The organism is Actinoplanes sp. NPDC049118 (assembly GCF_040648555.1).
Lineage (GTDB): Bacteria > Actinomycetota > Actinomycetes > Mycobacteriales > Micromonosporaceae > Actinoplanes.
This window is the reverse complement of sequence record NZ_JBEZDY010000015.1, coordinates 1-94282: the sequence shown is the minus strand read 5'-3', so window position 1 is coordinate 94282 and position 94282 is coordinate 1. Positions and strand designations below refer to the sequence as shown.

Here is a 94282-nt window from a genome sequence, read left to right as displayed (position 1 = left end):
CAGCCGGGCGGCGCGACAGGCACGCAGCCGGGCGGCACACAGCCGGGCGGCGCGACAGGCACGCAGCCGGGCGGCACACAGCCGGGCGGCGCGACGGGCATGCCGCCGGGCGCGGGCGCGCCGGGCGGCGGGATGCGTGGCGGCGGCATGGGCGGCCTGCTCAACGCGGCCACCGTCGGCGACGAGATGAAGGCCCTGCTGGACGCGAACGCCGACCGGTACACCTGGGTGGCCGCGGCGATCGGCTCGCAGAACGCGTCGGGCTATCAGCTGGCCACCGGCGACCCGGTCATGGCGATCGGCGGCTTCAACGGCAGCGACCCGTCGCCGACCCTGGAGCAGTTCCAGCGGTACGTGACCGAGGAGAAGATCCACTACTTCATCGGGGGCGGCGGGTTCGGGGGCGGCCGGCCCGGCACCGGCTCGGGCGGCAGCAACTACAGCTCGCAGATCTCCGAGTGGGTGACCGCGAACTTCGCCGCACAGACCGTGGACGGCGTGACGATCTACGACCTGACCGCCGCTCGATGACCCACCTTCCCGACCCGGCGCGGGCGGTCCCCGATCACGGGGGCCGCCCGCGCGGCATGCCACAGACCGGGAACAGGACTCACAGGACCGGCACAGGTTCGCCATATTCCGGGCATAGCCGTGCGCGCGATCTTCGTGACATGAGCCTTTCCATGCTGCCCTCGCACGCCTACGAGCAGGTGCGGGTCGTTGCTCCGGTGCTCGACGTCGTCGTGCCGGTACACAACGAGGAGATCGACCTCGAGCCCTGCGTCCGCCGGCTGCACGAGTACCTGCGTGCCGAGTTCCCGTACCGGTTCCGGATCACCATCGCGGACAACGCCAGCACCGACTCCACCCGCGAGGTCGCCCGCCGCCTCGCCGAGGCACTGCCCGGGGTCGTGGCGGTGCACCTGCCGGAGAAGGGCCGGGGCCGGGCGCTGAAGCACGTGTGGACGCACTCCGACGCGGCCGTCCTGGCCTATCTGGACGTTGACCTCTCGACCGACCTCGGCGCGCTGCTCCCGCTCGTCGCGCCGCTGATCTCGGGCCACTCGGACCTGGCGATCGGCTCCCGGCTGGCCCGCGGTTCCCGGGTGGTCCGCGGCGCCAAGCGCGAGTTCATCTCCCGCACCTACAACCTGATCCTGCGCGGCACCCTGTCGGCGCGCTTCTCCGACGCGCAGTGCGGCTTCAAGGCGATCCGGGCGGGCGTGGCCGAGCGGCTGCTGCCGATGGTGGAGGACACCGGCTGGTTCTTCGACACCGAGCTGCTGGTGCTGGCCGAGCGGGCCGGGCTGCGCATCCACGAGGTGCCGGTGGACTGGATCGACGATCCGGACAGCCGGGTCGACATCGTGGCGACCGCGATCGCCGACCTGCGCGGCATCGCCCGGCTGACCCGGGCGCTCGGCGCCGGCCGGCTGCCGCTGGCCGCCCTGCGCCGGCAGCTCGGCCGCAATCCGCTGCCGGTGGCGGGCGTGCCGGCCGGGCTCACCGGGCAGCTGCTGCGCTTCGCGGCGGTCGGCGTGGCCAGCACCCTCGCCTACCTGCTGCTGTACGCCCTGCTGCGCAACGGTTTCGGCCCGCAGACCGCCAACCTGGTCGCGCTGCTGGCCACCGCGGTGGCCAACACCGCCGCCAACCGGCGGCTCACCTTCCGGGTACGCGGCACCGACGGCGTCTGGCGTCATCAGGCGCAGGGTCTGGTCGTCTTCGCCGTCGGGCTGGGCCTGACCAGCGGCTCGCTCGCCCTGCTGCATCTGGCGAGCGACCCACCGACCATCGTGGAACTGGGCGTACTGGTGATCGCCAACCTGGTCGCCACCGGCGTGCGCTTCCTGCTACTACGCGGCTGGGTCTTCCGCGCCGCCGACGCGGGCATTGAGCAGGCGTGAACACAATCCTCCAAAGAGTATGAATTTGGTGACCGACGGGTAACAATGGCATCGACCGGGACTGCTCCAGGGTCCCGGTCGATGTGCTTTCTGTCCGGGCCCGCCGGAGGTGGCGACATGCTCAGCAAGGAAGACAACCGCAGACTGGCGCAGCTGGAACGCCAGCTCCGCCGCGAGGACCCGGACTTCTGCGCGCGGATGCGAGGGCAGTTGCCCGCCCGCCGGCGCGTGCCGATCTCCCTCGTGCTGGCCGCCTGCATGGTCTGGGCGGCCGTCCTGGCCCTGGCCGTCCTCGGCTGGTGGGGCGCGGCCGCCGTCGCCGCGGTGTGGGGTGCGGTCCTCCTGGCCGCGCTCACCTACCGCTGCCGCCCCGCCCGACCCGACCGCCCCTCCCCAGGCCCAGGAAACCTCCCCCCGGCCTGGTAACCCCCAGCCCGGGCGGCTCCTGGCGCGGCCCGCCTTCCCAACCGGCCCGCCTTCCCAACCGGCCCGCCCTCCCAACCGGCCTGCCCTCTCCCAACCGGCCCGGCCGCGGGCGCGCTCAGGCGAAGGTGACGGTCGCGGCGGCGACCCCGCGGGCCCGGGCCACCACGGCGGACTCGTCCTCGACCGCCCTGCGGGTCTTCGCGGTCAGCGAGCCGAACGGCGTCACGGTGAGATCGACGCGCTTGCGGCCGGCCAGCCGGGCCCGCCACACACCGGCGATCTCCCCGTCGATCAGCAGCGCGCCCGGGTTGCCGAGCAGCTTCCAGAGCTCCTTCTGCCGGGCCCGCTCCGGGACCAGCAGGTCGCGGTCGCGCGCCTGCAGCAGTGCGTCCATCGCGGGAAGCAACCGCACGCCCGGCGCGGCCGTCGCGCCGGCGAGCTCGGGAACCGCCGACGTGGGCAGCCAGGCCACCCGGCCGTCGACCCTGACCTCGGTCAGGCCGGCGGGCCAGACCTTCTTCATCTCGGCGGCGGTGCTGCCCAGGTATTTCGCCACCTCGACCGGGGTGGCCGGGCCGAGCAGCCGCAGGTAGGTCGTGATCAGAGCGCCGATGCCCGCGTTCCGGACGGGCTGCGGCGGCGCGTCCCGGATCGGGCCGAGCGTCGCGTCCTTGCCGCGCGACTCGACCTCGACGCCGCCGGCCAGGCCGGAGTGCTGCCACACGTTGCCGGCGATGTGTCGGGCCCCGCAGGCGCGGCAGTCGTAGGTCAGCTCGCGCGGCACCAGGGCGCTGACCCGGGTGCTGGCCTCGCCGCGCGGCATCGAGGACGTGACGACCTCGCGGAACGCACCCGCGGTCGCCTCGAACGCCTTCAGCCCGAGCTTGACGCCCTCGGGGATCTGGGCGCTGTTGATCCGCGCCGACGCATCCGCGTCGCTGACCGGCCACAACGCCTTGACCAGCGTCCGGAGGTCGCCGCGGCGATGCAGATGCGGCGCGCCCCGGGCGGCCCAGACCATCAGCAGCCGGTCGTCGCCGAGGTCGGCGTCGGTGCGGGCGGCGAGCGCCACCTGCACCGAACCGGGCGTGTATTCCTGCACGCCGAGGTCGAGCACCGCCAGGTCACCCGGACGGTCTGCGCCGCGCCTGCCCAGCCCGAGGGCGGCGACCCGGTATGCCATCACCTGCCTGCGGTCCACGTCCATGGGAACCACCTTTCACCCGCGACGACCGTAGCGCCGGGCTGCGACGTTCTTCAGCCGCTCGAGGCGGGTTCCGCCGCCGACGGAGACGAGTTCCCAGGTGTCCAGGCTGCTCGGGCCGTACGGGCCCTCCTGCAGGATGGGCGGTTCCCCGGTGAGCCGGTACCCGCAGCGCCGGGCGACGGCACAGCTCGCCGTGTTCGCCGGGTCGATGCGCAGCAGCAGCCGGCTGAGTTTGAGTTCGCTGCGGGCGTACCCGGACAGCAGGGAGAGCGACGCCGACGCGTGGCCGCGCCGGCGATGCGCGCCGCCCACCAGATAGCCGAGCTCGGCCTCCCTGAGGCCGGCGTCGACGCCGAAGAGGAGCACCTCGCCGACCGGTCTGCCGTCGGCGATGATCGCGAGCTGGATCCGTTGGCCGCTGGCGCGGCCCTGCTTGGCCCGCTTCAGGTAGGCGACGCCCGCCTCGCGGTCGAACGGGGACGGCATCGGCGTCCATCGTGCGATGTCCGGCTCGTCGAGGAGCTCCACCAGCTCCTCGAGATCTTCGTCCCGCCATTCGCGCAGCTGGATGCCGTCCCCGGTCAGCGCGATCGGGTAGGGCAGGCGGCCGGAGGTCGTCATGCGCCGATCCTGCCCGTAAGTACCCGGTTCCGGCCAGTAGGAGCCTTATGAATGCCGTGAATGAAATCCTCAGCCGCGGACCACGATCGGCGCCGTGTCGAGCAAAGCACAGTCGTGGCTTATGTCGGCGGCCGCATGCAGCAACAACGGCAGGTATTCGCCTGTCAGTTTATCGACAGACGTCTCCGCCGCGTGGACGGTGACGTTGAGCGCGGCGACCACCCGGCCGTCGCCGTTTCGCACGCCCGCGGCGATGGACCGGATGCCGAGCGCGAGGTCCTGATCCGCGAGGGCCCAGCCCCTGGCGCGGACCTCGCGCAGCGACCGGAGCAGGGAGTCGCGGTCGGGCCGCCACCGGGCGTCGACACCCGAGCGGCCCGGCTCGGCGAGCACCTTCTCCAGTTCCGCGGGGTCGAGGGCGGCGAGCAGCACCTTGCCCATCGAGGTCGCGTGCGCGGGGAAGCGGGTGCCGATCGAGACGGCCAGCGTGACGATCTTCGGTACGGCGACCCGCGCGACGTACACGATGTCGGAGCCGTCGAGCTGGGCCATCGAGCTGGACTCGCCGGTCTGCGCCACCAGGCGTTCCATGTGCGGCCGGGCGACGTCCCACAGGTCCAGGGAGTTGACGTACGCCATGCCCAGCTCGAGCACCCGGGGTGTCAGCGTGTAACCGCGCTCGACGGACCGCACGTAGCCCAGTTCGGTGAGGGTGAGCAGGATCCGGCGCACGGTGGGCCGGGCGAGCCCGGTGTCGACGGCGATCTCGCTCAGCGTCGACACCCTGCGGCCCGGCCGGAAGCTGCGCAGCACGTCCAGCCCGCGGGCGAGGGCCTCGATGAAGTCCGGGCCGGTCTCCCGCGCCATCGAGCCCCCTTCCGCAGCCGTCCGAGCGGCTAATGCTTCCATTGCGCCGAGCCGGCGTCCCACTCGGTGTATGTGTACGGGTTGTCCCGCACCTTCGTCTCAGGAATGTCGGGATTCATGCCGCGGGCCCAGGCCTTCTCGCCCAGCTCGCCGCGCAGGTGATCGATGGTCCGCCCGACCCGCTCGCGGGCGGCGGCCAGGTCCACGCCGACCAGCTTGTGGTCCCGCTTCACGATCCGGCCGTTGACCAGCACGGTGTCCACGTCGCCGCGCTGTGCCTGGAACGCCACGTGGCCGTACGGGTGGAGGATCGGGAACATCGCCGGCGAGTCGTCGTTCCTGAGCAGCACCACGTCGGCCTTCTTCCCCGGCTCGAGGCTGCCGACGACGCCGTCGAGGCCGAGCGCCCTGCTGCCGCCGCGGGTCGCCCAGTCGACGACCTGCTCCGCGCGCAGGTGCACGTGGGTGACGGTCTCGCCCCGGCCGTGCGCCTCCAGGTGCTCGCGCGAACGGTCGGCGCCGAGCGTGGCGCGCATCGCGGAGAACAGGTCGCCGCTCCACCACACGCTGGTGTCCATCGACAGCGAGACGCCGATGCCGTGGTCGCGCAGGATCCAGGTGGGCGGGTAGCCCTGGCCGGCGCTCTGCTCGCTCTCTGTGGAGACCGAGACCGAGCCGCCGGTCGCGGCGATCCGATGGTACGAGTCGCGGTTCAGCGTCGCCGAGTGGACGTACACGGTCTGCGGGGTCATGAAGCCGTTCTCGTGCATGAGTCGGATGCCGTCGTCGTTGGTCGCGCCCCAGACGCCCGCGTGCGTGGTGACCGCGACGCCCAGTTCGCGGGCCACCTCGAAGGCCGCCTTCTCGGGGAAGGCGGGGTCACCGGTGACGTCGAAGGCCAGCTGGAAGCCGAGCATGTCGTCGCCGGGGGTGATCCGGCGGTTGACGAAGTCGCGGAACCCGGCGTCGGCCGACCACTCCCACGGGCCCTGCTGGAGGTTGCCGTAGGCGAACACGAACCGGCCCGGCACCGCCTCCAGCGCATCGACCGCCGCGTCGGCGTGCTGCGGCGTCTGCAGGCCGTGTGACCAGTCGACCGTGGTGGTGACGCCGGCGTCGATGGCCTCGATCGCGGCGAGCAGGTTGCCGGCGTAGACGTCCTCCGGGCGGAACAGCTTGCCGGACTCCAGGTAGTACCAGACGAAGTACTGGGTGAGGGTCCAGTCGGCGCCGTAGCCGCGCATCGCCGTCTGCCACATGTGCCGATGGGTGTCGATCATGCCGGGCATCAGGATGCCGCCGGACGCGTCGATCACGGTGGCACCCTCGGGGGCGGTGAGGCCGGCGCCGATCTCGGCGATGCGTTCGCCGACGACGAGCACGTCGGCGTTCGGCAGCACGGTGTGCCGGTCGTCCATGGTCAGCACGGTGCCGTTGCGGAACAGCACGCTGTCACTCATTTCGCCGTCAACTCCCCTCGAGGCCGGGCGGACAGTCGTCCGTCAGGCGGTCACCGTCTCGAGGCAAGTGTGTTGCGGCTCACTAAGGGTGTCAAGGACTCGGCCAGCGCGTGACCTATTGACAGCAAATAGGCCCGGGTCGAGACTGGCGAAAGTGCGGACGGCCGTCCGTCTGACGGTCAACACCTCGGAAGGCGGCACATGGGACCACTCAGCGGACTGCTCGTCGCGGACTTCTCGCGGATCCTCGCGGGGCCGTACGCCACGATGCTGCTCGCCGACCTCGGCGCCCAGGTGATCAAGGTCGAGGGCCCGTCCGGCGACGACACCCGCACCTGGATGCCCCCGGTTCGCGACGGCGTCTCGACCTACTACCTGGGCATCAATCGCAACAAGCGCTCGATCGCGCTCGATCTCAAGCAGCCCGGGGACCTCGACGTGGCCCGGCGGCTGGCCACCCGGGCCGACGTGATGATCGAGAACTTCCGGCCGGGCGGGCTGAAGCGCTTCGGGCTCGACTACGACACCGTCGCCGCGGCGAACGAGCGGATCGTCTACGCGTCGATCAGCGGCTTCGGCACCGGCGCCGGCGCCGGGTACCCCGGCTACGACCTCATGATCCAGGCGATCTCCGGCCTGATGAGCCTGACCGGGGACCCCGAGGGGCCGCCGTACCGGGCGGGGATCTCGGTCTTCGACGTGATGGCCGGGATGCACGCCGACATCGGCATCCTCGCCGCCCTGCACCACCGCGACGCCACCGGCAACGGCCAGCACGTCGAGGTCAACCTGCTCTCGTCCGCGCTGTCCGGGCTGGTCAACCACTCCAGCGGGTACGTCGCCGGCGGCACCGTCGGCTACCGGATGGGCAACGCGCACCCCAGCCTGTTCCCCTACGAGCCGCTGCCGACCGCCGACGGCGAGCTGGTCGTCATCGCCGGCAACGACGGGCAGTTCCGCAAACTCTGCCAGGTGCTCGACCTGCCCGGGCTGCCCGACGACCCGCGCTTCGGGCGCAACCAGGACCGCACCGCCAACCGCGAGGCGCTGCGCCCGATCCTGGTGGAGCGCCTCGCCCGGCGCACGAAGGACGAGTGGTTCCGCGACCTGCTCGCGGCCGGCGTGCCCTGCGCGCCGATCAACACCATCGACGGCGGGGTCGCGCTCGCCGAGGAGCTGGGCCTGGACCCGGTGGTCACGGTCGGCGGGATACCCGGGGTCCGCAACCCGATCACCTTCTCCGGTACGCCGGCGGGCTACGAGTTGCCGCCGCCCGGGCTCGACCAGCACGGTGAGGAGATCCGCGAGTGGCTGATGAAGGACTGAGGTTCCCGACCGCGATCGGCACCTCCGACGAGAACCAGATCCGGCTGCTCGGGCAGGACCTCGCCGCGGACCTCATGGGCCGGGTCGGCTTCGGCGAGCTGGCGTACTGGCTGGTCGCCGGCCGTCGGCCGACGCCGGGCGAGGTCCGCGTCTTCGAGACCGTGCTGGTGGCGCTCGCCGACCACGGCTTCACGCCGACCGCGATCGCGGCCCGGCTCACCTACACCAGCGCGCCCGAGTCGTTGCAGGGCGCGCTCGCCGCGGGCCTGCTGGGCGGCGGCTCGCGATTCCTTGGCGTGACCGAGGACTGCGGGCGCTTCCTGGCCGAGGTTCTCGAGAATGGCATTCCGGCCGACGACGCCGGCTTCGACGCTCTCGCCCTCGACGCGGTCACCGCGGCCCGCGACGGAAAACGGCTCGTGCCCGGGCTCGGGCATCCCGTGCACAAGCGGCAGGACCCGCGGACCCCGGTGCTGATCCGCATCGCCGAGGAGGAGGGCTTGCGCGGCCCGCACCTGCGCCTGTTCGAGGCCGTCGGCCGGGTACACCCGCGGGTGCTCGGCCGCACGCTGCCGCTGAACGGCGCCGGCGTCTGCGGCGCGGCGCTGGCCGACCTGGGACTGCCCGTCGACCTGCTGCGCGGCTTCGCGCTGCTCGCCCGCGCCGCCGGGCTGCTCGGCCACCTCGCCGAGGAGCGCCGCAACCCGATCGGCATGGACGTCTATCTGGCCGTCGACCGCAACGCCGTCTACGAGCAATAGGAAGGAGCCGCCATGGCCACCGTCGCCGCGGTGATCGCCTCCACCCACCACCCCTTCTACTACCGCGCCAGCACCGCGACCGGCGAGGATCGTCCGCCCTTCGCCGACGAGTGGGTCCGCAAGATCACGGCGTTCCGGCAGACGCTGACCGCGGCGCGCCCGGACGTGCTCGTCATGGTCGGCTCCGACCACTTCCACCAGCTGTGGCTGGACAACATGCCGCAGTTCCTCGTCGGCAAGGCGCCGTTCTACGACGCCAACTGGTACAACGAGGAGCGCGAGTTCGGCCTGCCGAGGATGCTGCTCAAGGGCCAGGAGGACCTGTCGGCGCACATCCTGCGCGCCGGCCTGGACTCCGGTTTCGACCTGGCGTTCAGCAACGAACTGCGGATCGACCACAGCGTCACCTGCCCAATCATCACGCTGCGGCCCGAGGCCGACCTGCCCATCGTGCCGATCTACACGAACATCTTCGCGCCGCCGCTGCCGCGGCCGAAGCGCTTCGTCCAGCTCGGACAGGCCATCCGCGAGATCGTCGAGTCCTGGCCCAGCCACCTGCGCGTCGCGATCATCGGAACCGGCCACCTCTCGCTCGAGCTCGGCGGACCCCGCCAGTTCGGCCCGCACGGACCCGATCCCGAGTTCGACGCCAAGGCCGTCGAGTGGATCGCCACCGGCGACATCGAACGCTGCCTCGCCGAGGTGACCCTCGACAGCCTGCACTCCCCCGGCAACGCCACCCACGGCTTCATGGACTTCATGCTGATGATGGGCGTCGCGGGCGCCGGCCGCAAAGCCGACCACGTGGACAGCCTCGACCTGTTCCACACCATGGAGGCCTACTTCACCTGGTATCCGAACGGGGTGCAGGCGTGAGCAGATATCTGGTGGACAAGTTTCTGTACACGGTCGACCGTGATCCCGACCTGGTCGAGCGCTACCGGGCGGAGCCCCGCGGGACCGTGCTGTGGTGGGAGTCCGAACGCGCAAACACCGTGCTCAACTGCCACGACGGCGAGGCCAGCACCTGGCTGCGCTTCACCGACGAGGAGCGCGAGGCCCTCGCCACCCACGACCACGTCGCGCTCTTCTCCCTCGGCGCGCACCCGTTCCTCACGCTGACACTGTTCATCGCGATGTTCGAGCGCGACCACGGGCCCCTGGAGTATCAGAAGGCCTTCGGCGCGCGCCTCGCGCACTTCTCGATGCCCTACCCCGACATCGCCACCTGATGCGCGCCGCGCTGCTGCACGAGTGCGGCGCCCCGCCGGTCGTCGGCGAGCGCGCGGCGCCCGTGCCGGGAGACGACGAGATTCTGGTACGGGTCACCGCGGCGTCGATCACCCCGCTCGACCGCCTGTGCGCATCCGGCACCTCGTACTTCGGCGCGCCGGCCACCCCGTACGTGCCGGGCGTACAGGGTGTCGGTGTCCGCGACGACGGGACCGCGGTGTGGTTCCCGACGGGCGCGGGCATGCGCCCGGGCGACGGCAGCATGGCCGAGCACGCGGCCGTGCGGGCCGCCGACACCGTCGAGCTGCCGACGGGCGTCGACCACCGGCTGGTGGCGGCGCTCGGGCTCTCGGCGGTGGCCGCGCAGATGGCCCTGACCTGGCGCGGCGAGCTCCGGCCGGGCGAGCGGGTGCTCGTGCTCGGCGCCGGCGGCGTCGTCGGCCAGGCCGCGGTGCAACTGGCCCTGCTCGCGGGCGCCGACCGGGTCGTGGCGGCCGCCCGATCCGGCCGGTCCCAGCGGCGCGCGGCCCGGGCGGGCGCGGCTGTGGTCGTACCCCTAGAGGAGAATGCGGAGGTCGCCTGGCTGGCGGCACGGCTGCGGGCCGCGGCGGACGGCCCGGTGGATCTTGTTCTGGATCCCCTCTTCGGGGTGCCGGCGGCGGCCGCGCTGCGGACGCTGCGGCCGGGCGGCCGGCTGGTCAACCTCGGCGACGCGGCGGGCGCGACCGCGCCGATGGACTCGGCGACGCTGCGCAGCGGCTCGCTACGGGTGCTCGGCTACACGAACAACGAACTGACCCCCGCGCAGCGGTCCGAGGCACTCGCCCTGATCGCCGCGCATGCGGCGGCCGGTCGGCTGACGGTCGACTACGAGACGGTACGCATGGAGGACGTCGCCTCGGCCTGGCACCGCACGGACCGCCGGATGGTGCTGGTTCCGTGAGGCCTGTGGAGATCCTGTGGACAACCCGCGGGACGTTCAGGCGAGACGGCCCGGCTTCCGCGGTGGTTCGGGCGCGACGGCGAACGGGTCACGCAGGCGCGTCATCGCCTCGGCGCTGCTGTCGGCAATCTCGGCCTCGGGCTCGGGCACGACGGCATCGGCCGGGGCGAGGAACAGGGATGGATCGTGCTGGTCGGTAGATTTCATTCACCGGTCCGATGATCTGTGTGATGGGTCAGCTACGAGGACGGGGCTTCGAGTTCTTTCAGATCGAGGTGCAGCGTGGCCAGCAGTCCGCTGTAGAGGAACGGGTCGACCTCGTCGGGAAGCTCCCGGTCGACCCAGTCGGCCCGGACGTTCTGGCCGCGTTCGCGAAGCTTGGCGATGATGACGCTCTTCTGAATGATCATGTCTGGGCCCGTCGAGAGAAATGGCTTGAGCCGGTAAAACAAAAAGCGCCGGACGGGAGCGGTTACCCATCAGGCGCGGAGACGTCAACGGATTCAGAACTGGAACCCACGGTAGCACGAATTGAACCTCCGTCCCGAATTCGGCAATCGGCGCCGGCAAGGGAGCGAGCATCATCAGTGTAAGCTGACCCCGAGTCGCCAGGCGGGCTCACCGGTCGCGCGAAAGCCGCAGGTTCTGCGGTGACTACGGCGGCGAACCGGGTGATCAGCTGCTCGCACCGAGGCGTACGACTCGACGACGCGCGATCTCCGGAGACCTGGCGACTTGTAATCGGACTGCCCCGTTCACCCCCGCGGCGGGATGAACTCGGGCTGGTCGAGCACCCTGAGCCAGGTGCCGTCCGGCTGCCTGCGTACCACCTGCGCCCGGGCGCCAGAGCCGTCCTTCGGCGGTGTCGACGTGAGCGCGAGGTCGCCACTGATCAGGGTGGGCAGCGGCGTCTCGGGCTCGAACGCCGGCAGCTGCGGCAGCGCCTGCTCCCACAGCCGGCGGATGGCTTCCCGGCCGACCGTCTGGCGGCCGGGCGGGTAGGCCATCACCGCCTCCGGCTCGTAGAGCAGCGCGATGCCCTCGGCGTCTCCGGCGTTGGCACGCTCGACGAAGAGGCGGGTCAGATCCTCGGGCCGGGTGGCCTTCTCGCGATCGGTCATGGTGCCAGCCTTACCCCGCGCGAGTGACAAGTCCAACAGATGGTTGTTGTGATAGCTATGATCAGCGCTCATGGATCTGCGGCAGCTCGAATACTTCGTGGCGGTGGCCGAGGAGGCCAATTTCACCAGAGCCGCCGACCGCGTGCACATCACCCAGTCGGGCGTCAGCGCACAGATCCGCCAGTTCGAACGGGAACTCGGCGCCGACCTGTTCGACCGCTCCGCCCGCATGGTCCGGCTCACCCCGGCCGGCGCCGCGGCGCTACCGCACGCCCGCGCCGCCCTGGCCGCCGCGCAGGCCATCCGCCACGCCTGCGACGAGGTGAACGGACTGGTCCGCGGCCGCCTGCGCCTCGGCATGATCACCGGCTGCACCGTGACGCCGCTGTTCGACGCGCTCGCCACGTTCCACCGCCGCTACCCGCGCATCGAGATCGCGCTCGCCGAGGACAACTCCGACGTGCTGATCGAAAGCGTCCGGGCGGGCATCTGCGACATCGCCCTGGTCGGGTCGGCGGGCGGCCCGCCGGAAGGGCTCCGCTCCCTGACCATCCTCAGCGAGGGACTGGTCGCCGCGGTGCCCCCGGACCACCCGCTGGCCGAGCAGGAGAGCGTCGCGCTGCGCCGGCTCTCCGCGTACCCGTTGATCTGTCTGCCGGTCGGGACCGGAATCCGCAGCGTGCTCGATCAGGCCTGCACCGCCGCCGGAATGCGCCCGGCGGTCGCGCTTCAGGCGACCGCGCCCGGCGCGGTCGCCGACCTGGCCGCGCGCGGACTCGGGGTGGCGATCCTCAGCGCCTCGATGGCCGCCGACCACGACGGCCTGCGCGCGGTGCCGGTCGAGAAAATCGAGATTCCCGCGCTGCTCGCCCTCGTCTGGCGCAAGGAGGAGAGCACGGTGTTGCGCGCGCTGCTCCCACACTGCCACCACGCGTTCGGCCTCAGCTAAGAGGTGGCTCGCGGATCACGGCGTCGCCGAGCCGACGTCCAGGTTTCACATCGCAGGCCGGCTGGAAGGTCGAATACCGGTTTGTTGTATTCGACCTTCCAGCCCGCGCCGCGAGGCGGAAGCTGGACCCGGCGCAGGCCGCCGTGCTCCGCGAGACACCGCCCGGTCAGGCGTTGCCGGCGCAGGCGAGCTCGGCCTGCCCGCTCCAGGGCGTGCCGTCGAAGACGTCCTTGGGCCGGGCGGTCCGGGAGTGCTCGCCCAGGGTCTGCACGGACAGTGTGACAGGGATCCGGCCGAGCGGAAGGCCCCGGAGACAGTCGACCTGCACGTCGGCGTCGGCCTGCGCGGTCGCGCCGGGAGCGATCCACCGCTGCTTCTCCACCCCGCGCACGGTCAGACCCGGCCGGTCCGCGGCCAGATTGCGGATGTTGACCGGCGCCGGACCGACATTGACCACCGTGACCCGCCGGGTGAGCGTGACGCTGGCGACCCGGCCGTGCAGGACGATGCTGCCGTCGTCGACGACCTCCCTGGCGTCGGCGAAGAGCAGCACGGAGACCTCGTTGTCGCGGGCGGCGGCCTGCCGGCGAAGGTTCCATCCATAGGTGACGGCGCCGCCGATCACAACACCGATGACGAGCGCGGCCAGGGTGAAGGCGTGCGGTGCCCGCGTCTCCGGCACGCCCCGGACGGCCGGCCGGTCGAGATCGATCACGTTCATGCGGCGCCCTCGCCCTGGCTCTGATAGGGAACGGACGATTCAGAAAACGTGTGTCACCCCACCTCGGTTGCGGCCACCCGCCGGCGGCCTCCACCGATCGTGGTCCCGCTGACCTGCGAACCCGCCGACGCGGCTACCGCTCCTCCGCGATCCACACCCGCCCAACGCGACGTAATCGACGTCGGCGCGGTCCACCGCCAGTCTCGATCGACACCGAGCACGTGGATGGGCTCTCCGCTGGCCTCGTCGCGCAGGTGCGGTATTCCGACGAAGTCACCGTTCCGGGTCGACCCGACGGCGATCAGCCCACCGCGGGTCGGGATGTCGAAGACCTCGTTGACGTGGAACTGGACTGCGGTCATGGCGGCGCCGGCCCGGTCGCGATGACGGTGACCCTCGAAATCGCGACCGGGTGGCGCCGCCGGATCATGACACGGCGCATCGCACGCAACGTTGGTCGTGCGTGATCCGCGGCCGTGACCGTCCTATCAGCTCCGATGGCCGGTCACATATCCAGATTCTGTTCGATCTGCTTCAGCCGATGGCGCGCCATCGCGAGATTGGCGCGCTCGCGGTGCAATGCCAGATAGATGAACAGACCCTTGCCGGAGCGGGCGGTGACCGGCCGGATGAGGTGATACTGCGAACCCAGCGTCACGAGGATGTCCTCGATCTTCTCCTTCAGGCCCAGCATCTCCATGGTGCGCATCTTGGCCTTCAGCACCTCCGTGTTGGTCGCCGCGGCGACCGCCGGATCGAACGTGTGGTCGCCGCCGGCGGTGCCCAGCGCCATGCCGCTCGTGTAGTCACCGATCGCCGCGGCGATCGCCCCCTCCACCTGCAACGCGTCCTTGAGCGCCACATCCATCTCTGTCATTTGCGTCCTCTCGGCTCGTGACGACCAGGAACAGAGGATGCTCGGCGGGCACCCGAACGGAACGGACGAGCTGTCCGATGCCGGCCAACTGCCGTACCCGATGATGTAGATGTTCGGGATCTGAGTTGCAATTTTTCGCAACTCGACATCTCGACATCTCGGAATGTCCGAGTATCGGAAGGCGAGCAAGCCGGTAGAGGTAACGGACCGTTGCACGCGAACGGCGGTGCGACTCTGGTCTGCCGTGGCTGGGTAGTGTTGGCCGCGCACGACATAGCCAGGACCTGGGTGACGGCCCAGGCCGTTGCAAACCAGGGTGGGAGCCGCCGGTGTCGGTGCCGCTATATCAAGCCAAGGCCGAGATGTTCCGGGTGCTCGGGCATCCCGTTCGGATCCGCGTGCTCGAATTGCTGCAGACCGGCCCACTTCCGGTACGCGACCTGCTGTCCCGCATCGACATCGAACCCGCCAACATGTCCCAGCAACTCGCCGTCCTGCGGCGGGCCGGCATCGTCGTCTCCTTCCGCGACGGCGCGCTGGTCATGTACGCCCTGAGCACCCCCGCCGTGGCTGACCTCCTCGCCGCCGGACGCCGGATCCTCAGCGAGGTCCTCACCGACCGCGACAGCCTGCTCGCCGAACTCCGGGCCCAGAAGGACTCCGTCTGAACACGACGCTCAGGACGCGGCGTCGAGGCGGGCCCGCGACTCCGCGTCCAGCTTGAGGTCGCGGGCGTCCATCACCTCGTCGAGCCGTTCGAGGGTGCTCGCGCCGACGATCGGGAAGACCGCCGGGTCGCCGTCGAGCAGCCAGGCCAGCACCACCTGGTTGCCGGTGACACCGAGTTCACGCGACACCTCGGCCAGAGCGGTCAACCGGCTCCTGGTCCCCGGGTGGTCGTATGCCCGCTCCAGCGGCCGGTCCGCACGGCCGTACCCACCGTTCAACAGCGTGGTGTACGCCCAGAGCACCAGCCCCGGATCGCTGCGCACGTAGTCCAGCGTCTCCGGGAAGACCTGCCGGTGCGAAGACGACTCCAGCGGCGCTCCCGGCCGCGGCCGCAGGTACGAGTGCCGCAGCTGCACGGCCGTCCAGCCGGCCACGCCCTGCCCGGCGGCGATTCCGCGGGCACGCTCCACCCGCCACGCGGGGGTGTTCGAAGCACCGAGCCGACGTGCCAGGCCACCGGCCGCCAGCTCTCCGAAGACCCGCACGGTCTCGGCCAGCGCCACCCGCCGGTCCTCGACGTGCGCCCAGTACATGTCCACGTACTCGACGCCGAGCCGGCGCAGGCTCGCCTCCATCGCCGCGCGCACCACCGCGCCCGACAGGCCCTCCGCCGAGTCCAGGCCGCGGGCCGGGTCGGTGGGCTGCGCACCCACCTTGGTGCTGAGCAGAACCCGTTCCCGCATTCCCGGGCGGGATGCCAGCCACCGGCCGACCGTCCGCTCGCTCTGCCCGCCGAGGCCGGACGGGTGCTCCCAGAACGCGTAGTTGTTCGCCGTGTCGATCCACCGGCCGCCCCGCTCCACGAAGCGGTCGAGCAGCGCGAAGGACTCCGCCTCGCCGATCCGGGTGCCGAACAGCATCGCCCCGAGCACAATCTCCGCCATGTCGCCGATCCTGATACCTGGAGCGCGCTCCAGGTCAAGCGTTCCCTGTGGACGCCGCTGACAGAATCGGCGACATGTCGCGATACACGCCCGGTGAGGTCGCCCAGCGGACCGGCCTCAGCCTGGACACCCTGCGCTACTACGAACGGATCGGACTGCTCGACGGCATCGACCGCACCCCCGGCGGCCGACGGGAGTACAGCGACGACGACCTCGGCTGGTTGGAGATCCTGCGCTGCCTGCGGGAGACCGGGATGCCGATCCAGCGGATGCGGCGGTTCGCCGAGCTGTGCCGCGACGACGACACGATCGCCGAGCGCATCGCCCTTCTCGAACAGCACGATCAATCCGTACGGGAACAGATCGCCATGCTTCAGGCGCAGCGCGCGCACCTACGGAGAAAGATCGACTACTACCGCGCACTCTAGGTTGCCTGGACGCCGCTGACCTTCTCGTCCCACCCCGCTGCCGTGCTGCAACTCAAGGTGTGGCGCCCCCGCTGGGTCGACGGCGTCGCACTCGCGATCGGATCGATGGCGCCCGACCTGGCGTACGCGCTGGATCCTGGTGGCGGCGCTCTCCGCGAACCGGAATCGCGTCTGCAATGAGCGCCACCTCGACGCAGTTGGCGACTCCACTTATGGAACTCTTTCGCCAGCGGGAGGCCACGGACTTGACGCAGGAAGAGGTCGCCGAGGTAATGCGTTGGCCACGGACGATCGCCGATCTAATTTCACCGAGAGATGCAGTCCGAGCTGGGAGGACAGCTGGCTTCGGCGGTCACCGAACCAGTGAGTTCCGGACGCGTAACGGCAGCATCGAATGATTGGGAACATGATTCTTGCCGGCGCCGCGCCGTTGCAGCCGAACATGGTGTATCACTGACACATCACCGAGCCGGAAGGCTTCTCTTCTTCACCTTCATCAGGTCTGTTCACGGTAGGAGGACTCCGTGATCCACCCCAGTGCGCCCCAAAACCAGCCGACCACCCGCGGCGGCGACGACGGCTCCAAGGTCGTCAAGGCCGTACTCCTGGCCGTCCTGGGCTTCGGCAGCGGCACCTGCTCGATGATCGTCGCGGCGGGCCAATGGCAGATCGACAACGCCACGCTGCGCTACGCCATCACCAACTTCACCGTGATCGCGGCCATCGGCCTTATCGTGTCCGCCATCTGGATCTGGCGGCACTAGCCGAACTCGCGCCCACCCGGCTCACGGTTGTCACTCACGGGTCACCGGCGGCGGAAACGGAGTAACTCGCGGGTGATCAGGACCGCGATGAGGCCCGGTATGACGCCGATGAAGCCCACGGCGAAGCCGATCCAGGTGAGCCATGGTCGAGATGGCGTGTCCTCCCGGGCAAGCGTCTTGCCGGTCCGGTACGCGCCGAGGTCCCCGACGCGGATCTCGGCACCGACGTCCGCTGACGTGAACACCGCGTCGGCGTTCAGCCGGTTCACGGTGCCGTCGTCCCAGGTGATCGTCACCGTGCACCGCTCCCAGTACCCGAAGCCCTTGTTGGTGATCGGCCCGTGACGATCGCAGGCATCGACGACGGCCCGACCGGTCCGCTCGGCGTCGGCATAGTCCCTGCCGGCCATCCGGATGAAGGTGATCGACGGCCGACCGGGTCGCACTGCCTTCGCGCCGGCTCACCACGGCGGCGGCGGCTTCGGCCGCTTCGGCCCTGCGTTGGCCTTCCTCGCGGTCGAGTTTCGGCCTCGAGTGCCTTGCGCTCGGCCGCGCGCTTCGCCAGCCGTTCTTCGTGCGAGTCCATGCTGGGCCGCGATTCCGCAACTCATACCGCATCCGTGCAGACCAACCGTAGTGGCCAGGCGACTCGCTTGGCACGTTGGTTCGTGAGCGATGACGATTCTTGCGGCAATGTCGACGTCCGGAAGCCGTGCCTGGGCTCCCGGCGTGACCGGCGCCCGGATTGGGGACGTCGCCTGGCGGAGATCGACTAGCCTGGCCGCCGTGCCGTCCTTTGCCCAGCAACCGGAGCAGTCTGCCCATCCGATGGTGAGTGTCCTCGTAGGTGGGCGCTACCGGCTCTTGGAGCGCATCGGCAGCGGCGGCATGGGGGTCGTCTGGTCCGGTCGGGACGAGGTGCTGCGCCGCGCAGTCGCGGTTAAGGAACTGCGTCACGGCTGGGGCAGTTCGGACCGCACGGTCGCCGAGGGACGTGAACGCGGCCTGCGCGAGGCGCGGGCGGCCGCGGCGCTGGATCACCCCAACATCGTCGGCGTGTACGACGTCGTCGAGCACGACGGCCGGCCCTGGATCGTCATGGAACTCGTGTCCGGGCGGTCGCTGAAGGACGTGGTGGCCGAGGAGGGCCCGCTGAGCGTCGAGCGCGCCGTCGGGATCGGGTTGCAGCTGCTGTCGGCGCTGCAGGCGGCGCACAGCGCGGGGATCACGCACCGCGACGTCAAGCCGGCCAACGTGCTGATCTCCGACGCGGGCGACGTGCGGCTGACCGACTTCGGGCTCGCCGTCCTGCCCGACGCCGAGACTCTCACCGAGACGGGTGTGGTCCTCGGTACACCGGGCTACCTTGCACCGGAACAGGCCAAGGGGCTGCCGCCCGGTCCGGCCGCTGACGTATTCGGCTTCGCTGCCACGATGTACTACGCGATCGAGGGGGTAGGCCCGTTCCACCGCGACGGCTACCTGCCGATGCTGGTCGCGTACGCCCGTCATGAGATCCGTGCGCCGCAGCGGGCCGGAGCCCTGGCGCCGGCGCTGATGCAGCTGCTGAGAGCCGATCCGGAGAAACGGCCGACCGCCGAACAGGGGCGCGAGTTGCTGCTCGGCGGGATGGTCCGGCGGCCGGGAGTGTCTCGCAGGCTCGTGCTCACCGGGGCCGCGGCAACAGCTGCGGCTGCGGTCGGCGGCAGCCTGTGGGGCGTGCGGCACCAGCGGTCGGTGCGCTCGCAAAGGCCCACGACGACGGCGCCGGCGCCGGCGCGCGCGGTCGGTCTTGGCGCTCTCGCCTGGCAGCGCGACGACCTACCGATGTCCATGATGGTGGGGTCGACGTTCGTGAGCCTGCACGCCGACGGAGTGCTGGCCCTCGACCCGCAGACGGGCACGAAGCGCTGGCACGGCGGACCCCGCGGCGCCTACAGCATCCGTGGGATCGGCACGTCCATGGTGCTCGTGGAGGGTCCGAAGGGCTACCAGGTCCTCGCCGCCGAAACCGGCGCAGTGCGGTGGCGCAACCCCATTGCGGCGGACAACGTCGCCGGGACGGAGGGAACGTTCCTCCTCGAGCCGGCGACGAGCGGTGCCGGGTCCGCGATGATCGGGTACGACGCCCGCACCGGCCGGGAACGGTGGCGCGTGCGGGTCGATGATTATCTGGGCTACGAGTGCTTCACCAGCACCGCCGGGGTCGTCTGCGCCTCGGCGAGACGCGACAGCGTGTCCTGGCTGTACGGCATCGGCTTGCAGGACGGCAAGGTCCGCTGGAGGAGCCGCATGTCCACCGCCGTCGATCACAGTCTGCGGCTCTCGGGGCACGGCGACCGGGCGTACGTGGTCATCCTCGACAAGCGGCGATGGACCTTGGTCGCCGTCGACACCCGAACCGGCGAGTCCGCCTGGACCGTGCCGCTGGTGACGCACCCCGGCGCGCCGCTGCGCGGCATCACCGAGCAGGACTCGCAGGTCACGGTCGAGGTGCAAGGGCTCGCCGCCGTCGGCGATATCGTCGTAGTGAGCATCACGGAAGAGCAACTCACGCTCCAGCACGCCGGGCTGATCGCGTTGGACGTACGCACCGGCGCCGTGCGCTGGCGCCGGCCGCTGCTCAATCCCAGCGTCGCCGCGGTCAGCGGTGAACGGCTCTTCGTCGGCTCCCACGACTCGGTTCTCCACGAGCTAGACCCGGCATCGGGCGGCACCCTCTGGTCGACCTCCACACCCGGACCAGCGAGCCGACTCGACGTCACCCCCACCATGCTGACAGCGATCATCGGCAACGGGGTGACCGCGTACCCGCTGCTGCCGCGCTGAGCTCACTCACCGCACGGTTGGCGGCAGGATCACACCTGTGTCGAGCGGGTGCCCGCCTTGGTGCGCAGCCAGGTCTCGCACGAACGCGCAGTGGAGGGCGTGGCGGACGGTCTGGTCGGCCACGGATAGTAACGGCAGGTCAGCAAGCCGCGCACGGCCCGCGGCAAATGAGGATACGGCTGCTCTCACCCGTGCCAGGCACTATCGTCGACGTCATACATGCCGCGCCTGCCTTTCGGTCTGCCCGAGCTGACCTGGTACCGATTCTGACCGGCCGAGATCGGAGTCCGCGCTCAGTGACACGGACCCCGATTGGGCCGACGGTGGCGGCGCCAGCGATTCCGGCGGAGCGGTGATCACGAGCATCGCGCCACGGTTACCCGGCGAGAGTGGTCACCCGACCGGAACGCCGCAGTTTCACGGTGTAGTCGCCGGTCTGGGTCAGACCCTTCCAGCCGTCGCCGTCGTTGAGCCGATCGCCAAAGTGCTTACTGTTCACGGTGTAGCTCCCCAGCGTATTGTCTCTGATGTAGAACACCCGACCGTTGCAGGCCTTGCGCGGGGCGGACCCGTTGAATCCCCAGGTCTTGTGCACGTTCTGCCAGCTCTGGCACCGGACTGGGTCGGATTCGGATCGGCGGCTGCCACCAAGGTCGTACCAAAGGAACGAGAGAAGTCCGTTCGAATTGAGGCGGAAGGTCGGGTCCTTCAGCGTGGCTACGGCGCACGCCGGTTTGCTGCCGATTGACGCCGAGCAATTGACGATGTTGGGCCAGTCCACGCGAAATTCCGTGGCTGCCCGCACCTTAGCGGTGTGCGTCGTCCAGACGATGCATGAGCGGTGACTCACGCGCGCCCACTCGTCCTGGACTTGCCAGAGCTGGAACTCGGACCAGCTCGAGCAGGACTGCGTCCAGTCGTCAACCTCGACGGCGGCTGCCGACGTCTGTCCCCCGACCAGGCTCAGTGTGAGGAGCAGCGCGACGCTGGCGATCAGAGTGGTGATGCGGTGTCTGGTACGGGATCGGATCGTACGAGAAGTCGAGGTAGCCATCGCGGGAAATCCTTCCGTGGCGGTTGCTGGGCGACAAGCAACTCCCACACGGACATCCACGACCCCCAGTTCAGGACGAACGTGCTGTTCATTCGATCGGTATCGACAGCGGCGTGGACGCGACGCCGACCGGCGCCGCCTCCAACCCGCTGCCTGCGACGGGTCGTCGCGGACCATCAGCCGGCGAACTGGATCTCCGCCAGTTTCTCGAAGTGCTCCTGGTTGGCCAGCATCTGTGTCGGTCCCTGCAGGTGCGGTGGCAGACGGTGTCGGGCGATCCCTGATGGCGAAGGTTGGGGACCAGCGCTATCTACGCTTCGTAGACGAAGCCGAGGTACGGCATCGTCCGGGCTTTGGGGATTGCCTGGAGGCCGGCCCGGACGAGCCGCGTCAGACCATCATGGCTGATGCGAATCGGTGAAGCTGAGGTCGGCGCACCGCCTCGCTGACTCAACGCGTCTCGGGAGCGCGAACCGGCCGCGCGCCCTGCGGCTAGTTGAGTACGCGTCGGCCGCGCAGCAACGCCGCGCTCAAGCGGAATAGATCCGGTAGCCGGTGCCATAGGAGAATGGCCGTATGCCGCCCGATTTGCTGTGGGACGACGTCCAGTCCGTCTTCGATGCTGAGTTGATGGGTTCCCTCCCAGATCTCTGCGTTCCTAAGACTTCAACCGACGACTGGCAGAGCCTGTTGGACTTCGTTGCGTCGAGCGCCTGGCGTTTCGAGTACGCCGAAGGCGATACGATTCTGCCGCTGCCTCGCGCGGAGGCGGTGTTCAGTCGGCCTGCTGACGCCGAGAGTCCTGCTCTCCGCGTTTGGATCACCTCGAGCCTAGTAGCGATCTTCTGCTTCTACGCGCCCGAGGAGATCGACTTCGATATCAATGTTCGTGAGATACGGGACCAGGAGGCGCTGGACGTCTTCTGCGAGTTCCTCCGCTCAGTCGGCCGACGACTTGGCAAGTCGGTCCTCATGGACGGCGAAGGAGGCAACCCCGCTGTGCATCCGGTCCTGGGTTTTCGGATCGAGGCCGACAGAGTCGTCGTGGAAGACATGCCATCGGCCCCCGCGACGTGATGGATTACGGCACGACGCGCTCGCGTTCGTCCGCGGCATCATCGACCAGATCGTCCAGCTGATCCGCGACGCCGCGGTGGGCCTGGCGGAGACCTACCTCGTCGGCACGCCGGTCTGGGACCTGGCCAAGAAGGTGCTGCACCACGACCCGCTGCGCGGCACCCCGGTCAGCGCGCCGACCGTCGAGATCCTCGGTTGTCCGCTCCAATTCAAGGAGGAGACCGTCAATTTCGCCGTCCGGAAGACCAGGGTCTCGAAGAATGCGAACCAACTCCAGCGCTCACCTTCTCGCTTCGCCATCAACTTCCATCGCTACCCATTTTCATAGTGATGCGATTTAGGCACGGTTCCGAGGTTTGCGCTTCTATGAGACAAGCCCCATTCCACACTTGACGATGTGCGGCAAACCGGAAGGTTGAGGGTTGGCAGCAAAGTCACAGGTCAGTGATGAAACGCGCCGGCTAGGTGAGCGAAACCGAGAAGGACAGGTCATCGAAGGCGGGCGGGTCGGTGAGCGCATGATTGCAGTCGTAGGCGCGCTCCTCCCTCGAAACGATTCTTCGAAGCATGCCGGCATACTCTGACCACCGATCAACTCGAGACCAGTTCGGGCCCGCCACGATGTAGACGTTGCAGATTCCGATGGCCCGCTTCGGAGCGGTGAAACTCATCGTGAATTCCCGCGCATCGCTCTGCGGCCACAGGATCAGCTCAGCGACCGGCGGTTCGTCCCCGAACGTCAAGGTCCCACCCATCGCCGAGACAGCTATCCCATTCCCCCGGCTGGAATCGAATCCGGTCACCCTGATGGCGAGGCGTCCAGTCTCCGGAACGTCCTTCCAGACATCCCCGGTGATCACCTCCTTCGATCCCCACCGGATCACCGGTGGCACCACTACACCCGCGCCCCGTCGACGTTGGCGGTTACCGAAATCGATCATCGCAGTGGCGATGGTCAGGCCAGTCTCGCGGTAGTCGACTGCCGTCGCTGATTCGCCTGACTGTAACGCCGTACCGTCCAGCGCCCTGACTGCGGCCGCCCAACTTGCATCCGCACGCACATATCGCATGAATGCCTGGTGAACCGCCAGGATATCGGCATCCGAAACGCTCTCAACCACGTCCGAACCCGCCTCGGTGAACCGGACCTGGAACGATTTGTCCTCGCGGACGGCGGCTTCGACGAACGAGCCGTCATCGTCGACCGGTCTCAGCTGGGCGACCGGATTTTCGCCCAGCACAAGGCTGTCCAGTGTGTGGTACAAGCCATCCGGGCCGCCATCCAGGATGTCGTCATCCCACTCGGTTCGCAGTCGGTATTCGCCAGACACTGGACAGCCCCTTTACCTAGTCGTCGTCCGGATAAGTATTTGTGAACGGAATCCGGTTCCCCTTGAGCTTGCGGAACTCGTCGATGGCAGCGTGATCATCCGGCCAACGTGGCACCGTCACATCACCACCATCACGGAAGGGGATCGGCTCATGAGACAGCTCCATGGTCTCCAGCTCACCCGTCCAAGGATTGATGCGTTGGGGCCCTGCGTATCCCCGAGCCTTGACCACCGCCTTCTGGGCCGCGGTCAGCAGCGAGTTCGGGTCGTTGTAGTGCTTCTTCCATTCCGCACGCCGCTCGGTCGATCCCCACTCCGGCTCATTCGGATCACGCACCCGATTCGAGCCCCGCCGGCCGTTTGCCATGCGCGGCTGGTCTCCAGCGGCGCACGCACACGACGCATGATGACCGTCTTCCGATCCGCCGCAGTTGTGGACAAGGACCTGGCTCTGACCTGCGAGTACATAGTACGTGTGGATGACGTCGACGGTGAGGTCGCGCATCTCCTTGGCGCCGGTGAAGGTGTCTACCGCGGCGACGTACTGGGTTTCGCCGTTGGGGCCGATGAGCGTGGAGACGCCCGGCTCGAGGTCCTCGGCGTTCACCCATGCTTTAGCGGTGGCGTCCCAGAAGGGATGGTTCTGCGTGGTGTGCAGGACCGTCTCGGTCGGGCCGCGCGTCGACCGGCCGCCTTGGCCCTCGGCAACCTTGGCCTCGCCGGAGGTGTCCACCGGCTTGGTGCTGACCGTGACGTCGGCGAGGTCGGTGTCCAGGTTCTTGTGCAGCGTCGTCACCGGCTGCGCCGTGGTCTCGCCCGTCTTCGGGTCCGTGGCGGTGACCTTGTCTCCGGTCTCGACGTCAGCGATGACCTTCGTCGACCCGTCGGCCATCAGGACCTTGGTGGCCGGGTCGAAGCTGTGGCAGTCGGTTTCGGTGCCGTAGTGGGACTCGTCGTCGTAGCCGTGACCGCCGCCGTCGTTGTCCGAGGCCGACGGCAGGTTGCGGCGCGGATCGGACGTCGGGCCGTCGTCGACCGGCTTGCTGTTGCTGGGCTTGCCGCCGCCCTTGTTGCCACCGCCGGGCTTGCCGCCGCCCTTGTTGCCACCGCCGGGCTTGCCGCCGCCCTTGTTGCCGGGCTTGCCGGGCTTCTTCTTCTTTTTCTTTTCCTTCTTGGGCTGCTTGTCCTTCTTGTTGCGGGTCTTGTTCTTTTCTTTCTTCTTCTTTTTCTTGGCAGTGCCGCCCTTCTTCTTTTTCTTTTTCTTCTTCTCCTTCTTTACGTCGTCGCCACCGCCCTTCTTCTTGGCGCCACCGGGCTTGGCGCGCTTGGGCAGGCCGAACCGCTTGATCAGGGAGTCGACCCGGCTTACCAGCCGCGAGGCCGCACCGACGCCGGCGGTGATCAGTGCTTTCACCGCGTCGGCGATGATGCCGCCCGCCATCTCGGCGCAGGCGAGTCTGCTGCCGCCGCCGAAGCAGTCGCTGAGAATCTGGCAGACCCCGCTCAGCGCACACGCCCAGCCGCCTACCAAGGCAAGGCTGTTGATGGCGGTGGTGCAGAAACTCTCCTTCATCGGCATCCACCAGGCGCCGCAGTCGACTTTGTCGCGGATCGCGGCGCCGATGTTGTTCGACCAGTTCTGCGCATCGTCCGCCAGGCCGCCGAGCATGCCGCTGACCGCGCCCCGCAGGTTGCGGAAGGCGGAGATGAAGTTGTCGGCCATCTCGATGAAGTCGAAGGCGTTGACGAACCCCTGCAACATGCACGAGAAGGTGCCCTTGCAGCCCTTCATGGTCATGAAGGAATGGCCGGACGGGTCGATGCCGTTCAGCGGGTCGCCGTTGCCGTATCCGTAGCGGTTGGCGTTGGCCGACCCGCCGAACGGGCTCAGGTTCGCCGAGTCCCGGGTGTCGAACTGTCCGGTCTCGGTGTTGTACCACCGGGCGTGCATGTTGACCCGGCCGGTCTCCGGCTCGGTGAACTCCTGTTGGAAGCCCAGGTTGCCGACGTTGGTTGTCGAGGCCACGACCGCACCCAGCGGGTCGTAGGTCGTGGAGCCGGCCAGGCTCGCGCCGTTCGCCGTGAACTGCCCGACGACGTCGGTGTGCCGGTCGGTCCACGCGTACACGCTGGCACCGGACTGCTTGATGCCGACCAGGTCGCCTGCGGGGTCGCGGGTGTAGAGGGCGGACCCGTCGGCGGCCAGGTCGTTGCCGAGCCCGGTGTACGCGAAACCGGGCTTGAGCGCCCGGCCGAGACCGTCGTAGGTGTAGTCGACGAAGGTCGACTCGCCGGAGTACTGGCGGGTGATCTGGTCGAACGCGTCGGCCTTGGTCTCCAGCGGCACGGTTCCGGAGATGGTCTTCCGCAGCGTGCCCCGGGCGGTGTACTCGTACGTCTTGTGCTCGGACGGCGAGTTCATCAGCCGGTTGCGGGCGTCGTAGGTGAACGACTTGGCTCCGGCCTTAGTCCGGTTACCGGACTCGTCGTACTCGTAGTCGACGGTCGCGGAGCCGTTGTTCCAGGTCTTGAGCCGGTTGGCCAGGTCGTAGCTGTAGGTGTTGGCGGCCGATCCGGCGAAGCCCGCGGTGACCTTCGAGGTCATGTTCGAGTTCGCGTCGTACCCGTAGGTGATCTTCGCGATCGACGCACCCGCCGGGGTCTTGAGCTCGTCGGTCGTGTTCCGGTGCAGGTTGTCGTAGCCGAACGTACGGGTGTTGCCCGTTCCGCCGTAGGTGAGCTTCGTGACCTGGGACAGGGCGTTGTAGGCCGACGAGACCTGTACGCCCGTGTTCGGGTTCGTCAGCGACGACAACCGGCCGGCGGTGTCGTAGCCGTAGGTGGTCGTGCCGGCCGCGTCGGCCCGGGTCTTGACCATGCCGTCGGCGGTGTAGGTGAAGGAGCTGTTCCCGGACGGGCCCGACACGGAGGTGAGCAGGCCGCGGTCGTCCCACTGCAGGATGTTCGAGCCGCCGGTGCCGGAGAGGCTGGTGAGATGCCCCGCCTTGTCGTAGTCGAACTCGCGGTCCTGCGTCGCCGACTCGGCGCCGGTGCCCGTCGAGCGGACCAGCCGGCCCATCTCGTCGTACGTGTGGTTCACCCGTACGCCGCCGGGCTTGATCTCGGCGACCGGGCTGCCCGCCGCGTCGTACGCGGTGGTGAAGGTCCGGTCGGCGAGGTCGGGGTGCGCGGGTGTGGCCGGCTCGATCCGGGACTCGACCTGGCCGAGAGTGTTGTAGGTGGTCCAGAACGCGTTGCCGCGCCCGTCGGTGAACCGGGTGGGCCGGCCCGACGCGTCGTAGCCGAACCTGCTCAGGATCGAGTCGGATCCGGAGATCGGCTCGGTCTGCGAGGTCATCAGATCGGTCGCGTCGTAGGTGTAGGTGTTCTTCGTGCCCCGCGGGTCGGTGGCGGAGGTCAGGTTGCCGTTGCGGTCGTAGGCCATGCCGGTCGACTGCAGCAGCGTGTTCGCCGCGTCGTAGGACTTCTGCGCTATCTTGCGGCCGGCCAGGTCGTAGCTGCTGGTGGAGTAGGTGCCGTCGGGCAGCGTCGTCCGGACGAGTTGGCCGAGGCCGTCGTACTGGTAGGTGGTGGTGGCGTTCGCGCCGTCGGTCGTCGAGACGATCTCACCGACCGCGTTGTAGGTGTAGCTCTCCTCTACCTTGTCCGGACTCGTGACCTTGCTCAGCCATCCGCCGGCGCCGTAGGTGAAGTCCGTGGTGTGGCTGGCCGAGGTCTGTCGGACGATCTCGGTGCCGGTGAGCTGGCGTCCCAGGAAGTCGTAGGTCGCCGTCTGCTTGGCACCGAGCGGGTCGGTCACCGACAGCACGTCGTCGGCCAGGTTGTAGGTGTACCGGACGGTGCTGTCGTCCGGGTTGGTCTCGCGGGTGACCCGGCCGAGCATGTCGTAGGTGAACGACGTCTCCTTGCCGAGCGGGTCGATCACCTTGGTGACCTGTCCGGCCTCGTCGTACTCGACCGACTCCTGCGGCTGCACCGGGGTGCTGGAGCCCGGCGGGGTGTAAGACGGCAGCAGCATGGTGGTGGGGCGCCCGAGCGCGTCGTAGCGGACGGTCGTCACGTCGCCGCTCGGGTCCTTCGACTCGGTCTCCTCGCCGAAGGTGTTGTAGCCCGTGAAGGAGATCGGGCTGGCCTTGACCGGCGCCTCGCCGTGCACCTCGGTGGTCACCGCGGGCTCGATGGTGACCGCTACGTCGCCGGCCTCGTCGTACTCGTAGCGGGTGACGTTGCCGTTCGCGTCGGTCTCGGACATCACCGCCCCGTCGGTGTCACGCTGGACCGACTCCCGGATGACCTGGGCGTCAGCGGCGGCGGACGCGCCGCGGTAGACATCGGTGATCTCGGATGCGCTCAGCGCCCGCTGATACGCCTGGACATCAGCGATCTTGCCGGGCCACTGGTCGGTACGGTTGTCCGCGCCCCACTTGGCGTCGCCGATGGAGAACTGTCCTGCGGCCGTGTTTCCGCCGCCCCACGGCGCGCTGCCCTGCAGCACGCCGTTGACGTAGAGGCTGACCGTATTGGCGGTCGCGTCGTAGACACCGGTCAGATGGGTCCAGGTGTCGACCGCCGCCGGTGCGGTCGACATGGGCTCGGCACAGTTCGTCGCACCGTTGTTGCAGGTCAGCAGCCGCCAGGACTTGCTGTTGCCGTTGTAGCCGAGCACGAAGGCCGAGTAGTCGCCGCCGTCCTGCGACACCACCGCGCGGTTACCCGACGGGTTGACCAGCCGGGCCCAGGCGGAGACCGTGTACGAACGCTTGGTGTCCACCACCGGGCCCGTGGTGGTGAGCCGGCCATGGTTGCCGTCGTAGTTCGACTCCAGCGAGCCGGTCAGGTCGGACCGTGCCGGCGGGTGGTCCGCCGACCACCGGACGTCGGAGGGGCTGAACTGCGCCGGCGTGTTGCCGGCCGAGTCGGCGGCCGTCGTTCCCTCGATCTCGCCGAGGCGCCACCGGCTCACCGGAGCGGAACCGGTCGTCGGGTACGTGGTCTCGGACAGCGTGCGGCCCATCGGGTCGTAGATCGACTCGCTGTAGCCGACAGTCACGCCGGCCGCGTCCTTCACCGTGGTCGCAAGGGGCAGGTCGTCCGGGCTGAGCACCTGGCTGATCGTGCGCTTCACACCGTTGGGGTCGAGCGTGGACTGGTACGGCCGGCCCGCGTTGTCGATGGTGTGCGTCGTCGTGGTCCGGCCGTCCTCGGTGACCTGCTGGGTCAGGTTGCCGGCCTTGTCATAGGTGTTCTCCTCGAGCACGAAGCGCTTGGCGCCGTCGACCCGGGTCACCTTCGTGAGCAGGTTGTTGTGGGTGTACTCGAACTCCGTGACCCAACCCATGGCGTCCGTGCTGCTCACCACGCGACCGGCTGCGTCGTAGACCCGGTACTCGGACCGGACATCGGTGGCCGGCGACGGATTGTCGGGGTCCCCGGTGAAGTTCTTGAACTTCACCTCCAGCACTTGCCCCTCGGCGTCGTAGCTGGTCGTGAGCGTGGTGCCGGCCTCGTCGGTCTCGCTGACCACCTCGCCGTACACGTCGTAGACGTAGGTCGTCGTGTTGCCCGCCGCGTCGGTGTCCGACACCAGCTGACCCAGGGTGTTGTATACCGAGGTCTCGGTACGGGTGGCGTCGCCGCCCGTGGTGTCCGCAGTGCTGGTCGAGGTGATCTGCCCGTCGGCGTTGTACCCGAACGTGGTCACCGCCGTGTGGGTGGCACCGGTGACCCGGTTGAGGACCGCGGGCTCGGTCATCGTCACGACCCGGCCCAGTTTGTCGTATGCGATCCGGGCCGTTAGGCCCTGCGACGGCGTCGACTTCGTGATCCCCGTCTGGGACACGACCCGGCCGAGCCCGTCGTAGGCGAACCGGGTGACGGTGCCGGCGGGGTCGATGACCTCCTGGATGTCGCCGTTGGAGGCGAACTTCGTGGTGGTGACCGCGCCGCCCGGCGTGGTCTCCCTGGTGGCCAGGCCCGACGGCACATCGGTGGTGCCGTCCGTCAGCGTCGTGGTGGTCGTCCCGCGAGGGTCGGTGACGGCGGTGACATTGCCGCGGCTGTCGTAGCTGTAGGTCGTCAGGTAACGGTTGTCGGTGGCGCCGGTCGACCTGGCGTCGCGGATCGTCAGCAGTTTGTCGTTGCGGGGATCCGGCGCCGGGTACTTGGTCGTCGCGTCCGGGAAGTAGGTGAAGCGGGTCGTCGACTTCGCGGTCGGCTGCGCCTGGTCCTGCCAGGTGGACTGCTCGATCACGTTGCCGCGGGCGTCGTAGACGAACTCGGTCTTGTTGCCCTTCGGATCGACCGTCAGCTTCATCGTGCCGGTAGCCAGGTCGTATCCGTACTGGGTGAGGTTGCCCAGCGCGTCGATCGCGGCGATCTCCTGGCCCGAGTACAGGTTGAACAGCTGCGTGCTCGTGTTGCCCTTGGGATCGATTGTCGACACCGACGAGGCCGGCATCGCAACGCCGGTGGAGCTCCGGTCCGCGGCGTTGTACTGCGCGGTGATCTCGGCGTCCGGGAGCCGGGTGGCGAAAGTGGCCACCTCGGCGATGCGACCCGTCCACCGGTCGCAGTCGAGTCCCTTGTAGCGGCACTTGCCCAGGACCAGCGGACCGGTTGCGGTCCATGGTGTGAAGGCCTGAACGGTGGTGGCCTCCAACTTCCCGTTGACGAACAGCCGGAGGGTCTTCGTCGGCGCGTCGAAGGTGGCGGCGAGGTGCGTCCATGAGGTCGCCGAGGCCGTCGGCACCGTCGTGGAGGCGGTCCGCGGGCAGGACGCCGTGTCGGTGTCGGCGTTGCACATCACCGCGATCCACCGGTTCAGCGGCTTGTCGTAACCCAGCATGAATCCGGTCGAGCGGCTGCCGAGCACGGCGACGGCCTGGCGGTCCGCGGCGGCGTCGGTGAGGTTCACCCACGCCGAGGCGGAGAACGAGCCGGCCGTGTTGATGGAGGAGCCGTCCGCCGTGATCTCGGTGACCTGCGACGCGGTGAACTTGGGCGCGATGGTGTCGCGGAACGGGCCGTCGGTGCCGGCCGTGCCGCCGAGCACGGCGCCCGAGTTCACCGCCGTGTTCCCGTTGACCTCGTTGTACGGCTCCGACGTGCCGGGCAGGTCGTTGAGTCGCCAGTAGTCGACCGGATTACCGCCGAGCACCTTCGACGCGTACACCTGGGAGGTGCCGTTGATCTGGGGTGTGCCGAGCTTCCAGACTCCGTTGTTGGAGTCGGTGACCTGGGCGACCTTGCCGGTCACCCGGTCGTACTGGACCTTGGCGGAGACGACGCCGCTGGGCTGGGTGACCTGCGACAGCAGCTTGCGGGGCGTCCGTGCGGCGTACAGCTCGGTCACCCGGTCCGCGGTCAGCGGGCTGTCGAACACCGCGACGTCGCTCATCGATCCGGCGAAGAAGTCGGGCGAACCGGTGTTCTTGTGCGACACCGCGTTGTCCTGACTCGGCCAACCGCCGCCCAGGAAGCCGGCGCCCAGGTACTGGTAGCGCGGCTGAATGTCGGCAATCTTCACGCCGACCTGCGTGGCCTTCTGCACGCCGTCGAGGTAGAGCGTCTGCCGATCCCCGGCGGCGGACAGGACCACGTGGTGCCACTGCCCGTCGGTGACGGCTCCGGCGGCGGTCATCGGGGAGTGCACGGACCCGGACCACGTCTGATGCGCCTGGTACGGCCGGTCACAGGTCCAGATGGTGAGCCAGGTCGCGTTCGCTGTGCCGTTTCCGGACGGGTTCAGGCACTTGCCCGACTCCTGAGAGGCGATGCGTCCGTCGCCGGTCAAGCGCCACTTCTGGTCGGCGGCGGTGGCACTGCAGTCCTGCACGAACACGCCGGAACCGGCATCGCTGCCGCTCTCCCGCATGCACCTGCTCGTGGTGCCGTTGACGAACTTGAGCTGTCCGTCGGCGGTCAGGCTCCAGATCTGGCTGCCGGTCCCGGAACAGTCGGCCAGCACGACCCGCTTGCCGTTCGCGGAACCGCCGGACTCGGCGTCGAGACAACGACCGGACGCGGAGCCGATGAGACTGCCAAGGGAACTCGGGTTGGGCACGGTGGGCATACCGCCGTACAGCTGCCCGTTGCTGCCGATGTAGAGCACCGGATGGTACGGCGATTTGGTGGTGGCCTGGGTGATGGGATCCCAGCTCTGGCCGTAGAGGACATGGTCGGATGCCGTCGTGGACGACGTCTTGAACCACATCGACACCGACTGGTGTCCGGCCTGCGAAACCAGCTTGGCGGGCAGGCTCGTGCGCGAGCTGGTGCCGTTGTAAGTCACCGCGGTCGCCGTCGAGCCGCCCAACGGGCCGGGCTGCCCCAGCGACACACCGCTGTACGTGCCGACGTCGGCCTTCATCCGCTCGACGGCGGCGCTGGTCGCCTGCGTACCGCTGGTGTCGGCGAGCCGCCAGTACGAGTACGGATCGAGGTTCTCCACCGTCGACGGGTACAGGTTGGCGTCGGTGTAGCCGTACGTCGTGCACTGGGTCGACGAGATCGGGGGGCACACCTTGTCCAGCTGATCGCCGGTGTAGGTGTAGGTCCAGGTCGATACGGATGCCGGGTCGCCGGCGACGGCCTGATCGGTCGACACCGAGGCGACGTGCGCGCCGGCCCAGACGACGTTGAGGTTGCGCTTGGTGGCCGACGAGGTCAGCCGGCTCACCTTGCCGCCGGTGTAGGTCAGGTTGAGAGCCCGCCCGTTGCCGTCGGTCACCGACGTGATGCCGTACACGCCGGTGCCGAGACCGGTGGTGAACAGGTAGCTGACGCCTGACTTGTCGACCAGCTGGTAGCCCCCGGTCACCGCGGTGAACCGGGCATACCTGCCCAACCCCACGGAGAAGGTGCCGTCGCTGTTCCGCCCGTACGAGACGGTCTGGCCGGTGGGATAGGTGACCTCGACCGTGACCAGGGCGCCGAGGGCGTCCTTACGTTCGGTGACCTTGGCGTCCAGCATCGAGGACCAGCCGGCGCCGAACGCGCCGGTGACCCGGTTGTCCATCGAGTGGTAGGACCGGTTGATCCCCAGGGTCGGTCCGACGGAGGAAATCTGCGCGTCCGTCGCCTCCGTGGTGTACGAACCGGATCCGGCCGTGAAGCCGGCGTCACCGTTCTGCTCCAGCTCCGACGTGATCACCGATTGGGGCACCGGCGTGGTCAGCACGTATCGCCACGCCGGTTGCCAGGTGTATGACGGCACACCCTCGTTGACCCGGCCGTCGTTCAGGTTCACCTGCCACCGGTACCGGCCGCCCCACTTCAGCACGCCGCTCGGCACGGTCCAGGTCTTGTCGGTGCGCCAGCCCGACTCCTTGATCTTCGTCTGGGCGCCGGTCTCCGACTCCTCGTAGATCTCGAAGTTGTACTCGAGCGCCGCCGGAAAGCCGTCCGGGTCGTAGCCATCCGCGATCAGCTGGGGCGTCAGCGTCGCCGACTGCGTACCGGAGCTCGGATAGAGGGTGTTGACCTGCGGCGCGATGTTGTTCGCGTAGGTCATCTCCAGGTAGATCTTGTAGCTGTCGCTGTAGTTGCCGGAGGTGAACCGCTTCCACGAGTCGGTGACGCCCTCCTCGCCGGTCAGCGCGAGGCCCTGGTTCCAGTTGCTCCCGCCGCGGTTGGTCGCCCAGTCGTGCAGGGTGGTCGGGTCCAGCGTGATCGCGTGCCACTGGCCCACCGAGCGGTTCGCCGCGGTGTTCGTGCACCCCGGCGTGTGATCGGTGATCTTCGACGAGCCGATCGGCGCGGTGTAGGTGGGGCCGGCGGCCAGTGCGCCCGCAGCGACCTCCGCCACCGTCCACGGCTCGGTCACCTTGTGCACATAGACGGTCCGGTACGAGTCGCAGGTGCTCGCCCAGGTGAGGTACACCCAGAGCTTCGCGCCGGTGATGCGCTTGCCGACGAACCCGTCCTCGTCGAAGTTGGAGAACTTGACGAAGGAGCGGGCGATGTTGTTCTGCCAGCGGCCCACCGCGAGCGAGTCGCCGTTCTGGTCGGACGGGGTGGTCTCCGCCTCGTTGTCGACGAAGGCGTCGCCCTCGTTGAGCGTGTTGGCGGTCGGGTCGAGCCGCACCGGCCACACCCGCGCCGGGTCGTCGAGCCAGGCGGAGCCGGCCGTGACCTTCAACGCGGGCTTACCGTCCACCTCGATCAGCGAGTACGACACGTCATGCGACTTGGCCCGCTCGCCCATCGGACCGACGGGGCTGGAGTCCTCCATGAACGGACGCGGGATCAGCAGCGCGACCTTGCCCGCCTCGTTACGCAGCTCGATCGCGCCGTCAGCCGTGAGCTGCGGCGTGAGGCCCTTCAGGTGCAGCGGATAGACGAACTCGCGCGGCGACGTCGGCCCCTTGAGTACGAGGATCTCCTTGAGGCTGGTCGCGAGGGTCCGCATCTGGAGGTCCACGCCGGGAAGGATCTCGGGGTAGGAGGCCTCCTGTCCCTTGACCGTCGGCGTCACCGCAGCCGCGCCCTGCAGCCCGTAGCCGAATTCCTCGCCGCTCGGCAGGGTGATCCGGGCAAGATCCTCGGCCATGGGTCGTGCCTGGGCGTCGACCGCCCGGAGACCGGCGGCGGCCGGCTTCGCTGGAGCGGCCAGCGAGGTGCCGAAGGCGTTGGCGGACGTCTTCAGTCGGCCGTCGCCACCGCGGACCAGCGTGGTGTCGATGGGACGCCACTTGCCGTCGCTGCCCTTGTAGTTCAGCTTGCCCGTGGAGACCTTGGCGGTCTGCGTGCCGTCCGGGTTCTGGAACACGTCGGTCGACGCGTTCGAGCGCCCGTCCACCTTGGTGGAACGTGCCGGGTCGAAGGAGTTCTCACCGCCGGCCGCGGGCGACTTCCACGCTGGGCGCTTCGCGGGTGCCGGCTGGTCGAAGCCGCGCTTCTTCCCGGCGTAATGCGACCGGTCGTCGCCCGGGCCGCGCTTCTGCACCGGAATCCCGACGGCGGCCGTCGCCGCGTCGCCGAACGACCAGCGCCAGTGCAACCAGTCGGTCGGGAACGAACCTGACATCGCTCCGCTCGGGATGCCCATGGAGGCGACGAGGGCGAAGGTGAGCAGCACAGCAAGACGGCGAGCGTGGCGAGCCACCAGGCCTCCGATGATCTTGGGAGCGGGGTCCGCAGACCATAAAGCAAATTGATCATCGGCGAAACCTGTCAGGTGCCGGTCGCCGATGCCCCGGAATGGCGACGCACGCCCGAGCGCTCACGCTTGATAGCGCAGGTCAGGGGCCAGTCAGGCGGAACCGCGCAGGGCCATGGGACGGCGGCCGGGAGAGCATCAGCGCGCGCCGCCGCCCCACGTAGCCAAAAATATGAGCGAGATCACTCGATCATTCGTGTTTAGAAGTCCTCTTTGAAGCTTTCCGTCACCAGGGCGTAAGCCTCGTCGGACGTACCCTCCAGCACCGAGACGTTCGCCGCCGCGGCGCCCCCCACCACGACAAACTTCTGCTGCGGAAAAGCGGGCGCGGACGCGGCGACCGCGGCGACCGGCGCCGCATCAACCGCCAGCAGCAGGTCACAGCGACTCTGCACCAATCCGCCCAGATAGGTAGCGGCATTGCCCGCCGTCTGCGGCCCCCTGACCGCTACGAAGCTGACCTTCACCAGGCTTTCCAACGAGGCACGCTGCATGCCGGCCCAGACCGCCGCCGCCGGCGTACCCCTGACACCGCCCTCGCCGGTCAGCAGGCATGCCGTCTCCGCGCGATACCGCCGCTCGCGTTCGGGCTCGGACCCCGGACGCAACACCAACCAGGCGATCGAGCCGACGGCCACCACCGCGACCGCACCCGCGGTCCAAACTTGCCAGCGCTTACGCAGCAGCGTCTTCACAACGTCGTCTCCAGTTCGAGGGGGCGACAGGTTAACCCAGGAGGCAACACGCGAAGCACCCACGGCCAGGGCGCTCGAAATGAATCAGACGATGGGGAGCAGCCCGCGCTCATTGCGGGCAGGCGTCGATGTCGGCGGCTCGTGAGCGCTCCGAGCCGGCACGGTGCCCTGCGGTTTCGGTATGCCAACACCGGATGCGGCACGCGGAGTCGAGTTGGCCGGGCGGCTGGGTTGGGTTGGCCACTCGGGGTCGCGGGCCGACCGCACACCCAGCACATCCGACCGCCACTGGGATCAGGCATTCGGTCCGCCGGTGCGTGGGTGAGTCGGCGCCGACCGGTGACCCGTAGGTAAGGCCGGATACCTCGTTGCCGATCAGGCCGAGAGGGAAGCCTGCTGCGGCGCACAACGGGGGCGGCCCAGGTCAGCCAATCTGTCGTCGATCGGCCTGCGTCAGGTCAAGGAGGTCGGGTCTCCGACCAGGTGCCGTCGGAGCGTGGCCCACTCAGCCCGCAGTGCTCAAGGCTGCTCAACCGACGTTTCGGCTGGTGGTGGAGGTGCCCCCGGCAGGAATCGAACCTGCGACACACGGTTTAGGAACGGTGAGGCTCCATGATCTGGTAACGCCGCTGACCTGCGGCTGCGGCCCCACAACGGCCGCTTGAGTCAAGATCAGTACACGCATTTGACATAGCAGCGGGATACCGCGCTGACCCAATCACGGCAACACGGTAAAGCCGAGTCGCCCCATCCCATAGCAACGTACAGCCCCGGACGGCAGGTTGCCGCTGGGGCTTCTTCATGCTCGGAGGAAGCCATGACACCTACTCAGCTACAGCCCACCGAGCGAGCGCGTCGGCTCGTTATCGATGCCATGACGGCGCTCGTGCAGGCCGATGCTCTGCTCGCCAACGCCGCACGGACCGACACCGGCGTGACGTACCAGCGCGATGCCTCAGACGAGGTGCCCGGCCCGCTACCACCTGGCGTGGAGGGTCACCCCCACGGCTCCCGGACCGCCAACTCACGAGGGGGACTGTGATGAAGCCCCGTCACGTACGCACTGACGCCGTTGAGCAAGCGGCCCTCGTGCTGATACTGGTAGTCGTTGGCTGTCTTGCCGGCTGGGCATCGGTCGGTCACGTCGTGGACTGGACGATGGCCCACGTGCCTGCTGGCACGTCTGTCGCGTACGGGCGCACCAACGCCGCCGTCTCGGAGCTGGTGCCGATCGCCACATTGCTGGTGATCCGGCATCGACGCCGCCGAGGCCAGACGATCAGGTACCCCTTGGCCTTGCTGCTCATCGCGTCAGCCTTCAGCTTGACCGCGCAGCTCGCGGTGGCAAAGCCCGGCCTGAGCGGATGGGTCGTCTCAGCGGTCCCGTCGCTGGCCTTCATCGGCATCACGAAGCTTGTGCTGTCCCTTAAGCCCATAGCCCGCGAGTTGCCGCCCGAGCCCGTTCCTGAGCCAATTCGAGAGCCGACTACGCCGGTATTCCCAGTGACTCAGGAGCCAGTCCCCGTGAAAGCGATCTTCGCGTCAGCGCCCGAGCCGGAGACGCCGTACATGCCCAAGCGTGGGACCGCCCCCGCGGAAACCGGGCCTGCACTGAGTCGCAATACGGGCCAGGTCGACCAGGCCACGACGACGCCGTCCCGCCCTGGCGCGAGACCCGCGGCACCGGCCAAGCGCGTCCGACCCCGCTCGCTTACCAGCGCGGCGAAGGTTGAAGCGGCCGTGGCCGCGCTGCCGAAGAACGCTCGCGTGGAAGACGTGGCGGTCAAGGCCGGCGTCAGCGTGAGTACCGCGCGGCGTTACCTACCGAAGGAGCTGAAGAGGGCGGCAACACCCGCCAAGGAGCAGACCACTCCGAAGAAGGGCCGTGTCGGCTCCCGACCACTGACCGTGGGGGCGGCGTAGCTCCGAGAAGCGTGCAGCGGTCGGCCCGAGCGCAGGTAGCGGAAGCTGGTCCGCATGAGTAGCTACAGTATCGCCGGAGTGTTGGACCCGCCGTGGTTGGCTCCGGGCTCCCATTAGACGATGAGCGAAACGAAGTAGCCAACGACGGCCACCGTGATAAGCCCGAAGACAACGGCGCCCCACCAGCGAGTTCGGGGTACCAGAACGCGCCATGCAGCGGACGGTGCCATGAGCGACGCCACCAGCAGTGACACGTAGGCCGCTGCGGTCGAGCGTTCCCCGTGTTGCCCTGCCCACGGATGAATCTCCCAGAGCGCGTAGAAGAAGGCGTGGATAGCGCCGAACCAGCACAGGAGAGTGACCGCGACGGCGGCGATCACGCGGAAGATGAGGGCGAGCAGCCCTCGCTTGGGAGACGCGGGCGGTGCAGCACCGGCGGTCGTTCGGTTCCTCATCGCACGCTTCCGTAGGGCAGGTAGAGTCCTCTCACTCTGCACTCTTCCCGACTCCGCCCCTGCCAGCAGATGGTTCACTGTATTCGCCTAATATCATGGCCACATCATTCGCCCGGTGGAGCCGATCCTGGCGCGCATCTGGCAATCCGATATCTACTTTTCGGTTGATATGCGGAACCGAACCACACCGTATGAGGAAACATGGCGAAGCAGATTATCGAAACCCTGATTGACGACCTCGACGGGAGTGTTGCCACCGAGACTGTCACGTTCTCGTTCGACGGTAACAACTACACCATCGATTTGAGCGAGGCGAACGCCGCAGCGCTGCGTGAAGCCATGGAGCCGTACGTTGGTGCGGGCACGAAGATCGGCCGGGGGTTCGGCGCTTGGCGGCCGGGCATTACGCCGTCGCGGCGCCAGCAGTCCAGCAGGGCGGACAACAGGGCGATCCGTGAGTGGGCGGCGAGCAACGGTCACGAGTTGTCCGACCGGGGCCGCATTCCGCAGACCGTGGTCGAGGCGTACGAGGCGGCGAAGAAGGCACCCGCGGCGTTGTCAGGGAAGTCAGTCCGGAAGCCGACTGTCGCGGCCAGCAAGCCGGCTAGGCGAGCGCCGAGGAAGAAGGCCGCCCCGGCGGTGCAGTTCGCGTCAAGCTGATCGCACCGTTCTCCTCAGAATCGGGCATCTGCTGCCGATGGTGGTGAATGAACGGTGACCCCATCAACGGGTCAACCCCGGCGAAGGGATGGGGGTGGTCGATTGGTTACCGCGGAGAGCACGCGCCAGGCCCGTCCCTGTACAGATGCAGCACCTGCACGTTCGCAGGCGCCATCTGTCTCCTCGAAGGGGCGGGCCTCGGCGCGTTAGGGCGGGGAGCCGTGCGTAGCTCTCTCGCGACGAGCGCCGCTCCGCGCTTCTCCCCCTATTGCTTGGACTGGGCTGATGTCATTAGTGCTCGCGGCCAAGCATCATGTGTGGATAGCCCTTCTTGACCTGGTCCCCTAAGGGCGCCTCGAGATTGTCAATGAACGAGGTGAGGAGTTGAGCGGCCTCCGCGGCGTCGGCGGCCTCTCCCTTGAACTCGAACTCCACGAACGTGCCCAAGTTCTCGATAGTGTCGATGGCGACAGCGACTGGCACTTCACCGCTGAGATGCCATTCCTCGCGCTCCTTGTCGACCTTGATCATCTCTTTGAAGTTCAGGGCGGTGAGGAGCCTGCGGACGGCTTCCGGGTCGGTCACCCCGGTTTCGTATTCATCGGCGTGGGTCTTGACGAGCGCGTCGACCGGGTGCCACACCTTGAAGTTGAAGGACGAATCTCCGTTGTCCTCGACCCTGATGCGAAGCCACTCCGAGACTGCTTCGGGTTCGAGGAAGTCTCGATGAGGGGCGTTGTAGTAGGTGTCGATCTGGCGGGTGTGGTTGCCCGGCTTCGCGCCTCGGTCGGCGAGCGTCGCGCGCAAGGCGTCGGCGTCGTCGAGGACGTACTTCTTTTCTACCTCGATGTACTTCACGGGGCCCTCCTGAGCGTGATCGGCGGATGGTCAGCGGGTGCGTGGCGTCTTGCGTGGAGATCGGCGTGCAGGATGGCACGTGCTGGCCTGAGTGAACGGTGCACGAGTTGGATGTCGCCGGCGTCGATCGGTTGTGCTGCGGCCTCAATGCTGGCTCGGATCTGAGCGGCATTGCGGAACCCTACGAGGACCGCGGCATCTGCGCGCTGGAGTGCGTATCCGATGGCCGCACCGACGAACAGCGAAGGGTCTGCGTTGACGGACTGCCGGGCGCGGGCCAGGCCGTCGCGTACGGCGCGGAGAAGCGGCTGGCGGAAGGCCGGGTCTGCGCTGCGGTGGTCGTAGGCGCTGAACGATCGTGGCTGGTCAGGGTCGTGGGTGTCGAGCAGGATTCCTTGCGCGAGGGCCTGCTTGGTCAATACGCCGACGCCTCGCCGTCGAGCGAATGCGAACACGTCGGTCTCGTCGTCGGCGTATTCGTACGACAGGAGGTTGTGGCGGACAGTAAGGACATCGGGTTGAACGGCCGTGAACAGGTGCATGAAGCGGGCCGCCTGGCGCGACGCCTTGCCGAGGTCCTGGTTCGCCCATTCAACGGCGAAGTCATGCGGCGCGCGTAGCCCGACGGCTCGGATCAAACCCTGACGCCGCAGGTCGGAGATCACCTGCACCGCCTCGGCAAGCCGGACGTCTTGCGGTCCGAAGTCGGAACTGTGGAGGAAGTAGATGTCGAGGTAGTCAGTGCCGAGACGTTCGAGGCTGCGGTGGAACTGCTCTCGCATCTGAGCCGGATCGTAGGGATGGGTGCCCCGACCTGCGAAGTACCCCACCTTGCTGGACACGATTGCCTCATGGCGGGATATCTCGGCAAGGAGGATGCCCAGCAGTCGCTCGGATTGACCCATGCCGTACACGTCGGCCGTATCGAACAGGCGGACGCCGTGCTCGTAGGCGCACCGGAGCCCATCGAGAGCTGCTGCTGGATCAGCATCGTCCCAACCGATTGGGATGCGGCCGTTGGTGGCGGGACCGCCGATCGTCCAACATCCGGCACCGATGGCCGAGATCGGCATGTCGATGCCGGGCACGCGCCGCATCGGAAGCGCTCCCTTGCTCTGGGTCGGCGGCATCATCGCGTCACGTTCCGCACGGGTCGGAGGCGTTGATCGAGTGCCACGACTGGTTTTCCGCCCATCTGCCGTGCTCTGTTCGAAGCCGCCCACCGTCGCCGTCGCTCAGCTTCGCAGCGACTTCGTCAACAGTGCGCCCCATCTGAGTCCTGAGCTGTCCGATACGGGTGTCCATCATGGCAAGCACATCGGAGCGCAGCGACGCCACCGACGGCGTAGCAAGATCACATACCTGGACGAGTGCCAACATGTCGCCGAAGACCTGGAAGGCCGCGTCCTTTAGTACGGTCCGCGCTTGTCGGACGCTATGGCGCGGCTGGCCGTCGAGAACCTTCTCCAAGGATTTGAGGGTGTAGTCCAGGGCGAAGTTCCGGTCGACCCAGAGCTGCGCCTGCTGCGAGCAGACACCGATGCGCCAGTCCGCGTATTCGGCATCGACGCGGCCCATCGACGGGCAGGCTTCGCGCGTCAGACCGGCGGCCTGCGCTGCGCGGGTGTAGGCCGCACCGATGAGGCACTCCATCGACACCAGCATGTACGACACGCCTCTGTAGAAGGGCTCACCGAGGGCGTGCCGGCGGACGAACGTGTCGTCGCGTACGCCATGCACGATCTCTTCAACGCTCAACTCCGGTAAAGGTCGCAGGAGCAGGTCAACGCGGTTCTGGAACTCGTACGTTGCCGTGAGTTCAGCCTGGCTCATGAGGGGGTCGAAGGTGATGTATGTGAAGCGCGTCGGGACGCCAAGCGCCGACAGCGTCCGGATCGCCAGGGCGTTCTGGTCGCTGGTGGTCTCCTTGTTGAACCGTTCGAGGATCGAGGTCACGCCTGACTCGACACCGAACAGGCAGCGCCGCAGCCCGTGTTGTCGCAGCTCGCGCCACATGCTGGCCCGTTCGACATGCCACGCCTGATCTTCGCTGGGCAGAACGACCTGATCGATGCGGCAGCTCGTCTCCCAGCGGAAGCCTGCTTCATGAACCGTTCGTGCCACTGACAGAGCCCGGTCTACTGCGCCTTCGTCGCGGCCGATGAACTCTTCGTCCACCAGGTACAGCGTCCGCGACACCTCAGGATGCCGGTCGAAGACGTCACGCATCGCGGCGAGAATCCACGGAAGCTGTTCCGGAGCGGAGCCGGACCACGAGCCCTTATGCCCCCGTGGGCAGAACGAACAGAAGTTCGTGCACCCCCGCGACGTTTCGAGCTGCGCCACGCCGCGGTGTCGGAACGTGGAGTCAAGGAGATCCAACTCGGGGAAGATGTCGGTCTGCGCACGGTTGCCGACTGCGCCTGTGCGACGAAACGGCCTGATCGCTAGCCCGCCGCCTCGGGGTGCCCCGTGATAGCCGATGCCGCGCACCTCTGCGAGTTCAAGGTCGCCGTGCCAGTGGGCGATGAGGTCCTGGATAGTTGCTTCGCCGGCACCCCGGGCGATCAGGAGATTCGGATACTGCTCCAGCAGAAGCCGTTCATTGCGAGCGGTGAGGCTGCCTCCTGCGATGGTCAACGAGGGCCGGTCCAGGCTGCCGATATGGTCGAGTAGCTGCACCATCAAGTCGTGCTGGCCGAAGGTGGCCGAGACACCGATGATGTCCGGGGTCCAGCGCTCGATCTCGGCTGTGACGTCGTTGAGTGCTACGCCGAGCTGCATGTCCATCAGCCGAACCTTGCCCATCAAGGTCGCCCGTGCGGCGCGAGCGAGGTCGGATATGGCCAGAGGGAACCGTGGAAGGGGGAAGTGCTCTGGGTGATAGAGCGCGACCAACAGGACACGCGGTCTCATCAGGCGGTGGACTACTTCGTCGCCGAGCACGCCCGAGGAGTTCCAGGAGATCGGTTCATCGATCTGCATCCCTTGCTGCGCCCATGCGGGCCACTCACGTGATGCATGATCGCGACCGGACAGGTCGGCAAGCTGCCATCGCCGCTCCGAGGGGTTCACTTCCGCCAGCAAAAGGCGGCGGTCGAGAGTTCCGGAAATCAACAGCCGATGCGGAAGGAGGCAAGCAAGTTCCTTCTCCATTTCCGCAGGATCGGTCAGCAGGAGACGAGTCTTGAGGGATCTTTGGAGAGGGATTCTCCGTACCCTATTAACCGAAGCGATGAGTCGGTCATGGGCATCCAGGGCGGCGGTGATAAGCATGAGTCCTCCGGAACTGGTGAACCACGCGAACTAGGCGTATGCAGGCTGACGCGGGCCCTTCGATACCCGAGGCGTGGGTGGGCGGATGAGCCGCCTATCTATGTGCAGGGGGAATACGAGATTTCGCGATTGGTCTAATGCGGCTTGCAGCTCTCCGGGTTCGAGCGTTAGGAGAACGCACCCGCGCTCCTTGTCGTAGCCCACGGAGACGACGTCAACGTAGATGCCGGCAATGCCTACTGCGACGGTGTCGTTGTCGTACCGGCTTGCCAGGGTGATGAGGTCATTGCGCTGCATTGGAGGACGTGCCTCTCGTTCGCCGGTCGGGCATTGGGTGTTGGCGTGCGGGCAGCAGAGCCGCCGCTCGGAGGTAAATCTCAATCGGCCGCCATTCCGAACCGCAGCGCGTCGGGACGCCGGGGGCGTATTCCACGGCAGCGAACCACCACGGCTCGCCGCGATACTTCACCAGTGACTTGACGGCGACGACTCGGACCATGATTGGGCCAAGGCCGTATCGATAGTCATCCTCGGAGAGTGCATATACCGCGCCGGGTTGCGGCGGGGTTCGGCTGCCGCTTTTCACCTTCACATCTTTCGGATCGCATCGCGGAGGCGTTCGAGATCAAACACGCTCAGGCCCGGAGCATCGTCACACCATTCACCGTCGGTGCATCGAACCTTCGCTCGGCCCACGTACCGAGCTGGCGCGTCGACTGGCAGCTCTGCCCCTGGTATTCGCTGGGGCAGCGTTGGGGTGCGAGGCATGTCCAGACTTCCTCTGAAAGAGTCATGAAGGGCGATGGGTTGCTGCGGCTGCTGCGGAGACGACCGTTTCCAACTCCCGGGCCAACGTGCTCGGCAGGTGCGGCCAGGCCGCGGTCGCCGGGCGGTCCTGTATCTCGCGGAGCCTCAACTCAAGGCACGGCCACGGCAGTCCGCACGTGCAGCGAGCGCGGCGAAGCCCCCAACGCGGCTGTCGCCGGTGCATAGGATCACCCCCAAGGCGGAAGCAGGCACGAGACATCGATTGACATCTACGAATTTGTGGCTGGGCCCAACGCTTGCCCTTGCACAATCAGGATGCTGTGGAGCGGCCCGGAACGGAGTACCACGGATGGAGAGAATTTTCCCCAGGCTGTGATGTGCCCTGAGCTGGGGAAACGGTCCGCAAGGAAGCGGCAACTCACCACTTTGATTGGTCCAAGGCTCCCGACGAGTCCTGTCCTAGCGCAGACCGGGCGGCAATAATCGGTGACAGCCAACAAGTCTGAAAGTGAGTGAGGCGAGTGTCGCGCACAACAGGGACCAAGGCTGAACGCGACGACGTTCGGCTTGCCCTCGGTGGGTTCGGCGCCAGCGTCGGCGTGGTCGCGGCCGAGTTGCAGCGCCGGTTCGGTCTACGGCCGCGGGAAGCATTTCGCCAGGCGCACGACTGGACCCAAGATCAAGCTGCGTCGAAGCTCAACGCTCTCGGGACTGAACTGGCTGCGTTCACGGGTGCTCGCATCAGCGACTACGAGAGGTGGCCGTTCGGCGGTCGCCGGCCTTCCGTGGCGGTACTCTCCACACTGGCTGACGTATACGAAACCAGCACATCCTCGCTCGTAGACCTGGACGATCTTGCCAACATGCCCCCTGGGGATAGAGCCGTCCTCGGCCCATCTCTCAAGGCGCACCGTCCCGCCGCACCTGGCCCGGCTCGTGAGGTTGACCATGGGCGTGAACGGCCCCAGGGCATACCGTTGAGCCAGCGGGTAAGGCTGGAGAACGAGACGGATCTGGTGATCGCAGTGACCGAACGGGTCCAAGACTTCGGTTCGTGGAGCGAGTCCACGAACGTGGGTCCCACGACGCTGGACGACATCGCCGCCTCTACCCGTCGCATCGCTCGGGACTATCTCAGCCAGCCGCCGCTAGCCGTCTATGGCCGCGCCGGTGCTCTGGCCGATCGCGTGTTCTGGCTCCTGCAAACGGGGCACCAACCGCTTGAACAAAGCCGTGAACTCTACCGTTGGGCCGGGTACCTGTGCTCGCTTCTCGCGTGGATGGCAGGCGATCTGGGACATCCTGCCGCAGCCGAGTCGCAGATACGGATCGCGTGGACATGCGCAGAGCCAGCAGCGGACCCGACGCTACGGGCGTGGGTGCAATCCACGATGAGCAAGATTTACCTGTGGGACCAGCGGTATGAGGAAGCTGCATCGGCCGCAGCACGTGGCTTCGAGTACGCACCGCAAGGAACAGCAGCAATCATGCTTGCTTGCCAGGAAGCTGACGCATGGGCAGAGATCGGTGCCGGTGATCTCGCTGAAGCCGCATTGAGGAAAGCAGAAGAAGCTCGCCAACACGCCAGCCAGGATGTCGTCGGTGGCCTATTCGCCTGCAACCCGCTTCGGCAGCACAACTATGCTGGTGCAGTTCAATTACGCATCGGCAATTCAGCCGACGCCATCGACCATGCCAACGCCGCACTGTCCGCGGCAGATAGCGAAGCCGCGCCTGCATACGGCACCGTGGCGCAGGTGCGGATTTGGGCGGCAACCGCCCATCTAAAGTCGGCATCAGATCAGCTCATCGGCCCAAATGGAGTCGAGGGTGCCGCAGAAATTTTGGGGCCAGTACTTGCCTTGCCCCCAGAACAACGGTTGGACACGGTCGTGAGGCGACTACGCGGCGTCGGACGACTGTTGGGATCTAATCCTTCACTGCGGGGCAGCCTGCCAGCGAAGAGTTTGCACTCGGAGATCAGCAGTTTCTGCCTAACGGGCAGTACTCCTCAACTACCCGCCTAAGTCACAAGAGGATGTTTCATGACCAATGTGAACGCCGATAGCGTGAAAGATCACTGGTATTGGCGACCGGGCTGGCACGTCGGCGCGCGCTTCTATACATGGCATATCACGTTTAGTGGTCAGTCCGAGGTCATCCGACTGGCAAAGGGTTACCGCGATGTTCTTGATCAGCAGTCAATACTCGACGTCGTGCCCGACGAGTGGCTGCACCTGACGATGCAGGGCATTGGATTCGTTAACGAAGTCTCCACGGAGGACGTCGATTCAATTGTCGCCCAAGCGCGTCAGCGCTGCGCGAACCTGGCGCCGATGAAACTGCGCATCGGACGGCCGCACGTCGATCCTGAGTCGATACAGATTGCGATTGAACCAGCCGGGCCGGTGCGGGCACTCCGTCAGGAGATAAGATCTTCAATTGGCGAAGTTTGGGGCTTCGATCGCATACCTGAACCGGCGGAGCCATATAATCCACACATGAGCCTGGCATACATCAACGCCAAGGGGCCCGCGGCGCCATTGGTTAAGGCGCTTGAGGAGGTGTCGGCATTGTCTGCCGAGGTGAGAATATCTTCATGTCAGCTAATTGTCCTCAATCGCGACAACGGCATGTACGTCTGGGAACCGTATGCAACCGTTGCGTTAGGTGAATCAAGCCCCTAGCGGATAGACAAATGTCGCCCCCTTCACCGTGTCGGTGGAGGGGGCGACTTTGTCTCATGCTGTTTGTTGCGCTTCGTCCGAGGATTCGCCGTTCAGGACACCCACGATTCGGCCGACGCCTTCGGTCAAGAGGACCGAGATCCGCGGCTGGGACACCTCCTGCCGGCGGGCGATCTGCTTCTCGGGCCAGTCGAGGCCGTATCGCAGGAAGAGGGCGCGTCGCTGGCCGGTGGTGAGCGGAGCACCGCGCCAGCCGGCCTTGATGTCGGCGAGGTGGGCGTACAGGGTGCCTGCGTGGGCTGGGTCGGTCGGGGCGCGGGGCATGTCGGGGTCGGGCATGGTCGGGTTGTCGAGCCCGTACGCGTACTGCGAATCCCAGACGGCCGGTAGCAACCATTCCACGAGGCGCCGGTCGTAGTTGCTCACGCTGCCTCCGTAACACGGTCGAGGGTGATGGTGCGGTTCCTGCGGTACGCCTCGGGTCGGACTGCGTCGACCAGGCGGTGTCGCAGCCAGGTGAAGACCAGGCCGCGGTTGTCGCTGTCGTAGTGCCCGCGGATCAGCTCCGCGTTGCTGGCGCAGAGGATCAGTGCGTCCTGGTAGAGGTCTTCGACGTCGGTGATGCCGCGGTATTCGCTGGCGACGCTGTGTGCGGCCCTGACGGCGATGTCGCGGATGCCGATGAGTTCCAGGACGGTCCAGTCGGCGGTCACCGGATGACCTCCTTGATGTTGGTGTGGCCGTCCTTGGTGACGGCGACGATCAGGCCGGGTGCTGCGGTGGTGCCGGTGGCGTGGCGCCACCAGGTGGATTCGGATTCCAGGGCCGGCGTTTGGATGAAGGTCCGCGCGCTGTCGGTGTCGATGTGTTCGTGGTGCAGGTGTCCGGCGACGAGCAGGTCAGCGCGGTGCATGGCGCTGGTGGTGTTGAAGGCTTGGCCCTTCCACCAGTCGAAGTGTTTGCCGGGTCGCCACTGGTGCCCGTGGGCGTGTGCGATGACGGTTCCCGCGACGTCGAGGACGACGGTCAGCTCGTCGGTCTCCGGAACGAAGAAGTCGACGTGGCTGAACGCGGCCGGGTTGAGCTGGACGGCGTCATGGACGGCGATCAGGGATTCGGTGTCGTGGGAGTCGTCGTAGCGGGTGATGCCGCGTCCGGCGATGCGGACGGCTTCGCCGTGGTTGCCCGGCACGGCCGCCATGGTCAGCCGGGTGGCCAGCGGGGCGAACGTCGTCAGGGCGTGCAGCATGACCCGGCGGGTCAGGCGGATCTGCTCCGACAAGGTCAAGCCCGTGCGCCATGTGTTGGCCGCGCCCTGGGAGTTGAAGCCCTCCACGTGGTCACCGAGCCAGCCCACGTGAACGTGGCCGATGTCGAACCGCTGCCGGTACGTGGCGAGCAGATCGGCGGCCCGGTTGAGTCCGGTGATCGTGCGGCGCAGAGTGCCAGCCACCCCATCGCCATCGACCTTTCCGAACTGCATGTCGCCCAGGAGCACGAGGTATCCGTGATCGCCGTCGGGACGGTCTAGGGCCGGCGTGTGGCGGCCGATCTCGCTGATCAGATCGTCCAGGTCGGGCAGCCTTACCGGCTCGCCGCGATGGGCGAAGGACCAGCGAGCGCTGACGCCAGTGGCGCCGCCGGGCATCGTCCACTGCGAGGATCGGTAGCCCGTCGGGATCCACTGCTCCGGGTCCAAGCCGCGTTCCCGCAATACCTCTGCGGCGGCGTCGTCGGTGACCTGCGGCGCCGGGCCGCGCAGGGTGACCGAGGCGGTGTCGCCGGTGACGTCGATGCGGCGGGTGAGCGCCGGGTCCTTCGCGTCGCCGGTGGCGCGGCCGACGGGCTTGGCGAGCAGTTCGGCGACGAGGGCGTCACTCATCGGTCACGCTCCTGTCTGGGGTGAGAGTGCGGCGGTAGGTGCGGATCGTGGACGCCGACACCGGCGTGCCGTTGCGGGTTAGCCAGTCGGCGAGGTAGTCGGCACTGGTCCCGCCCACCAGGTGCGGCAGGAATGCCGCCCGCATGTCGGTATTCATTGCGGTCCAGGCATCGCGCAGTTTCGGGCCGGGGGTGCCCGGCAGGTCGGGGGTCATGGGCGGCTCGCTGAGGTGATGAGGTCGTGCAGCGCTTGCGCCCCGCCGGCCTGGTAGGTCTCGGTGACGTCGCCGTCGCGCAGCCGCACGGGCTTGGCGGTGCGCAATGCCCGGGTGACCCGGTTCGCCAGCTCGGCGCCTGCCTCGTCCGGGTCGGCCCACACCCACACCCGGTTGAAGCCCGCGAACAGGCGCCGATAGTGCGCTCGCCACGCGTTGCTGCCGGACACCGCGACGGCGGGCAGGCCGACGCGGTTGAGGATGATCGCGTCCAGCTCGCCTTCGCAGAGGTGGATCTCGTCGTCGGCCCGTGCGATGGCGGCGACGTTGAACAGGCGGCCTGGCTCGTCGGTCACGGCCATGTACTTGCCGTGGCCGTAGTCGCGGTGGTCGTGGGCTTGCAGGCAGCGGAACCGCAGCGATAGCGGCTGGCGCTCGGGGCCGAGGTAGGGGATGGCGAGGAAGCCGGCGAACTTGGCGTGGCCGGGGGCGGGGTCAGCGGCGACGCCAAGCCGGAACGTAGCGGCTGTCTCGCGGTCGATCCCGCGTGCCAGCAGGTAGCGTGCGGCGTCGGCCGTAACGGCTGCCTGATAGCTCGCTGTCGCTTCCTCCAGTGCTTCGCGCTGCGAGGTTGAGAGAGGTTGCAAGGGCTCGTGCTCGGGCAAATCCGATGCCCTCCTTCTCCATGATCAGTTGGTAGGCGTCGCCGCCCTTGCCGCATGAGTGGCAGTGCCACACCTCGCGTTCCAGTTGCAGAGACAGCGACGGCGTGCGGTCGTCGTGCAGCGGGCAGTGGGTCATCTGCGACACCCGGTCGGGCCTGTACGGCACGTCGTAGTGGTCGAGTACGGCGGTCAAGGTGGGGCGGGGATCGGTCATCCGCTGCGCATCACCCGGCTCACCGCGGCCACCGGATCGAGCAGGAACAGCCGGGTGACCTCGTCCCCGAGGGCTCGATGGTGGCGCTGGACGTCGCCGTGGCGAGCCTTGCGTCGTTGCCGGAAGCGAGTCATCACGCCTCCAACCCGAAGTAGTCGCGCAGCGTGGTCAGCACGTAGGCGTCGCGCCAGTTCGCGTTACGGCGCTTGACGACGGCGATGCCGGCCACATCGGTCAGGGACAGGCCACGGTGGAACGCGAAGTGCGCCGCCTCCACGCTGGCCTGCTCGGCGAAGGCCGCCGGGTGCAGTACGCCGGCCTTGGCCTCGATGACCACGAACCGGCGCCGCAGCACCGTGTCCTCGGGCCGCAGGCGTACGACGTGATCGCCTTCGTCCTCGGCGCCGGTCAGCGCCAGGCGCTCGATGTCCAGGCCCGCGCCGCGCAGACCGTCTCGGAGGTCGGCTTGCCAGCGTGAGCCGGCTCGGCGGTTACGGGCGTTGCGCGAAGCAACGTCAGTCACGTGCTCCCCCTTTCTCAAGTGAGCTGCACCTGCGGTGCGCGGAAGTACGGCCGCGCGTGGAACCGGGTCCGCTCGGGCTCGCAGTACAGGAGCGCGAAACTGCGCGCCGTCGGATCGGACGGACCCATGCGCTGCTTGATGACAGCGACGCGGTACTCCAGCGAGGACGGGTCCAACGCCACCGACAGCGACAGCTCCGGCTTCTCCGACAGGCCGCCTTTGACCTGATCCCTGCTCGGCGGGGACCACGGGTCGCTCTTGGCTTCCCAGCTCTTGTCTGAGGCGTGGTGCAGGATGATCACGGTGGCGCCCGTGTTGCGGGCCAGCTCGGTGACGCCGGACATCACTGCCATCTGTTCCGTGTAGTCGGTTTCGGCGTTCTCGAAGTCCATGAGGTTGTCCAGCACGATCACTTGCGGGTAGGCGTCCCACAGCTCGACGTACGCCTCCAGCTCCTCATCGAGTGCCGGCCAGGTGATCGGGGCTCCGAAGCTGAACGTGAGGCGGCTGTGGGACAACGCGTCGAGGTAGCGCGCACGGGTTGTGCCTCCTTGTTTCATGCCGGCCTCCACCTGTTCGGTGGTGTCGCCCGTTGCCATGGAGGCCAGGCGGGTGGAGGCGGTGAACGGGCTCATGTCGGCGCTGAAGTACAGCGTCGGAAGATTCATGGATGCCGCCCAGAACAGGGCGAAGCCGCTCTTCTGCGTGCCGCTTCGTCCGGCGATCATGATCACTTCGCCGTGCCGGGGCCGGCATCCGCGGCGATACAACGCCTCGAATGCCGGCACCCGGGGCAGCTCGCGGCCGGACTCGGCGTGCAGGCGAAGCGACCGGCGAGGGGTCAACACCTGCGGGCGCCTCTCAGTCGAAGGACGGCATGTCGCCCGACGACAGCGCGGCGGTCACGGCGGCCTCACGCTGCTCGTAGAACGCGGCCACGGCGGCCTCGATAGACGGCTCGACGTCGCGGAACGCGAAACCGGAGCCACGGCGTGTGGGCACGCGGCGCACCACAGCAACCATCGGGGTGCCGATCAGCCGCTCCAGGGTGGACGTGAGCATGCCGTGCACCACTTTGGCGCCCTTGATGACCTCGCTGGGAGTGCCCCGGTCCAGCGACTCGGCGGTAGCGAAAATCGTTACGTCCGCGGTGACCTCGTCGCGCAGGGTTGTTTCGCCCTGGTAGGTGTTCGGAACACCCTTGTCGATCTTCGTCGGTTCGATGAGCAGCGCCACGTCGGTCATGTGGTCGCCTGGCTTGAAAATGGTGCCGCCGGAGAACTCCGAGGGCTTGGCAAACGGGGACGTCAGGGGAATCTCCTCCTACAAACTTTACACAATGGGGTGTGGGTTTCAGCGGCCTACGTGAGTGCTCGGCCTCGCGCCTTCCAGGCGGCCGTGACGCTGGGGTCGGCGAAAGCTGCCTGGTTCTCCGCCCACAGCCGCTGAAGGGTCTTCACGTCCGCGGCCTGCTCGATGAGGGCGATCAGCGGATGCTGCTGAGGCTCGGCGGTGACAGGCGGGGTGGTCAGCCCGGCCGCGGGCTCGGTGGCGGGGTGTGGCTGCTGGGCCTGCGTCCATGGGTCGCGTTCTGCGGCCTGCCGCGGTGTCGCTGAGGTCTCGGGGCCGGAGGCGATGACGATGCCGCCGAGAGTGCCGGCGATGGCGCCCACGGCGCGTGCCGTGGTGGTGGCGTTGACGACCAGATCCGACAGTGTCACCCCCACAACATTTTCACGTTCGAGGCCGAAGAACGCCACGAGGCTGGCGCGCACCTGGTTAACGTCGCCGCGGAACGTCGCGGTCGTGCCCGTAGGGCTCTGGTACGGGATGGTTACGGTGATGTTCGGTCCGGTCAGGCTGATGTCGGCCTCCACGCGTTTGTCCCTCCATGATCGCTCGCTTACAAACTTTACACGTTGAGCCCGGAGGCGACAACCTCTTTGATCGTTGCGGTCGGATCGAACTGCTTCAGCACCGACTTGCGGGACCGCATGGCGCGTACCTGCCGCGCGACCTGGACGGCGTCCCAGCCGAGGGCGAGGTCGATCCAGTGCACGGTGCAGATCGCCGATCCGGGCGTCAGGTGGATGATCAGGCCCCAGTGCGGATTGACCTGGGGCAGCGGTGAGCGTGCCCCGGTGGTGTGGTCGTAGAACTGCCCACGGCTGTAGACCGCGAGCTGCATCGCGAACTTCAGGGTGCCGTGCTGTAGTGATCCGGTCTTCAGGTCGGTGATCAGGTTTCCGGTGAGGTAGTCGCCGTCGGGGCCGGGGCCGTCGTAGTAGCTGATGCGGTCCGGGGTGCCCGCAACGCGTAGGTCATCGACCACGACAAGCCGCTCCACGTGGATCACGTCGAGGTGCACCGTGGCGAGCTTGTACGCGGCCATGTCGGCAACGTCGGCCGCGGAGTGTGCCGGCAATGGTTCGCCTCGGTCGACGTACTCCGACAGGGTGTGCAGGTGCGTGCCGTGATCGCGTCGGCTCGCACTTCCCGCGGCGTTGGCTGCCCGCTCCGCGAGCGCGTTGAGCGGCTGCTTGTGCTGCGGGTCTGCGGGGTCGAGGCTTCGGGCCTGGGCGAGTAGATCCGGGCTTCGCGCGGCACCAGCAAGGACCATGCGCTTGGACCAGGCCGTCAACTGCGTCTTGTCCTCCATGCAGTCCACGAACGTGGTGCATCGGGTGTATGGAACAGGACGATCGTTACCTGGCACTTGAACGAGGGGGCGGCCTCGTCCGTCTCGGGGCACGGATGAGGTGTCGCGGTCTGATCCGGGGTGGACTGTGCTCGGCTGGCTGAGCATGACCATGAAGCGAGGATGCCTCCACGTCTGTAGGAGTGCGACCGCATCGCTGTGCCGGCTGGCGGAGGGTCGGGGTTGTCGGACTCCGCGCGAGCGCCGCCCTGGCAACGATTCCACAGGTGACGGGCGTGACGGCCCTGCCGGGCCGGTGCGGTCGGCACGGATGTCTGGGCAGCGCAGTCGGCCTCCGGGTACTCCCAAGGATCGTGGGCGAACGCATCGGCGGGCGTCAGCCAGAACCGAAGGGTGCCGTTGTCAAGAATGGACGGAGGCGTTTCGCCTTCCATCGATTCCAGGCCGCGTTGGTGGGCCTGGTCGAACATTGCCGCCAGGCCCTCGGCGGTGTAGCCGGGCGCGGCGTCGATGTAGAACTCGAAACTGTACGGATCTTCGTACAGGCAAACCAAGTCGGCCTGGACCACGTGCGGTTCGGAGTTCCCCCGTGCGTCATCGAACGGCTGGTGCATACCGTCTTGGCACCCCCCGGAGTCCCTGCGAGCGCCGTGCTCGCAATTGAAGCATCGGAATTTATCTGTCGTTGTCAAGGAAGGGGAGCCTGATCTGTCCACAAGGGACTAAGGTCGGCTGGGAGCGCGGCTTCCCCCCGCTTGCTAGATCACCCTACCGATTGGTACGGCTAGTGTCTGCCAGCGAAGGCGGGTTGTTACCGGGTGTTCGAACACGCCGACCTGGCCGAGTGCCGACCGGCTCGACTGTCCACCGTGGCCACCGATCACGCACAGTGGCGAGGGTCAGGACGGCGTTGCCTGTCGCTTGCCAGTGGCTCGCTGCGGAGCGCGAATGATGTCAGTGTCGCGCGCCTCGCGCGGAATGTAGAAGAGCCCCTCTTTTGTTTCGGGGTCGTAATGAAGGACCAGATTCTCGTGGTCGAGCCATTCCAGCCACTTGGTGAGCGCCGCCAGATCCTGCGGGCGGAGTTCTTTTCCTTCACGGCGACGCGCTTCCATGCGCAATAGATGGACCGCGTATTCGCCGCGATGCTCCTCGTTGAGGCGCCAGGGAATGAGGGCGTCGTTCTGCGTGGTCCGCCGGTCAAGGGCGAGGCGCCGACGCACGTTGCCCCACATGCTCGGGTTCGTCTGGATGTCGTACTTGCGCAGGTACTCGTCGACCATCCATTGGTAGGTGCGACCCTCGTCCATCCAGGTCTTCACCTCTTCCATGTTGACGATCTTGGTCTTGGCGACCATCGCACCCCTCCACGCGCTCCATTTGACCAGGTCAAGCCAGGACTCTGCCGTCCAACGAGCCCGCCGGCTAGCGGCGAATCACACTGCCGACCAGACCTGCGTGGGGTCATCTCGGACCACGCAGGTGGGTCAGAGTTGTCCAGCGTTATGCCGCACAACTAACGTGTAAGTGTAGTGAAGCCTACGTGATGCGGGCTGGTCAAGGCTTGCCCGGGTACGCGGATTCACCACTCTCACTACAGAGCAAGGGGAGCGTGGATGCAAGCGGTGGCGGCGGTATGTGGGGTATGCCAGGACGCATCTCGACCCGCGAAGACGTACACCGTCATGTGTGGGGCTCGGTCCGCGACCGTATCGCTATGCGCCGAACACGGTGCGCCACTCGAACACCTGTTCGAGTTAGGTGTCGAGTTGGTTAAGAAAGGAAACAGAACACCTGCGCCTGCGCGCAAGCGGCGCCGATCACGCACCCGTGTCGTCACTTTGCAGGAGATCGAAGCGCTGAAACGCCGAGAGGCCGGCGAATGAACGCGGCGACAGAAGCGCGCCGGATGCCGCGTTCAAGCAGCGCTACTCGGTGTCGGAGGCGCCGAGATCATCACTGTCAGTGAGTGGGCTGCCGGTCGAGAGCCATGGAAGGTAGGTGTCGATCCAGCCGGTCACGGCCGGAAGTGCCATGAGTCGTGTGATGAGTGTCGCTCCCGCAGTGACGGCGCCAGCAACGGCCACATAGGCCGCGTAGTGACTGGCGGACAGGTGCTCATGCAGCACAGCGGAGGCGACGGGGATGGCGACGAGCAGGACGCTCGCCGCCGAGATGGCCGCCTGGAAGGCGGTGCGGAGGGTGCGCCGCCGCGCGTCGGCGCGGCCCGGTGACTGTCCCTTGTCGGACACGAATACATTCTCCTATTTGCTTGCACTACAGGGCTTTCGCTCCACCGCGGAGCGTGGTTAGCTGGCAACGCACGGTCGGACGGCTTCCCCCGTGGCCGCCCGACCGTGCTATGTGTGACGCGACTACATCTTGTTGATCTCGGTCCAGGTGCGCCGGCCGGCGATGCCGTCCACGGCGATGCCACGCAGCTTCTGGTACCAGCGCACCCGCGCCTCGGTGGCCGGGCCGAAGTCGCCATCGACCGGCGAGCCGATCATCGCCTGGAGAAACTTCACGTGCTCGCCTGCGGAGCCGCGCCGCAGCTCGGGCCGGTATGCGCCCTTGCACCACGTGCCCTTCGGCGCCGGCGGCTTCGGCTTGGCGCCGGTGCGCTTGAGCCAGGCGTCCAACGACTCGCCCTTGAGCACGCTCAGCAGGGCGTCCTTGTTGGCCCGGCTGGTCACACGCTCGCGGCTCTCGGAGAAGTGGATGTGCCACAGGTGGGAGTCGTCGCTGGTGATGTCGCGGTCGTAGCGGCAGTCCCAGCCTTCGACGTGCCGGTCCTTGTCGGCCTGGCCGTAGATGTCACGCCAGCCATCGAGGCGGGGATCGCGCTTGTCCCTGCCGGACGCGATGATCCGGCTCATGTACTTCGCGATGGTGCGGTAGTCGCCGCGCTGCGCGCTCTTGAACGTCCAGTCCAGCGCCGCCGCCTTGTCTGCCGGACCGCGCTTGTCGACCGCATCACGGACGGAGTAGTTGTTAGCGGCGTTACCCGCCCGCGTGTTGTGGTAGCCGGGCTTGCGCGCGTAGATGCCGCCCAGCTCGGTGTCGCGGGGTTCGAGGGCGTGCAGCTGCTCCCACAGCCACCACATGGCGTCGGTGATGCGGGCCGGGTTCGGGTTCGGGGCCACGGTGGGGTGCCTCCAGAGATGAGGAAGGCCCCGCCTTCACGCGGAAGGCAGGGCCGTGGGTGGTCGGTGTGGGGTGGTTAGCGCTCGCGGGTCGTCAGCGCGTCCAGGCGCCGCTCCACGGCGAGGCGTTCCGCGCGTTCGTGGCGCAGCTCAGCGCGAAGGCCGCCGATGTCGCGGGCGTGCTCGCGCAAGAGCTGGTCGTGGCGGTCCTGGCCGTCGAGGAGCTGGTCGACTCCAGCGATGACCTTGTCGAGGTCGTCGCGCAAATTGGTGCCGTGGGCGTTGTGCACCTGCTCCTGTACGGCGCCGAGGGCTTTGTGTTGGCGGCGCAGCAGCTCGACCACGACACCGATGAGGGCGACCAGGACGGTGCCGAGCGTGGTCACGAACGCGACCTGGACCGGGGCTTCAAGGGCCAGCGATGGCAGGGTTGGTCACCTCCACCCTGTGCCGTTGCCGACCTTGACCGTGGCGAGCACCCATTGCGTGCCGGTGCCGACGTAGATCAGTGCGGGCACCCAGGCGGTGCCGTTGCCGATCCGGACGCCGGACAGCGTGGTGAAGCTCCTGACCGCCGACCAGGCGCCCGCGCCGTACGCGGTCACCGCGCGGACCCGGACGTAGTAGGTCGTGCCCGGCAGCAGGCCGGTCAGGGTCGCGGGCGAGGCGGACCTGCTAATGGTGGTGGCGCCGTCGGTGAAGCCGGCATCCTTGGCCGTCTGCACGTGGTGGCCGGTGATGGTCTCGCCGCCGTCGTCGCTCGGCGCGGCCCAGGCGAGGGTGGCGGACTGCGGGCCGATCCCGGTGATGGCGCCGAGCGTTGGAGCGCTGGCCGCGGTCGACTGGGTCTCGAATTGGCGGGCCGCGGACCAGGCGGACCAGCCGACGCTGTTCTTCGCCTGGATGCGGACGTAGAGGGTGGTCCCCTTGGGCAGGCCGGACAGGGCGCGGCTGTTGGCCCAGCCCGTGCTCCAGGTCGTCACGAGGCTGGTGAACGCGGAGTTGCGCGAGACCTGTCCGTTCACGTTGGTCAGCGAGGCGCCGTTGCTCGCGGGGGTCGACCATGTTGCGGTGGCGGTGGTCGAGCCGATGGAACCGACAGTCGGCGCGCCTGGCGTTGACGGCGCGCTGGCGGGCCGCCGGGGCAGGGTGATCGACCGAGAGTGAGTCGGCTTCGCACCGTTGTACGCGCCGGACAGGCTGGCCGAGTAGCTGTAGGTCGGTCCGCCGTCGTAGTCGATCCCGGCCGAGAAGCTCTTGCTGTAGAGCAGCTTGCTCTCGCCGTCCTCCAGGGTGTTCGTGAAGGAGTCGGAGTCGCCGCTGGGGCCGGACAACGTCCAGGTCTGATTGTCGTCAAAGCGCCAGTCGTCGGAGACCTGGATGTAGAGCTTCACGGTGACGGTGACCGTGGTGCTTGATGCGCTCGGTGTGGTGGTGGTCAGGTCGATGCCGTACCGCAGGTGCCCGTCGTAGGAGCCCCACGTTGTTGCCACAGGCGATGCCTCCTTAGGCGGTCGGCTGAATCCAGATGCGGTTGGTCAGCGCAGTGACGCCCGGCTGAGTCGGGGAGACGATCAGCTCGTAGCCGCCCCACTGGGAGGCGTTGTCGGACTGCACGGAAGCCGTGCCCTGCCATTCGGTGCCGTTCCAGAACTCCCAGCGCGCGGTCGTGTTGTTGAATCCGATCTGGTACAGGCGCGACGATGAGGTCGGCCGGGTGGTGTTCGACCAGGCCCGCACGCGGGTGCCGGTGAACTGCCGGGAGTCGGTCACCATCGCCGCGTCGATCGTGGTGGCGTTGGCCTGGACGGTGACGTTGCCCAGGCTGATCTCGAAGATCCCGGCGTCGGTCTGCGTCAGGGACGGAGCGGAGCTGCTACCCGCCGTGCCCTGCAGCACCGCGAGCGTGCCGAGGTTGGTTGACGGGTTGATGCGCATCACCACGCGGTCCACGCGGGAGGATGTCCCCGCGGCCGGGATGGTGACGGTCTCGACGGCGGTCGACGTGACGAAGTGGCCGCGCAAGAAGGCGCTGCCCGGCTGGACCTGGACGGCCATGCCGCCGCCGTCGGATACCCGCAATCCGGTGCCGCCGATCGAATCGGCGACGCCGTTGTCCTGAAGCTCGCGCGCCCACTGGGAGAACTGCGCCTCGGTGGTGTCCTGATCATCGAACGGGAATGCGGTGATAGCCAAGGGAAGGTGCCTCCGGGCATGCGACACGCCCCGCGGCACGCGGCTACGGGGCGAGGGAAACGGGGGGTCAGGGCAACAGGCCCTGGGTGCGCCAACGCGGGCGATGCCGCTGCGCGGGGTCAGGTGGACTGCACGGCGATGTAGTCGAGTAGGCAGGGCAGCGGTGCGGTCCACGAGCTGTTGACCCTGATCCGGAACTGGTTGTTGGAGATCGGCAGAATTTCGGCCGTGGTGAAGATGGCGCTGCCGGTGCCGCCGCTCACCTCGTGAGCGTGCCCGGTGACGGTGTAGGCGCTGGTGGGGAAGGCGGCGCCGGGCAGGGTCACGATGAACGTGTTCCAGCCGGGTTGGGCTAGTCCGAGGCCGCGGTTACGCACGGAGATGATGGCGGGGGTGGTCGTGCTGCTGCGCTCGAGGGAGGAGACGCGGGTTTCGACGGTGCTGACCCGTTTGCTCAGTGCGGCCTGCGGGTCGAAGCCGGTCGCGTCGCCGAGGACCGCGCCGACGCGGAAGCCGTCGCTGTTGGCCTTGAGGACGAAACCGCTCACGGTGGTGGCCAGTTCCTGGCCCTCAACCACGACGGCCACCTTGTCGCCCATGCCCCAGGTGGTGCCGTAGGGCATCGCGGAGTCCTCCATCGGGACGACCTGCACCGCGAGGGTGCTGAATCCTGAATCGGCCAGCGCCTCGTCGCCGGCCTGTTCCAGCTCGGCCACAACGCCCGTGTTGCGCTGGTCGAGGAACTTCTCGATCCGGCGGCCCCATTCGACCTCCGCGGCTTGCGCCGCCGCGTTGGTGCGCAGTACGAACCGGCGGCGAACGCCCTCGTCTTGCCCGGCCACCAGCACGCGGGTCACGCCGGGTGGGCTGATGGCCACCTTGTGGCCGGCGAGGGTCGAGTTGGCGATGTCGAGCCGGATCAGGTCGGAGCGGTCGCGAACCTCGTACGTTTCGAAGATGATGCTCGTGCCGCGCTGCACCATGCGGAAGCCGAGGTTGCCGACGCTGGCCAGCTCGGCGAGCAGGTTGCCCAGCACCGGGAACCGCGCCGACTTGGCCGTCTGCGGGCCCCGTCCACCGTTAGCGCCCATCGCTATCTTGGCCAGCAGCGTGCCGGCGGGACGGCGCGCGATCGGAGCGGCCGGGCCGATGTTCGCATTAACGAACTGGTGCATCAATGTCTCGGCCGGGCCGGTGCGGACGTCGTTGGCGATGGTCTGCGTGGTCGGGTCGCCGTTGCTCGGCTGCGGGTACGCCAGGACGTCCGCGAGCAGGACCGTGTCGGTCACGCCCGAGATCGTGACCGTGCCGGCCGTGCCGGTCGCGGTCGCCTCGTTGCGCGGCTCCACCACGGGTCCGGTCATGAGGACGTCGTCGGGGCCGGTGATGATCAGCCCCGCCCCCGGGGTGCGCAGCGCGCCGGCGAGGGGGTGCTCCGCGGCGAGTCGTAGGGTCCATGTCCCTACGTTGTTGAAGACGTCCTGCACTTGGAGGTCGAGTTCCTCGGGGCGGATCTGTCCGATGCGGTGGAGGCCGCTGTCGCGGACCTCGACGGTGATGTCCGACAGCTTCACTTAGATGATCACCCGCTTTCGGGGCTGCCACGTGCATGTGATCGAGGAGCGGCCGGTCACCAGCGCCGCGCGCCTAATAGAGGTCGAGGCGTTCGCTGTGCCGGTCCAGCCGTAGACGCCACCCGCCTCGGAATCAGTTGTGGTGCCGTCGAAGTAGTCGCCGGTGTAGGCGCCGGGCATGACCGCCCAGTAGTCGATGTCCAGGTGGGAGTCGACGGTGGGGCTCGGGTTGGGCAGGGTGATGTACAGGCCGATGTCGCTGTTGTCGGAGCCGTCAACAGCCGCGGTGAAGGTGTGTCGGAACTTGGTCCATGCGTCCCCGATGCTGGGGGTATTGATGTTCGCCATGACCCAGGGAGCGCCGGTGGCCGGGGCGATGCGGATGGGCAGTGTGCCGGCGCTCCCACCGATCTGACGGAGTCGGATGAGCAGTGTGTAGGTCTGATCGGCGACGATGTCCGCGCGGGAGAGTGCGGTGGAGCGGGCGACCCGGTAGGAGGCCGTGCCGCTGTTCGCGGGCGTCGTCCAACGCGCGTACTGGGCTCCGGTCGTGCCGGCCAGCCCAGCGGTGATCTGCGCGCCGGTGGACACCGATGCGGCCAGGCCGGCGGTGTTCTCATGGTTCGGGTTCGTCACCAGGTTGGTCGCCAGCGCGGGGCCAGTTGCGGTCAGCGCGCCGGTCGACGTGTTCTCCAAGGAGGCGACCGCGACGCTCGTTCCCGGCGGTACCGGCCAGAACTTCGGCGCGGGAGCGAGCTGGCCGTACCTGTTGGCGCCGGTGCCGTCGGTCACGGTGGCGGTGCGGCAGTCGATGATCAGTTTCTCGTCGGCCGTGAGCGTGCCGGCCCAGCGCAGCGTCGCGCCGGAGGGCGAGCGGGCGACGAAGTTGGTGCCCGGCCCTTGCACGGTCCAGACCGGATAGGCCGGCGCGGTACCCGGGTTGGTCAGGCGGATCTCGCCGATGGCCTGGGACGCGGCGACCCTCATCCTGGTGAGCGGCCCGTTGAGCAGGCCGCGCCCCGAGCTGCTGTTCTGGATCTTCTCCGACGACGACACACTGTAGGTCCAGTACGGCGACCCGGCCCGCAGGGTGATGACCGTGGACAGGTCGCGCTCGCCGGTCGTGTCGGTGCCGTACCGCCAGCCGCCCCCGCCCTGCCAGGCGACGCTAGTCGACCAGTAGGTGCCGTCGTCCTGCACCCAGCGCAGCGTGCACTCGCCCGAGGCGAGCATCATCTCCAGGCGGGCGACCAGCTCCTGCAAGCGGGGCCGGTCCGCGGCGACCAGGTGCAGTGGCAGGTCGATGTTGCGCGAGCGCAGGCGCGAGCCGCGGTAGGTGGCGCCGTCGCCCGCGCCTTCGATCCACTGCGCCGATACCTCGGGGAACCCGAGCCCGGTCGCGCCGGCCGTGGCCTGCGCGCCGGTCCCGAAGTTCGCCACGTCATCGAGGTTGATCGTGTCCGTGCGGTTCGTGAGGACGAGATGCGGCATTACCAGCCCACCATCCTGGCCCGGCCCGTTGCGGCGAAGAGGTCTTCCTCGCTGCCGAGCGATGATCCCGGGGCCGCGTAGTAGTTGAGTACCTTGGTCACGCCCCCGGCGCTGGTCTCGGCGGCCAGCGCGCTGCTCACGTTGGCAGCGAGAGCCGACGCGTCGAAGGCGCGGACCTGCGGCGGGCTGACAGTCATCGACCCGATGTCCGCGGTGAGCCCGGACAGGGACTTGCGGACCGCGCCGTAGCGTGACTCCAGCCCGCGAATGAATCCATCGATGACGAGCTGACCTGCGTTGACAAGCAGCACCCTGTCCAGGGATTCGGGCCCCTTCCAGGCCGTGAGGCTGCTGGTGAGGTCGCCCAGCCTGCGCTCGACCGCGCCGAACATCGAGGTGATGCCATCGATGAACCCGGCGATGAGCTGTATGCCGGCGTTGACGAGAATCGAGGACAGGTTCCCGAGCGCGGCCCGCGCCCGCGATGGCAGCTCGCGCACCGTGTTCTCGGCGTCGGCCACGCCGTTGGCGAAGATGGATCGCAGGGTCGTCCAGGCCGCCGACGCCAGATTCGTGATCGTGTTCCACAGCCCGGAGAAGGTCGACCGGATGTTCGACCACGCCGCGGTTGCAGTGCTGGTGATCGCGGCGGTGACCGAAGACCAGGTGGAGCGCAGCCAGTTCCACACCGTGGCGGCCGTGTCTTGGACCGCGTGCCAGGCGTCCGACCAGGCTTGCCGGGCCTGGGCGGTGCTGTTGGCGACGGTGTTCTTGATGACGTCGAAGACGGCCACCAGGATCGCCTCGATGGCGCCCCACACCGCGCCGAACACTTCTTTGATCCCGGTCCACACCCGAGACCAGTCGCCCTGAAAGACGCCCGCGAAGATGTCCCAGACGCCCTGGATCAGCTTGACGGCGGCCGTGAAGATGTCGACGACCAGGTTGATCGCGACGATCAGGTTGTCGAGCAGCGTGTCCGCGAACATTTTGATCGCCGGGATCAGGTACGGCACGAGGAAGTCAACAACCGTCTTGATCATGTTCAGCAGCGGCATGAACGCCTCGGCCAGCCGCGCGATGGCGGCCTGGAACTGCGGCAGGTGCTCCGTGATCACCGGGGCGATCGCGGCGATGAGCGGCCCGACGATCGCTGAGACGATCTCCAGGATCTTCGCGATGACCGGCGTCAGCGCGGTGACGATGCCGCCGATGGCGGCGCCGAGCGCTTCGAGCAGCGGCCCGAGCACCGGCAGGACCGCGCTGGCCAGACTCGCGACCGGCGGGATGATCGCCGCGATCAGGCCCGCCAGCGGCCCGAGGAGCGAGGCCAGGGTCTCGACCGCGGAGACGAGCAGGTCACCGATCAGCGGGGCCAGGCCCTGCAACGCTGGCGCCGCCGCGGAGACAGCGCCGAGGAGCCCGTCGAACGCCCCGCCGGAGGCCACCTGCATGACCGCCTGGCCGAGCCGGGCGAACAGCGGAGCCACTTGCTGCAAAGCTGCCGCCAGGCCCTGCCCGAGGATGGTGACCACCTGGCCGAGCACGGGCGCCAGGGCCGTGACGGCGTTGGCCAGCAGGGTGAAGACCGTCGCCACGTTCGGGGCGAGCGCGGTCAGGAACGTGCCGAGCAGGCCACCGATCGCGCCGAGCGCCGCAGCGACCGGCCCGAACGCAGGCGCGAGGGCCTGCACCGCAGCGCCGATGCCCTCGAACAGCTTGACCAAGCCGCCCTGGAAGGCGGGCGAGGCGAGCGCGTCGGCGATGCTGGACAGCAGCGTGCCGATCGCCTGCCCAGCAACCGGCAGGACCGTCTGGAGGGTGCCAGCCAGCGAGGTGAAGAACCTCGTCAGCGCCGGGCCTGCCTGGCTGGTGATGTTGTCGATCGCCTGATGCGCTGCGGCGAACACCCCGACCAGGGAGCTTTGGAAGCTGGCGCTGTTGACCGTGTCCGCCACCGCGGCCAGACCGTCCGCGAGGGTCGCGAGGGTGGAGCCGCCTGCGGCGGTGGCCGCTTGCGCGATGCCGGCGAGGATGCGGCCGAGGTGGAGCACGACGCGGCCGAGGTCGGTGAACGCCGTGATCGCCGTGTCGATCCACGCCTGGAGCCGGCCGTCGCCCGCGGCTGCGGACAACCACGCCTCGAAGCTGTCGGTGATGTCGACGAACCACCGGGCGAGGCGGGGCAGGTAGCCGGCGCCAGTCTCGCCGAGGATCTTGATGATGGAGGCCAGGTCGCCGGTTGCCTGGGACGCGATGGTGATGCTGGCGCTCAGGTCGGCGAACATGGAGCGCAGGGCGCCGGCGAACACGTCGGTCAGCGCCGTCGCGAGCTGCCCGAAGAAGCCACCCAGCTCGGTCGACACCTGCCGCATACCGGCCGCGAACTGCGGCAGCAGGGTGTCCACGAGCGTGCGGATGGGCTTGTTGGCCGCCGACCAGAAGTCGCCCGACATCTGGTCGGCGAGGGTGGAAAGCTGCGCCTTGACCTCGGGAAGGACCCGATTGAAGTCCTTGAAGGCCACGACGGTCGCACCGACGCCGAGCGCCAGCCCGCCCAGAATGCCGGGCAACGTCAGGGCAGCCGGCGCGATCGAGGCCAGCGACGCGGACAGCGACGCCAGGCTGGAAGCCGAAGCAATCCCGGTCGCGCCGAGCCCCGCAACCGCCAGGGCAAGCGACGCGATCTTGGGTGCCATCCGGTCCAGGTTCGAGAAGGCGTCCCACAGCCTGTTGAGCAGGTCGCCGATGACACGCACTCCGGAAATCGCCGTCAGCGCGGTGCCCGCCGCGACCGCGGCCTTGCTGTCGACCAGGGGAATGAGCGAGACCACGCGATCCCGGGTCAGGACCGCGAGGCGCGCGACCGCCGACAGCCAGCTCGGTTCGGAGACCTCAACCTCGATCTCAGACCTGACCTTGTCGATCTTGTCCCGTAGGTCGGCGATCTTCCGCTCGACTTCGCGGCGCTGGCGGTCGTTCAGCTCGGGCGTGATCTGGGCACGTAGGTCGTTGATCTGCTCGACGTACGTTTCGATGCGCCGGTACCCGGCCGCCATCTGCGCGGTGTCCAACTCGGGCTTGACCCGAATACCGTCGAGGATTGACGCGATCTCCTGCCGTACACGCCGGTAGTCGGCATTGTCAGTGGCCAGCTTGACCGTGATCTGCTTCTGGAGCTGTTCCTCCATCAGCTCGCGGGCTGCCGTCAGGTCCGCCTCGTTCAGGTTCACGTCCAGATCGATCTCACCGATCTTGTCCATCTCACGATCAATCTGGTCGAGGGCGCGTTCCAGCGAGCGGACACTGGTCGGGTCGACCTTCAGCTCGATCTTGGCAACCTTGGCGAGCTGCTCGGTCAGCAGTTCCTTCGCCGCGGTCAGCGAGCCGCGGTCCAGGTCAACGGAGAGCTGGGTCTCATCGATCTTGTCCAACTCGCGCTGGACCCGGCCGACCGCGGCCCGCACGCTCGACTCGTTGTCCAGGCTGACCGCGACGGTCACGTCCTTGAGCGCGCGTTCGATGTCGCGCTGAGCCTGCGCGGCCTGCCGGCCCAGCCCGGCCGTCTTCAGTTTGATGTCGACGTTCAGCTCACTGAGCTGCTTCTCGATCCGGTCGAGGTCTCGCTGAGCGGCGGCCCGGAAGTCCGAGGTATCGGGCATCACCTTGACCGCGATCCGGCCAATGATCGTGCCTGTCATACGCGCCCCCTACCGTCGTGTGAGCCGCGTGTAGAGGTCGGCGACCGTGACCGGCTTCTGCTGCTCGGCCCGGCTCGCCGTGGCCTTGGGGCGCGGCCACGCCGGCAGGGCGGGCGCCTTGCCTTTGGCCCAGTTGCCGGTCGCCCTCGTGTTCTGGTTCAGCGCGTCGTAAAGGTCGGCGATCAGGTGCCGGTCGACACCCCAGCCGAAGTGCTCCCTACCGCCCGCCGCGAGAGCGGCGGTCAGGGAGGTGTCGGGGAGCCTCTGCGCGAGCGCGAGGACCAGGCGGGGGGCTGGCCCGTCTCCTGCGATCACTCGGGTCAGGTCGACGCCGTAGTGGTGAAGCAGGTCGGGGTACAGCCCGTCGCCGTAGTCATCGATCAGTCGCGCGAGGCCGAGGCTTCCCCCGCCTGCGTCCCCTCGGTGTAGGCGGTGAAGATTTCGGCGAGCACGGCGAGGTCACCGCCGATCGCGGCGAGCAGCCGCTTGGCCTTGGCCGGCGTCTCGGCGACCAGGGTCAGCGCCTCGGACAGCAGCTCCTCCTGGTCCGCGTCATCCGCACGCAGCTTCTCCTGCGTGGCGAGCAGCGCGGTCCGGTTGGCCTTGGCCATCCGCAGCGGGTTGAGCAGCCTGACCACCGTGCCATCACCAAGGTCGATGTCGGTCGAGCCGTACTTCGCTTCGGCGGCGGCGCGAATGGTGTCGAGGGTGAGATTGGGCATGGGTGGCGGACCTCCACGGTCAAAGGGCATACGAATTCAGACCCGGGGAATGGCGTCGGCGAACAGGCTTGAGTACCGGGCCAGGCACGCATGAACATGCCGAGCAGCGCTCGGCATCCACGAGCGATCGACAGCAGCCGGCACAACGACTTCGGAACTACGCATGACGGCAGAAGCGTGATCAATGCGGCGTCCACCCATACCGAGTCTGAAGTCATGGGCGCCTTGTCGGCCTTCGGGAACTAATGTCCTAGTGGACGCCAGCGGGAGCAAGCGTCTGTTAGCCTCCGCGCTGTGGCCAGGAAGAACAGCAGGGACAGCAGCCGACGGCGTACCCCGTCTGCTGATGAGCAGAGGGCGTTAGCAACCGAGTACGAAGAGGCGATCGCGAAACTCCAGCGGTCCGCGTTCTGGAATCTTCGTACCCGTATTGCCAACATCACCATTTTGCTCGGCGTCTTCGCTGTCGCAATGATCGCTTGGGGTGAAGCCGACGGTGCGCGGCTGGTGCCGATCCTCACCTGCGCAGTCGGTGGAGTTTGCGGTGCCGGCGTATACGCCAGCCGGCCCTACCCGCAGTTGACGCGCTGGCTCCTGCTCTCTGCAGTCGTTCTGGCCATCCTCGGAATCGTCGGTCTGGCCCTCATGACGCAGGTCGACAAGTGACGGGCCTGCAGGTCGAGCCGAGTACGCTCGTTTCGTACGCGGCGCAAATCGACCGTGCCCACGACGCGTCAACCGAGATCCAAAACTACGTCACCAAGCACTCCACGGCCGGTCTTGGTGGCGAGATATTCTCCATTGCTCGGGAAGGCCACGAGCATACGGTGACAGGAGTGCAGAACACGCTCAATCGCCTCGCCTGCATGCTGGAGTACTCAGCGCCCGAACTGCGCGCAGCCTCCAAATATTATCGAGAGACCGACACGGCCTCGGCGAAGAAGTTCGACGGCCTGGTTACACCGGGTGCTTTGACCCGCCCCACGTCACTGGAAAACGAGATCTCCTCCAACATGTGCCAGCCGGGATTGTTCGGCGACTCCCGGGCTCCCGTCGGCCGACTCACTCCACCAGCAGACCCTGACAACCCGCCCAACAAACTCGGATGGTTCGACTACATCAGCCCGACGTCGTGGATGATGAAAGGTTTCGATATCGTCCTCGGGTTCGACCCCATCGCCGAAGTGCAGAACAAGGTCTTCGGCGATTGGGAGGCCGTTGGCCGGATGGCATCCGTGATGGCCAACGTGGAATCCGCGCTTCACGACCTCTCCATCAATGTGCAGTCGGGGGCAACGCAGCTGCATGGCCTCTGGCACGGCAATGCAAGCGACGCCGCGTATCGATACTTCACCGACTTCGCAACCACAATTGACAACCTCAGGCCCTCCTTCAGAGAAATCTCCGCCGGCTACAAGACCATGGCTGACGCGGTATGGGCGGCAGGGGATGCGCTCGGCGGTCTACTCAAGGCCGCAGGGGACGCGGCCATCATCGCCGGAATCGCGGCAGTCGGCGGAACCGCCACCTCATGGACCGGCGTCGGAGCCGGTGTCGGCTACGGGGTGGCAGCACTCGAAGTCGCCAACATTCTGCGCATCTGGGGCGAAATAACGAAGCTACTGCAGAACCTCAACGCCGCTGTCCTGGCGTTCAGGGCGCTGCTCAACCGTGAACTCAGCAACCTCGACAGCGTCGCGATTCCGGCCATTGGTGGCGGAGCCGGATACGACCACCCGCTTACTGGAGCTGGGGCCCATGGCTGACGAGATCCTCGACATCGCTCACGGTAATCGTCGCCTGGCGGCGGAGATTGAGCGCACGCTGGCCGAGCTAGCCAAGAACGGCAGCGAGGTGATGCGCGAAATGGCAACGGCAGTTCTCAAAGGCGAGATATCACTCCGCGAGGTCGCCTCAAGCAGCACATACGGCGACGAGGTCGCGGCAGGACTCGACAAGTTCTGGAAGCAGTACCAAGCGATGTCTCCCGAGGAACGCACCGAACTTGAGGAGACCGGCCGCGAGAGCCTCGGCCTCCCGCCGACGAACTGACTTGCGCGGCGGCGCGTACCTGACTCGGCGCTCGAACCCGTGCGCCGACTGGTGCAGCGACGGCTGCGCGCGGAGGTCCGCGAGCACGCGCGCAGCCGGGCGGAACGGGTGGGTCAGCTCGCGATGCCGGCGACCCAGGCGGTCCCCGACCAGTTCGCGTTCGACGTGTCGCCGAGGATCACGTACTGACCGGCGGTCCACCTGGTGGTCGGGGTCGCCTCGACGTCCGCGAGCGCGGCCAGGTTCGCCGGGGTGGCGGAGCCGGGCGGCGTGAACGAGCCGGGCGTGCCAGCGGTCGCTCCGGTCGCCGGCGTGCCGCCGAGCGGGGTGACCGCGTAGGTCCAGGTGTTGGTGCCCAGCACCATCGGCTTGACGCCGAGCGGCAGGCCCGCCAGAGACTCGGTGTCGGAGATGGACAGGTCATCGGCCCGGTAGATCTCGGCCTTCGGCGCGTAGAACGCGAAGTGGTTCTCGCCGTCCACGAAGATCGTCAGGAAGGCGCACACGGTCGGCACCGGGTCCTGCGGAACGCCGATCAGCCCGTTCGGCAGGGTCGGCGCGTTCGCACCGTAGAACAGGCGCAGGGCGTCCTCGTCGAACTGCATCAGCGTGAAGGTCATCGTCTCCGACCGGGCGCTGTACTTCGTGCGCAAGCTCTTGTTCTGCAAGCTGCCCAGCGTGGTCGCCTCGCCGCCCTCGGAGGTGATGCCGAAGATATCCTCCAGGCTGGTATGGCCAACCGGGTTCCAGGGCGTGCCGGGGGCGAGCAGATCGTTGGGCAGCGCGGTGCCGGTCGGCGAGGTCAGGTAATTACCGGCCCCGATGACGAGGGTCGCGTTGTCATTAAGCACTGATATGGGCTCCAAGGGCAGGCCGAAAAGCCCCGCCCTCAACGCGGAGGACAGGGTGAGGGCAAGACAGGTCAGGGCAGGGGGAACGGCCGGGAACGCGGCTTGCGGATGGCGACGCGGTACTGCGTCTCGTAGCGCCACACACCCGTAGGCAGGTCGGCGTACTGCACGGGTCCGGTCGCGGTCGCCCAGTCCGTGACCCGGCGCGGGGCCGAGGTCATCTCGACGCGGATCAGGTTGCCGCGGCCCGGGACCACGGTGTGATGCAGCCAGGCATCGCGCAGGGCGACGCGTACCGCCTCGGACAGGATCGCCGCGTCCTCATCGCCGTTCGGATCGGTGCAGAAGGCGTGCACGATGACATCTGCCGAGTCGAGGAACCGGGTGTCGCCGGCCCATTCGCCGAAACTCGGCGCACGCCGCACGAGGACCATCGGGAACGTTTGGTCGATCCAGATCAGCGACTGGACGCTGACGCCGGGCAGGGCCGCGCGCAGCAGCCACAGCATGACGTCCTCCACGGGACTCAGCTCCGCCATCGCGCGAATGTGGTCGGGCAGCCCGCTCATCGGCGGCCCCGCTTGCGGCGCAGCCGCGGCACCTTGATCTTCGGCCGGCTGTCCTTGGGCAGGCGCGAGGCGTGGTGCAGGATGAACAGCCCCTCCATCTCGCCGTACTCCTCGCCCGTCTGCGGGTCGATGTAGCCGGCGCGGCCGTACTCGATGCTCAGAGCCGCCATCTGCCCGCGCTCGTCGGACAAGATGACGTAGAAGTCGATGTCGCCGCTCTCGATGTCGATCTCGGCGTGACCGTCCTGGCGGTGCCGGACCAGCTCCGCGTCGGCCCGTGCGGCGATCTCGAACGTGCGGCGCTCGAGGTCGGCCTGTACGCCCTCGTTCCGGGCGATCACCTCAGTGATCTTGCGACCGTTGAGGCCCTTGTAGATGTAGGCCATCAGGGGCGCTGCCGAATGTCGATCGACCAGTGCCGCACCCGACGGCTGCCATGGTGCAGAGCGGGCGGGGTGACCACGTCCCACATCCGCCCGGCCCACTCGACGCGTGACCACAGGTCCACGTCCTCGATGTCGGCGTTGACCAACATGCGGGTGACGTTGATCTGTGCTTGACCGGGCACCTCGGCGCGGGCGCTGCGTTGCGGGATGAACACGGCGCGGACCTGGTGCGGCCCGTCATCGTCCGCCGTGAGCACGTGGTTGCCGCGGTTGTCGGTGTTGCTCGTCGTCTTGTAGATGAGAGCGCGCTGGCCACGCCTGCGCTGCATGCTCAAGGGCGAAGCCTCCTCGATGTTCGAGATATGGCGCAGGGTGGCGGCGACGCCCTACAGTCGATTACGTGCGGCGATCGCGTGTTGACTGGGAGCGGCTTCGGCGGCCCGCAACCGTTGCCGCCCTGACAACGTCGTTAGCCGGGACAGAGGTCCTGAAAGTCGCTGCCGGCTTCTCTGAGTTCCCGAGCGCCTTCCAGATGTGGTGCACGGCTGGCGTTGCGCTCGCGAGTGGGCTGCTCGGGTGGGTTGCTACCTCGCCCTCAAAAAAAATTCTGCTACCTAGCTGATTGCAAACGGGCCGACCCCTGAATCCGCAGTCCGATGCGGGGGTCTACCAGGGCTGATCCTCGTACGCGAACAGCGGGAAGGGCTTGCCGCTGCCGTCGACCGGCACGAGGCCGACGGGCCGCTTGCGTTGCGGCCCCCATGCGGAAATGGTCGCCGAGACCAACGCCGGGTTCTTGCCGGCCAGACCGCGCAACAGCTTCTGCTCGTCGTCGGTGAAGTACACCGTCCCGGCGTTCTCACCCGCGGCGTCGTTCCAGCCGAGCGTTTCATCGCCGGCACGCGACTGCGTGTAGCCGTTGGGGTTGCTCATGTACCGGCGGCACGCCTTGAGAACCAGAGTGCGCACCAGTCGGGGCACCGATTCGGCGTCCCAGTCGCGGCCATAGCTACGGGCCAGGTCCGAGGCGTCCTCCAGAGCGCCCGCCGCGATGCGTAGCTCGTCGTCGTCTAGTTGCCAGTCCAGACGCTCCACCAGATCGGATACGGTCGCAATCGGCTCCAACCTCACCTCCTTTGGCAGATGCCCGAAGAGCAATCGCTTCCATTTGCGGTAGCCCTCTACACTTCGGATGTGCCTCGACAATCACGCAGAACCGGACCTCCGTCGTCGCGGAAGTTACGAGCTGCGAAGTTCGCCGTAATGACGGCAGCGACCGAGGCACTGAAAATCGCGGCTGGCTACAGCGGGCCTCCGTCTGCACGTCAGGCAGCCGTATTGGCAGTCGCTTCGATTGCCGCGGGTGTCCTTGGGTATGTCATTGAGCCGCCCAGGAGCGTTTTAAAAAACGCCATGAGTGCTAATCTGTTAGGTGTCGCTCGCCCCGCCCTTTGACACGTACGGGTCAAGCGGTTATCAGCGGCTCCGCCGTCACTCAACCACGGTCATGATCATTTCCTGAGGGCTTCAGGCGACGCTGTTCGGCTATGGGCGACGAGTGCGTGCCTGAGTGGTCAGTCCTGCCGCAGCGGTGCGCGGCCACGGCGCGGCGTCGGAGATGCCGGTGATCTTCGCCAGCTCGCCCGAGGCCGGCGGGTACGCCGAAGCGCCGCCGAGGGTGAGCTTGATTCCGCGGACGAAGTGCTCCCCGATCGAGACGATCTCGGACTGTGCGGTTTCGTCCCAGCCGACCAGGACATCGGTGACCGCCCGGAACCCGGCATAGGTGTTCACCACGCTGCGGTCCTGCATGTAGAGCGGGTCGTAGTCGCGGACCCAGCGCAGGGCGATGCTCTCGAAGCTGGTGGTCGCACCGTACGGTACCGACTGCGGCACGCTCGGAGCGCCGGACAGGAAGATGAACGCCGATGTGGCGAACGCGTACGCGGCGTCGGCCGGGATCTCCTGCGAGACGACGATCCGGAAGCCGCGCCGGTTGCCGATGGTCGCGGTGGTGAGCGCGGACTCGGCCTCGTTGTCGCCGACGAACTGGGCCAGGTTGAGGTTGTCGTCGTTGAGCAGCGCGGACTCGAAGTCCGAGCCGACCAGCAGGTATCGGGAGCCGTCCGGGACGTTGAACTTGTTGAGCACCCGGCGGGCCTCGGTCAGCGCACCCCGCAGGTTCGCCTCGGCACCACCGATGACGACCGGGTACACCTGGCCGGTCAGGGCGTTGACCGCCCGGCGGGACAGGCCACGGGCGACGGCCTTGACCTGGGGGCGCAGCAGCTTTCCCCACTGGGTCAGGTCGAAGTCGTTCTGCTCGTCGGTGAGCTTCACGGCCGAGTAGACGTTGCCGCCAAACTTCGTGGCGATCTTGCGTTCCTTGTACTCGTCAAAGACGATCGGCTGAGAGCGGTCGTTGCGCCAGCCGTAGTCGTGGAACGGCAGGACGCCTTCGACGGGCACGCTGATGGTGTCGTCGTCGGCGCCCTTGTACTGGTCGATGCCCTGCTTCTGGAACAGGTTCGGGACAACCAGCTCCTGCTCCAGCATGCCGACCGCGGTCGCGACCAGCTTCTCGGGCTTGACGATCTGATGTTCTGCCAATGCGTGCCCTCCAGGCATGACGAGAGCCCTCGCCAAGGGCTCACAGGGTGATCAGGTGGCTGACAGACGGCGCCCGCCCATCGGAGGCCGGGGCTTCCCATGAGGCAGCACTCGACGGCTGGGGACCTGGCTCGGTGCCAACTATGTAGACAGTGTTGGCCCGAGCCTGGTCGCGCGGTGGCACAATCGGTCTCCCGATCGAGCGACGGAGTTGATCGAGCGTGCAGGGTTCGAGTGGGACTGGACCAAGCGTCGCGACGCGGCTGCGAAGTGCTTGCGCCCGCGTCGCGACGCGGCTGCGAAGTGCTCGCGCTCGGGTAGCCGTCTTGATCCGGGAAAACAAGTTCAATTCGGTCATATTGTTGCTTACGGTGGTCGGCGTCCTGATCGCAGCCGGCGCGCTCGCCAGAGACGCCTTCGACTGGAAGGTGCCCTCTCCGGCCGAGACCACGCCGCCGGCCAGCCCTGTCGCGCCGACCAAGACCACCGCGTCAACCAGCACTGACCCAACGACCAGCACGGCCCCGCCCGCCAGCACCCCGCCGTCAGTCAACTGCAGCGGCTCGCCGGTCACGAACGGCGTGATCTACACAGGAAGCGCGGTTCACGCAGACCGTGGCTTGACGCTCACCATCATGAAGATCTCCGTCCTTGGCGGTGTCTGGAAGGTCGACCTGTCGGCCCGCAATGAGACCGGCAAGCAGCTCGCCCTGCTCGTCAAGAATTTCCGCTTCACCGGACCTAACGGAGGTGACGAACGTCCCGGCGACCCCGACCGTTCATCGTGGACCGAGACGGTGAAGAACGGGACGACAACGACGGGCTCGATCAACCTTAAGTATTCGATCGAGAGCGGCTGTCTACCGATGAAGGCCGAATTTCTGGACGCCTTCGGGTCCGCCACTAGTATCTCCGTCCCGATCCCTCTTCAATGATCGGACGCCGTAATTACCAGCAGGGACATCAGCGACGCCGCCCGCCGTACCGGCGGGCCAGCACCCGGGGATCGATCTCGCCGTCGGTGTCGTCGGCCGGGTCCAGCCCCCCGCTGAGGTTGGCTGGCGCAGTCGGCGCCGCGAACTTCTGCAACGCCTTGGCGTCGGTCTCGAGTTCCTGCACAGTCGCGCCGCGCAGCCGTGCGGCCAGCTCGTCCGGCAGGCCGAACCGGCGGGCCACGTCGTTGCGCGCGATGGACTGCTCCAGCTCCGCGTTCTTGGCCTTCGCCTCGGCCAGGGCCGCCTCGAACTCCTCAGGCGTCTTCGCCTCGCCGAGCTGCTTCTCCACCTGGCGGAGCCGGGTGCGGTAGTTCGCCGCTTCGCCGCGCACGCGGGTCAGCTCCGTCAGGGCCTGCTCATGGGTGAGCGTGCTCCCGGCGGTATCGGTCTCGCCGGGTTCGCCGCCTGCCTGTGTCTGATCCGTGGTGGTGGCCTCGGACTCCTGGCCCTCGCCCGGTACGGCGCTGTCATTGATGGGTGCAGTCACTGCGGTCACGCCTCCTGGACGCTGCTTGTCGACTCCGCCACCCGGGCGGAGGTTGCTTGTTCTTGGCGAATGAAGCGGCGCCATGCGCTGAGCGCGGCCTTACCGCGCAAGCCTTTGGTCACCTGCGGCCACAACTGCTCGTAGCGGCGGTTCAAGGCGTACAGAGCCGAGTCGCCGTACTGGTCGCGGCTGTAGACCGGCTCGGCGTAGCAGTGGCAGTTGTCGTGATACGCGTCGCCGTCGGCGTACTCGGCGGTGCGCTGCGACTTGTAGACCGGGCCGCGGGAGATGAGCATCGCGCACCAGCCGCACGGCGTTCCCGACCGCGATAGCCGCACGTAGCCCTGGGCCCGGGGGTCGGCCTGCGTCAGAGACCACACCTGGCCGCGGGCGCCGTCCATGACCAGGCGTTCCGCGGTGGCGGCCTGCCGGGTACCTGCCCGGCGGTGCGCGTCCTCGCGGAGCGCGTCGACCTGCTCGGCGGGTGCCGTGGTGTCGATGCTGGCGAGTTTGCGATCGAGGTTGCTCGGCCCCAGCGCCTCCAGGTCGATACGGGCCTCCTGCTCCGCGGCGCGCTCCAGGCGCACCTGCTCGGCGTCGATCGCCTCGATCTGTTCCACGAGAATCCGATCGGCCTCGTCGTCACCGCGGTCCTGCGTGGCCTGCGATTCGGCTGGCTCTGCGGCCGGTGTTACGGGTTCGGGCGTGGCGACCGGCGCCGGACTGGTGGATGACGCTGGCGTGCCCGCCAGGGCGGCGAACTCGCGGCGCAGCATGGCGAGCGTGACGTAGGCCGGTTCAGGCTTACGCGGGTCGGCCACCGTTGTGCCGGTCCGAAGCGCCCTGACCAGGCGGTAATACGCCATAGCCAGGTCCCGGGTACGGGCCCGGCGGGTCATCACCAGCGTGATCGCGCGGCGCAGCCATGCCGCACTCAGCGCGGCTGTCTGCACCGGCGGCACCGCCTGCCACAACTTCCGGGCGTCTTCGATGGTCGCGGCGCCGAGCTGCGTCAGCGCGAGGTGGTAGGCCGCCGATGCCTGTTCGGCTTCAGCGGTACGAGCCGGCGTGGTCACGCCGCCTCCGCACGCAGCTCCGGGTCAGGCGCCGCACGGCGCAGCGCCTGCGCCAGTTGCAGCTCCGCGTCATCGTCCTCGCGGATCTGCTCCCAATCCCGGATCTCGGTCGCGGTCACGCCAGGCACCCGGGACCACAGGCCCCGCCGCGGGATGCTGAGCGCTTCGGCAAGCTTTCCGAGCCCGTCTGCGCTCTGGGCGAGGGACTTCATCTCCATGTCGCGCCACAGCACCTCACCGGCGTAATCCAGCGCGGACGCTGTGTCGCCGGCCATTTCCGCAGCGACGCGGAACACCCGCTCCCAGGCTTCGCCGAATCCCTTACGGAACTCTTCGATCTTGCGGGACAGGGCTGTCTCCGCAGCAAGCAGCGCCTCGGCGGACAGGTTGGCGATCTGCCCGAGTAGATGGTGCGGCGGGGTCTGCGAGATCGCCGACAGGTGCCGAATGCTCATGTCGATCGAGTCGATGAACCCGCCCAGCGGTGTCTCCGCGAGCGAGCCGAACTTCACGTCGGGGTCCTCCGCGAACAGGAACCGCTTGGCATTGACGTTGATCGGCAACGGGATGGTCTGGCCGTTGGCGTCCAGCACCGGCTCGCCGTCGCTGTTGCGGCGGATCGGCGGGGCCATGCCCGTGGCCGTCCGAACCTTGAAACTGGCGTAGGTCTGCGCCACCAGCAGGTCGAAGACCGTCTGGTTGATCCGGTTCTGCAACGGGATCATCGGCTCTACCACGCCGACCGTGCGGCCTTCCAGGTCCACGGCTGCGGCGAACCGCGTCACCGGGCACTCGGTGGCGCCATGCCGGCCGACCACCGTGACCCGGATGCTGGCGGCATCGGTGAACCCCTTGAACGTCACCCGGTACTCCGTGGTGGCATCCCACATTCGGGCTACCCCGGGCAGATCACCATGGGGCCGGCGGGTCACGGTCAGCGCGACATGCGGAACCTCATCGTTAGCCGGGTCCTCGTACAGGGCTGCGGTGCGCAGCGCCGACAGTCCCTTGGTGCGCACCCCGGCCGCGGTCTTCTCGGTGAGGGTGAAGGAGTGCCCGAAGGTCAACGCGCCCCGGTGCACCGCGGCCTGGCGGGCATCCAGCCGCGACTGCTGCCAATGGCGCCACTCCGGAAGCTGCTCCGAGTCGCCAGCCTCGGCGGACCGGCCGCGGCGGAAGCTGTCGACATAGAGCGCTTGCGCTGGCGTGCCGACCAGAAGCGGCATCCAGTTGCTGACCGCGCGCCTGGCCAGCAGCCGGTATTCGGCGTCGGCCTGCAACGGCATGTACGGGTCGTCGTGCCGGCCCTGCATGTAGTCGTCGATGCGCTTGAGCCGCGGCAGATCCCGGTTCAGGACCGCCAGCAGCCTGCGGGCAAGGGCCCGGGGCGTGCCATCGGCGGGGAGGAGCAACCATTCATCTCGTTTGTCGACGGGCAGAAAGAACCGTTCATCTCGTCTGTCGACGGGCGGGAACAACCGTTCACCCCCTTCAGAGGAAGTAGCCGCGTCCGGTGCGTCGGCGAGCCTTCCGCCCGCGGGTGCGGTAGTCGTAGAGCGCTTCGTGCGCGAGCAGCAGCGCCGCATAGAGGTCGACCTTGCGAGGGCTCTCGGCAGATTCCTTGCCGAAGCTCACGCCGTAGTTGTTGGTGCGGCGCCGCGCGTTGAGCACGTGCCGCTTCAGAGCAAGGTCGCCGTCGTGGCCGAGCTTGCCATCGATGATCGACCGCATCATCCGCTCGTTCGCCCGGGTCACCCGCTGAAGCGATTGCCGCATGTCCCAGGCGATCGGGTTGCGCCCCTCCGACTTGACCGTCAGGCTCTCGCCGTACGTTTCGGCCCAGTCCGCGATCCGTGACTCCCACAGCGCGACGTCGGCGTAGAAGCCCAGCACGGTGAAGCTGCGAAACGCGTCGTGCACGGCCGAGTCGACCTCAGCGCGGGGCACCTCCCAGCCGTCGCCGCGTGGCCCGTCCGGGCGTTCCCACAGACCGAGGACGAAGGCGACCTGGTCCGACACGCGGATGGCGACCAGCGCCGTGCTGTCGTCGCTCTTTCCGCCGTCGAAGCCGAGCATGATTTCGTCGCCGGGCTGAAGCGTCGCGCCTTCCACCAGCAGCGGAGCCCACTGCTCAGGACCGAACAGGGCGTCCTCGTCCGCGACGATCTGGTTGAGCCACATCCGCCGCGACCGGGCCGGCGACAACGTCGTGTCCAAGACCGATTGCAGGATCGTCTCGACCCGCAGCCACACCGCATCGCCGCGGATCTTCGGCAGGACGATCCGCAACGCGTCCGGCGTCAATGGGGTCTTCGGGTGCGCCTCGATCGAGTCGTAGAGGAAGCCGATGTCGACCGCGCGGCCTTCAACGATCTTGTCGTACGCCTCGCGCATCCGCTCCGCGACGCTGTCCTCGCCGGGCAGGTAGGCGTTCGTGATCGCGAGGTAGCGGGAGTCCCGCTTCGTCGTGTTGCCGTCGATCGTCTCGTACATCCGGTCGCCGTTGTTGCCGCGAATCCAGTGATGCGTCTCGTTCAACGCGACGAAGGTGGACCGGCCGCCTTCGAGGGCACGGTAGGAGCTGGTGACCGCTTCGAGGCGTTGCCGGCCCCGGTTGGCGCGGATCAGCTCCGCGCCTTCCTTGATGCCGTACGTGGTGATGAAGTGCTTGGACATCAGCGACGGGAACAGGGTCATGGTGTTGCGGGTCTGGTCGCGACTGACGGCGGCGACCTGCACCCACGCCTGCGGATGCGGCACCCCGACCGGCTCACCAGCGGGGGCGAAGTGCGAGAAGCGGGACGGGCCGACCAGCTCGACCAGGCACATCACCGCGACGAGAGGGTCCTTGCTGGGCTAACCCCAGCCCTTGAGCCGCTGAAGGACACCTTTGCGGTGAACGAATCGGCCGGTGTCGTCAACGGCGTACCAATGCAGGAGAAAGCGAAGCTGCTCGCGGGTGAAACGCCAGGGCTTGCCGTCGTCGCCGAGCAGGTACTCGGCGCACCAGCCGGCGATCTGCCAGCCAAGCGTGAGCTCAGGCAGAAGCCAGCTACCGTCGTCGCGGCGACGCCAGGTCGGACCGAGATACGACGGCGCAAGCGCATCGATCTCCTGTGTGGTCAGGGCTGAGATGGGACATCACCTCCCCCGGGGGTAGGTCGGACGCTGTTTCCACTGCACGAGCAGCAGATCGCTCTTGTGTCCGTTACAGTCGCCGCAGGCGGGCAAGATGTTCGCGAGGGCGTGACGTCCGCCCTTGGCCACCGGCACGATGTGGTCCATGATCAACGGACTCGGTGGGCGCCTTCCGCAGTAGGCGCAGCGCTTGTCAAACCGGCGTTGCATCGCCGCCCATTCAGCGTCGGTGAAAGGGCAAAAGCCGGGATTGCCGATTAACCGGGCAGCCCGGCGGGCGGCCTGAATACGCCGTTGCTGCCGGTTCTCGGCCCGCCAGGTGCGGGCATACGCGACGCGCGCCTGCTGGTGACGGTGGTAGTAGTCGATCGCATGTGCTCGACGGCGAGCAGCCTCACGGGGATAGCGGGCACGATTGCGTTCTCGCTGTTCAGCACGGCCTTGCGAGGTAGATCGGCGAGTCGTGTGCCAACGGGCTGCCTTGCACGGGCGTCCGCAGAACCGGGCGTCCCGCCGCTTGTGCGAGATGTCTGTCTGGCAGTGCTCGCACCTTCTCGCCGGGGGTGGCGTCAACGGGCAACCACCCCCTCGATGGGCGTCAGGCGCCGAGCCCCAAGTCCCGCTTGTAGGCGGCGATGGCCAGCACGGACGCGGGTTCGGTGTCGTCCTCTGGCTCATGCAGCTCGATGCGCACCCGACGCCGGTCGCCTTCAGTGACGAGCAGGCGCTCCATCGCGGAATAGATCGTTTGCAGCATCTGGCCGGAGCGCTTGGTGGAGTTCTTGTAGTGCGACAGGTCATCACACAGGCTGAACGCCATCGCCCAGTCCGACTGCTCGTAGAAGTCGGCCTGGCCGGACACCGCCAAGGCGTCCCAGAGCTGCCGGGCGATCGGATGCCACTGCGGATCAGGCATCGGCGCGCTGGCCGGGCGGGACAGGCCCTTGGTGACCGAAACGATGTCGGAGCCCTTGCGTTCACGCGGCCGGGCAAGGTCATCGCTGCGGTTCGGGACAGGTCCACGAGTCATGGCGATCACCTCCGGGCGCGTAGCACGACAGCGACCCGGCACGCAGGTTATCCACAGCCGGGGAAGTTATCCACAGAAAGAAGAGGCGTCGGTGGACAGCGACACAGCGACGCCGGAAGTCTGAGTGCGTTGGCGAGAACACTCCCTCGCCGCGCCGGCCACGGCCATCGGCAGGTGGGGCGCAGCGGGCAGCAGACCCGTCAACGGGGCGGGCAGCTCGATGCGAACTGCCCGCCCTCGTCGGGCGATACCAGGGCTGCGGCACGGGGAACGCAGCCCTAGCAAGATCATCGTAGGGTTCTTCGTCAACGCCGATACGGGCCTAGAAGATGCCGCCGGTCAAGAGGTGGAAAGCCAGCCACGCCAGGCCGGCGAGCAACGCGAAGCGGCGAAGCTGTACCCAGCCGCTCATCGTCGGGCGGTTGCCGGGACGGCCGATGCCGAACCATCGCCAGACGTGTTCGCTGAGCGTGTCGTCTGGCGCCTTGCGGGCCAGGGCTACGCCTTCGAGCACGGCGAAGAGGCCGATCCAGCCGATCCAGAGCCATGCCCAGGTGTCCACGAATGCCTCCGTACCGCCGATGCTGGAACGGGGCACCTGCCTGGCAGGGTGTTGCCCGACAGGTGCCCCGGGTAGAGGGCCGCGCAGTAGCGCGTCACCGCATGTGCGTCGCGATCAAGCGAGACCGGGATGGGTCTCGGAGCGCCGGAATTTGCGATGGTTACGCCGCCAACCGGCGGCGCGAGCAGCAGCCCCTTCGCTGCTCGACTTTCGACGGTGATGCCACCCGCAAACCGCTCGTAGGTTGGAGTCGCGATGGTCATCACCGGGTCTGATGTGGTCTACCTCGGTCGCTGGTTCGCCGCACCGCTCGCCGTACGCGTCACGCGCGGTACAGCGGAACGCGTCCCGGCGAAGGATGCGCCGGCGGATAGCAGGCCAGTTCGCTGGTAGGCGATCCCGGCGATCCGAGCTTTCCCAGTTCGGCATCGGCATCACCACACCGGCGAAGAAGGTTGGCCATGATATTGGTCAACTCGTTGACTGCGATGCTGAGAGGGCCCCTTCAGGGGGCCCATTTGATCGAAGCAGTCAACGGGCTGACTGGCAGACCGCACGCCAGCGAAGCTGCTTACATCTCTAATACGGTTTCAGGAGCCAGTTTTATAACCCTGCGAAGGCGTGGCCTCGGTCACCGTCTACAGTGCGCTGGCATCGGCGTGACCGGCGGAGCAGTAAAGCAGTAAAGCTGTTTACGCTTCTAATACGGTTTGAGCCCAGAGTTTTATAACCCTGAACCGGCGTGACCTGAGTCACGCATGCCCGTTGGTGCTGGAAAGCGCCAGCTTGGCAGGCATGCCGGCCTGTCAGGGTTCGTGCACTGCGCAGGCTCCACATGCTGGCGTCCACTTTGAGGTGATCTGCGACGGCATGCTTGCGGATCGTCGACCTGGAAACCGTGGCATTTCCTTCGCTGCTAAACCTGGCGGTCCTTTAATTAAATAGCGAAGGGGTCATACCCCCATTGCTCTTCCGCCGGTGCAAGCGAAGCGGTATAACCGCGACGCGTAACGCATTGCTAGGTGCGGCAGGAAGGCGGCATTGCAGCGTTGCTGTATGCCTGTTGACCAGCGCAAACGCTGCTCCCGCGCACCCTTGAAGCGACACCTAAAAGCACCCTCCGAAGGCGGCTCACGGAGCCTTTCCGCCGGTGCAAGAGACCCGTATTCGCGCGTTGACCTGCGCATTTGACAAACGCCGATGCGTCGTCCTAATGTTTGTCCCGTCACCGCAACACAGCAACACAGCGGAGACGCAGAACTAACCCGAATCGCGGGGTTGCGAATACCGATCCGAATGGATTACGGTTCTCGCATCGAACCAAAGCGCAATGCCAGACAGTGAGCACCTATGCCTAACCGGGTGCGAGCGGCGCGGAACGGCAAACGGCCCGGCTGTCACGGCAAGCGCAACGGTGAGAGGCGAGCGTGACCCGCACAGCGGGATGCAGGACAGCAACACTGCACTACAGCGTCAGGGCAGCCCAGCGTGGCCCTTAAGGCTGGGATGGTTGGCGGTCGGGAACCTAGCGGAACCTGCCCGGGTAGCTTGTTCATTGCTGAACTCCATAGTGGAAGCGGTTGATACTCTGCGCTGCCGTGCCGTGGCACCCCTACGCCGGGACCACGGAGCGAGGCAGGGCAAGGAACCGGAAGCGACGGCCGCCCTCGTGAAGGCGGGGGCCGGGGCTCCGAGGAACGCGCCGCTATGAACTGGGGCCGCTCTGGTCCGGGAAGGCCACTTTGGGTCTTCCATGTGTGACGGAGCCGGACGCCGCCCCCTCGAAGACTTCGCCCGTGACTCATCGATCCGCCCTGTGACCTGGGGTGGAATGGGTGACGACGGCTCATGACCGATCACGGGCACGACGTCGAGGCTTGCGCCATCGTGTAATGTTTGTGGAGCGGGGTGGGTGCGGTCGGGATGCCCTGACCGTGCCGCACGACGACCCTGCATGGCTGAGCTGCGACGACCGATCACCCAGGCCCCAATGTGTAAATGGAGTGAAGCGTGGAGGAAGAGGAAGAGACCCGCAACACCGATGACCTGCTAGAAGTGCCCTACCTGAAGCCGCGGATCTACGTCTGGCGCGGTCAGACGATGCAGGGCTTGATGTGGGTGCCGACGGACCCGCCCGAGGGCGGGGACTCGGTCACGCTTGGCGCGCTGGACATGCGAGAGCAGAGCAGAGTGTACGACCTGACCGCGGACGACGTCCGGTATCTGGAGATCCGCGGCACCGCGTGGGGCGACTACACCGGGTCGACGTACGACCGGAGCAACGCCCGATCTCTGCGCCGTGACTTCGGCGAGTACGTGATCACCCTGAACGCCGACTTCGGGCTCGAGGTGCTGCTTGTGCGGATCGGTGTCGAGATCCCCGAGGGGCTGTACGACGCGATCGTGAGGCTGCGCGACTACTCGCTATACGACGAGTCCGACCTGTCCGAGTTGGAATCCGAGCTGGAGCAGGAGGGCTGGGAGAACTGGGGCCGCAGCGACTGGACGGGTGAGATCCGCAAGCTCGCGCAGCAGCTCGACTCCGATGACGACGTGACCGAGCTGGGCAGCAACGCGTACGCCGATGACCTGTTCTGGGGCGTATGCGCTGACGGTGAGGCCGGCTACTGGCAGGCGGAAACCGCCGTGTCCGGCTACTGGACGGATTTCGAGCGGTCCGCGGAGCTGGCGTGGGCGGAGATCCAGGTGCGCCGCATGGCCGAGTTGGGGCAGTGGGCGCGTGAACTCGCCGCGCCGATTCCCGGGCAGCTCACCTTCGCTATCTGACCTGCCGAAACCCCTTCGGGGGTCCGCCGGGCTGGCATCCCGGCGCTGACGAGGCTGCCGAAATCAACGATGAAAGGAGGGCGCCGTGGGATGGACACCAATCCACCCGAATCCGCACGTCGTCGCCGCGTTGTCGGGACTGGACGAGGCGCTGGATCACCTGAATATGGCCGGTTACCCGTACGCCGTGGGCTTGAAAGGCGTCGATGAACCGTACGGCATGGTGCAACGCGCGGCCCGGCGCACGCTGGAGCATGCGTTCCCCGACCTGGACCCCGACGACATTCAGCACGTTCGTGTCGTCAACGGGGAAGGGTATGCGCAGGCGGTACATGCGCTGAGGCGAGAACGTGCCGAGCTTGGCGAGGATGCGCCGTCGACCGAGAACGAGCCGACGCCGTGATCGGCCAACGTGGCGCGTCAGACGCGCTCACCTATCGGTGGCAGTACCTCAACGCTGACGACGACATCACCAGCGATCCGTTCTGCGTGACCCATGCAGACCGGATGCGCGCTTGGGACGGCGCGCACGGCGATGTCTGCATCGTCGAGGTGCAGCGTACGCCGCGCGGCCGGTGGCAGATCACCTCCACGGATTGCGCGGCGGGTATCCCGGTCAGCGCCTATGACCGTCGCTTTCCCTCGCCGCTGGACGCGTTGGGATACATCGCCAAGCGGCAGGGGCGGCGGCCTGTCGGGGCTGTTTGCCGCTGCGGCACTCCCGGCGGCGAGTGCGACTGAACGCCGAAACCCCTTCGGGGGTCCGCCGGATTGGCATTCCGGCGCTGATGAGGCTGCCCAATCGAGAAGTGAGGCGACATGGCCAACACGTATAACGCACGGTCGTACACCGAGGCGAGGCACACCGTGTACGCGGAGGTGTTGGGCGCCGACCTGGTGACCGTAGAGGCCCGACAGTTCAGGCCGGAGCGGATCACCGTGAACTACGACTGGCGCACCCAGCTCGGGGACACGGACTGGATCGTGAAGGCTCTCGTGCTTGCCGGTCCGTGGGTCGCGGCCGACGGAGTCACCGCGACCGGCGCCGGCTCGGGAAACGTCCAAATCTTCCTCAGCGAAGCACCGGAGTGGGCGCGCGAGTTCGTGAAGAACCACGTCCCGCGGATGGCGCTGGTCGAGCGCTGACAACACGCCGAAACCCCTTCGGGGGTCGGGTGGATTGGCATTCCACCCCTGACGATGGCTGCCACTGGGGAGGACCAGTTGATCAACGACGAGACGGTGTTCACGTTCGATGAACCGGAGGGCATGTTCTGGGTGGAGATCCTGTCCGCCGTCGAAGAGCAGGTGTGGAGGGACGACGTACGGGTCCGCAAGTCGTTCCCCGCGCTGCGGGTCACCACCTACGAGGGCGGCCGGAACGTGTCGGAGAACCGCCGGTTCATCACCCTGAAGGGCCGTAGGTACAGCATCGATGAGGTCCACGTGTGGCACGACGGTTACAAGCCGCCGCATGACTGGGCCGGCGACCACCGCAACCACCACTCGATCGGCCTGGTAACCGCGGCCGGCGCTCCGCTGGATTGGAAGTCCCCGGTGCGCCACAAGCTCCGCGAGATCGAGTGGTCGGTGCGAGGCATGTTCGTCGCCTTGCACCCGGGGTGGACGCGAACGTCACTACGGCTGGGACTGGCCCAGCGAGTTCGGCAGGCGACCGAGGAAGCCGCGACACACCGGGGAAAGGCGGACGCGGCGGAGGCGGTAGCCGTAAAGCTGCACGCCGAGTTGGAGGCGATGTAGCCGATGGCCGCGCGACTTTCCCAGCGGCTGTCCGACGGCAGCACGATCACGGTGCGTCGCTCTCGCACGCTGATCGGTACCACGTTCACCGAGGTCCACTCAGTGCGTGGCGTCGACAAGCACGCCCTGCTGTGGATGGACGGCGGAATGTACGGCCTGTACGGCCGGGGCGACCTGATGCGGATCAGCCACCCGGACTACAGCCATGCCCCAAACGAGGCGGAGGCCGCACGAAAGGCCCTCGCGTTCTACGTCGATAGCGCCGAGAGCGTGATCGCGTACGCCAAGACCGAGGGCATCCCGGTAGCCGACTGCTACTGAAGCCGGCCGCCCACGGCCATCCCCGAACCCCTGTTGAGCCGAAACCGCGGCCGGCTCCAGGGCTGGCCCCGGTCCGCCGGACTGGCACTCCGGCGCTGACGAGGCTGCCAAATCTTGGGGAGGAACATTGACGAACAGCATCGAGCGAGTGCGGGTTCTCACCGGGCACACCAGTCCGGAAACAGCGTACGAGGTGGACGACTACCCGTACGGCTTCCGGCTGCGATGCAGGATCCGCTACTGGGTCGAGACCGCGACCAAAGGGGCGAAGAAGGGCCGGCAGCGGTTCATGAGCCAGACGACCAACCCGAAGGTCGACGGTGAGCCGTGGAACAAGCCCAAGGGCAGCACGTACGACCTGATGACCTTCATGTACCTCGACGACCAGGACCACGTGCACCACTTCGGGGTCAGCGAGTACGGCGTTACGCCGGAGTCCGATGCCCGGCTGCGGCTCAGGGGCATCTACGAGCAGATGACCGACGAGCAGCGCACCTTCTACGACACGCTCGTCAAACTGTCGCGCAAGTACGCAGAGCCGTGGGAACACTTCGGCCAGATCGTCGCGGCGATGGGCGAACACATCTGGGCGACCGACAAAGACCCCGAGCCCGTAAACGGAATCTGGGAATGGCCTGGCGGGCGCGCACACGTCGGCTACGACCTAGCCGTGTACGTGACGACCGCCCGAAATCTCATCGGCACTTCACGAAAGCACAACCCGTAGAGCCGAAACCGCGTCCGGCTCGATGGCCGGACTCGGTCCGCCGGACTGGCATTCCGGCGCTGACGATGGCTGCCACAAAGGAGTGCGGACATGGACGACGACCAGATGGTGTACGTCAACTTCACCGAGACCATCGAACGCAACCTGGAGTTGGAGTTCGCCGAGATGGCGAAGGTTCTCGGGGTCAGCAAGAAGAAGCTGACCGCGATCGTGGTCGACGGCGAGGAGTTCGAGCCGTCCGACGCGGTTGCGTCGCGGATGATCAAGCGGTCCGAGATCACCGGCGGCGAGGTGACGATCGAGGACATCGGCGAAGCCTGACCCGCGCCGAAACCCGTCCCGGCGATGCCGCCGGGGCTGGTCGCGTGGATTGGCATTCCACGCCTGATGACGGCTGCCACATTCCCCTCAACGAAAGGTGCGGTCGATGGACCCTGCCCTCATGACCGACGACCAGAGTCGAGAACACTTCCACGGCCTGGCGCGCGACTACGCCGGTCGGTACGCGCAGCTCGTTGTTGACGCGCTCGGCGGCCAGGTGTCGCACGACGCCGCCGCGATCCTGCACCGCGTCGGCTTCGAGCTGGGCCACGGCGCCTGCCAGACCCTGGCCCAAGAAATCACGTCGCGAACCACGCCGGTTGCCGGCGACGGTCGGCGGACGGTGGAAATCACCCGGGAGCAGGTCGAGTGCTGGGCCGAACGCGCACTGACCGATGACGAGGTGTCGCGCCTGGACGACTGCATTCCGAACTCGTCGATCCCAGACGCGGTCGCGGACATCGTCGCGGGCCTAGCCGAGGGCAGCGACGGATGAACCACGTGCAGTTTCCACGCCGCATCAGCGTGCACCCCGTAGTCGCCTTCACCCGCATCACCGCCGGACCGGGAACCTATCCCGTTCAGGGCATCGCGATCACGCGGGACGGCGACCGCTTCAACGTCCACTCGGTGTGGCTGGCCGATGCCGAGATCGGTCGGTGGGAAGGACAGAACGGCAGGTACGGCATCACCTGGCCCCGAGCCCTGGGCGAGATGGTCCAACGCGCCCTCGACAACCCGGCGCCGTAAGCCGAAACCCCGCCCCGGGTCGCCGGTGGCGCGGGTCGCCAGGGCGTGGCGTCCCTGGCCTGACGATGGCTGCCAACGAAGGGACAGAGGCATGGCGAAACGCAAGCCGCCGAAAGTGATGTTGGCTCACCGCAGCCCCAACGAGATCGAAGAGACCATGTCGACCCTGCTCGACATGGGCAGGGTAACGATCACCGGCTACGACGGAGCCGAATGGCTCGACAAGATCGGCATCGACGTCGCTACCGATGCCGTGTCCATTGACGTCCGGCTCGCCGCGCCGCCGGACAGCGAGGAGTGGGGGCCGAGCGTGACTCTCACCCTGCACGCTGACGGCCGCTTCGAGTTCAGCGGGTCGATCGACCAGCCCAAACCCAGCGAAGGAGACGCCCGTGGATGATCTCGTCAGTGCTGACGCTGTCGTGACGCTCACCCTCGATCGAGCGACTGCGATCAAGGTGATCAACGGCATTCGCCGGTTCCATGACGGCTGGCTCAAGTCCTTGTCCGAGGAAGAGGCCAGCAGACCGTTGGAAGACGACGCGCGGGTGACTCGGCACCTTCCCAACCACCTCGCGCGGGCCTTAGGCGACCTGCGGGACTCCTTGGAGGACGTCAAGGTCACCCTGTAGCGACTTCGTGTTGCGGGAAGTCCATCCAACGTGTAATGTTTGTAGCGATCGTCCACATGGACACTGGGGGATGACGTGACGACAAGCGCTGGACCCGCGTGCGACTGACGCCACGCAAGGAAGAGATCGAAAAGGTCAAGGCCATCCTGGAAAGCGACGACTTCACCAGCGCCGACCAGATGGCAAAGGCCCTGATTAGCGAGGTTGCCGACGTCCTGTGGATGCGCGACTGGTGGGCGCTGGCCCACATCGACATCACCGGCCGAGCCGGCCTGAACTGGGCGCCGTTCGCCAGTCCCACCGAAGCGCAGCGCGTAGCGACGAAGGTAGGCGTCCAGGGCACCTTCAGAGCCGTCAAGCTCTACAGCCCCGGCGTCATGCTCGCCAATGCCGAAGGCAAGAAGGGCTGGAAGGGCTACTGCCAGGACCCCGGGTGTGGGCACGCCTCGTTCCTGCACCTCAGCAAAGGCAGCGGTCGAGGCGCGTGCGGTCTGACCTCAATGTGTAAATGTAGTGAGTTCGTGAAGTAGGGCGGCCCGACGGAACCCATCGTCGCTCACCACGGCCTGCGGCCCGCCATCAGGGCGGCGCCGGTTCGCGACCAACCGCAGGCACGTCCGCGACCCCAATCCAAGGAGTTGCACCGCGTGACAATCGCACCGCAGCACCCCCGATTCGCCACCATCCAGCGTCGTTTCGAGACTTTCCACGCCGAACATCCCGAGGTGCTGGAAAGGCTGGAGAAGATGGCCGGCGAATGGTTCGACCTCGGCCACCCCTCCATCAGTATCGGCATGCTGTGGGAGGCGATGCGCTGGCTTGACGGCGTCAACAGGCCCGAGCCGGTCCGTCTGAACGACCACTTCCGCAGCCGTTATGTGCGCCTACTCCTTCAGCGACGGCCGGAGTGGGAATCGCGGTTCCAGGTACGCGAACTCCGCGCGGCCTAACACCTGACGCGGTCCCCCAGCGCACCACATCCATCGACCATCTAACAACCGAGCCAGGCTCGGCGCTGCTCTGCGGCGACGGGCCTGGAATTCCGCCATGCCCACCAGCGCCAAGGAGAAACGCCATAGTGGAGGACAAACTAATGACCATCGCTGAGGTGTGCGAGGCACTGAACAATCTTCCGCGTCGAACCTTCTACCGCTGGCGGGAGCTACGCATCGCTCCCACCTGCATCAAGCTTCCTAACAACGAGCTACGCGTATGGCGTAGCGAGTTGAATGCGTGGCTGGAGGCCCGCCGCGAACAGAAGGACACGGCGGCATGATGTCGCGCGACGTGCGGATATGGGCGATCCGCGTCAACGAACTCGGCCCTCGCAAGAAGTCATACACCGTCCGGTGGAAGGTGGCCAACAACAAGCCCACCAAAACGTTCGCCAACCGGACACTAGCCGACAACTTCCGATCGGAACTCAAGTCGGCATTCAACAACGGCGAAGAGTTCGACGTCGAGTCGGGCCTGCCAGCCTCCATGCTGGCCGCCAAGGACGTCACAACGTGGCTGGAGTTCGTCCGGCGCTACATCGCAATGAAATGGCCGGCTGCGGCTGCGACGTCGCGAGAGTCGATGACCGACGCCTTGGCAACGGTGACACCCGCTCTGGTGAACAACGCGACCGGACGACCCGATACATCGCTGTTACGTAAGGCGCTGCGATTACACGGTCTGCTTCCCGAAAACCGGCGCGAGGAACTGCCACTGGACGCCGCTGCGGCCTTGCGCTGGCTGGAGCAAGCGAGCTTGCCGCTGACAGACCTAGCCAACGCCGAGACGGTACGGCAGGGCCTCGATGCGCTCGCCCTGAATCTGGACGGCACCGCCGCCGCGGCAACGACTCACCGACGGAAGCGATCCGTCTTCTACAACGTGCTGCAGTACGCGGTCGAGCTCGAACAGCTCGACTTCAACCCAGTAGACAAGCTGCGCGTCAGCGCCAACCGCAAGAAGGTCGCCGAGGTCGTCGACCGCCGTTCCGTCGTGAACCCGAGGCAGGCTCGTGAACTGCTGACCGCCGTGTCGTACGTCGGCCGCCGCGGCAAGGACGCCAAACGCGGCGAGCGCCTGGTGGCGTTCTTCGCCTGTCTGTACTTCGCAGCGCTGCGCCCCGGCGAGGCGTTGGGCCTGCGAGCGCAGAACTGCTACCTGCCCGAGAAGGGCTGGGGGTCGCTGACCGTAGAGCGGTCACACCCGGCGGCCGGCAAGCGATACACCGACAGCGGTGAGGTCCACGACGATCGCGGCCTCAAGCACCGGGGCGAAGACGACGCCCGAACCGTGCCGATCCCGCCCGAGCTTGTGGCAATCCTGCGCGAGCACATCAAGCGGTTCAAGGTCAGCGACCACCTGTTCCGCAGCGCCAACGGTAAGCCGATCTCCCCCTCGGGCTACGCGCGAGTGTGGCGCGAGGCACGCAAGCTCGCGCTGCTGCCCGCACAGGTGAACTCCCCCCTCGCAGCACGCCCCTACGATCTGCGTCACGCCGGTGTCAGTCTGTGGCTCAACGCAGGAGTCCACGCCCCCGACGTCGCCGACCGCGCCGGCCACTCGGTAGACGTCCTACTGAAGGTCTACGCCAAGTGCATCGACGGCGACCGCGACACGATGAACACTCGGATTGAGTTCGCCCTCGCCTCCTAGTGGAGCGTCCCGCGAAGCCCGGCGCATGACACGGAGCACGACACGCACCCGCTCTGACCAGCCCAAACGCTATCAAGATCATGACACGCATTTGCCACAACTGGTGGCAATGGACTGCTCTTGGCGGCATCCAGCTGCCTACGAGGGCGTTGCGCAAGTGATCTTGCAGCTATGAATACAGCCTGCTCAGCAACCGTTTCGGCTGGTGGTGGAGGTGCCCCCGGCAGGAATCGAACCTGCGACACACGGTTTAGGAAACCGTTGCTCTATCCCCTGAGCTACGAGGGCGCGACGCACCATGTTACCTGCATGCGTGTGGTTGGTCGGCGCCAGGCTGCACTCGGTACCGATGAGATCATTGCAGCTCCTCTGCATGACCCCGCCGTACCACCTCACCAGGCTCTCGCCACACACGCGTCGTCGCGGCTGCGGTGCAGCCAACGGTAACCAACTCGAACCGACAAGTCCGGGAGTGGAGGGGACTCCTGCCAGGAGTACGTAGCTCCACGTGGATGGCTCATGCTGTGCCGGCCATCCTGGGCTTAGCGTCCTGGCGCCCGCTACCCCCGGCTACGGCCAGCGCGTATGGCGCAACTTGACACGGACGGGTAGAGGACCGAGTCAGTGATACTTGCGACGGTGAACGCACCCCACTAGCCAGCGAGGCAACCCGATCACTTGAGATCGGTGATCGGACATACCAACAGGCTTATGATCTCCGGATGGCCACCATCACCGCTGCAGCACCCAAAACTATCAAGGACTTGTTCAACGAATCCGCTGAGGTTGTACGAGTTCCTACCGAAGTCCAACGCCAGTACTCCTGGGATGAGGAAACTGAAACGTTCTGGCAGGATCTGCGGCGCTTTGAGGCTCAGGCAAGCGAAACAGACCAGTACTTCGTTGGCTCGATCTTGACCGTGTGGCGACCCGGCTCTCGGTTTCGACTCCTGCTCGATGGGCAGCAACGACTCACAACGAGCACTATTCTCCTATCCTCGATACGTGATGCACTTTGGCGTCTTGAGTCGCAGAATGCGAGAACATTGGCTTCGGAGGTGCAGCGAGATTTCATCGCATATGCGATGGATGAAGGAGACGAGAAAAAATACTTCCTGCAGCTAACAGACTTCGACAAGGAATTCTTCCGAGCGCACATTCAGGATTGGGATCCGGAGAGCGGAAAAAGCCCCGGGGTCAAGGACGTTGCCGCACCGTCGCATAAGCTAATCTTGAGCGCTAAGAGAAGATTTGACGCCGCCATTCAGAAAGTTCTGGGCGATCTCTCCGATGAGCAGCAAAAGCGGCGATGGCTTCAGAGACTTCGTCGAGTACTTGTCCGCCACATCCAGTTCGTAGAGATTACCACCGCGTCCGAGGAGGACGCGAACGAGGTTTTCGAAACGATCAACGATCGAGGATTGAAGCTTTCACCCCTCGATCTACTGCGGAACTTTCTTCTACGCCGCGCCGCCGATTACGACCGCTCTGAAATAAATGACAGCTGGCGCTTCGTTCTCGAGCGCGCGGTGGACGCCAGCGACCTTGAACAGTTCCTTCGGCACTACTGGGTGAGTCGGTACGGTGATGTGCGAGCACGAGGGCTATACAAAGAAATCAAGTATGTTCTCGGTCGGAAATTCGATAATTCGGAGCTAACGCCCAAAGCTTTTGCACTGGATCTCGAGGGCGCGGCCAATGTCTACTTCGATCTACGCAAACAGGAGGTTGATGATCAAGAATTCCGCGCAGTCCTCGGCGAGATCCGAGAGCTAGACGCGAAGCCGTTGTATCCCGTTCTTCTGGCGTCGGTCGAGACCCTCGGGGAATCGCAATCACTGCCCCTAGCCAGGGCTCTCGTCTCGTATTATGTTCGTTGGTCGGTGGTGGGGAGAAAAGAGTCAACTCTTCTGGAAACCGTCATGTACACTCTTGCCATTAAGATCCGTGGCGGCTTGGCGATATCCGAAGCCATCGCAGAGCTTCGCGCACAGGCAGGAACCGACGAGTCATTCATCGAAGCCTTCGCCAGTGTATCGATTGCCAGAAGCGGTTGGCGGCACCACGTGCTTGTCCGTCTGGAAGATACCCTGCGCCGGAAGACCGGCAAAGACGAGCTCATCGTCAAACCGGGGAATTCGGTCCACGTCGAGCACATCTACCCGCAGCGCCCCCCACAGGAGTACCGCCTGGAACAGCACGAGGAATTGGTGAACCGCCTCGGCAATCTTACACTCCTCCACAGGAGACTAAACACTAGCGTCAAGAACTCAATCTTCCCCAAGAAGGCAGAGAAGGCATACTTGGCCACCCAGTTGTTACTTACCACGGACACTGGAATATCGGGCCTCTGGGATGAAGAGAAGAGCCAGTGGCGCAAGGACGGAATCGAAGCGCGCCAAAAGCAACTTGCCAGCTTGGCGGTAGAAACCTGGCCACTATAGTGGGCCTCGCCCGCCGACCACAGATGCTACTTGCGAGGCCGCCGCACCAACTTCCTCATGCTCCCATATTCTTACTACTTGCCATCCGGCGGCGGAAAGGGCCTGCGTTACTAAAGCGTCGCGCTCGACGTTCTTGCGCAGTTTCTGCTGCCAGAAGAGGACGTTTGTCTTCGGCAATGAGCCATGACGATTGCAGGAGTGCCAGAAGCATCCATCTACGAACACCGCCACCCGGCGCCGCGGGAAAGCGATATCGACACGCACGCGTACACCTGCCACCGTGACAAGGTAATCCTTACGGAAGCGCAGCCCCAGCCGATGGAGCACCGACCTGACTCGTCTCTCCGGCCCAGTGCCCGTTCGCCGGTTCGCCTTCATAGAACGACTAACCGCCTCGGATGTGGAAACCGGCGTTTGCACAGGGTCGACGATACGTCGACCCCGGCCCTGAGGCCACATGTGAGGCGGTGGAACGGACGTCAACCTGGCGAGGCGTCGCCAGCTCCCACCAGCGATCGCCTAGGATGACGCTCTGAGAAGCCATGATTAGGAGTCACGAATGACCCTGGACGTCTTGAGCCGTGCCGGAACAGCCGACCCAAACGTCGCCGATTGTGACCGAGGGATCGCACAGGGTACGGATGGGGGTGCTCGACCGGAGTGGCGCATGACTCAGCGCTCAGCTGAGGATTCCGCACCCACCGTCATCGACCTCTTCTGCGGCGCAGGGGGGATGACCCTAGGCTTCCAGCAGGCTGGCTTTAGACCGATTCTGGCAATCGACAACGACCGAGATGCGATCAATACGCACGCTGCAAACTTTCCGGGTGAATCTATCTGCACAGATATCTGCACCTTTTCGCAATTCCCCAAAGCGGATGTTGTAGTCGGCGGGCCGCCTTGCCAGGGATTCAGCCTGTTGGGCAAGCAGTCGAAGAGAGAGCGTACAGAGAACTTCCTCTGGCGCGAGTTCATGCGGTGTGTCGAGCAAGCCAAGCCGATCGCATTCGTAATCGAGAACGTTCCGCAGTTCTTGAAAGACGCCGCCTTCGAGGGTGTTTCTGCGGAGGCCAAGAAACTCGGCTATAAGCTTACAGCGGGGTTATTGAACGCAGCGGACTACGGCGTTCCGCAGCGTCGGCTTAGGACTATTATTATCGGAAGCCGGCTAGGAGAACCTTCACTACCCCTGCCCACTCATCAAGTATCTGCAGACACCCTCTTCTCGGACCTTCCTCCGTGGAGGACTGTGCGCGATGCCATAGGTGACCTTCCACTTGAGCCGACCGACACGAATTTGCACAACAGCCGTCGAGTCACTCCGTTGTCACTAGAGCGATACAAGCACATTCCGCCGGGAGGAAATCGCAAAAACCTTCCCCCCGAGTTGCAGCCGGATTGCTGGCGATACAAGGACCCGCGAGGCGGTGGAAGCGCCGACCTCATGGGTCGCATGTTGTGGGACGCTCCATCCCTTACGATCCGGACCCAATTCCTTAAACCGGAAAAGGGAAGGTATTTGCATCCGCAAGCGCATCGTTCTATTACGCCTCGCGAGGGCGCTCGGCTTCAGTCGTTCCCTGATGGCTTCCGATTCGTTGGCAGCGTTTTTCAAATCGTCAAGCAGATCGGCAATGCCGTCCCACCGGAGCTAGCTCGGAATGTTGCGCTCGCCGTACTTAGCCATGCCCGTAGCCACGGTAAACTGCTGAAAACAGCCTAGGTAACGCTTTCATTCAGCATGACGGATGCTGCAGCGTCCGCTGTCATGCCGTCCACTCTTGCGCGTTCGCGAATACGTCGACCGACGTCCGGGCTGACCGTGACTACGAACATATCCTTGAAGTGCTCGGGGTATGCAAATGGGCACTGGGTACATGATGGAAGCACACAGGCGCCACAGGCCTGCCGCTTCTTGAGGTTGCAGCGGGTACACAGTGTCTGAAGGTTCAAAGGTTTGGAGCTGCCTCCCCTTTGAGCCGGGACCTTGTGGTCACACTGGGGAGTTGTGATCGCCTGGTCTTCGCCAGTGTACGCACCGCATAGCTGACATGCCCAATCGTCTCTTGCATAGACCTCCTGGCGCGTTTTCCTAGGTACTTCATACCTAATATTTTGAGGTCGTACTGGGCCATCTGATCGTCGTATATACCAGTCGTCGTTGGCACCGCTGGTTCGGCGTACTCGCTCAATCTCCCAGCCGTATTCAGCGACGATCTTCCTCACCCGCCGAGCATAGTTGGTCCGTCCATACGCCTGCTCCAGCGTTGATCGATGAACTGGCTCATTGAGCGGAAGTAGGTCGACGAGTTCTTGAAGGTGTGATGGGAGTTCCCTGATCGCACCCGGTGCACTGACGGCAAACTCTAAAAAAGGTTGGTGGTTCAAGGCCCCTCCGGCGTGCCCGCATCGCGGTCCGGTGAATGGAACTTGTCCAGTATGGGTGATGTGCCAACTCTGCCGCTGGGTCTCTTGGCGGTCCGATCAGGCAATAAGTCTGTCTACTCGGACCCTTGCCCCCGTTGTAGCGCTGCGCTGGCGACAGCCGCACCCGTGTAGTGACGTGTCATCCCGTCGCCCTCGACCCGCCTGCGCAGGGAGCTGGCATCCGCCGACGCCCGCCGCGTCAAGACGGCCTTGACAGTCGGCAGCTAGGCCGGCGGGCGTCGGCGGGGTCTGCTCGGCTTGCCCGGGGCGAGGGCGACGGGGCATCCCGGAGCCGGAGCGCCCCCGCCGGAGGCGCAGTAGCCGCAACCAGTTAACGGCCCGCCCCGCGCCACGGCCAGGCGCGGGCACCTCGGCCGCGTCTCCCAGGCATGCCGGCCGACTGAAGTTTCCACCACAAGCCCCAGGCACTGACGGTCTCCGGCAGGCCCGACGCTTCCGCCCTACACGCCAGCCGACGGGCGTCTGGCGGGGCTGCGCCTCCCGACCAAGGGAGGCGTCAGACACGCGCCCTGGTCGGCGGCGTGAGCGGCCCGTTTCGGGCCGCCTTGAAGACGTACAGAAAGTTTGAACCGCTTCCGGCTGCCGACCTGTCGAGTCTCATGACCTGCGTGACAGATCGGTATCAGGACATGCGTGACACTCCGCCGAGTGTTGGTGGAGATCAGCGTGACGGAACAGCGGTA

General features: G+C 66.9%; 101 protein-coding genes, 1 tRNA gene, 4 other RNA genes and 2 pseudogenes. 49 read left to right on the top strand and 59 right to left on the bottom strand.

Annotated elements, in window-relative coordinates; all coding sequences use genetic code 11:
- From AB0B58_RS24255 to AB0B58_RS24245, 3 genes and pseudogenes are all read left to right on the top strand, one after another.
- Nucleotides 1–531: pseudogene (locus AB0B58_RS24255) on the top strand (glycosyl transferase); the annotation flags it as partial.
- Nucleotides 532–671: 140 nt separating this feature from the next.
- Nucleotides 672–1907 carry a glycosyltransferase gene (locus AB0B58_RS24250; protein WP_360227636.1) on the top strand — a complete coding sequence of 412 codons (1236 nt, stop codon included), beginning with the start codon at nucleotides 672–674 and terminating at the stop codon, nucleotides 1905–1907.
- A gap of 117 nt (nucleotides 1908–2024) precedes the next feature.
- The gene (locus tag AB0B58_RS24245) at nucleotides 2025–2333 is read left to right on the top strand and encodes a DUF3040 domain-containing protein (protein ID WP_360227633.1); all 309 of its coding nucleotides are present in this window, start codon (nucleotides 2025–2027) and stop codon (nucleotides 2331–2333) included.
- A 115-nt stretch (nucleotides 2334–2448) separates the two neighbouring features.
- Here the strand turns inward: AB0B58_RS24245 and AB0B58_RS24240 are convergent, their stop codons facing one another.
- The 4 genes from AB0B58_RS24240 to AB0B58_RS24225 all read right to left on the bottom strand — a co-directional run bounded on the left by AB0B58_RS24240 (nucleotide 2449) and on the right by AB0B58_RS24225 (nucleotide 6488).
- Nucleotides 2449–3540 (bottom strand): DNA glycosylase AlkZ-like family protein, encoded by a 1092-nt coding sequence (locus tag AB0B58_RS24240; RefSeq protein WP_360227630.1) that lies wholly within the window; start codon nucleotides 3538–3540, stop codon nucleotides 2449–2451.
- Between the two features lie 12 nt (nucleotides 3541–3552).
- The gene (locus AB0B58_RS24235) at nucleotides 3553–4161 is read right to left on the bottom strand and encodes a GNAT family N-acetyltransferase (protein ID WP_360227627.1); all 609 of its coding nucleotides are present in this window, start codon (nucleotides 4159–4161) and stop codon (nucleotides 3553–3555) included.
- Nucleotides 4162–4230: 69 nt separating this feature from the next.
- Nucleotides 4231–5028: an IclR family transcriptional regulator C-terminal domain-containing protein gene (locus tag AB0B58_RS24230; RefSeq protein ID WP_360227624.1), complete on the bottom strand. Its 798-nt coding sequence runs from the start codon at nucleotides 5026–5028 to the stop codon at nucleotides 4231–4233.
- A 29-nt stretch (nucleotides 5029–5057) separates the two neighbouring features.
- Nucleotides 5058–6488: an amidohydrolase family protein gene (locus AB0B58_RS24225; protein WP_360227621.1), complete on the bottom strand. Its 1431-nt coding sequence runs from the start codon at nucleotides 6486–6488 to the stop codon at nucleotides 5058–5060.
- A gap of 201 nt (nucleotides 6489–6689) precedes the next feature.
- Between AB0B58_RS24225 and AB0B58_RS24220 the strand changes: the two genes are divergently transcribed.
- From AB0B58_RS24220 to AB0B58_RS24200, 5 genes are read left to right on the top strand one after another with little or no spacing between them, the layout of a single operon-like run.
- A complete protein-coding gene (locus tag AB0B58_RS24220) occupies nucleotides 6690–7814 on the top strand; it encodes a CoA transferase (RefSeq protein ID WP_360227618.1) in 1125 nt (374 codons plus the stop codon).
- Entirely contained in the window at nucleotides 7796–8575 is a 780-nt protein-coding gene (locus AB0B58_RS24215; protein ID WP_360227615.1) for a citryl-CoA lyase, read from the top strand. Before AB0B58_RS24220 ends, AB0B58_RS24215 begins: the two co-directional genes overlap by 19 nt.
- A gap of 12 nt (nucleotides 8576–8587) precedes the next feature.
- Entirely contained in the window at nucleotides 8588–9451 is an 864-nt protein-coding gene (locus tag AB0B58_RS24210; protein ID WP_360227612.1) for an extradiol ring-cleavage dioxygenase, read from the top strand.
- Complete coding sequence (locus AB0B58_RS24205) at nucleotides 9448–9807, top strand: hypothetical protein (protein WP_360227609.1); 360 nt, start codon at nucleotides 9448–9450, stop codon at nucleotides 9805–9807. The genes AB0B58_RS24210 and AB0B58_RS24205 overlap by 4 nt, the downstream gene beginning before the upstream one ends.
- Nucleotides 9807–10751, top strand: a complete 945-nt coding sequence (locus tag AB0B58_RS24200) for a zinc-binding alcohol dehydrogenase family protein (RefSeq protein ID WP_360227606.1) — start codon at nucleotides 9807–9809, stop codon at nucleotides 10749–10751. The genes AB0B58_RS24205 and AB0B58_RS24200 overlap by 1 nt, the downstream gene beginning before the upstream one ends.
- A 36-nt stretch (nucleotides 10752–10787) precedes the next feature.
- Here AB0B58_RS24200 and AB0B58_RS24195 read toward each other — a convergent pair whose 3' ends face one another.
- The 3 genes from AB0B58_RS24195 to AB0B58_RS24185 all read right to left on the bottom strand — a co-directional run bounded on the left by AB0B58_RS24195 (nucleotide 10788) and on the right by AB0B58_RS24185 (nucleotide 11872).
- Entirely contained in the window at nucleotides 10788–10958 is a 171-nt protein-coding gene (locus tag AB0B58_RS24195; RefSeq protein WP_360227603.1) for a hypothetical protein, read from the bottom strand.
- Between the two features lie 32 nt (nucleotides 10959–10990).
- Nucleotides 10991–11161 carry a hypothetical protein gene (locus AB0B58_RS24190; protein WP_360227600.1) on the bottom strand — a complete coding sequence of 57 codons (171 nt, stop codon included), beginning with the start codon at nucleotides 11159–11161 and terminating at the stop codon, nucleotides 10991–10993.
- 345 nt (nucleotides 11162–11506) lie between these two features.
- Nucleotides 11507–11872 (bottom strand): nuclear transport factor 2 family protein, encoded by a 366-nt coding sequence (locus AB0B58_RS24185; RefSeq protein ID WP_360227597.1) that lies wholly within the window; start codon nucleotides 11870–11872, stop codon nucleotides 11507–11509.
- A 70-nt stretch (nucleotides 11873–11942) separates the two neighbouring features.
- Between AB0B58_RS24185 and AB0B58_RS24180 the strand changes: the two genes are divergently transcribed.
- Nucleotides 11943–12821, top strand: a complete 879-nt coding sequence (locus tag AB0B58_RS24180) for a LysR family transcriptional regulator (protein WP_360227594.1) — start codon at nucleotides 11943–11945, stop codon at nucleotides 12819–12821.
- A 166-nt stretch (nucleotides 12822–12987) separates the two neighbouring features.
- Here the strand turns inward: AB0B58_RS24180 and AB0B58_RS24175 are convergent, their stop codons facing one another.
- Entirely contained in the window at nucleotides 12988–13542 is a 555-nt protein-coding gene (locus AB0B58_RS24175) for a hypothetical protein (protein ID WP_360227591.1), read from the bottom strand.
- A gap of 221 nt (nucleotides 13543–13763) precedes the next feature.
- On the opposite strand from AB0B58_RS24175, the gene AB0B58_RS24170 reads away from it, so the two are divergent.
- Nucleotides 13764–14009 (top strand): hypothetical protein, encoded by a 246-nt coding sequence (locus AB0B58_RS24170; RefSeq protein ID WP_360227588.1) that lies wholly within the window; start codon nucleotides 13764–13766, stop codon nucleotides 14007–14009.
- A gap of 38 nt (nucleotides 14010–14047) precedes the next feature.
- Here the strand turns inward: AB0B58_RS24170 and AB0B58_RS24165 are convergent, their stop codons facing one another.
- Nucleotides 14048–14419, bottom strand: a complete 372-nt coding sequence (locus AB0B58_RS24165; RefSeq protein WP_360227585.1) for a hypothetical protein — start codon at nucleotides 14417–14419, stop codon at nucleotides 14048–14050.
- A 329-nt stretch (nucleotides 14420–14748) separates the two neighbouring features.
- Between AB0B58_RS24165 and AB0B58_RS24160 the strand changes: the two genes are divergently transcribed.
- Nucleotides 14749–15087, top strand: coding sequence for a metalloregulator ArsR/SmtB family transcription factor (locus tag AB0B58_RS24160; RefSeq protein ID WP_360227582.1), 339 nt, complete (start codon nucleotides 14749–14751; stop codon nucleotides 15085–15087).
- A 9-nt stretch (nucleotides 15088–15096) separates the two neighbouring features.
- Here AB0B58_RS24160 and AB0B58_RS24155 read toward each other — a convergent pair whose 3' ends face one another.
- Nucleotides 15097–16032 carry an aldo/keto reductase gene (locus AB0B58_RS24155; RefSeq protein ID WP_360227579.1) on the bottom strand — a complete coding sequence of 312 codons (936 nt, stop codon included), beginning with the start codon at nucleotides 16030–16032 and terminating at the stop codon, nucleotides 15097–15099.
- A 74-nt stretch (nucleotides 16033–16106) separates the two neighbouring features.
- Between AB0B58_RS24155 and AB0B58_RS24150 the strand changes: the two genes are divergently transcribed.
- Together AB0B58_RS24150 and AB0B58_RS24145 are read left to right on the top strand one after the other, a co-directional pair.
- Complete coding sequence (locus AB0B58_RS24150) at nucleotides 16107–16460, top strand: MerR family transcriptional regulator (RefSeq protein ID WP_360227576.1); 354 nt, start codon at nucleotides 16107–16109, stop codon at nucleotides 16458–16460.
- Between the two features lie 15 nt (nucleotides 16461–16475).
- Nucleotides 16476–16640 carry a DUF4184 family protein gene (locus AB0B58_RS24145; protein WP_360228073.1) on the top strand — a complete coding sequence of 55 codons (165 nt, stop codon included), beginning with the start codon at nucleotides 16476–16478 and terminating at the stop codon, nucleotides 16638–16640.
- On the opposite strand, the pseudogene AB0B58_RS24140 reads toward AB0B58_RS24145, so the two are convergent.
- Nucleotides 16618–16701, bottom strand: a pseudogene (locus AB0B58_RS24140) (DUF397 domain-containing protein); the annotation flags it as partial. The gene AB0B58_RS24145 and the pseudogene AB0B58_RS24140 overlap by 23 nt on opposite strands.
- Nucleotides 16702–16984: 283 nt before the next feature.
- On the opposite strand from AB0B58_RS24140, the gene AB0B58_RS24135 reads away from it, so the two are divergent.
- Nucleotides 16985–17224, top strand: coding sequence for a hypothetical protein (locus tag AB0B58_RS24135; protein ID WP_360227574.1), 240 nt, complete (start codon nucleotides 16985–16987; stop codon nucleotides 17222–17224).
- Between the two features lie 41 nt (nucleotides 17225–17265).
- Here AB0B58_RS24135 and AB0B58_RS24130 read toward each other — a convergent pair whose 3' ends face one another.
- Nucleotides 17266–17670 (bottom strand): DUF6346 domain-containing protein, encoded by a 405-nt coding sequence (locus tag AB0B58_RS24130; protein WP_360227571.1) that lies wholly within the window; start codon nucleotides 17668–17670, stop codon nucleotides 17266–17268.
- Between the two features lie 385 nt (nucleotides 17671–18055).
- Between AB0B58_RS24130 and AB0B58_RS24125 the strand changes: the two genes are divergently transcribed.
- Nucleotides 18056–20053 (top strand): protein kinase domain-containing protein, encoded by a 1998-nt coding sequence (locus tag AB0B58_RS24125; RefSeq protein WP_360227568.1) that lies wholly within the window; start codon nucleotides 18056–18058, stop codon nucleotides 20051–20053.
- A gap of 376 nt (nucleotides 20054–20429) precedes the next feature.
- Here AB0B58_RS24125 and AB0B58_RS24120 read toward each other — a convergent pair whose 3' ends face one another.
- Nucleotides 20430–21107, bottom strand: coding sequence for a hypothetical protein (locus AB0B58_RS24120; RefSeq protein ID WP_360227565.1), 678 nt, complete (start codon nucleotides 21105–21107; stop codon nucleotides 20430–20432).
- A gap of 113 nt (nucleotides 21108–21220) precedes the next feature.
- Between AB0B58_RS24120 and AB0B58_RS24115 the strand changes: the two genes are divergently transcribed.
- From AB0B58_RS24115 to AB0B58_RS24105, 3 genes are all read left to right on the top strand, one after another.
- Nucleotides 21221–21391, top strand: coding sequence for a hypothetical protein (locus AB0B58_RS24115; RefSeq protein ID WP_360227562.1), 171 nt, complete (start codon nucleotides 21221–21223; stop codon nucleotides 21389–21391).
- Nucleotides 21392–21683: 292 nt separating this feature from the next.
- Nucleotides 21684–22184 carry a hypothetical protein gene (locus AB0B58_RS24110; RefSeq protein ID WP_360227559.1) on the top strand — a complete coding sequence of 167 codons (501 nt, stop codon included), beginning with the start codon at nucleotides 21684–21686 and terminating at the stop codon, nucleotides 22182–22184.
- A 76-nt stretch (nucleotides 22185–22260) separates the two neighbouring features.
- Nucleotides 22261–22512, top strand: coding sequence for a hypothetical protein (locus tag AB0B58_RS24105; RefSeq protein ID WP_360227556.1), 252 nt, complete (start codon nucleotides 22261–22263; stop codon nucleotides 22510–22512).
- 133 nt (nucleotides 22513–22645) lie between these two features.
- Here AB0B58_RS24105 and AB0B58_RS24100 read toward each other — a convergent pair whose 3' ends face one another.
- The 3 genes from AB0B58_RS24100 to AB0B58_RS24090 form a co-directional block, all read right to left on the bottom strand.
- The gene (locus AB0B58_RS24100) at nucleotides 22646–23515 is read right to left on the bottom strand and encodes a hypothetical protein (RefSeq protein WP_360227553.1); all 870 of its coding nucleotides are present in this window, start codon (nucleotides 23513–23515) and stop codon (nucleotides 22646–22648) included.
- Nucleotides 23516–23531: 16 nt separating this feature from the next.
- Nucleotides 23532–34640 (bottom strand): LamG-like jellyroll fold domain-containing protein, encoded by an 11109-nt coding sequence (locus AB0B58_RS24095; RefSeq protein WP_360227550.1) that lies wholly within the window; start codon nucleotides 34638–34640, stop codon nucleotides 23532–23534.
- Nucleotides 34641–34894: 254 nt separating this feature from the next.
- Complete coding sequence (locus tag AB0B58_RS24090; RefSeq protein WP_360227547.1) at nucleotides 34895–35389, bottom strand: hypothetical protein; 495 nt, start codon at nucleotides 35387–35389, stop codon at nucleotides 34895–34897.
- Between the two features lie 1041 nt (nucleotides 35390–36430).
- Here AB0B58_RS24090 and AB0B58_RS24085 point away from each other — a divergent pair.
- Nucleotides 36431–37312 carry a hypothetical protein gene (locus tag AB0B58_RS24085; RefSeq protein ID WP_360227544.1) on the top strand — a complete coding sequence of 294 codons (882 nt, stop codon included), beginning with the start codon at nucleotides 36431–36433 and terminating at the stop codon, nucleotides 37310–37312.
- A 113-nt stretch (nucleotides 37313–37425) separates the two neighbouring features.
- On the opposite strand, the gene AB0B58_RS24080 is transcribed toward AB0B58_RS24085, so the two are convergent.
- Complete coding sequence (locus AB0B58_RS24080) at nucleotides 37426–37767, bottom strand: hypothetical protein (RefSeq protein WP_360227541.1); 342 nt, start codon at nucleotides 37765–37767, stop codon at nucleotides 37426–37428.
- Nucleotides 37768–37968: 201 nt separating this feature from the next.
- Here AB0B58_RS24080 and AB0B58_RS24075 point away from each other — a divergent pair, with 201 nt between their 5' ends.
- The gene (locus AB0B58_RS24075; protein WP_360227538.1) at nucleotides 37969–38427 is read left to right on the top strand and encodes an Lsr2 family protein; all 459 of its coding nucleotides are present in this window, start codon (nucleotides 37969–37971) and stop codon (nucleotides 38425–38427) included.
- A 291-nt stretch (nucleotides 38428–38718) separates the two neighbouring features.
- Here the strand turns inward: AB0B58_RS24075 and cyaB are convergent, their stop codons facing one another.
- The 3 genes from cyaB to AB0B58_RS24060 are packed head-to-tail and all read right to left on the bottom strand — an operon-like array spanning nucleotide 38719 to nucleotide 42441.
- Nucleotides 38719–39285 carry a class IV adenylate cyclase gene (gene cyaB / locus AB0B58_RS24070; RefSeq protein WP_360227535.1) on the bottom strand — a complete coding sequence of 189 codons (567 nt, stop codon included), beginning with the start codon at nucleotides 39283–39285 and terminating at the stop codon, nucleotides 38719–38721.
- Complete coding sequence (locus AB0B58_RS24065) at nucleotides 39282–40382, bottom strand: aldo/keto reductase (RefSeq protein WP_360227532.1); 1101 nt, start codon at nucleotides 40380–40382, stop codon at nucleotides 39282–39284. Before AB0B58_RS24065 ends, cyaB begins: the two co-directional genes overlap by 4 nt.
- Before the next feature lie 40 nt (nucleotides 40383–40422).
- Nucleotides 40423–42441, bottom strand: coding sequence for a radical SAM protein (locus AB0B58_RS24060; RefSeq protein ID WP_360227529.1), 2019 nt, complete (start codon nucleotides 42439–42441; stop codon nucleotides 40423–40425).
- 1409 nt (nucleotides 42442–43850) lie between these two features.
- On the opposite strand from AB0B58_RS24060, the gene AB0B58_RS24055 reads away from it, so the two are divergent.
- Together AB0B58_RS24055 and AB0B58_RS24050 are read left to right on the top strand one after the other, a co-directional pair.
- Nucleotides 43851–45356: a helix-turn-helix transcriptional regulator gene (locus tag AB0B58_RS24055; RefSeq protein ID WP_360227526.1), complete on the top strand. Its 1506-nt coding sequence runs from the start codon at nucleotides 43851–43853 to the stop codon at nucleotides 45354–45356.
- An 18-nt stretch (nucleotides 45357–45374) separates the two neighbouring features.
- The gene (locus AB0B58_RS24050) at nucleotides 45375–46016 is read left to right on the top strand and encodes a 2'-5' RNA ligase family protein (protein ID WP_360227523.1); all 642 of its coding nucleotides are present in this window, start codon (nucleotides 45375–45377) and stop codon (nucleotides 46014–46016) included.
- Nucleotides 46017–46070: 54 nt separating this feature from the next.
- Here AB0B58_RS24050 and AB0B58_RS24045 read toward each other — a convergent pair whose 3' ends face one another.
- The 23 genes from AB0B58_RS24045 to AB0B58_RS23935 form a co-directional block, all read right to left on the bottom strand.
- Complete coding sequence (locus AB0B58_RS24045) at nucleotides 46071–46442, bottom strand: hypothetical protein (RefSeq protein WP_360227520.1); 372 nt, start codon at nucleotides 46440–46442, stop codon at nucleotides 46071–46073.
- On the bottom strand, nucleotides 46439–46729 hold the full coding sequence (locus AB0B58_RS24040) for a hypothetical protein (protein WP_360227517.1): 291 nt from the start codon (nucleotides 46727–46729) through the stop codon (nucleotides 46439–46441). The genes AB0B58_RS24045 and AB0B58_RS24040 overlap by 4 nt, the downstream gene beginning before the upstream one ends.
- Complete coding sequence (locus AB0B58_RS24035) at nucleotides 46726–47898, bottom strand: hypothetical protein (RefSeq protein ID WP_360227514.1); 1173 nt, start codon at nucleotides 47896–47898, stop codon at nucleotides 46726–46728. Before AB0B58_RS24035 ends, AB0B58_RS24040 begins: the two co-directional genes overlap by 4 nt.
- Nucleotides 47891–48112 (bottom strand): hypothetical protein, encoded by a 222-nt coding sequence (locus AB0B58_RS24030; RefSeq protein WP_360227511.1) that lies wholly within the window; start codon nucleotides 48110–48112, stop codon nucleotides 47891–47893. The genes AB0B58_RS24035 and AB0B58_RS24030 overlap by 8 nt, the downstream gene beginning before the upstream one ends.
- On the bottom strand, nucleotides 48109–48726 hold the full coding sequence (locus AB0B58_RS24025) for a toprim domain-containing protein (RefSeq protein ID WP_360228070.1): 618 nt from the start codon (nucleotides 48724–48726) through the stop codon (nucleotides 48109–48111). The genes AB0B58_RS24030 and AB0B58_RS24025 overlap by 4 nt, the downstream gene beginning before the upstream one ends.
- Complete coding sequence (locus AB0B58_RS24020; protein WP_360228067.1) at nucleotides 48608–48913, bottom strand: CHC2 zinc finger domain-containing protein; 306 nt, start codon at nucleotides 48911–48913, stop codon at nucleotides 48608–48610. The genes AB0B58_RS24025 and AB0B58_RS24020 overlap by 119 nt, the downstream gene beginning before the upstream one ends.
- 74 nt (nucleotides 48914–48987) lie before the next feature.
- On the bottom strand, nucleotides 48988–49125 hold the full coding sequence (locus AB0B58_RS24015; protein ID WP_360227508.1) for a hypothetical protein: 138 nt from the start codon (nucleotides 49123–49125) through the stop codon (nucleotides 48988–48990).
- Nucleotides 49125–49514, bottom strand: a complete 390-nt coding sequence (locus AB0B58_RS24010) for a hypothetical protein (RefSeq protein WP_360227505.1) — start codon at nucleotides 49512–49514, stop codon at nucleotides 49125–49127. The genes AB0B58_RS24015 and AB0B58_RS24010 overlap by 1 nt, the downstream gene beginning before the upstream one ends.
- A gap of 14 nt (nucleotides 49515–49528) precedes the next feature.
- Entirely contained in the window at nucleotides 49529–50362 is an 834-nt protein-coding gene (locus AB0B58_RS24005; protein ID WP_360227502.1) for an AAA family ATPase, read from the bottom strand.
- A 13-nt stretch (nucleotides 50363–50375) separates the two neighbouring features.
- Nucleotides 50376–50759: a hypothetical protein gene (locus AB0B58_RS24000; RefSeq protein ID WP_360227499.1), complete on the bottom strand. Its 384-nt coding sequence runs from the start codon at nucleotides 50757–50759 to the stop codon at nucleotides 50376–50378.
- Nucleotides 50760–50875: 116 nt separating this feature from the next.
- Nucleotides 50876–51391, bottom strand: a complete 516-nt coding sequence (locus AB0B58_RS23995; protein WP_360227496.1) for a hypothetical protein — start codon at nucleotides 51389–51391, stop codon at nucleotides 50876–50878.
- A gap of 35 nt (nucleotides 51392–51426) precedes the next feature.
- Entirely contained in the window at nucleotides 51427–52173 is a 747-nt protein-coding gene (locus AB0B58_RS23990; RefSeq protein WP_360227493.1) for a hypothetical protein, read from the bottom strand.
- An 899-nt stretch (nucleotides 52174–53072) separates the two neighbouring features.
- Nucleotides 53073–53531 (bottom strand): hypothetical protein, encoded by a 459-nt coding sequence (locus AB0B58_RS23985; protein WP_360227490.1) that lies wholly within the window; start codon nucleotides 53529–53531, stop codon nucleotides 53073–53075.
- Between the two features lie 570 nt (nucleotides 53532–54101).
- On the bottom strand, nucleotides 54102–54425 hold the full coding sequence (locus tag AB0B58_RS23980) for a hypothetical protein (RefSeq protein ID WP_360227487.1): 324 nt from the start codon (nucleotides 54423–54425) through the stop codon (nucleotides 54102–54104).
- Between the two features lie 123 nt (nucleotides 54426–54548).
- Nucleotides 54549–55319, bottom strand: coding sequence for a peptidoglycan-binding domain-containing protein (locus AB0B58_RS23975; RefSeq protein WP_360227484.1), 771 nt, complete (start codon nucleotides 55317–55319; stop codon nucleotides 54549–54551).
- A 77-nt stretch (nucleotides 55320–55396) separates the two neighbouring features.
- Nucleotides 55397–55705, bottom strand: a complete 309-nt coding sequence (locus AB0B58_RS23970; protein WP_360227481.1) for a DUF2746 domain-containing protein — start codon at nucleotides 55703–55705, stop codon at nucleotides 55397–55399.
- 48 nt (nucleotides 55706–55753) lie between these two features.
- Complete coding sequence (locus AB0B58_RS23965) at nucleotides 55754–56812, bottom strand: fibronectin type III domain-containing protein (RefSeq protein WP_360227478.1); 1059 nt, start codon at nucleotides 56810–56812, stop codon at nucleotides 55754–55756.
- A gap of 13 nt (nucleotides 56813–56825) precedes the next feature.
- Nucleotides 56826–57515, bottom strand: coding sequence for a hypothetical protein (locus AB0B58_RS23960; RefSeq protein ID WP_360227475.1), 690 nt, complete (start codon nucleotides 57513–57515; stop codon nucleotides 56826–56828).
- A 119-nt stretch (nucleotides 57516–57634) separates the two neighbouring features.
- A complete protein-coding gene (locus AB0B58_RS23955) occupies nucleotides 57635–59089 on the bottom strand; it encodes a siphovirus ReqiPepy6 Gp37-like family protein (RefSeq protein ID WP_360227472.1) in 1455 nt (484 codons plus the stop codon).
- Nucleotides 59090–60580 carry a hypothetical protein gene (locus tag AB0B58_RS23950; protein ID WP_360227469.1) on the bottom strand — a complete coding sequence of 497 codons (1491 nt, stop codon included), beginning with the start codon at nucleotides 60578–60580 and terminating at the stop codon, nucleotides 59090–59092.
- Nucleotides 60580–64281 (bottom strand): hypothetical protein, encoded by a 3702-nt coding sequence (locus AB0B58_RS23945; protein WP_360227466.1) that lies wholly within the window; start codon nucleotides 64279–64281, stop codon nucleotides 60580–60582. The genes AB0B58_RS23950 and AB0B58_RS23945 overlap by 1 nt, the downstream gene beginning before the upstream one ends.
- Before the next feature lie 9 nt (nucleotides 64282–64290).
- Nucleotides 64291–64596: a hypothetical protein gene (locus tag AB0B58_RS23940; protein ID WP_360227463.1), complete on the bottom strand. Its 306-nt coding sequence runs from the start codon at nucleotides 64594–64596 to the stop codon at nucleotides 64291–64293.
- A 65-nt stretch (nucleotides 64597–64661) separates the two neighbouring features.
- The gene (locus AB0B58_RS23935; protein WP_360227460.1) at nucleotides 64662–65003 is read right to left on the bottom strand and encodes a phage tail assembly protein; all 342 of its coding nucleotides are present in this window, start codon (nucleotides 65001–65003) and stop codon (nucleotides 64662–64664) included.
- A 294-nt stretch (nucleotides 65004–65297) separates the two neighbouring features.
- Between AB0B58_RS23935 and AB0B58_RS23930 the strand changes: the two genes are divergently transcribed.
- Genes AB0B58_RS23930 through AB0B58_RS23920 form a run of 3 tightly spaced genes read left to right on the top strand, consistent with a single transcriptional unit; the run spans nucleotide 65298 to nucleotide 67055 of the window.
- Nucleotides 65298–65669, top strand: coding sequence for a hypothetical protein (locus AB0B58_RS23930; RefSeq protein ID WP_360227457.1), 372 nt, complete (start codon nucleotides 65298–65300; stop codon nucleotides 65667–65669).
- Entirely contained in the window at nucleotides 65666–66769 is a 1104-nt protein-coding gene (locus AB0B58_RS23925; RefSeq protein WP_360227454.1) for a WXG100 family type VII secretion target, read from the top strand. Before AB0B58_RS23930 ends, AB0B58_RS23925 begins: the two co-directional genes overlap by 4 nt.
- Nucleotides 66762–67055 (top strand): hypothetical protein, encoded by a 294-nt coding sequence (locus AB0B58_RS23920; protein ID WP_360227451.1) that lies wholly within the window; start codon nucleotides 66762–66764, stop codon nucleotides 67053–67055. Before AB0B58_RS23925 ends, AB0B58_RS23920 begins: the two co-directional genes overlap by 8 nt.
- Before the next feature lie 113 nt (nucleotides 67056–67168).
- Here the strand turns inward: AB0B58_RS23920 and AB0B58_RS23915 are convergent, their stop codons facing one another.
- The 6 genes from AB0B58_RS23915 to AB0B58_RS23890 form a co-directional block, all read right to left on the bottom strand.
- Complete coding sequence (locus AB0B58_RS23915) at nucleotides 67169–67906, bottom strand: hypothetical protein (RefSeq protein WP_360227448.1); 738 nt, start codon at nucleotides 67904–67906, stop codon at nucleotides 67169–67171.
- A gap of 71 nt (nucleotides 67907–67977) precedes the next feature.
- Nucleotides 67978–68445 (bottom strand): hypothetical protein, encoded by a 468-nt coding sequence (locus tag AB0B58_RS23910; protein ID WP_360227445.1) that lies wholly within the window; start codon nucleotides 68443–68445, stop codon nucleotides 67978–67980.
- A 26-nt stretch (nucleotides 68446–68471) separates the two neighbouring features.
- Nucleotides 68472–68861 carry a DUF5403 family protein gene (locus AB0B58_RS23905; protein WP_360227442.1) on the bottom strand — a complete coding sequence of 130 codons (390 nt, stop codon included), beginning with the start codon at nucleotides 68859–68861 and terminating at the stop codon, nucleotides 68472–68474.
- The gene (locus AB0B58_RS23900) at nucleotides 68861–69190 is read right to left on the bottom strand and encodes a phage head-tail adapter protein (RefSeq protein WP_360228064.1); all 330 of its coding nucleotides are present in this window, start codon (nucleotides 69188–69190) and stop codon (nucleotides 68861–68863) included. The genes AB0B58_RS23905 and AB0B58_RS23900 overlap by 1 nt, the downstream gene beginning before the upstream one ends.
- Nucleotides 69191–69527: 337 nt before the next feature.
- Entirely contained in the window at nucleotides 69528–69992 is a 465-nt protein-coding gene (locus AB0B58_RS23895; protein ID WP_360227439.1) for a hypothetical protein, read from the bottom strand.
- 414 nt (nucleotides 69993–70406) lie between these two features.
- Complete coding sequence (locus AB0B58_RS23890) at nucleotides 70407–71471, bottom strand: hypothetical protein (RefSeq protein WP_360227436.1); 1065 nt, start codon at nucleotides 71469–71471, stop codon at nucleotides 70407–70409.
- A 371-nt stretch (nucleotides 71472–71842) separates the two neighbouring features.
- Here AB0B58_RS23890 and AB0B58_RS23885 point away from each other — a divergent pair, with 371 nt between their 5' ends.
- Complete coding sequence (locus tag AB0B58_RS23885; protein WP_360227433.1) at nucleotides 71843–72406, top strand: hypothetical protein; 564 nt, start codon at nucleotides 71843–71845, stop codon at nucleotides 72404–72406.
- Nucleotides 72407–72434: 28 nt separating this feature from the next.
- On the opposite strand, the gene AB0B58_RS23880 is transcribed toward AB0B58_RS23885, so the two are convergent.
- From AB0B58_RS23880 to AB0B58_RS23865, 4 genes are read right to left on the bottom strand one after another with little or no spacing between them, the layout of a single operon-like run.
- On the bottom strand, nucleotides 72435–72962 hold the full coding sequence (locus AB0B58_RS23880; protein WP_360227430.1) for a hypothetical protein: 528 nt from the start codon (nucleotides 72960–72962) through the stop codon (nucleotides 72435–72437).
- Complete coding sequence (locus AB0B58_RS23875; protein ID WP_360227427.1) at nucleotides 72959–74029, bottom strand: hypothetical protein; 1071 nt, start codon at nucleotides 74027–74029, stop codon at nucleotides 72959–72961. Before AB0B58_RS23875 ends, AB0B58_RS23880 begins: the two co-directional genes overlap by 4 nt.
- Nucleotides 74026–75507 carry a phage portal protein gene (locus AB0B58_RS23870; protein WP_360227424.1) on the bottom strand — a complete coding sequence of 494 codons (1482 nt, stop codon included), beginning with the start codon at nucleotides 75505–75507 and terminating at the stop codon, nucleotides 74026–74028. The genes AB0B58_RS23875 and AB0B58_RS23870 overlap by 4 nt, the downstream gene beginning before the upstream one ends.
- 13 nt (nucleotides 75508–75520) lie before the next feature.
- Entirely contained in the window at nucleotides 75521–76858 is a 1338-nt protein-coding gene (locus AB0B58_RS23865; RefSeq protein WP_360227421.1) for a terminase, read from the bottom strand.
- A gap of 66 nt (nucleotides 76859–76924) precedes the next feature.
- Between AB0B58_RS23865 and AB0B58_RS23860 the strand changes: the two genes are divergently transcribed.
- Nucleotides 76925–77161 (top strand): hypothetical protein, encoded by a 237-nt coding sequence (locus tag AB0B58_RS23860; protein WP_360227418.1) that lies wholly within the window; start codon nucleotides 76925–76927, stop codon nucleotides 77159–77161.
- Between the two features lie 9 nt (nucleotides 77162–77170).
- On the opposite strand, the gene AB0B58_RS23855 is transcribed toward AB0B58_RS23860, so the two are convergent.
- The 3 genes from AB0B58_RS23855 to AB0B58_RS23845 all read right to left on the bottom strand — a co-directional run bounded on the left by AB0B58_RS23855 (nucleotide 77171) and on the right by AB0B58_RS23845 (nucleotide 78759).
- Complete coding sequence (locus tag AB0B58_RS23855; protein ID WP_360228061.1) at nucleotides 77171–77377, bottom strand: HNH endonuclease; 207 nt, start codon at nucleotides 77375–77377, stop codon at nucleotides 77171–77173.
- A gap of 388 nt (nucleotides 77378–77765) precedes the next feature.
- Nucleotides 77766–78197, bottom strand: a complete 432-nt coding sequence (locus AB0B58_RS23850; protein ID WP_360227415.1) for a hypothetical protein — start codon at nucleotides 78195–78197, stop codon at nucleotides 77766–77768.
- A gap of 322 nt (nucleotides 78198–78519) precedes the next feature.
- Nucleotides 78520–78759 carry a hypothetical protein gene (locus AB0B58_RS23845; RefSeq protein WP_360227412.1) on the bottom strand — a complete coding sequence of 80 codons (240 nt, stop codon included), beginning with the start codon at nucleotides 78757–78759 and terminating at the stop codon, nucleotides 78520–78522.
- Nucleotides 78760–80769: 2010 nt separating this feature from the next.
- Between AB0B58_RS23845 and AB0B58_RS23840 the strand changes: the two genes are divergently transcribed.
- The 20 genes from AB0B58_RS23840 to AB0B58_RS23745 all read left to right on the top strand — a co-directional run bounded on the left by AB0B58_RS23840 (nucleotide 80770) and on the right by AB0B58_RS23745 (nucleotide 88707).
- On the top strand, nucleotides 80770–81546 hold the full coding sequence (locus tag AB0B58_RS23840) for a hypothetical protein (RefSeq protein ID WP_360227409.1): 777 nt from the start codon (nucleotides 80770–80772) through the stop codon (nucleotides 81544–81546).
- A gap of 2 nt (nucleotides 81547–81548) precedes the next feature.
- An RNA gene (locus tag AB0B58_RS23835) (hammerhead ribozyme type II) lies at nucleotides 81549–81609 on the top strand.
- Nucleotides 81610–81631: 22 nt separating this feature from the next.
- Entirely contained in the window at nucleotides 81632–81949 is a 318-nt protein-coding gene (locus AB0B58_RS23830) for a hypothetical protein (protein WP_360227406.1), read from the top strand.
- A complete protein-coding gene (locus tag AB0B58_RS23825) occupies nucleotides 81946–82287 on the top strand; it encodes a hypothetical protein (protein WP_360227403.1) in 342 nt (113 codons plus the stop codon). The genes AB0B58_RS23830 and AB0B58_RS23825 overlap by 4 nt, the downstream gene beginning before the upstream one ends.
- A 1-nt stretch (nucleotide 82288) precedes the next feature.
- Nucleotides 82289–82349: hammerhead ribozyme type II (locus tag AB0B58_RS23820), an RNA gene on the top strand.
- Nucleotides 82350–82365: 16 nt separating this feature from the next.
- Entirely contained in the window at nucleotides 82366–82692 is a 327-nt protein-coding gene (locus tag AB0B58_RS23815) for a hypothetical protein (protein WP_360227400.1), read from the top strand.
- Nucleotides 82693–82746: 54 nt separating this feature from the next.
- A complete protein-coding gene (locus tag AB0B58_RS23810; protein WP_360227398.1) occupies nucleotides 82747–83307 on the top strand; it encodes a hypothetical protein in 561 nt (186 codons plus the stop codon).
- Between the two features lie 3 nt (nucleotides 83308–83310).
- Complete coding sequence (locus AB0B58_RS23805; protein ID WP_360227395.1) at nucleotides 83311–83628, top strand: hypothetical protein; 318 nt, start codon at nucleotides 83311–83313, stop codon at nucleotides 83626–83628.
- Nucleotides 83629–83664: 36 nt separating this feature from the next.
- Nucleotides 83665–83741, top strand: an RNA gene (locus AB0B58_RS23800) — hammerhead ribozyme type II.
- 35 nt (nucleotides 83742–83776) lie between these two features.
- Nucleotides 83777–84355 (top strand): hypothetical protein, encoded by a 579-nt coding sequence (locus AB0B58_RS23795; RefSeq protein ID WP_360227392.1) that lies wholly within the window; start codon nucleotides 83777–83779, stop codon nucleotides 84353–84355.
- A gap of 90 nt (nucleotides 84356–84445) precedes the next feature.
- Nucleotides 84446–84676, top strand: a complete 231-nt coding sequence (locus tag AB0B58_RS23790) for a hypothetical protein (protein ID WP_360227389.1) — start codon at nucleotides 84446–84448, stop codon at nucleotides 84674–84676.
- Nucleotides 84677–84797: 121 nt separating this feature from the next.
- Complete coding sequence (locus AB0B58_RS23785; RefSeq protein ID WP_360227386.1) at nucleotides 84798–85172, top strand: hypothetical protein; 375 nt, start codon at nucleotides 84798–84800, stop codon at nucleotides 85170–85172.
- A gap of 5 nt (nucleotides 85173–85177) precedes the next feature.
- Nucleotides 85178–85426, top strand: coding sequence for a hypothetical protein (locus AB0B58_RS23780; RefSeq protein WP_360227383.1), 249 nt, complete (start codon nucleotides 85178–85180; stop codon nucleotides 85424–85426).
- Nucleotides 85426–85504, top strand: an RNA gene (locus AB0B58_RS23775) — hammerhead ribozyme type II. The genes AB0B58_RS23780 and AB0B58_RS23775 overlap by 1 nt, the downstream gene beginning before the upstream one ends.
- Nucleotides 85505–85517: 13 nt before the next feature.
- Nucleotides 85518–85826 carry a hypothetical protein gene (locus AB0B58_RS23770; protein WP_360227380.1) on the top strand — a complete coding sequence of 103 codons (309 nt, stop codon included), beginning with the start codon at nucleotides 85518–85520 and terminating at the stop codon, nucleotides 85824–85826.
- Nucleotides 85819–86058, top strand: coding sequence for a hypothetical protein (locus AB0B58_RS23765; RefSeq protein ID WP_360227377.1), 240 nt, complete (start codon nucleotides 85819–85821; stop codon nucleotides 86056–86058). Before AB0B58_RS23770 ends, AB0B58_RS23765 begins: the two co-directional genes overlap by 8 nt.
- Nucleotides 86059–86156: 98 nt before the next feature.
- Complete coding sequence (locus tag AB0B58_RS23760; RefSeq protein ID WP_360227374.1) at nucleotides 86157–86588, top strand: hypothetical protein; 432 nt, start codon at nucleotides 86157–86159, stop codon at nucleotides 86586–86588.
- Between the two features lie 117 nt (nucleotides 86589–86705).
- The gene (locus AB0B58_RS23755) at nucleotides 86706–87008 is read left to right on the top strand and encodes a hypothetical protein (RefSeq protein WP_360227371.1); all 303 of its coding nucleotides are present in this window, start codon (nucleotides 86706–86708) and stop codon (nucleotides 87006–87008) included.
- Between the two features lie 143 nt (nucleotides 87009–87151).
- Nucleotides 87152–87334, top strand: coding sequence for a helix-turn-helix domain-containing protein (locus AB0B58_RS23750; RefSeq protein WP_360227368.1), 183 nt, complete (start codon nucleotides 87152–87154; stop codon nucleotides 87332–87334).
- Nucleotides 87331–88707, top strand: a complete 1377-nt coding sequence (locus tag AB0B58_RS23745; protein WP_360227365.1) for a tyrosine-type recombinase/integrase — start codon at nucleotides 87331–87333, stop codon at nucleotides 88705–88707. Before AB0B58_RS23750 ends, AB0B58_RS23745 begins: the two co-directional genes overlap by 4 nt.
- Before the next feature lie 215 nt (nucleotides 88708–88922).
- Here AB0B58_RS23745 and AB0B58_RS23740 read toward each other — a convergent pair.
- Nucleotides 88923–88995: transfer RNA gene (locus tag AB0B58_RS23740), tRNA-Arg, on the bottom strand.
- A gap of 434 nt (nucleotides 88996–89429) precedes the next feature.
- On the opposite strand from AB0B58_RS23740, the gene AB0B58_RS23735 reads away from it, so the two are divergent.
- Nucleotides 89430–91151 carry a DUF262 domain-containing HNH endonuclease family protein gene (locus tag AB0B58_RS23735; RefSeq protein WP_360227362.1) on the top strand — a complete coding sequence of 574 codons (1722 nt, stop codon included), beginning with the start codon at nucleotides 89430–89432 and terminating at the stop codon, nucleotides 91149–91151.
- Here AB0B58_RS23735 and AB0B58_RS23730 read toward each other — a convergent pair.
- Entirely contained in the window at nucleotides 91146–91610 is a 465-nt protein-coding gene (locus AB0B58_RS23730) for a very short patch repair endonuclease (RefSeq protein ID WP_360227359.1), read from the bottom strand. The two genes, AB0B58_RS23735 and AB0B58_RS23730, sit on opposite strands and share 6 nt — an antisense overlap.
- Nucleotides 91611–91710: 100 nt before the next feature.
- Here AB0B58_RS23730 and AB0B58_RS23725 point away from each other — a divergent pair, with 100 nt between their 5' ends.
- Nucleotides 91711–92874 carry a DNA cytosine methyltransferase gene (locus AB0B58_RS23725; RefSeq protein ID WP_360227356.1) on the top strand — a complete coding sequence of 388 codons (1164 nt, stop codon included), beginning with the start codon at nucleotides 91711–91713 and terminating at the stop codon, nucleotides 92872–92874.
- Here AB0B58_RS23725 and AB0B58_RS23720 read toward each other — a convergent pair.
- Nucleotides 92871–93377, bottom strand: a complete 507-nt coding sequence (locus AB0B58_RS23720) for an HNH endonuclease (protein ID WP_360227353.1) — start codon at nucleotides 93375–93377, stop codon at nucleotides 92871–92873. The genes AB0B58_RS23725 and AB0B58_RS23720 overlap by 4 nt on opposite strands.
- Between the last annotated feature and the right edge of the window lie 905 nt (nucleotides 93378–94282).

Coding starts and splice junctions, on each gene's coding strand:
- AB0B58_RS24250 (WP_360227636.1), top strand. CDS start 672: ATGAGCCTTTCCATGCTGCCCTCGCACGCCTACGAGCAGGTGCGGGTC.
- AB0B58_RS24245 (WP_360227633.1), top strand. CDS start 2,025: ATGCTCAGCAAGGAAGACAACCGCAGACTGGCGCAGCTGGAACGCCAG.
- AB0B58_RS24240 (WP_360227630.1), bottom strand. CDS start 3,540: ATGGACGTGGACCGCAGGCAGGTGATGGCATACCGGGTCGCCGCCCTC.
- AB0B58_RS24235 (WP_360227627.1), bottom strand. CDS start 4,161: ATGACGACCTCCGGCCGCCTGCCCTACCCGATCGCGCTGACCGGGGAC.
- AB0B58_RS24230 (WP_360227624.1), bottom strand. CDS start 5,028: ATGGCGCGGGAGACCGGCCCGGACTTCATCGAGGCCCTCGCCCGCGGG.
- AB0B58_RS24225 (WP_360227621.1), bottom strand. CDS start 6,488: ATGAGTGACAGCGTGCTGTTCCGCAACGGCACCGTGCTGACCATGGAC.
- AB0B58_RS24220 (WP_360227618.1), top strand. CDS start 6,690: ATGGGACCACTCAGCGGACTGCTCGTCGCGGACTTCTCGCGGATCCTC.
- AB0B58_RS24210 (WP_360227612.1), top strand. CDS start 8,588: ATGGCCACCGTCGCCGCGGTGATCGCCTCCACCCACCACCCCTTCTAC.
- AB0B58_RS24200 (WP_360227606.1), top strand. CDS start 9,807: ATGCGCGCCGCGCTGCTGCACGAGTGCGGCGCCCCGCCGGTCGTCGGC.
- AB0B58_RS24195 (WP_360227603.1), bottom strand. CDS start 10,958: ATGAAATCTACCGACCAGCACGATCCATCCCTGTTCCTCGCCCCGGCC.
- AB0B58_RS24190 (WP_360227600.1), bottom strand. CDS start 11,161: ATGATCATTCAGAAGAGCGTCATCATCGCCAAGCTTCGCGAACGCGGC.
- AB0B58_RS24185 (WP_360227597.1), bottom strand. CDS start 11,872: ATGACCGATCGCGAGAAGGCCACCCGGCCCGAGGATCTGACCCGCCTC.
- AB0B58_RS24180 (WP_360227594.1), top strand. CDS start 11,943: ATGGATCTGCGGCAGCTCGAATACTTCGTGGCGGTGGCCGAGGAGGCC.
- AB0B58_RS24175 (WP_360227591.1), bottom strand. CDS start 13,542: ATGAACGTGATCGATCTCGACCGGCCGGCCGTCCGGGGCGTGCCGGAG.
- AB0B58_RS24165 (WP_360227585.1), bottom strand. CDS start 14,419: ATGACAGAGATGGATGTGGCGCTCAAGGACGCGTTGCAGGTGGAGGGG.
- AB0B58_RS24155 (WP_360227579.1), bottom strand. CDS start 16,032: ATGGCGGAGATTGTGCTCGGGGCGATGCTGTTCGGCACCCGGATCGGC.
- AB0B58_RS24150 (WP_360227576.1), top strand. CDS start 16,107: ATGTCGCGATACACGCCCGGTGAGGTCGCCCAGCGGACCGGCCTCAGC.
- AB0B58_RS24120 (WP_360227565.1), bottom strand. CDS start 21,107: ATGGCTACCTCGACTTCTCGTACGATCCGATCCCGTACCAGACACCGC.
- AB0B58_RS24110 (WP_360227559.1), top strand. CDS start 21,684: ATGCCGCCCGATTTGCTGTGGGACGACGTCCAGTCCGTCTTCGATGCT.
- AB0B58_RS24085 (WP_360227544.1), top strand. CDS start 36,431: ATGAAGCCCCGTCACGTACGCACTGACGCCGTTGAGCAAGCGGCCCTC.
- AB0B58_RS24080 (WP_360227541.1), bottom strand. CDS start 37,767: ATGAGGAACCGAACGACCGCCGGTGCTGCACCGCCCGCGTCTCCCAAG.
- AB0B58_RS24075 (WP_360227538.1), top strand. CDS start 37,969: ATGGCGAAGCAGATTATCGAAACCCTGATTGACGACCTCGACGGGAGT.
- AB0B58_RS24065 (WP_360227532.1), bottom strand. CDS start 40,382: ATGCGGCGCGTGCCCGGCATCGACATGCCGATCTCGGCCATCGGTGCC.
- AB0B58_RS24060 (WP_360227529.1), bottom strand. CDS start 42,441: ATGGAGAAGGAACTTGCTTGCCTCCTTCCGCATCGGCTGTTGATTTCC.
- AB0B58_RS24050 (WP_360227523.1), top strand. CDS start 45,375: ATGACCAATGTGAACGCCGATAGCGTGAAAGATCACTGGTATTGGCGA.
- AB0B58_RS24035 (WP_360227514.1), bottom strand. CDS start 47,898: ATGAGTGACGCCCTCGTCGCCGAACTGCTCGCCAAGCCCGTCGGCCGC.
- AB0B58_RS24030 (WP_360227511.1), bottom strand. CDS start 48,112: ATGACCCCCGACCTGCCGGGCACCCCCGGCCCGAAACTGCGCGATGCC.
- AB0B58_RS24020 (WP_360228067.1), bottom strand. CDS start 48,913: ATGACCCACTGCCCGCTGCACGACGACCGCACGCCGTCGCTGTCTCTG.
- AB0B58_RS24015 (WP_360227508.1), bottom strand. CDS start 49,125: ATGACTCGCTTCCGGCAACGACGCAAGGCTCGCCACGGCGACGTCCAG.
- AB0B58_RS24000 (WP_360227499.1), bottom strand. CDS start 50,759: ATGACCGACGTGGCGCTGCTCATCGAACCGACGAAGATCGACAAGGGT.
- AB0B58_RS23990 (WP_360227493.1), bottom strand. CDS start 52,173: ATGGAGGACAAGACGCAGTTGACGGCCTGGTCCAAGCGCATGGTCCTT.
- AB0B58_RS23985 (WP_360227490.1), bottom strand. CDS start 53,531: ATGGTCGCCAAGACCAAGATCGTCAACATGGAAGAGGTGAAGACCTGG.
- AB0B58_RS23950 (WP_360227469.1), bottom strand. CDS start 60,580: ATGCCGCATCTCGTCCTCACGAACCGCACGGACACGATCAACCTCGAT.
- AB0B58_RS23945 (WP_360227466.1), bottom strand. CDS start 64,281: ATGACAGGCACGATCATTGGCCGGATCGCGGTCAAGGTGATGCCCGAT.
- AB0B58_RS23935 (WP_360227460.1), bottom strand. CDS start 65,003: ATGCCCAATCTCACCCTCGACACCATTCGCGCCGCCGCCGAAGCGAAG.
- AB0B58_RS23920 (WP_360227451.1), top strand. CDS start 66,762: ATGGCTGACGAGATCCTCGACATCGCTCACGGTAATCGTCGCCTGGCG.
- AB0B58_RS23910 (WP_360227445.1), bottom strand. CDS start 68,445: ATGGCGGAGCTGAGTCCCGTGGAGGACGTCATGCTGTGGCTGCTGCGC.
- AB0B58_RS23905 (WP_360227442.1), bottom strand. CDS start 68,861: ATGGCCTACATCTACAAGGGCCTCAACGGTCGCAAGATCACTGAGGTG.
- AB0B58_RS23900 (WP_360228064.1), bottom strand. CDS start 69,190: ATGCAGCGCAGGCGTGGCCAGCGCGCTCTCATCTACAAGACGACGAGC.
- AB0B58_RS23865 (WP_360227421.1), bottom strand. CDS start 76,858: ATGTGCCTGGTCGAGCTGGTCGGCCCGTCCCGCTTCTCGCACTTCGCC.
- AB0B58_RS23855 (WP_360228061.1), bottom strand. CDS start 77,377: ATGCAACGCCGGTTTGACAAGCGCTGCGCCTACTGCGGAAGGCGCCCA.
- AB0B58_RS23850 (WP_360227415.1), bottom strand. CDS start 78,197: ATGACTCGTGGACCTGTCCCGAACCGCAGCGATGACCTTGCCCGGCCG.
- AB0B58_RS23815 (WP_360227400.1), top strand. CDS start 82,366: ATGGCCAACACGTATAACGCACGGTCGTACACCGAGGCGAGGCACACC.
- AB0B58_RS23810 (WP_360227398.1), top strand. CDS start 82,747: ATGGCTGCCACTGGGGAGGACCAGTTGATCAACGACGAGACGGTGTTC.
- AB0B58_RS23805 (WP_360227395.1), top strand. CDS start 83,311: ATGGCCGCGCGACTTTCCCAGCGGCTGTCCGACGGCAGCACGATCACG.
- AB0B58_RS23790 (WP_360227389.1), top strand. CDS start 84,446: ATGGACGACGACCAGATGGTGTACGTCAACTTCACCGAGACCATCGAA.
- AB0B58_RS23785 (WP_360227386.1), top strand. CDS start 84,798: ATGACCGACGACCAGAGTCGAGAACACTTCCACGGCCTGGCGCGCGAC.
- AB0B58_RS23770 (WP_360227380.1), top strand. CDS start 85,518: ATGGCGAAACGCAAGCCGCCGAAAGTGATGTTGGCTCACCGCAGCCCC.
- AB0B58_RS23750 (WP_360227368.1), top strand. CDS start 87,152: ATGACCATCGCTGAGGTGTGCGAGGCACTGAACAATCTTCCGCGTCGA.
- AB0B58_RS23745 (WP_360227365.1), top strand. CDS start 87,331: ATGATGTCGCGCGACGTGCGGATATGGGCGATCCGCGTCAACGAACTC.
- AB0B58_RS23735 (WP_360227362.1), top strand. CDS start 89,430: ATGGCCACCATCACCGCTGCAGCACCCAAAACTATCAAGGACTTGTTC.
- AB0B58_RS23730 (WP_360227359.1), bottom strand. CDS start 91,610: ATGTGGCCTCAGGGCCGGGGTCGACGTATCGTCGACCCTGTGCAAACG.
- AB0B58_RS23725 (WP_360227356.1), top strand. CDS start 91,711: ATGACCCTGGACGTCTTGAGCCGTGCCGGAACAGCCGACCCAAACGTC.